The 115,343-nt window shown below is 42.4% G+C and carries 95 protein-coding genes, 3 tRNA genes and 1 pseudogene (2 of these 99 only partly in view); 54 read left to right on the plus strand and 45 right to left on the minus strand.

The annotated features are described in order from the left end of the window. The 5 genes from PQR79_RS03910 to PQR79_RS03930 all read left to right on the plus strand — a co-directional run. Window positions 1-79 carry the 3' portion of a SatD family protein gene (locus PQR79_RS03910; protein ID WP_238104014.1) on the plus strand. Its footprint begins 572 nt before the window's first position, so 79 of the gene's 651 nt are visible here — the last part of the coding sequence; its start codon lies off the left edge, out of view; its stop codon occupies window positions 77-79. Beyond that, complete coding sequence (locus PQR79_RS03915; RefSeq protein WP_238104013.1) at window positions 72-965, plus strand: DUF3307 domain-containing protein; 894 nt, start codon at window positions 72-74, stop codon at window positions 963-965. Before PQR79_RS03910 ends, PQR79_RS03915 begins: the two co-directional genes overlap by 8 nt. A gap of 637 nt (window positions 966-1,602) precedes the next feature. Further along, window positions 1,603-2,349 (plus strand): (Fe-S)-binding protein, encoded by a 747-nt coding sequence (locus PQR79_RS03920; RefSeq protein WP_238104012.1) that lies wholly within the window; start codon window positions 1,603-1,605, stop codon window positions 2,347-2,349. Window positions 2,350-2,357: 8 nt separating this feature from the next. After that, a complete protein-coding gene (locus PQR79_RS03925; RefSeq protein WP_238104011.1) occupies window positions 2,358-3,746 on the plus strand; it encodes a lactate utilization protein B in 1,389 nt (462 codons plus the stop codon). Window position 3,747: 1 nt separating this feature from the next. Further along, window positions 3,748-4,311 (plus strand): LutC/YkgG family protein, encoded by a 564-nt coding sequence (locus PQR79_RS03930; protein ID WP_238104010.1) that lies wholly within the window; start codon window positions 3,748-3,750, stop codon window positions 4,309-4,311. A gap of 108 nt (window positions 4,312-4,419) precedes the next feature. Here PQR79_RS03930 and PQR79_RS03935 read toward each other — a convergent pair whose 3' ends face one another. Continuing rightward, window positions 4,420-5,319 (minus strand): LysR family transcriptional regulator, encoded by a 900-nt coding sequence (locus tag PQR79_RS03935; RefSeq protein ID WP_238104009.1) that lies wholly within the window; start codon window positions 5,317-5,319, stop codon window positions 4,420-4,422. Between the two features lie 233 nt (window positions 5,320-5,552). Here PQR79_RS03935 and PQR79_RS03940 point away from each other — a divergent pair, with 233 nt between their 5' ends. From PQR79_RS03940 to PQR79_RS03965, 6 genes are all read left to right on the plus strand, one after another. Further along, a complete protein-coding gene (locus tag PQR79_RS03940; RefSeq protein WP_238104008.1) occupies window positions 5,553-6,197 on the plus strand; it encodes a GntR family transcriptional regulator in 645 nt (214 codons plus the stop codon). A gap of 54 nt (window positions 6,198-6,251) precedes the next feature. Then, window positions 6,252-7,130 (plus strand): methylisocitrate lyase, encoded by an 879-nt coding sequence (gene prpB / locus PQR79_RS03945; RefSeq protein ID WP_238104007.1) that lies wholly within the window; start codon window positions 6,252-6,254, stop codon window positions 7,128-7,130. A 94-nt stretch (window positions 7,131-7,224) separates the two neighbouring features. Then, complete coding sequence (gene prpC / locus PQR79_RS03950) at window positions 7,225-8,349, plus strand: bifunctional 2-methylcitrate synthase/citrate synthase (protein WP_238104006.1); 1,125 nt, start codon at window positions 7,225-7,227, stop codon at window positions 8,347-8,349. Between the two features lie 80 nt (window positions 8,350-8,429). Then, window positions 8,430-11,024 carry a Fe/S-dependent 2-methylisocitrate dehydratase AcnD gene (gene acnD, locus PQR79_RS03955; RefSeq protein ID WP_238104005.1) on the plus strand — a complete coding sequence of 865 codons (2,595 nt, stop codon included), beginning with the start codon at window positions 8,430-8,432 and terminating at the stop codon, window positions 11,022-11,024. A gap of 72 nt (window positions 11,025-11,096) precedes the next feature. Next, window positions 11,097-12,266: a 2-methylaconitate cis-trans isomerase PrpF gene (gene prpF / locus PQR79_RS03960; protein WP_238104004.1), complete on the plus strand. Its 1,170-nt coding sequence runs from the start codon at window positions 11,097-11,099 to the stop codon at window positions 12,264-12,266. A 439-nt stretch (window positions 12,267-12,705) separates the two neighbouring features. Then, complete coding sequence (locus tag PQR79_RS03965) at window positions 12,706-14,880, plus strand: cation:proton antiporter (RefSeq protein ID WP_238104003.1); 2,175 nt, start codon at window positions 12,706-12,708, stop codon at window positions 14,878-14,880. 83 nt (window positions 14,881-14,963) lie between these two features. Here PQR79_RS03965 and bcp read toward each other — a convergent pair whose 3' ends face one another. Both bcp and PQR79_RS03975 read right to left on the minus strand, forming a co-directional pair. Next, window positions 14,964-15,431 (minus strand): thioredoxin-dependent thiol peroxidase, encoded by a 468-nt coding sequence (bcp, locus tag PQR79_RS03970; RefSeq protein WP_238104002.1) that lies wholly within the window; start codon window positions 15,429-15,431, stop codon window positions 14,964-14,966. 77 nt (window positions 15,432-15,508) lie between these two features. Further along, window positions 15,509-16,045 carry a glycine cleavage system transcriptional repressor gene (locus PQR79_RS03975; RefSeq protein WP_238104001.1) on the minus strand — a complete coding sequence of 179 codons (537 nt, stop codon included), beginning with the start codon at window positions 16,043-16,045 and terminating at the stop codon, window positions 15,509-15,511. 282 nt (window positions 16,046-16,327) lie between these two features. Here PQR79_RS03975 and dapA point away from each other — a divergent pair, with 282 nt between their 5' ends. The 4 genes and pseudogenes from dapA to PQR79_RS03995 all read left to right on the plus strand — a co-directional run bounded on the left by dapA (window position 16,328) and on the right by PQR79_RS03995 (window position 22,898). Then, window positions 16,328-17,209, plus strand: a complete 882-nt coding sequence (gene dapA, locus PQR79_RS03980; protein WP_238103999.1) for a 4-hydroxy-tetrahydrodipicolinate synthase — start codon at window positions 16,328-16,330, stop codon at window positions 17,207-17,209. 7 nt (window positions 17,210-17,216) lie between these two features. Further along, a pseudogene (gene bamC / locus PQR79_RS03985) lies at window positions 17,217-18,311 on the plus strand (NlpB/DapX family lipoprotein); the annotation flags it as partial. Window positions 18,312-18,723: 412 nt separating this feature from the next. Further along, window positions 18,724-19,806, plus strand: coding sequence for an efflux RND transporter periplasmic adaptor subunit (locus tag PQR79_RS03990; RefSeq protein WP_238104189.1), 1,083 nt, complete (start codon window positions 18,724-18,726; stop codon window positions 19,804-19,806). Next, window positions 19,803-22,898, plus strand: coding sequence for an efflux RND transporter permease subunit (locus PQR79_RS03995; protein WP_238103997.1), 3,096 nt, complete (start codon window positions 19,803-19,805; stop codon window positions 22,896-22,898). Before PQR79_RS03990 ends, PQR79_RS03995 begins: the two co-directional genes overlap by 4 nt. 446 nt (window positions 22,899-23,344) lie before the next feature. On the opposite strand, the gene PQR79_RS04000 is transcribed toward PQR79_RS03995, so the two are convergent. From PQR79_RS04000 to fadE, 3 genes are all read right to left on the minus strand, one after another. Beyond that, complete coding sequence (locus PQR79_RS04000) at window positions 23,345-25,333, minus strand: methyl-accepting chemotaxis protein (RefSeq protein WP_238103996.1); 1,989 nt, start codon at window positions 25,331-25,333, stop codon at window positions 23,345-23,347. A 566-nt stretch (window positions 25,334-25,899) separates the two neighbouring features. After that, the gene (locus tag PQR79_RS04005) at window positions 25,900-26,328 is read right to left on the minus strand and encodes a PaaI family thioesterase (protein ID WP_238103994.1); all 429 of its coding nucleotides are present in this window, start codon (window positions 26,326-26,328) and stop codon (window positions 25,900-25,902) included. Window positions 26,329-26,419: 91 nt separating this feature from the next. Then, window positions 26,420-28,867 carry an acyl-CoA dehydrogenase FadE gene (gene fadE, locus PQR79_RS04010; protein WP_238103993.1) on the minus strand — a complete coding sequence of 816 codons (2,448 nt, stop codon included), beginning with the start codon at window positions 28,865-28,867 and terminating at the stop codon, window positions 26,420-26,422. Window positions 28,868-29,126: 259 nt separating this feature from the next. Between fadE and PQR79_RS04015 the strand changes: the two genes are divergently transcribed. Then, window positions 29,127-29,903: a class II glutamine amidotransferase gene (locus tag PQR79_RS04015; RefSeq protein ID WP_238103992.1), complete on the plus strand. Its 777-nt coding sequence runs from the start codon at window positions 29,127-29,129 to the stop codon at window positions 29,901-29,903. Here PQR79_RS04015 and PQR79_RS04020 read toward each other — a convergent pair. The 3 genes from PQR79_RS04020 to trhA all read right to left on the minus strand — a co-directional run bounded on the left by PQR79_RS04020 (window position 29,889) and on the right by trhA (window position 32,054). Further along, complete coding sequence (locus PQR79_RS04020; protein WP_303648224.1) at window positions 29,889-30,887, minus strand: DUF3108 domain-containing protein; 999 nt, start codon at window positions 30,885-30,887, stop codon at window positions 29,889-29,891. The genes PQR79_RS04015 and PQR79_RS04020 overlap by 15 nt on opposite strands. A gap of 42 nt (window positions 30,888-30,929) precedes the next feature. Beyond that, complete coding sequence (locus tag PQR79_RS04025) at window positions 30,930-31,274, minus strand: MGMT family protein (RefSeq protein ID WP_238103990.1); 345 nt, start codon at window positions 31,272-31,274, stop codon at window positions 30,930-30,932. Window positions 31,275-31,370: 96 nt separating this feature from the next. Then, the gene (gene trhA / locus PQR79_RS04030; protein WP_238103989.1) at window positions 31,371-32,054 is read right to left on the minus strand and encodes a PAQR family membrane homeostasis protein TrhA; all 684 of its coding nucleotides are present in this window, start codon (window positions 32,052-32,054) and stop codon (window positions 31,371-31,373) included. Window positions 32,055-32,307: 253 nt separating this feature from the next. Here trhA and PQR79_RS04035 point away from each other — a divergent pair, with 253 nt between their 5' ends. Continuing rightward, window positions 32,308-32,910, plus strand: a complete 603-nt coding sequence (locus PQR79_RS04035) for a hypothetical protein (protein ID WP_238103987.1) — start codon at window positions 32,308-32,310, stop codon at window positions 32,908-32,910. 22 nt (window positions 32,911-32,932) lie between these two features. On the opposite strand, the gene rrtA is transcribed toward PQR79_RS04035, so the two are convergent. The 3 genes from rrtA to PQR79_RS04050 all read right to left on the minus strand — a co-directional run bounded on the left by rrtA (window position 32,933) and on the right by PQR79_RS04050 (window position 34,604). Beyond that, window positions 32,933-33,514, minus strand: coding sequence for a rhombosortase (rrtA, locus tag PQR79_RS04040; protein ID WP_238104188.1), 582 nt, complete (start codon window positions 33,512-33,514; stop codon window positions 32,933-32,935). A gap of 171 nt (window positions 33,515-33,685) precedes the next feature. Continuing rightward, window positions 33,686-34,402 carry a 7-cyano-7-deazaguanine synthase QueC gene (queC, locus tag PQR79_RS04045; protein WP_372943636.1) on the minus strand — a complete coding sequence of 239 codons (717 nt, stop codon included), beginning with the start codon at window positions 34,400-34,402 and terminating at the stop codon, window positions 33,686-33,688. A gap of 79 nt (window positions 34,403-34,481) precedes the next feature. Then, entirely contained in the window at window positions 34,482-34,604 is a 123-nt protein-coding gene (locus PQR79_RS04050) for a hypothetical protein (protein WP_274408386.1), read from the minus strand. Between PQR79_RS04050 and queE the strand changes: the two genes are divergently transcribed. Beyond that, window positions 34,603-35,271: a 7-carboxy-7-deazaguanine synthase QueE gene (gene queE / locus PQR79_RS04055; protein WP_238103983.1), complete on the plus strand. Its 669-nt coding sequence runs from the start codon at window positions 34,603-34,605 to the stop codon at window positions 35,269-35,271. The genes PQR79_RS04050 and queE overlap by 2 nt on opposite strands. Window positions 35,272-35,343: 72 nt before the next feature. Here the strand turns inward: queE and PQR79_RS04060 are convergent, their stop codons facing one another. From PQR79_RS04060 to PQR79_RS04075, 4 genes are all read right to left on the minus strand, one after another. Next, a complete protein-coding gene (locus tag PQR79_RS04060; protein WP_274408387.1) occupies window positions 35,344-36,405 on the minus strand; it encodes a PLP-dependent cysteine synthase family protein in 1,062 nt (353 codons plus the stop codon). A 185-nt stretch (window positions 36,406-36,590) separates the two neighbouring features. Then, window positions 36,591-36,675 (minus strand) — tRNA-Tyr (locus PQR79_RS04065). A gap of 28 nt (window positions 36,676-36,703) precedes the next feature. Continuing rightward, a tRNA-Tyr gene (locus PQR79_RS04070) sits at window positions 36,704-36,788 on the minus strand. Window positions 36,789-36,886: 98 nt separating this feature from the next. Then, window positions 36,887-36,971: transfer RNA gene (locus PQR79_RS04075), tRNA-Tyr, on the minus strand. Window positions 36,972-37,096: 125 nt separating this feature from the next. Between PQR79_RS04075 and PQR79_RS04080 the strand changes: the two genes are divergently transcribed. From PQR79_RS04080 to PQR79_RS04090, 3 genes are all read left to right on the plus strand, one after another. Further along, window positions 37,097-37,594 carry a VC2046/SO_2500 family protein gene (locus PQR79_RS04080; protein ID WP_238103981.1) on the plus strand — a complete coding sequence of 166 codons (498 nt, stop codon included), beginning with the start codon at window positions 37,097-37,099 and terminating at the stop codon, window positions 37,592-37,594. 101 nt (window positions 37,595-37,695) lie between these two features. Further along, window positions 37,696-37,986 carry a DUF406 family protein gene (locus tag PQR79_RS04085; protein WP_238103978.1) on the plus strand — a complete coding sequence of 97 codons (291 nt, stop codon included), beginning with the start codon at window positions 37,696-37,698 and terminating at the stop codon, window positions 37,984-37,986. Window positions 37,987-38,323: 337 nt separating this feature from the next. Continuing rightward, window positions 38,324-40,555, plus strand: a complete 2,232-nt coding sequence (locus PQR79_RS04090; RefSeq protein ID WP_238103976.1) for a bifunctional diguanylate cyclase/phosphodiesterase — start codon at window positions 38,324-38,326, stop codon at window positions 40,553-40,555. Here the strand turns inward: PQR79_RS04090 and PQR79_RS04095 are convergent. Then, window positions 40,552-41,034 (minus strand): YchJ family protein, encoded by a 483-nt coding sequence (locus PQR79_RS04095; RefSeq protein WP_238103974.1) that lies wholly within the window; start codon window positions 41,032-41,034, stop codon window positions 40,552-40,554. The genes PQR79_RS04090 and PQR79_RS04095 overlap by 4 nt on opposite strands. After that, the gene (locus PQR79_RS04100; protein ID WP_238103972.1) at window positions 41,034-41,636 is read right to left on the minus strand and encodes a YybH family protein; all 603 of its coding nucleotides are present in this window, start codon (window positions 41,634-41,636) and stop codon (window positions 41,034-41,036) included. Before PQR79_RS04100 ends, PQR79_RS04095 begins: the two co-directional genes overlap by 1 nt. Before the next feature lie 127 nt (window positions 41,637-41,763). Here PQR79_RS04100 and smrA point away from each other — a divergent pair, with 127 nt between their 5' ends. Then, a complete protein-coding gene (gene smrA, locus PQR79_RS04105; RefSeq protein ID WP_238103970.1) occupies window positions 41,764-42,366 on the plus strand; it encodes a DNA endonuclease SmrA in 603 nt (200 codons plus the stop codon). A gap of 57 nt (window positions 42,367-42,423) precedes the next feature. Here the strand turns inward: smrA and PQR79_RS04110 are convergent, their stop codons facing one another. Then, a complete protein-coding gene (locus tag PQR79_RS04110) occupies window positions 42,424-44,292 on the minus strand; it encodes a M2 family metallopeptidase (RefSeq protein WP_238103968.1) in 1,869 nt (622 codons plus the stop codon). A 193-nt stretch (window positions 44,293-44,485) separates the two neighbouring features. Between PQR79_RS04110 and psrA the strand changes: the two genes are divergently transcribed. Beyond that, the gene (gene psrA / locus PQR79_RS04115; protein WP_188920893.1) at window positions 44,486-45,127 is read left to right on the plus strand and encodes a TetR family transcriptional repressor PsrA; all 642 of its coding nucleotides are present in this window, start codon (window positions 44,486-44,488) and stop codon (window positions 45,125-45,127) included. An 11-nt stretch (window positions 45,128-45,138) separates the two neighbouring features. Then, complete coding sequence (locus tag PQR79_RS04120; protein WP_238103966.1) at window positions 45,139-47,415, plus strand: acyl-CoA dehydrogenase; 2,277 nt, start codon at window positions 45,139-45,141, stop codon at window positions 47,413-47,415. 356 nt (window positions 47,416-47,771) lie between these two features. Here PQR79_RS04120 and pyk read toward each other — a convergent pair whose 3' ends face one another. Both pyk and PQR79_RS04130 read right to left on the minus strand, forming a co-directional pair. Next, window positions 47,772-49,211, minus strand: coding sequence for a pyruvate kinase (gene pyk, locus PQR79_RS04125; protein WP_238103964.1), 1,440 nt, complete (start codon window positions 49,209-49,211; stop codon window positions 47,772-47,774). A gap of 319 nt (window positions 49,212-49,530) precedes the next feature. Beyond that, entirely contained in the window at window positions 49,531-50,385 is an 855-nt protein-coding gene (locus tag PQR79_RS04130; RefSeq protein ID WP_188920898.1) for a MurR/RpiR family transcriptional regulator, read from the minus strand. Window positions 50,386-50,724: 339 nt separating this feature from the next. On the opposite strand from PQR79_RS04130, the gene zwf reads away from it, so the two are divergent. From zwf to PQR79_RS04180, 10 genes are all read left to right on the plus strand, one after another. Further along, window positions 50,725-52,194 carry a glucose-6-phosphate dehydrogenase gene (gene zwf / locus PQR79_RS04135; RefSeq protein ID WP_238103963.1) on the plus strand — a complete coding sequence of 490 codons (1,470 nt, stop codon included), beginning with the start codon at window positions 50,725-50,727 and terminating at the stop codon, window positions 52,192-52,194. A 9-nt stretch (window positions 52,195-52,203) separates the two neighbouring features. After that, on the plus strand, window positions 52,204-52,902 hold the full coding sequence (gene pgl, locus PQR79_RS04140) for a 6-phosphogluconolactonase (protein WP_238103962.1): 699 nt from the start codon (window positions 52,204-52,206) through the stop codon (window positions 52,900-52,902). 11 nt (window positions 52,903-52,913) lie between these two features. Next, window positions 52,914-54,740, plus strand: a complete 1,827-nt coding sequence (gene edd / locus PQR79_RS04145) for a phosphogluconate dehydratase (RefSeq protein WP_238103961.1) — start codon at window positions 52,914-52,916, stop codon at window positions 54,738-54,740. 20 nt (window positions 54,741-54,760) lie between these two features. After that, the gene (locus PQR79_RS04150) at window positions 54,761-55,405 is read left to right on the plus strand and encodes a bifunctional 4-hydroxy-2-oxoglutarate aldolase/2-dehydro-3-deoxy-phosphogluconate aldolase (RefSeq protein WP_238103960.1); all 645 of its coding nucleotides are present in this window, start codon (window positions 54,761-54,763) and stop codon (window positions 55,403-55,405) included. Window positions 55,406-56,459: 1,054 nt separating this feature from the next. Continuing rightward, window positions 56,460-56,723: a hypothetical protein gene (locus tag PQR79_RS04155; protein WP_238103959.1), complete on the plus strand. Its 264-nt coding sequence runs from the start codon at window positions 56,460-56,462 to the stop codon at window positions 56,721-56,723. A 158-nt stretch (window positions 56,724-56,881) separates the two neighbouring features. Then, window positions 56,882-57,031, plus strand: coding sequence for a hypothetical protein (locus PQR79_RS04160; RefSeq protein ID WP_238103958.1), 150 nt, complete (start codon window positions 56,882-56,884; stop codon window positions 57,029-57,031). A gap of 123 nt (window positions 57,032-57,154) precedes the next feature. Continuing rightward, window positions 57,155-57,583 carry a hypothetical protein gene (locus PQR79_RS04165; protein ID WP_238103957.1) on the plus strand — a complete coding sequence of 143 codons (429 nt, stop codon included), beginning with the start codon at window positions 57,155-57,157 and terminating at the stop codon, window positions 57,581-57,583. A 334-nt stretch (window positions 57,584-57,917) separates the two neighbouring features. Beyond that, window positions 57,918-58,136, plus strand: a complete 219-nt coding sequence (locus PQR79_RS04170) for a DUF6500 family protein (RefSeq protein ID WP_238103956.1) — start codon at window positions 57,918-57,920, stop codon at window positions 58,134-58,136. A gap of 391 nt (window positions 58,137-58,527) precedes the next feature. After that, on the plus strand, window positions 58,528-59,088 hold the full coding sequence (locus tag PQR79_RS04175) for a hypothetical protein (RefSeq protein ID WP_238103955.1): 561 nt from the start codon (window positions 58,528-58,530) through the stop codon (window positions 59,086-59,088). Window positions 59,089-59,185: 97 nt separating this feature from the next. Then, the gene (locus PQR79_RS04180) at window positions 59,186-59,878 is read left to right on the plus strand and encodes an aspartate/glutamate racemase family protein (RefSeq protein ID WP_238103954.1); all 693 of its coding nucleotides are present in this window, start codon (window positions 59,186-59,188) and stop codon (window positions 59,876-59,878) included. A 63-nt stretch (window positions 59,879-59,941) separates the two neighbouring features. Here the strand turns inward: PQR79_RS04180 and adhE are convergent, their stop codons facing one another. Beyond that, the gene (adhE, locus tag PQR79_RS04185; protein WP_238103953.1) at window positions 59,942-62,539 is read right to left on the minus strand and encodes a bifunctional acetaldehyde-CoA/alcohol dehydrogenase; all 2,598 of its coding nucleotides are present in this window, start codon (window positions 62,537-62,539) and stop codon (window positions 59,942-59,944) included. 670 nt (window positions 62,540-63,209) lie between these two features. Between adhE and PQR79_RS04190 the strand changes: the two genes are divergently transcribed. From PQR79_RS04190 to PQR79_RS04210, 5 genes are all read left to right on the plus strand, one after another. Then, window positions 63,210-63,881, plus strand: a complete 672-nt coding sequence (locus PQR79_RS04190; protein ID WP_238103952.1) for an HAD family hydrolase — start codon at window positions 63,210-63,212, stop codon at window positions 63,879-63,881. 21 nt (window positions 63,882-63,902) lie between these two features. Further along, complete coding sequence (locus tag PQR79_RS04195) at window positions 63,903-64,865, plus strand: sugar-binding transcriptional regulator (RefSeq protein ID WP_238103951.1); 963 nt, start codon at window positions 63,903-63,905, stop codon at window positions 64,863-64,865. Window positions 64,866-65,028: 163 nt separating this feature from the next. Next, a complete protein-coding gene (locus tag PQR79_RS04200) occupies window positions 65,029-66,744 on the plus strand; it encodes a purine-cytosine permease family protein (RefSeq protein WP_238103950.1) in 1,716 nt (571 codons plus the stop codon). A 124-nt stretch (window positions 66,745-66,868) separates the two neighbouring features. Further along, the gene (locus tag PQR79_RS04205) at window positions 66,869-68,389 is read left to right on the plus strand and encodes a mannitol dehydrogenase family protein (RefSeq protein WP_238103949.1); all 1,521 of its coding nucleotides are present in this window, start codon (window positions 66,869-66,871) and stop codon (window positions 68,387-68,389) included. A gap of 5 nt (window positions 68,390-68,394) precedes the next feature. Further along, the gene (locus PQR79_RS04210; RefSeq protein ID WP_238103948.1) at window positions 68,395-69,315 is read left to right on the plus strand and encodes a carbohydrate kinase family protein; all 921 of its coding nucleotides are present in this window, start codon (window positions 68,395-68,397) and stop codon (window positions 69,313-69,315) included. A gap of 160 nt (window positions 69,316-69,475) precedes the next feature. Here the strand turns inward: PQR79_RS04210 and PQR79_RS04215 are convergent, their stop codons facing one another. The 9 genes from PQR79_RS04215 to PQR79_RS04255 all read right to left on the minus strand — a co-directional run bounded on the left by PQR79_RS04215 (window position 69,476) and on the right by PQR79_RS04255 (window position 76,846). Continuing rightward, window positions 69,476-70,837, minus strand: coding sequence for an anti-phage deoxyguanosine triphosphatase (locus tag PQR79_RS04215; RefSeq protein ID WP_238103946.1), 1,362 nt, complete (start codon window positions 70,835-70,837; stop codon window positions 69,476-69,478). A gap of 8 nt (window positions 70,838-70,845) precedes the next feature. Beyond that, window positions 70,846-71,433, minus strand: coding sequence for a 5'-deoxynucleotidase (yfbR, locus tag PQR79_RS04220; protein ID WP_238103944.1), 588 nt, complete (start codon window positions 71,431-71,433; stop codon window positions 70,846-70,848). A gap of 109 nt (window positions 71,434-71,542) precedes the next feature. Further along, window positions 71,543-72,757 (minus strand): pyridoxal phosphate-dependent aminotransferase, encoded by a 1,215-nt coding sequence (locus PQR79_RS04225; RefSeq protein ID WP_238103942.1) that lies wholly within the window; start codon window positions 72,755-72,757, stop codon window positions 71,543-71,545. Between the two features lie 276 nt (window positions 72,758-73,033). Next, window positions 73,034-73,594 (minus strand): elongation factor P, encoded by a 561-nt coding sequence (gene efp, locus PQR79_RS04230; RefSeq protein ID WP_238103940.1) that lies wholly within the window; start codon window positions 73,592-73,594, stop codon window positions 73,034-73,036. 49 nt (window positions 73,595-73,643) lie between these two features. Then, window positions 73,644-74,831, minus strand: a complete 1,188-nt coding sequence (earP, locus tag PQR79_RS04235; protein WP_238103938.1) for an elongation factor P maturation arginine rhamnosyltransferase EarP — start codon at window positions 74,829-74,831, stop codon at window positions 73,644-73,646. A 62-nt stretch (window positions 74,832-74,893) separates the two neighbouring features. After that, window positions 74,894-75,421, minus strand: coding sequence for a flavodoxin FldA (gene fldA / locus PQR79_RS04240; protein WP_238103937.1), 528 nt, complete (start codon window positions 75,419-75,421; stop codon window positions 74,894-74,896). Window positions 75,422-75,472: 51 nt separating this feature from the next. Then, window positions 75,473-75,745 carry a LexA regulated protein gene (gene ybfE, locus PQR79_RS04245; RefSeq protein WP_160052446.1) on the minus strand — a complete coding sequence of 91 codons (273 nt, stop codon included), beginning with the start codon at window positions 75,743-75,745 and terminating at the stop codon, window positions 75,473-75,475. A 6-nt stretch (window positions 75,746-75,751) separates the two neighbouring features. Beyond that, entirely contained in the window at window positions 75,752-75,973 is a 222-nt protein-coding gene (locus tag PQR79_RS04250) for a DUF2788 domain-containing protein (RefSeq protein ID WP_188739696.1), read from the minus strand. Window positions 75,974-76,072: 99 nt separating this feature from the next. Next, complete coding sequence (locus PQR79_RS04255) at window positions 76,073-76,846, minus strand: alpha/beta fold hydrolase (protein WP_238103936.1); 774 nt, start codon at window positions 76,844-76,846, stop codon at window positions 76,073-76,075. A gap of 297 nt (window positions 76,847-77,143) precedes the next feature. On the opposite strand from PQR79_RS04255, the gene seqA reads away from it, so the two are divergent. After that, the gene (gene seqA, locus PQR79_RS04260; RefSeq protein ID WP_238103935.1) at window positions 77,144-77,779 is read left to right on the plus strand and encodes a replication initiation negative regulator SeqA; all 636 of its coding nucleotides are present in this window, start codon (window positions 77,144-77,146) and stop codon (window positions 77,777-77,779) included. A gap of 47 nt (window positions 77,780-77,826) precedes the next feature. Next, window positions 77,827-79,470 carry a phosphoglucomutase (alpha-D-glucose-1,6-bisphosphate-dependent) gene (gene pgm / locus PQR79_RS04265; RefSeq protein WP_238103934.1) on the plus strand — a complete coding sequence of 548 codons (1,644 nt, stop codon included), beginning with the start codon at window positions 77,827-77,829 and terminating at the stop codon, window positions 79,468-79,470. A 90-nt stretch (window positions 79,471-79,560) separates the two neighbouring features. Here pgm and katG read toward each other — a convergent pair whose 3' ends face one another. The 5 genes from katG to dacB all read right to left on the minus strand — a co-directional run bounded on the left by katG (window position 79,561) and on the right by dacB (window position 87,259). Then, on the minus strand, window positions 79,561-81,747 hold the full coding sequence (gene katG, locus PQR79_RS04270; protein WP_238103933.1) for a catalase/peroxidase HPI: 2,187 nt from the start codon (window positions 81,745-81,747) through the stop codon (window positions 79,561-79,563). A gap of 339 nt (window positions 81,748-82,086) precedes the next feature. Further along, entirely contained in the window at window positions 82,087-83,259 is a 1,173-nt protein-coding gene (locus PQR79_RS04275; RefSeq protein WP_238103932.1) for an acetyltransferase domain-containing protein, read from the minus strand. Next, window positions 83,249-83,428: a hypothetical protein gene (locus PQR79_RS04280; RefSeq protein ID WP_238103931.1), complete on the minus strand. Its 180-nt coding sequence runs from the start codon at window positions 83,426-83,428 to the stop codon at window positions 83,249-83,251. The genes PQR79_RS04275 and PQR79_RS04280 overlap by 11 nt, the downstream gene beginning before the upstream one ends. A gap of 655 nt (window positions 83,429-84,083) precedes the next feature. Then, entirely contained in the window at window positions 84,084-85,496 is a 1,413-nt protein-coding gene (locus PQR79_RS04285; RefSeq protein ID WP_238103930.1) for a TonB-dependent receptor, read from the minus strand. Window positions 85,497-85,621: 125 nt separating this feature from the next. Then, on the minus strand, window positions 85,622-87,259 hold the full coding sequence (dacB, locus tag PQR79_RS04290) for a D-alanyl-D-alanine carboxypeptidase/D-alanyl-D-alanine endopeptidase (protein WP_274408389.1): 1,638 nt from the start codon (window positions 87,257-87,259) through the stop codon (window positions 85,622-85,624). A 900-nt stretch (window positions 87,260-88,159) separates the two neighbouring features. Between dacB and pssA the strand changes: the two genes are divergently transcribed. From pssA to PQR79_RS04315, 5 genes are all read left to right on the plus strand, one after another. Then, a complete protein-coding gene (gene pssA / locus PQR79_RS04295) occupies window positions 88,160-89,473 on the plus strand; it encodes a CDP-diacylglycerol--serine O-phosphatidyltransferase (RefSeq protein WP_238103927.1) in 1,314 nt (437 codons plus the stop codon). 73 nt (window positions 89,474-89,546) lie between these two features. Then, a complete protein-coding gene (locus PQR79_RS04300) occupies window positions 89,547-90,347 on the plus strand; it encodes a tRNA-uridine aminocarboxypropyltransferase (RefSeq protein WP_238103926.1) in 801 nt (266 codons plus the stop codon). 101 nt (window positions 90,348-90,448) lie between these two features. Beyond that, window positions 90,449-90,808: a hypothetical protein gene (locus PQR79_RS04305; RefSeq protein ID WP_274408391.1), complete on the plus strand. Its 360-nt coding sequence runs from the start codon at window positions 90,449-90,451 to the stop codon at window positions 90,806-90,808. A gap of 77 nt (window positions 90,809-90,885) precedes the next feature. Continuing rightward, entirely contained in the window at window positions 90,886-92,886 is a 2,001-nt protein-coding gene (locus PQR79_RS04310) for a RecQ family ATP-dependent DNA helicase (protein WP_238104185.1), read from the plus strand. Continuing rightward, complete coding sequence (locus PQR79_RS04315; protein WP_238103925.1) at window positions 92,883-93,158, plus strand: hypothetical protein; 276 nt, start codon at window positions 92,883-92,885, stop codon at window positions 93,156-93,158. Before PQR79_RS04310 ends, PQR79_RS04315 begins: the two co-directional genes overlap by 4 nt. A gap of 180 nt (window positions 93,159-93,338) precedes the next feature. Here PQR79_RS04315 and eco read toward each other — a convergent pair whose 3' ends face one another. After that, window positions 93,339-93,896, minus strand: coding sequence for a serine protease inhibitor ecotin (eco, locus tag PQR79_RS04320; protein WP_238103924.1), 558 nt, complete (start codon window positions 93,894-93,896; stop codon window positions 93,339-93,341). Window positions 93,897-94,088: 192 nt separating this feature from the next. Here eco and PQR79_RS04325 point away from each other — a divergent pair, with 192 nt between their 5' ends. Then, window positions 94,089-95,111, plus strand: a complete 1,023-nt coding sequence (locus PQR79_RS04325) for a GGDEF domain-containing protein (protein ID WP_238103923.1) — start codon at window positions 94,089-94,091, stop codon at window positions 95,109-95,111. Window positions 95,112-95,185: 74 nt separating this feature from the next. Here the strand turns inward: PQR79_RS04325 and PQR79_RS04330 are convergent, their stop codons facing one another. The 3 genes from PQR79_RS04330 to PQR79_RS04340 all read right to left on the minus strand — a co-directional run bounded on the left by PQR79_RS04330 (window position 95,186) and on the right by PQR79_RS04340 (window position 102,762). Then, entirely contained in the window at window positions 95,186-97,900 is a 2,715-nt protein-coding gene (locus PQR79_RS04330) for a bifunctional acetate--CoA ligase family protein/GNAT family N-acetyltransferase (RefSeq protein ID WP_238103922.1), read from the minus strand. A 483-nt stretch (window positions 97,901-98,383) separates the two neighbouring features. Next, window positions 98,384-101,572 (minus strand): efflux RND transporter permease subunit, encoded by a 3,189-nt coding sequence (locus PQR79_RS04335; protein WP_238103921.1) that lies wholly within the window; start codon window positions 101,570-101,572, stop codon window positions 98,384-98,386. 5 nt (window positions 101,573-101,577) lie between these two features. Then, complete coding sequence (locus tag PQR79_RS04340) at window positions 101,578-102,762, minus strand: efflux RND transporter periplasmic adaptor subunit (RefSeq protein ID WP_238103920.1); 1,185 nt, start codon at window positions 102,760-102,762, stop codon at window positions 101,578-101,580. A gap of 175 nt (window positions 102,763-102,937) precedes the next feature. Here PQR79_RS04340 and PQR79_RS04345 point away from each other — a divergent pair, with 175 nt between their 5' ends. Continuing rightward, window positions 102,938-103,504: a GNAT family N-acetyltransferase gene (locus tag PQR79_RS04345; protein WP_303648267.1), complete on the plus strand. Its 567-nt coding sequence runs from the start codon at window positions 102,938-102,940 to the stop codon at window positions 103,502-103,504. Between the two features lie 18 nt (window positions 103,505-103,522). On the opposite strand, the gene PQR79_RS04350 is transcribed toward PQR79_RS04345, so the two are convergent. From PQR79_RS04350 to msrA, 3 genes are all read right to left on the minus strand, one after another. Continuing rightward, complete coding sequence (locus PQR79_RS04350) at window positions 103,523-104,359, minus strand: GGDEF domain-containing protein (RefSeq protein ID WP_238103919.1); 837 nt, start codon at window positions 104,357-104,359, stop codon at window positions 103,523-103,525. A 268-nt stretch (window positions 104,360-104,627) separates the two neighbouring features. Next, on the minus strand, window positions 104,628-105,581 hold the full coding sequence (trxB, locus tag PQR79_RS04355) for a thioredoxin-disulfide reductase (protein WP_238103918.1): 954 nt from the start codon (window positions 105,579-105,581) through the stop codon (window positions 104,628-104,630). 191 nt (window positions 105,582-105,772) lie between these two features. Continuing rightward, window positions 105,773-106,252, minus strand: coding sequence for a peptide-methionine (S)-S-oxide reductase MsrA (msrA, locus tag PQR79_RS04360; protein WP_238103917.1), 480 nt, complete (start codon window positions 106,250-106,252; stop codon window positions 105,773-105,775). Window positions 106,253-106,482: 230 nt separating this feature from the next. On the opposite strand from msrA, the gene astE reads away from it, so the two are divergent. The 5 genes from astE to nadA all read left to right on the plus strand — a co-directional run bounded on the left by astE (window position 106,483) and on the right by nadA (window position 112,651). Further along, entirely contained in the window at window positions 106,483-107,502 is a 1,020-nt protein-coding gene (gene astE / locus PQR79_RS04365) for a succinylglutamate desuccinylase (RefSeq protein WP_303648309.1), read from the plus strand. A gap of 206 nt (window positions 107,503-107,708) precedes the next feature. Further along, the gene (locus PQR79_RS04370; protein WP_238103915.1) at window positions 107,709-108,887 is read left to right on the plus strand and encodes a thiamine pyrophosphate-dependent dehydrogenase E1 component subunit alpha; all 1,179 of its coding nucleotides are present in this window, start codon (window positions 107,709-107,711) and stop codon (window positions 108,885-108,887) included. Between the two features lie 3 nt (window positions 108,888-108,890). Beyond that, window positions 108,891-109,868, plus strand: coding sequence for an alpha-ketoacid dehydrogenase subunit beta (locus PQR79_RS04375; protein ID WP_188925917.1), 978 nt, complete (start codon window positions 108,891-108,893; stop codon window positions 109,866-109,868). A gap of 9 nt (window positions 109,869-109,877) precedes the next feature. Beyond that, window positions 109,878-111,470: a dihydrolipoyllysine-residue acetyltransferase gene (locus PQR79_RS04380; RefSeq protein ID WP_238103914.1), complete on the plus strand. Its 1,593-nt coding sequence runs from the start codon at window positions 109,878-109,880 to the stop codon at window positions 111,468-111,470. A 113-nt stretch (window positions 111,471-111,583) separates the two neighbouring features. Then, entirely contained in the window at window positions 111,584-112,651 is a 1,068-nt protein-coding gene (nadA, locus tag PQR79_RS04385; RefSeq protein ID WP_238103913.1) for a quinolinate synthase NadA, read from the plus strand. 210 nt (window positions 112,652-112,861) lie between these two features. On the opposite strand, the gene gap is transcribed toward nadA, so the two are convergent. Both gap and PQR79_RS04395 read right to left on the minus strand, forming a co-directional pair. Continuing rightward, complete coding sequence (gap, locus tag PQR79_RS04390) at window positions 112,862-113,872, minus strand: type I glyceraldehyde-3-phosphate dehydrogenase (RefSeq protein WP_238103911.1); 1,011 nt, start codon at window positions 113,870-113,872, stop codon at window positions 112,862-112,864. Window positions 113,873-114,106: 234 nt separating this feature from the next. Continuing rightward, entirely contained in the window at window positions 114,107-114,937 is an 831-nt protein-coding gene (locus PQR79_RS04395; protein ID WP_238103909.1) for a DUF2989 domain-containing protein, read from the minus strand. 200 nt (window positions 114,938-115,137) lie between these two features. On the opposite strand from PQR79_RS04395, the gene PQR79_RS04400 reads away from it, so the two are divergent. Then, window positions 115,138-115,343 carry the 5' portion of a glyceraldehyde-3-phosphate dehydrogenase gene (locus tag PQR79_RS04400; protein ID WP_238103907.1) on the plus strand. Its footprint extends 1,231 nt past the window's final position, so only the first 206 of its 1,437 coding nucleotides appear in the window; it begins with the start codon at window positions 115,138-115,140; its stop codon lies off the right edge, out of view.

Consider the following 115,343-nt stretch of genomic DNA (forward strand, 5'->3'; position numbering starts at 1 on the left):
TAAAGCGTCAGGCTGGCCATTGATTCATGAGCTAAATTGTCGCTTTGTCGACAAAGTTGCGGAGCTCAACTATGACTGATTTTTTCGGCACGCTTATTCCATTTTTATTGATTCACATCATCTGTGATTTTTATCTTCAGCCCGACAGCTGGGTTGAGGCTAAAAAAGCACACACTTACCGTTCAACAGAGTTGTATTTTCACTCGCTGTTACATGGCGTTGGCTTAATACTGCCAGCAATGGTGCTAGGCATCGATTGGCGTTCAACGTTTTGCTTAGTGGTGATTGTTGCCGTGACGCATTTTGTGATTGATTTATGGAAGGTCACGACACCCAAGGGCGATAAGTTAGCCTACTTTGTGATTGATCAGGCTTTGCACGTGTTAGTACTGGCCGCGATTGCGTTTCATGTCACCGATGGGGCGTCGATTGATGCAGTGTTACAGCATGAACATTTTTTTGATGGCGTGCTAGTGGTGTGTGCTTATTTGCTGATCCTTAAGCCTACATCCATTGTAATCGGCGCTGTGTTAAGCAAATATCCCATCGTTAACCCAGCAGACGTTAATGAAGTAAAAACAGAAGTTGGTGGCGATATTGATACCGATACTGTTACTCAAGCTGTAACTGATACTCAAACCGCGACGAATACGCCAATTGCTACAAATAGTGCCGCGCCTATTACATCTGTTAGCCCTGTTAACGATGAGTCGACATATGTGAGTGGTTTAGTTGCGGGTGGCGAATTGATTGGTTACCTAGAACGATTGTTAATACTCACGTTTACGCTGGTGGGCAGTTACGCCGCTGTGGGTTTTGTATTAGCCGCTAAGTCGATATTTAGATTTGGTGAGTTAAATCAGTCAGCTAACCGCAGCATGACAGAATATGTACTCATTGGCTCGTTATTGTCGGTGGTGATCACCACTCTTATTGGGGCATTGGTTTCATTGGGTTTTAAGTAACCAACACATCAAGTGAATAATGACAAATAAAAAAAAGCCTCTAAATCTATAGAGGCCCGATAATCTTATGCAGATTAAAAGCGATACCTATAATCAGCGTTTATCCCCATTCCCATAACAGATAGACGCTGAGTATAGTCACCAAGCATTGTGTAGACAGTTGATTATATTAGATTAAGCTTTTCTGTAATTTCAATCAAACCATTCTCAATCAAAAATACAGTACAGCCCTAAATATAACCAAACAATGCCCAAGCGTTGTACCCGCTAGATTAACATCAGTATGAATAAGTCCATTTAGCAACATTGTTAAAAGGGGGAAGTTACTGACGTTACCCTTAAGTTGATTTTGCAAAATTGATGAAAAAGTCACAATCAAAAAAGCACTATCTGCGACATTGTGTCGCAGGGGGGGAGTATAAATGAGGTCGTAAATTGCACGATTAATGTCATTGTTGTTGATCTATTCACCATAAAAATGAAAAAGTCTGTCGCAATATTTGCTAAATAAGCACTACATTTTATAAGGGTATAAGCTTACATTGTTGGCTCGATGATAAGTCGTTAGCCATTAACTTGAGTGAAAGTTGTTCGCTTTGTTAATGAGTAATAACGCGTTTGGGGAACATATTACCTTATGAAAATAGCTCTATTTATTCCGTGCTTAGTTAATCAGATGATGCCTGATGTTGCGATAGCCACTTTGAACTTGTTAGAAAAATTGGGACACCAAGTTATTTTCCCACAAGGGCAAACTTGTTGTGGCCAGCCAATGACCAATTCAGGTTGTTTTGACGAAGCAAAAAAAACCACGCTTAAGTTGCTTAATGCCTTTAAAGGTGTTGAATGTGACGCCATTGTTTGCCCTGCCGCAAGTTGTCTAGTGGCAGCCAAAGAAAACTTTCATGAATTTGACAGCAGTAAAGAAGCGGAAGAAGTCATTAATAAACTCTATGAGTTAACCGAGTTTTTACATGATATTGCGCCAATTGATCGATTTGCACGGCCAATAAACAAAAAAATCAGCCTGCAAATGAGCTGTCACGGCATTCGTATGTTGAATTTAGCCACGCCAACAGAAGAAATGGGTAAACAGCGATTTAATAAAGTCGAGGCCGTATTAGGCAAGATAGCAGGCCTTGATATTGTTTATCCGGCGCGTATTGATGAATGCTGTGGTTTTGGTGGGACATTTGCCGTTGATGAAGGCGCAGTGTCGGCCAAAATGGGCAAAGATAAAGCCCAAGCGCATGCGGCAACAGGGGCTCAATATGCTGTGGGCTTTGACCCATCTTGCCTCTTACATTTAGACGGTATGATCCGCCGTCAAAAATTACCGATTGAAACCCGCCACATTGCCCAAATCATTAACGATGCCCTGTAGGAGACATTATGACTGAACTATATTCTGCCTCTGGCTCAAAGGTGCATTCACATAAAGCGGATATATTTTGCCGTGATGAAACCCGTGTCGATTGGCATTCAAAAGCCTTATGGCTACTGCGTGAAAAGCGTGACCGTGCAGCTGCGAGTATTCCTGAGTGGGAGCAATTAAGACAACTTGGTTCAGAGCTTAAGTTGCATACGTTAACGCACCTTACTGATTATTTGCAGCAATTTGAACAGCAATGCCTAGCCAATGGCATTGTGGTGCATTGGGCTAAAGATGGCCAAGAGCATAACCAAATTGTATTGAATATATTGGCAACGCATCAGGTTAAACGGTTAGTTAAATCCAAATCGATGCTCACCGAAGAATGCCACATGAACCCGTTTTTAGAACAACACGGTATTGAAGTGGTGGATACCGATTTAGGTGAGCGGATTATTCAGTTAGCTAACATGCCACCATCGCACATTGTGGTGCCAGCCATTCACATGAAGAAACAAGAAGTGGGCGAGTTGTTTCATCAACAATTGGGTACTAAAGCGGGTGAGTCTGATCCATTGTATTTAACCCGTGCTGCCCGAGCTCATTTAAGAGAGAAGTTTTTAACGGCTGATGCAGCAATGACTGGCGTTAACATGGCCATTGCAGACCAAGGTGCTGTGGTGGTGTGCACCAACGAAGGCAATGCAGATATGGGCGCCAACTTGCCTAAATTACAGTTGCATTCAATGGGTATCGACAAAGTGGTGCCGAATATGGATGCCGCAGGTGTATTACTGCGTACTTTAGCGCGTAATGCAACGGGTCAACCCATTACTACGTATTCGTCATTTTACCGTGGCCCGCAACAAGGCGGTGAGATGCACGTGATTATTGTAGATAATGGCCGTACAGAAATGATGAAGGATAAGATATTAGCTGAATCATTAAAATGTATCCGCTGCGGTGGTTGTTTAAATACGTGTCCGGTTTATCGCCGCTCTGGTGGTTACAGCTATAACTACACTATCCCTGGGCCTATTGGTATTGCTGTGGGGGCAAAAGAAGATTCAACCCATTCAATCCCATGGGCTTGCACCTTATGTGGCAGTTGCACTTATGTGTGTCCAACCAAAGTGCCGTTAGATAAAATTATTGCCCATCACCGCCGTCTTAAAGCTGAAAACAAAACCTTACCGTACGGCAAAAGTGGTTATATGCCTTTGGTTGGCCGATTTATGGCTAGCGATACCATGATGAATACGTCAATGTCTGCGGCAAGGCTGGCTTTGCGTGTGTTACCTGGCAGTTTACTTAAGCCATTTAGTGGGGCTTGGGGTAAATATCGCGAGTTGCCTGTTGCACCAGAGTCAAGCTTTGCCACTTGGTATGCTAAAAATCGGAGTCGTTAATATGTCTAGCAAAAACAGTATTTTATCAGCGTTATCACAGTCAGCATTAACCGCTCATCCGATGCCGGTAATCGATATAGACGTCACACCACAACCATTAGTTGAAACCTTTGCAGCCAGCCTAGCTACGGTTGCGGGAGAGTTACATCAACACGGTGGTTTGGCGGCATTACAAGCCAAAGTCGATGAATTAATGGCGCAAAATTTACAGGTCTTGTCATTAGTTGAGGGGGTTAGCGGTAATCGTCAAGTGCCGAGTACTGCCCATGAACTGGCGGATATTGATTATGCCATTTTAGCGGGGGAATTAGGTGTTGCTGAAAACGGCGCAATTTGGGTGAGCCAAACGCAGCATCGGGTTACGCCTTTTATTTGTGAGAACTTGATTTTAGCCTTACCTGAAAAGTCACTTGTGGCCAATATGCATCAAGCTGTAAACCAAGTGTCTTTGGCACAAGGGGCATTGGGTGTATTTGTCGCTGGGCCATCTAAAACGGCTGATATTGAACAAGCATTGGTCGTGGGCGCACACGGTGCCTGCAGCCTACAGGTGTATTTGTATTAGTTTTATTCGAGGGTAAATAAATGGGTGCGAGGCTGATTCATGTTAGGTGACTAACATGAGCCACCACAGGTAAGTGCTTTGCACCCATATGTCTTTTGCGCTGATGCGTTAAAATAGATCAAAAATGCTGATGCAACGTTGCTGAATAAACTCGATAAACAGCTTTACTTTTAACGGTTGTTGGCGGCGCTGATGATATAAAATACTGATCCTGCGATGCTCTCCAGCCCAGTCTGGTAATACTCTCACCAGTTCACCTTGCTCAAGCTGCGGCTTAACAAACAATGCGGGTCCATACAAAATGCCACCATCTGCAACGGTAGCTTTAACCGCGGCATGAATATCACCTAATGTCAGCTTTGCTGGGCCATCATAGTAAAATTCTTGACCATTTTTATGCTTAAGACTCCAATTAAACAGTGGCCACACTTTAATCAAAGGGAACTGAATTAATTGCTTTGGATGCCGTAACTCGGTCAACTTTTCGGCAAATGTAGCAGAGGCGAATAAGCCATAATCCAGTACACCGAGTGATGTCGATACCCACGATGAGTCGGGTTGAGCACCACCGACAATAGCAATGTCAACACCTTCATCAATCAAATCAATCGTGCTGTTATTTTGAGTCACATGTAGCTGTATATGTGGATGTAACTTAGAAAAATCATTTATCGCATCAATTAAGATCATCGACGTAATCGAGATGGGCGTACAGATCCGTAAGGTCGATTGTTGCTCAGTCGTCTGGGTTGCCGACAATTGGTCAAATTGTGCAATGAGGTGATGGTAGCGATCAAATAACGCGCCGCCTTCTTCTGTTAAGCGTAATTTACGTGTACTGCGCATAATCAGCTGGGTATTAAGAATATGTTCTAATTTGCTGATTTTTCGGCTCACCGTCGCGACGGGCAATTGTAATGCTGTTGCTGCAGGTGAAAACCCACCGGCGTTAACAACATGAATGAATAAATGAATCAGCTCTAATTGTGGGCCAGATGGCTGGGTCATACGCATTCCTTGTCGTTTAGCTAGGTTAATAATGTTAAGCACGATATTGGCCGACATTTTAGCATGCATTGCTGATCAGAGAAGCGAGCCAAATGCTTGTTAAACGTTAATCTCACGATCAAATGCACTTTGTCGACAATAAGTGGGATTTTGTGGTTGTTTTATGCTCTAAACTTGCTATATTGTCGACAACTTGGTGTTAAATATTCTACTTATAAGTTCAAGGTATCACGATGAACCAACCGATAACAGCAGCTGATAAGACCTTTATTGCCTTACGTGACGACATCGTCGAAGGTCGTATTGAAGCTGGTTCAAAGTTAAGCGAGACTGAATTGTCGACAAAGTTTGCGGTCAGTCGCGCCGTGATCCGTGAGGCCATTAATCGCTTGGAGTCTTGTCACATTGTAGAGCGTAAAGCCAATGTGGGAGCTCGGGTGGTGGCGTTGTCGCCACAAGGGTTAATTGAGTTGTATCAAGTGCGCGAATCACTTGAAGGCATGGCCGCACGCTTAGCGGCAACCAATATGACCGACGAAGAAATTGCTGATTTAAGCGCGTTATTACAATCTCATTTTGATGAGGTCAAAGGCGGTGAGTCATATTATCAAGAAGCCGGTGATGTGGACTTTCATTATCGGATTATTTTAGGCAGTAAAAACAAGCACCTAATTTCAATGCTGTTTGACGGCATTTATCATTTAGTGCGCATGTATCGCGTACAACTTGGCATGGCGGGTCCACGAGTGACCACCGCTTATGATGAACACAAACACATTGTTCAGGCCATTTTAAACCGTGACGCTGAATTAGCCGAAATGCTGATGCGCCGCCACATTTTATATTCTAAAAACAGTATCGAACATAAATTATCGTAATCGCTGACATGTGGCGTACAACGTCACTCACGACATTATATAAAGGGGAATAGCATGAGCGCAGGGAAAAAATTTCGTCAAGCCTTGGCCAATAACAAACCATTGCAAATTGTGGGCACCATTAATGCTTACTCAGCAATGATGGCTAAACAAATTGGTCATCAAGCCATTTACTTGTCGGGCGGCGGCGTAGCAAATGCCTCTTATGGTTTACCTGACCTAGGCATGACATCACTTAACGATGTATTGGTTGACGTACAACGTATCACCTCTGCCTGTGATTTACCTTTGCTGGTGGACATCGATACGGGCTGGGGCGGTGCATTTAATATTGCCAAGACCATTCGTGACATGGAAAAAGCCGGCGCAGCAGCCGTGCACATGGAAGATCAGGTGGCGCAAAAGCGCTGTGGGCATCGTCCTAATAAAGAAATTGTGCCAGTAGATGAAATGGTCGACCGCATTAAAGCGGCGGTAGATGCCCGTACCGACCCTGACTTTTTTATTATGGCGCGTACCGATGCGTTTGCTCAAGAAGGCTTAGCCGCCGCCATTGAGCGTGCTAAAGCGTATGTTGCTGCGGGCGCAGACGGTATTTTTGCTGAAGCCATTAAAACGGAAGAACACTACCGCGCCTTTGCTGAAGCATTAGATGTGCCGATTTTGGCGAACATTACTGAGTTTGGCCAAACCGAATTATGGAATAAACAACAGTTAGGCGAGTGGGGCGCGGCAATGGTGTTATATCCATTAAGCGCATTTAGAGCCATGAACAAAGCGGCTGAAATGGTGTACAGCGCCATATTAACCGATGGCGATCAAAAGGCTGTCGTTGGCAGCATGCAAACGCGCATGGAGCTTTATGATTACCTGGGTTACCACGACTATGAACAAAAACTAGACAGCTTATTTGCCGAAGGCAAAAACAAATAAGCGAATAAATAAAGATAAACAACAAGACTCAAAACCCCTACATATGTGTGTCCTTGATGGGGGCACACAGCAAGCATAAGAAGGAAGAGATATCATGGTAGACAAGAAATTATCGGGCGCAGGATTACGCGGTCAAAGTGCTGGCGAAACAAAATTATGTACTGTTGGTAAATCAGGCTCTGGCCTGACATATTGCGGTTACGATGTGTCAGACTTGGCAGATAATGCCACCTTTGAAGAAGTCGCTTACTTATTATTTAATGGCGAATTACCGACTCAAGCTCAATTGAGCCAATATAAAGCCGAACTTACTGCGCAGCGTGATTTACCCGATGCGTTAAAAGCGGTATTAAAACTGATCCCCGCTGACGCTCACCCAATGGATGTGATGCGCACAGGCTGTTCATTTTTGGGTAACCTTGAGCCTGAAGTGGATTTCAGCCAACAAAACAAAGCTGCAAACCGTTTACTTGCCGCCTTTCCGGCCATTATGTGTTACTGGTATCGCTACAGCCATGACGGTGTAGAGATTGATTGCACCACAGATGAAGACTCATTAGGTGGACATTTTCTTAAACTGCTGCGCGGTGAAACGCCTTCAGCACAACACCGTAAAGTGATGGACGTATCGTTAATTCTTTATGCAGAGCATGAGTTTAACGCCTCAACCTTTACTGCGCGTGTATGTGCATCAACCTTGTCAGATATGTATTCATGTATTACAGGTGCGATTGGCTCATTACGCGGCCCATTACATGGCGGGGCTAACGAGGCTGCCATGGACATGATCCAAAAGTTCAGCTCACCGGCAGATGCCAAAGAACAAATGGCTGGCATGTTAGCGCGTAAAGAAAAAATCATGGGCTTTGGTCATGCGATTTACAGCGTGTCTGATCCTCGTAACGTGATCATTAAAGCCTGGTCTGAAAAACTGGCCCACGAACATGGCGACACCTCGTTATACGACATCTCTGTCGCGTGTGAAGAGTTTATGTGGGACACCAAAAAGCTGTTCTGTAACGCGGACTTTTTCCATGCCTCGGCTTATCACTTTATGGGCATTCCAACAAAACTGTTCACCCCAATCTTTGTTTGTTCACGCTTAACCGGTTGGGCTGCACATGTTATGGAGCAGCGCTCAAATAACCGCATTATCCGCCCAAGCGCTGATTATGTCGGTAGTGAGCCACGTAAAGTTGTGCCCATTAGCCAACGTTAATCCACTGGCCGAGCCTCGAGGCTCGGCTTTGTCGATTTTGATAGTCGATCACCCAAACTGAATTAACTGTGGATGTTGTTATGAATACTCAATACCGTAAATCGTTACCCGGCACTCAGCTCGATTATTTTGATACTCAAGAAGCGGTAAACGCTATTGAGCCTGGTGCTTATGCCAAATTGCCGTACTGTTCGCGTGTGTTTGCCGAAAACTTAGTGCGACGTTGCTCCCCTGATATGCTTGTTGACTCGTTAAAGCAGTTAATTGAGCGCAAACGCGACTTAGACTTCCCGTGGTTTCCTGCTCGTGTTGTGTGTCACGACATTTTAGGCCAAACCGCTTTGGTTGATTTAGCCGGCCTGCGTGACGCCATTGCTGAAAAAGGTGGTGATCCGTCAAAGGTGAACCCGGTTGTACCAACACAATTAATTGTTGACCACTCGCTTGCGGTTGAACATGCGGGTTTTGAAAAAGATGCCTTTGAGAAAAACCGCGCCATTGAAGATCGCCGCAACGAAGACCGTTTTCATTTTATTAACTGGACCAAAACAGCATTTAAAAACGTTGATGTTATCCAACCGGGTAACGGCATTATGCATCAAATCAACCTAGAGAAAATGTCGCCAGTAGTGCATGCCCTTGATGGCGTGGCATTTCCAGACACCTTAGTTGGCACCGACAGTCACACTCCGCATGTTGATGCATTAGGTGTTATCGCCATTGGTGTTGGCGGGTTAGAAGCCGAAAGTGTGATGCTGGGCCGCGCATCCTATATGCGCTTGCCTGATATTGTGGGGGTTGAAATTACCGGCAAACCACAACCGGGTATTACCGCCACCGATATTGTACTTGCGTTAACAGAATACTTACGCGCCCAAAAAGTGGTGTCGTCTTATTTAGAATTTTTTGGCGAAGGGACCACCCATTTAACTCTGGGCGACCGTGCAACCATTACCAACATGACACCAGAATACGGTGCCACCGCAGCAATGTTTTATATCGATAAGCAAACCATCGACTATTTAACCCTTACAGGCCGCGACGACGAGCAAGTTAAATTGGTTGAAACCTATGCTAAGCAAGCGGGGTTATGGGCTGACACCTTAACGGAAGTGGAATACGAGCGCGTGTTGCATTTTGACTTATCAAGTGTTGGGCGCAATATTGCCGGGCCATCAAATCCGCATAATCGGGTACCCACCTCAGAGCTCGCAGCTCGTGGGATCAGTGGCGTGGTTGAAAACGAGCCGGGTAAAATGCCAGACGGTGCAGTGATTATTGCCGCTATCACCAGTTGTACTAATACCAGTAATCCGCGCAACATGATTGCTGCCGGCTTGTTAGCCCGTAATGCCAATGCTCGCGGTTTATTGCGCAAACCTTGGGTGAAGTCATCACTGGCGCCTGGCTCAAAAGCGGTGCAATTGTATTTAGAAGAAGCAGGATTGCTACCCGAGCTTGAAAACTTAGGTTTTGGGATTGTGGCGTTCGCCTGTACCACCTGTAATGGCATGAGTGGCGCATTGGATCCTGTGATTCAACAAGAAGTGATAGACCGCGATTTATACGCCACCGCCGTGTTGTCGGGTAACCGCAACTTTGATGGGCGAATTCATCCTTATGCTAAGCAAGCATTTTTGGCCTCACCGCCATTGGTGATTGCCTACGCTATTGCTGGCACGATTCGATTTGATATTGAAAAAGATGTGCTCGGTATCGACAAAGACGGTAACAGCGTTACCTTAAAAGATATTTGGCCGACCGACGAAGAAATCGATGCGGTGATTAAAACCAGTGTTAAGCCAGAGCAGTTCCGTAAAGTGTACGAGCCGATGTTCGACATTAAAGTGGAATACGGTAGTCATGTTAATCCGCAATACGACTGGCGACCACAAAGTACCTATATTCGTCGACCTCCTTACTGGGAAGGCGCATTAGCGGGTGAGCGAACCATGAAGGGCATGCGTCCGTTAGCGGTACTGGGTGACAACATTACTACCGATCATTTATCGCCATCGAACGCGATCATGCTCGACAGTGCTGCGGGGGCGTATTTAGCTAAAATGGGTCTGCCAGAAGAAGACTTTAACTCGTATGCTACCCACCGTGGTGACCATTTAACTGCGCAGCGTGCTACGTTTGCTAACCCTAAACTGTTTAACGAAATGGTGCAGGAAAACGGCAATGTGCGCCAAGGTTCGTTAGCCCGTATTGAGCCAGAAGGCCAAGTTACCCGCATGTGGGAAGCCATTGAAACCTACATGGAACGTAAACAGCCGCTAATTATTATTGCCGGTGCAGATTATGGCCAGGGTTCATCACGGGACTGGGCAGCAAAAGGTGTTCGTCTTGCCGGTGTCGAAGTGATTGTGGCAGAAGGTTTTGAGCGTATTCACCGCACCAACTTAGTGGGCATGGGCGTGTTACCGCTTGAATTTGTTAAAGGTGAGAACCGTCATACCTATGAGATAAACGGCACCGAAACCTATGATGTGGTTGGTACACCTAAACCCGGTGCCATGTTGTCTGTTGTGATGACCCGCCTTGATGGTGAGCAAGTCACGATTCCGGTTAAGTGTCGTTTAGATACCGCTGAGGAGTGCTCTATATACGAAGCTGGCGGCGTACTGCAACGCTTTGCGCAAGACTTTTTAGCCAACGAAGTGGCGAGCTAGTTTACGTTGCTTTTGGGTATATCGGCAGTGTGTGATTAGGCTGCCGATTTTTCATTTTTGTAGGATGTTGTTATGGCTCATTTACCACAACTTAGAATACCCGCCACTTATATGCGTGGCGGCACCAGTAAAGGGGTGTTTTTTAGTTTAACGGATTTACCTCAAGCCGCACAGGTTGCTGGCCCTGAGCGCGATGCTTTGTTATTGCGCGTCATTGGTAGCCCAGATCCATATGGTAAACACACCGATGGCATGGGCGGTGCCACCTCGAGTACCAGTAAAACCGTGATTTTGTCAAAAAGCACTCAAGCCGATCACGATGTTGATTATCTGTTTGGCCAGGTTGCCATTGATAAACCCTTTGTTGATTGGAGCGGTAACTGCGGTAATTTAACTGCAGCAGTGGGGTCGTTCGCCATCAGCAACGGTTTAATTGACCCAAACCGTGTGCCGCACAATGGCACCGCAGTAGTGCGGATTTGGCAAGCCAATATTCAAAAAACCATTATTGCCCATGTGCCCATTACTGACGGTGAAGTGCAAGAAACCGGCGACTTTGAACTTGATGGCGTGACCTTTCCTGCCGCCGAAGTACAAGTGGCGTTTATAGACCCCGCAGACGGCGAAGGCGCGATGTTCCCTACGAGCAATGTTGTGGATGTACTTGAAGTGCCGGGTGTGGGCAGCTTTAACGCCACCATGATTAATGCAGGTATTCCCACCATCTTCATTAATGCAGCAGACATCAATTATCAAGGCACAGAACTGCAAGATGACATTAATAATGACGATAAAGCATTAGCCATGTTTGAAACCATTCGCGCTTATGGCGCGGTCAAAATGGGATTAATAAAGCACATTGATGAAGCCGCCGCGCGCCAACACACGCCTAAGGTGGCGTTTGTGGCCCCGGCAAAAGAATATGTATCTTCAAGTGGTAAAGCGGTAAGCACAGATGACATTGACCTCGTGGTACGCGCGTTGTCTATGGGCAAATTACACCATGCGATGATGGGCACTGCCGCCGTGGCTATTGCTACAGCGGCCGCTATTCCTGGCACCTTAGTCAATTTAGCTGCAGGCGGTGGTGAGCGCAGTGCTGTGCGTTTTGGTCATCCGTCGGGGACGTTACGTGTGGGCGCTGAAGCGCAATTGGTTGACGGCCAATGGCAGGTGAAGAAAGCCATTATGAGTCGCAGTGCTAGGGTATTAATGGAAGGCAAGGTGCGCGTGCCGCAATAACCTGAATTGATTTTTTAGTATAAACAAAACAAAACCTTGGTATTCCAAGGTTTTTTTTGCCGATTTAATCGCCGATAAGATAAAGGTGATATGATAATTCGACATAAATATTTAATAATTAAATTATAGGCTTAATCGCATATTTTGCGATTATTATAAAATGTGATAGCGATCAAAAAATGCTTGATCATGTAGTAAAATTAGTATGTTATATGCTGAATTTGCGCCAAATAACCGACATATTATTCAGTTGAGTTAGCGCTTCATTACGGTTAGTCATAAGGAATGAGATCGCGATTACTGATTAACATCGTACTAACCTTTTTCGGTTTAGGTTATAAAATAATAAACCAGAAGCACATAACAGTTCACGTATTATCGTGAAGCACATTGCAAGTGTTGCTACTTATTGCAGTGTTATTAAAAGAAGGAATCAAATATGGTTGAACACATTACAGGCATGCTGGCATTGATCGGTGTGTTGTCGCTTTTGTGTCAATGGGTGGGTTGGAAGTTACGTTTACCTGCTATTTTACCGCTACTACTTTGCGGTTTATTGTTAGGTCCAGGTCTAGGTATTTTAAATCCTGACGAGATTTTTGGCGACTTACTCTTCCCAATTATTTCATTAGGTGTTGCGGTCATTCTTTTTGAAGGCGCACTGACCCTAAACTTTAAAGAAATTAAAGATCACGGCCGTATGGTCACCAATCTGGTCAGTATTGGTGCATTAGTTACCTGGCTCGTGATAGTCCCTGCTGCGCACTTTTTAATGGGCTTTGAGTGGAGTATTGCCGCATTATTTGGGGCCTTAGTGGTGGTCACTGGCCCGACCGTAATTGTGCCAATGCTACGTACTGTTCAACCAAAATCTAACCTTGCCAGCATTTTGCGTTGGGAAGGTATTGTGATTGACCCCATTGGCGCCCTAATGGCGGTTTTGGTGTTTGAGTATATTGCGGTATCGAACGATCCGACGACCCATGTATTGCATGCCCTTGGCTTAACCTTAGTCATTGGTTTTGGTTTAGGTGCTGTTGCAGGGTATTTGACGGGTCTGGCTATACGTAAAAACTTATTCCCGCATTACTTACTCAATACCGCAGTATTAACCATTATGCTAGGGGTGTTTGTTGGTTCTAACTTAATACAGCATGAGTCAGGTTTATTAACGGTAACTGTGATGGGTATTTTACTGGCTAACATGCGCGGCGTAGATATTGCCGACATTTTAGAATTTAAAGAAACCCTCACCGTACTGCTGATCTCGGCATTGTTTATTTTACTGGCGGCGCGTTTAGATTCAGGTGCCATGCTCGATCTTGGCTTTGGCGGTATTGCTGTTTTATTAGTGGTGATGTTTGTCGCAAGGCCGTTAAGTATTTGGATTTCGGGGCTCGGCACTAATTTATCGTCAAAAGATAAGTGGTTTTTAAGTTGGGTTGCACCAAGAGGTATTGTTGCGGCAGCGATTTCATCATTATTTGCCATTAAACTTGAAGCGGTTGGCCTTGAAGGCGCAAGCTCTATCGTCCCATTAGTGTTTTTAATCATTATTGGTACCGTTGTTATTCAGAGTTTAACCGCGGGGCGTTGGGCAAAATATTTGGGCGTGAAAGAAGGCTCAAACCAGGGGTTATTAATTTTCGGTGCGTCTAAGTTTTCACGTGAACTTGCAAAAGTCTTAATGTCTAAAAACATCAAAGTGGTGTTGGCCGACAATAACTGGGACAGTATTCGTCAGGCTCGTATGGAAAACATCCCGGTGTACTTTGGTAACCCAGCCTCTGAGCACGCTGAAACCTATATGGACTTAAGCGGTGTCGGTCGCGTGCTAGTGATGTCACCTTATCGCCAGTTAAACCCATTAGTGACCTTCTATTTCCAGGACTTATTGGGCGTTGAAAAGGTATATGGTTTAAACAATGCCGACAGCGGCAGTGCACGTCACCAGTTGTCTGAGTCGTATTTAAAGCGTTTGTGTTTGTTTGGTGAAAACATCTCGTATGCCAAAATTGCCAGTTTAATGGCCAAGGGCGCAGTGTTAAAAGTCACTAATATTACTGAAAACTTTACTTATGAGCATTTCAAAAAACGTTACGGTGAAACGGCTATGCCTTTAGTTTATTTAACTAAAGAAGGTAAAGTTAAAGTGCTTTCTGGTGCTGGTCCGTTTGACTATCCGGTTGGGATTGAGTTGATAAGCTTGCTACCACAAGAAGCCCAAGACCAAGCGGTTATTCAACGTGCATTAGATGACGAGGCCGACCGTAAAGCAAAAGCATTAGCCGAAGCTGAAGCGAAAGCCGCTGCAGAAGCCCGTGCCATCCGTGAAGCGGAAGAAGCTGAACAACGTGCAATTGAAAAAGCACGCCGTAAAGAAGAAGAGTTAGCACAGTTTGAAGAGCAAGAAAAAGCGCGACTGCTTGCTGAAGAAGAGGCTGCTTTAGTTAAAAAAGAAGCGGCTGAATTAGCCAAAGAACTGGCAGCTGAAGATAAAGCGAAAAAAGCGGCTGCTCAAGCCGCATCAGAAAGCGCTGATGAATCAACCCAAGTAGAATCGCCTACCGAAGAAGATAAGCCAGCACAATCAACTGACCCTAAAACGATTTAATCGTTAGCCGGTAACAAAAAAGGCTTAGCAGTGATTGCTAAGCCTTTTTTATTGGGTTTTCCAATATGAGGTTGTACTGGACGTTATTCAGCTAACGTTGTAAGCACGACTTCGTGATGGTTTTTGGTTTTAAACTTATTCAGCACATGGCTAATTTTGCCATCGGTGCCTACGATAAAGCTTAGACGATGAATCCCATCATATATTTTACCCATGAACTTTTTTTCGCCCCATACGCCAAACGCATCTGCTACAGCGTGGTCTTCGTCACTGAGTAACGTAAAATTGAGCGCTTGTTTATCAGCAAACTTAGCCAGTTTAGCGACGGGGTCTGGGCTGATACCCAATACGGTGACGTTTAGGTCGTCAAGCTGTGCTTTAACGTCTCGTAAGCCTTGAGCTTGTACAGTACAACCTGGGGTAGAGGCTTTAGGGTAAAAATACACAAGCACAGGACCGTGGGTTAATGCTTGTTGTAATGATACTGTTTCACCAGCTTGGTTTTGCAAACTAAAATGAGGAGCGATGTCGCCTACGCTTAGGGTGTTCATGATTTTTCCTTATCAGGTAATTTGCAGACAATACGATGCAATGACGAGCGAGGTTCAACTCAAGCTGAACCAGACTGCTAAGGTGCTGCAATGCCTTGCATGCGCTTAATGGTACATTCTAAAGACATTGACTCAGCCAGCTCATGGATACTTTTTTCAAGCATCAGTAAGTCAACTTTATCGGGAATATTGATCGCCAATAAAATGGACTGTGTTTTGAGATTGTCGTTATCGTCGGCATGAGAACGAACAGCGGCAAGATCTAAGCCTCTTTCGGCTAAAAATTGGGTTATGATTTTCATCGAGCCACGTTGGTCTTCACCGTTGAAAATGACTTCTATCCGCGAAATAAAGTTTTTAGGCGTGTGTTTAGAAGTGCGCTTCATTACCGTCATTAGCTCAAGTTCTACACTGAGACTGGGTAATAAACTTTCAATTTTAGTGATTGCTGCCCACGAGCCAGATATCATCATAATTAGGGTAAATTCATTCCCAAATAACGCCATACGACTGTCGACGATATCGCACTCACATTCACTAGCTAAACGCGCTAAACGACTCACTAAACCAGGACGGTCAGCGCCCATTGCCGTAACGACCAGGTAGTTGGTCATGGATTTTCCTCACTGTCGATATCTTGTTGCGAAAACGCCTACTTAAGCTCTGCGTTTATATGCGGGAGCTAATGCTAACATTTAACCGCAAAACACCTCAAGATACTAACTCATATCGGTCACATTAATACGATTATTTTTTACTAGAACAGGTCGAAAAATGCTAGCTTATACCTGTGTAAAGAGCATAAGTGAGTTATTTCGGAGATTGCTTGCCGTAGTGCTTGTCATTAGTGGTTGGCATCAGTAACATAGCGAATCCTGAAAACTTGGGGAAGATAGATGATAAACGGAAGCATCGTAGCCTTAATCACACCAATGAATAGTGATGGCACAATAGATTATGCAAGTCTTGAACGGCTTGTTGAGTTTCATATCGAAGAAGGCACAGATGCCATTGTGGCAGTCGGTACGACCGGTGAGTCGGCGACGTTGCCAATGAAAGAGCATGCTGCAGTCGTGGCTCAAACCGTTAAATTTGCCTCAGGTCGAGTCCCTGTGATTGGCGGTAATGGCGCCAACGCGACCGCAGAAGCCATAGAATTAACAAAGTCTCTGCAAGATACCGGTGTTGCAGCAATGCTTGGTGTAACCCCTTATTACAATAAGCCTACTCCTAAGGGATTAATTGCTCATTACAAGGCCGTGGCTGCGTGTACTGATATTCCACAGATTTTATATAATGTGCCAGGGCGCACTTCCGTGGACATGAAACCTGAAACCGTGGCGGAATTAGCCGGCGTCAGTAACATTATTGGTGTCAAGGAAGCGACTGGCGATGTTAGCCGTGTTGCACGTTTACGTGAGCTATGTGGCGAAGACTTTTTGCTTTACAGCGGCGATGATGGCACAGCCCGTGAGTTTTTATTACTGGGTGGTAATGGTGTTATTTCGGTTGCCAATAATGTGGTTCCACGTGCGTTTAAAGCCATGTGTGACGCAGCATTAGCTAAAGATGCTCAATTAGCGAAAACGATTGATGAGCCGCTAACAGGTTTATACAGTTCTTTATTTTGTGAAGCCAATCCTATCCCTGTTAAATGGGCGGTTCATCAAATGGGCTTGATCTCTCATGGGCATATTCGTTTGCCTTTAACTGAACTTTCAGAGCAGTTTCATGGTCTGTTAATAGAAACAATGAAACAAGCCCAGATAAAGGTATAATAAATTCATGTTAAAGAAAGTCACTCCGTTACTTCTTGTTGCAGCTGTTTCAGCTTGCAGTACCCCAATTGAACGTCGTCAGGCGAATGGCTCTGATGAGTTTATCAATGCCGAAACAACACCAAAATTAACGATACCTGAAGGATTAAATACACCGACTTACAGCAAGGAATATGATATTCCATCTGTAGGGGTTAAGGTTGATAAATCGTTAATTGGAAAAAGACTGGATATCCGTGCACCACTACAAGTACTGCCAATGGCTGAAGGCACTCATATTGAAGAAACAAGTGACAACATTCGTGTTGTAATTGATTCAATTGAAAGTACTACTGATCTTAAGCAAGAAATATTTGATGTTATCAAAGGCTACTTGTCGCATAACAATATGGCTATTCGTGCTGAAGATTACGAATCAGGTGTGATTGAAACAGATTGGATTGAACACGAAGAAGTGATCGAGTCTAATTGGTGGGGCAGCGATAAAGTCTACACCTTGCGTCAACGTTATCGTTATAATATTGATGTTAAGCCACACGGTCGCTCTGGCAGTGCTTTAATTAGTTTGCTTGAACATGAAGAATTCTATGACGGCGAAGATCAAAAAATCTTACTGAGTGGTGACGACAAACGTCGTTACACCACTGATATGCTTAACAATGCCATTAGCTATATGAGCATTGAGCGTGACAGAGCAATCCGCGCTGCGCGTATTAAGCAAAGCCTTGGGATTAAAGTTGATTTAATCACTGGTGGTGTTGATGACCCAGCATACTGGTTAGCTGATGCGAATTATAATTCCGTTTGGAATCGTTTACGTATAGTACTACCCGAAATGGGCTTTGATGTGGTTGATATGGACTCCAGCAAAGGCTTATTCTTTATTAGTCTAGAAGAAAGCGGCGGTTTCTGGAGCTCGTTATGGTCTGATGAAAAGCTCACATTGAAAAAGGGCAACTATCGTTTACTGCTTGAAGAGACTGATAACCCTGAGCAAACAAAAATATTATTGCATGATGTAGAAGATAATAAACTAGACAATGAAGCGATCACTGAAGTGTACCAAGTGCTTTCAGACTTAATGCAAGAAGATCGTAAAATCTCTGACAGTTCACAACGTCAAGCACCAGTGCAACGTGAAGAGCGTGGCGAAGGTGGTAAGAAGGGCGGTCAAAGACCCTAAGTGATTTAGTTTGTCGGTTAAAAAAGACGCATTGATGCGTCTTTTTTTTTAAGCTAATTGTCACAATATGTGTCTATTGTAAGCTATTTGTAACAAGTTAACCTGTGATGATTGGCCTTAAACGAGATTCGATGCATTTTTATGCGCAATTTATGCGTTTATTGTGCATAAGTTGTATGTTTGTTGCGTAAGCCAACAAGGTGAACCACTTGTTATGTAAATTCGTAATATGACCGCGCAAGTAAAACGCCTTGAAGCATGCGGTTTGCTGAGTACAATCTCTATTATTAACAATAAATATTCATTTTCCCTGGATGGTTACGGACAAACAATGAAAAAAATATTCTTACTGATCGCGATAGTGGTCATTGCGTTGTTGGGTTACAACTCATTTGTGCCTCAAAAGGCTCAAACCCAACGGCCAAGACCGATACCAAACGTAGTGGTGGCAAAAGTTGAAGTGATGCCGATCCGTGATGAAGTTGAAGCCTTAGGTACCGGAAGGGCATATGAATCGATTATCGTGACATCAAAAGTGTCTGAAATCGTAGATGAAATTAATTTTGATGATGGCGATATCGTAAAAAAAGGTGCCGTGTTAGTGCGGTTACGTAACGATGAACAAAAAGCCAAAGTGGTAGCAGCTGAAGTTAAGTTAACTGAAAACCTCCGTGAACTTGAGCGTATTCGTTCACTGGTAAGCAGTAAAACCATTGCAGAATTGGAACGTGACCGTTTACAAAGCCTTATCGACACTACTCGTGCCGAAGTTGCGCAAGCTAAAGCAGCGTTAAACGATCGTATTATTTCAGCGCCTTTTGCAGGCCGTCTCGGTTTACGTCAGGTTAGCATGGGCAGTTTAGTCACTCCTGGTGAGCAAATCAGCACTTTAGATGATGTGAGTAAAATCAAATTAGATTTTTCTGTTCCTGAGCGCTTTATTCAAGAGCTTCAACCTGGAAAACTCGTTGAAGCAAGCGCGGTTGCTTATCCAGATCGGATATTTAAAGGGGTTGTGACCTCTATAGACAGTCGTGTTAACCCAGAAACACGTGCTGTGATTGTACGTGCTGTGTTGCCCAACTCAGATCTTAGCCTTCTTCCTGGCATGTTAATGAAAGTGAAGCTGATTAAACAAAGCCGTGAAGCGCTTTTATTGCCTGAAGCCGCGGTCATTCCTATTCAAAGCAAACACTTTGTTTATGTCGTTGGCGCTGACAATAAAGTGATTCAACAGCAAGTGACATTAGGGATCCGTTCAAGAGGTTGGGTTGAAATTACAGAAGGGCTTGATATTGGTCAGCAGGTGATTATTCGCGGCATCTTAAAAGTACGTCCGGGTGATGAAGTTAAAGTTCAACAAGCAGAAAACTTTAAATTTGCACAAGTCGAAGATATGGAGAAGTCAGCATGATATTAACTGACTTGTCTGTTAAACGGCCGGTTTTTGCATCTGTAATCAGCATTTTACTTATTGTTTTAGGCTTAGTGTCATTCGGAAAATTGCCACTGCGCGAATACCCTAATATTGACCCACCTATTGTCTCGGTCGAAACCAGCTATCGTGGTGCGAGTGCTTCGGTAGTCGAAAGCCGCATTACCCAGCTGATTGAAGATAGAATTAGTGGTGTTGAAGGCATTCGCCAAATCAGTTCATCAAGCAGTGATGGACGTTCAAACGTGACGATAGAGTTTGATATTAATCGTGATATTGAAGCCGCGACTAATGATGTACGTGACAGAGTTTCGGGTTTGTTAGAACAATTACCCGAAGAAGCCGATTCACCGTCTATTTACAAAGCTAACGGCAGCGATGAAGTGATTATGTGGCTAAATTTGGTCTCTGATCAAATGGACACATTACAACTGACCGATTATGCCAACCGTTATTTAGTAGACCGTTTTTCGGTGATCGACGGTGTATCAACACTTCGGTTAGGCGGTGGTAAAGTTTATGCGCTTCGGATTTGGATTGATCGTCAAGCGTTGGCTTCACGTAATCTTACCGTATCTGATGTTGAAGATGCATTACGTTCGGAAAACGTTGAATTACCCGCAGGTTCTATTGAATCTAAAGATCGTCATTTTACCGTTCGACTCGATCGGGTATTCAAAACAGCTGAAGATTTTTCTAACCTAGTGATCACTCAAGGCGATGACGGTTACTTAGTTAAACTTGCCGATGTGGCTAAAGTAGAAATTGGTTCAGAAGAAGAACGAATTATCTTTAGAGGTAACAAAGAGTCCATGATTGGCTTAGGTGTCAGTAAGCAATCAACGGCGAATACGCTTGAAGTTGCCCGTGCCGCGAATGCCTTGGTTGATCAACTTAACCCTACATTACCAGCGGGTATGGAAATTAAACGCTCATACGATAGCTCGGTATTTATTGAAGCCTCGATTGACGAAGTTTATCAAACCCTGTTTATTGCCATGGTATTGGTCATTATTGTGATTTACCTGTTTCTAGGTTCTGTGCGGGCAATGTTAATCCCGGCAATTACGGTACCAGTGTCGTTACTGGCAACGTTTATCGTGCTTTATGCTTTGGGTTATACCATTAACTTATTGACCTTACTGGCGATGATTTTAGCCATTGGTATGGTGGTTGATGACGCGATTGTGATGTTAGAAAACATTCATCGCCGTATCGAAGAAGGTGACTCGCCATTAAAAGCCGCTTTCTTAGGCGCACGAGAAGTGGCCTTTGCCGTCGTTGCAACCACATTAGTACTGGTCGCTGTCTTTATGCCTATTACCTTCCTAGAGGGTGATTTAGGTAAGTTATTTAAAGAGTTTGCTGTGACCATGAGCGCTGCGGTGATATTTTCAAGTATTGTCGCGTTAACGCTTACCCCAATGATGTGTTCTAAATTGCTTAAACCAGCGGATCAAGACCCATGGCTAGTTAAGCAAGTTGACAAGATGATGGACAAGTTATCTGACTGGTACTTAATTACACTCAATACTGGGATGAAGCGTCCTATTATGGTGTCGCTTGTGGTGTTAATTGCTTTTGGTTTGAGTGGCTATTTACTCAATAAAGTGCCGCAAGAGTTTGCCCCGCAAGAAGACCGTGGTTCGATGTTTTTGATTGTCAATGGTCCCCAAGGTGCCAGTTTTGAATATATTGAAAAATATATGGATGAAGTTGAAGGACGCTTAATGCCATTGGTCGAAGCCGGTGATATTAAACGTCTCCTGATCCGTGCTCCACGTGGTTTTGGTGCAGGAGCTGATTTCTCAAATGGTATGGCTATTATTGTATTAGAGGATTGGGCTGAGCGTCGTAGTGCCAATGACATCATTGTTGATATACGTGCCCGCTTAGCCGACCTGGCTGGCATAAGAGCGTTCCCAATCATGCGGCAAGCCTTTGGGCGTGGCGTTGGTAAACCAGTACAGTTTGTGATTGGTGGCCCCAGTTATGAAGAATTGGCTGATTGGCGAGACACCATGCTTGAGAAAGCCAAAGAGAATCAAAACATCATTGGGTTAGATCATGACTACCAAGAAACCAAACCGCAATTAAGAGTCATTATTGACCGTGAACGTGCCGCCGATCTCGGGGTGTCTATTTCGCACCTTGGACGTACTTTAGAGTCAATGTTAGGGTCACGCCTAGTGACTACCTTTATGCGCGATGGTGAAGAGTATGACGTGATAGTTGAAGGTAATCGTGATAATCAAAGCACTGCCACTGATATGGAAAATATCTATGTGCGCTCTGACCGTTCACAGGAGTTAATTCCGTTATCAAACCTTGTGACAATCGAAGAGTTTGCCGATGCCAGTTCGCTTAATCGCTATAATCGTATGCGTTCGATTACCCTTGAGGCAAACCTCGCACCCGATTACAGCCTAGGTGAAGCGCTTGATTATCTTAATAACCTAGCCAGCACTTATTTACCTGCTGAAGCTGTTATTAGTTATAAAGGACCATCATTGGATTATCAAGAGTCTGGCAACTCGATGAACTTTGTATTTTTACTGGCATTGGGCATTGTGTTTCTAGTGTTAGCGGCGCAATTTGAAAGCTACATTCATCCGATGGTGATCATGCTTACGGTGCCTTTGGCGACCTTAGGTGCGTTAATTGGTTTGTGGGTGACTGGCCAAAGTATCAATATTTACAGCCAAATCGGCATCATTATGTTAGTCGGGTTGGCCGCTAAAAATGGTATTTTAATTGTTGAGTTCTCTAACCAACTTCGAGACCGTGGGGTTGAGTTTCAACAAGCCATTTTGCAAGCTTCTTCTCAGCGATTAAGACCTATTTTAATGACAGGTATCACCACTGCAGCTGGCGCCATTCCGTTAGTCATAGCGTCTGGTGCGGGGGCAGAAACTCGCTTTGTCATTGGTGTGGTGGTGTTGTCAGGCATTTTATTGGCTACCTTCTTTACCTTGATTGTTATTCCGGTGGCATACAGTCTGTTTGCTCGTAATAGTAGTTCACCAGAAGCGGTGGCAAAACAGCTCGAAGCTGAATTACAGCAAGAGTAAATTTGTTGTTTAATTGTTTAATACCAATCTGCATTAGCATTTGCTCTTTTAGCGAAAGTTATCAGTGAGGTATTCGAGGTAGCCTTTTGAGGGCATAGTGCACTATGTTAAGAAAGGCTAACAAAGAAGACCACGCTGATAAATTCGTCCTTCGGGGGGGGCGTCACAAACCCCATTACGGCTTCAAATGACTTTGATGTAGGATGACTACACCTGCAGTCATTTTCATTGTACTGGCTCTAGTGACGCAGCCTAAAATAGATCACATACTAATAAGGATTGGTATAACATACCAGTCAGACATTGATTGGTATGTTAGATGCTAACCGATGTAAAACAAAGTATGGTGTTAAATTAAAGTCATGTTGCGATTATTAACCGAACATATTGCCGCATTCAGCTGTTTACCTTGGATCTAACCCTCAACGGATCAATAACCGTCAAAACTAGCTGGAAAGTTGCTCCAGCATTTGCATATTCTTATTGATACTACTTATTTGTCGTTCAATTTCCTTCACTCTATCTAAACCTAAATCGGCAGTTTTGGCGGATGTTTCAGATGCTTCACGTAAACTAATAATGGCACCTTTTAACGTCTCTATCGTATGGTCACTTTCTTCCATGGATGTTCCAAGTTTTGTAGAACATTGGGTTATTTGCGAAACGGCATCATTCATAATCGAAAACTTACTTTCAGTTTCACTTAAACTTTCATTTACTGAGTTAGCAAGAGAGCGGACTTCATCGGCTACTACGGCAAAACCTCGGCCAGCTTCTCCGGCTCTAGCGGCTTCAATAGCAGCGTTTAATGCCAATAGGTTAGTGTTATTAGACAATGATCCAATAGTATCTAATACTTGAGACACGTCTGACACACTTTGTTGAATTTCATTTACACTCGAGGTAAGTTCTGTTGATAATGTACTCAGCACTTCTTGTGATTGAACAAACACACCAATGCCATCATCAACTGAACACATATATTGATGTGATTCGTTGGTGCTGCGAGAAATAGAGGCAAAACTATCCATTGAGGCTTTAACCACGTCATTATAACCGTCATATTCTTCAATAATTGCTTGCCGTAAGTCAGCAATTTTTTCAGATTTTTTTTGTTTTACTTGAGAATAATAGGATAGGGTACTAACGAGATTATGAGTGAAATCGTCAAATGAAGATTGTGAAGACTCGCCTTTAAAAATAAATAATCCTGTTAGTGTTTGGTTTTGGTGTAAATTGTGTGAAACTTCTCCAAATGTTGAGAAACCAGATATTGACGAACCATCGAAACAATTTACCTCTTTAAGTGAAGGCCCATTGTTTAATCGGCGTAAAATACAATCATTAGCAATGGACGTTATAAGTTTGCGGCCATTGAGAAACTTTGCGTAATCTTGATTTAATTTAGTAGTGAAGTTTGAACTTTTAACAAGATGCAGTGTTTCACCCAAATTTAAGTCACAGTAAAATGTTACTTGTTTTGCGATTAAATCAAGTGACATAATCGATCGTATAAATAACCTGCCTTTCATTTCAATTGCAAACGAATAGCCCGATAATGATGATTCAAGTTTTTCTGGTGCACATTTAAAGTGTGCGCATAATGCGTCTATTGGATTTTCTAGTAGCAATCCTTGCTTACTGATAAATGATGTTATCGTCCTTGTTTCTGGAGAGCAGCTCCCAATATCGAAGCTGATACCTGTTTTTTCAAAGTTATGCGTGGAGAAAATATCGTAATGGTATTCTGGTGCGAGTTTACAATAAATGCTAACGGCCTTATCGGAAACAATTTTACCATCAATACAAATTTGTGATTGTTTAAAATCTAATGCGCCTCCGGCACTACCACCAATCATCGAGGTTAGCGGAACCTGTGCGGTGACAAATGCCTCAAGAAAAAATGATTCACTCGTTGTTAAACCAGGAAAATATTGAAGAATAAAAGTATCAGCTGGAGAGACCTTTATAGTAGGTTTGATGTTAGCTTCAATTGAAGAACGCATTTTGGATGTGCGCTCCTCTATATTCATGTTCACTTTGCCTTCCATCAAATCCTTGCAGTGCATGTCAACGATAAAAGCATTGGTACTTGAAACAATACTCTTACTGAAGAAATGTAACATGATGGACTTAGTATCAACGAGATTGTATAAGTCTCCCTCTCCTGATTCACTGCCAAAAAGTCCGGCTGTTTGTAGCAAAAGAGTACGCTCTGCTAATGTTAACTTGTTTGTTAATGTTGAGCTGATTTGATTAAAATCCAGTTCTGGTGGAATGTAACCGATAACTAATGAAATTTCATCGACCGAAAACAAGGCCGAAAAGTCGACACTATTCAGCTTATTTAAGGGTATTTTTTTTATCACTGACGCTGGCGGCGCAGATGTATTGTTGTTATTTTTGCCAAACGAAAAGATTTTTTTGATATTCATGTAGGCCTCAAATTTGTGTGTATGGGCACAACTGGCGCTGCATAGTACTAAGTGCATACAGCGTTCTTGTTGTTACAAAAATACATAGTTTATTAATGGCGTTAATTCCACATAAATTTGGCTTTAAAGTTCAGTTAGATACCCAATGGCGCGATGTAAATTCATATTCTGACTTTAATGGGGTGATAAAGGTTTTTATCATATTTAGTGTTATGTAATTCAGTATGTATACATACATGATTATTTACTTTCTTTACAAATATGTTACGAAATTGACGTTACTTAAACGCTGTATTGTTTGCAATGTATTTAAGTATAAAAAGAACTGCAATATGATCCTTGTCAAAAAAACAGGGCAAGAGCATGAAAATTCACTTGCCAAATATGACCGTTTCAAGGTACTTGGCATTGGCACAAATATTGAATCGAGACGCATATATAATGATGCAGCAAGTAACATTATGATAAATAACTTATTGCCGTTTATATCTTATTAATTCAGTGTATCAACAAGTCAACAATTCAACTCAAATAACGGTGGAAATTTTTAAAGAAAAACGGTCATGTTAACCTCTTAAAATCAAACATGAGGCCGTTGCGGTTGCGAGTAATTTGCCATCTTCAGTGGTTAAGGTGCCTTCTGAAATACCTAACGATTTAGACAAATTCATTAAATTACCCTTGGCAATTAAACGCTGATTTTGCGGTACCGGGCGCACCATTTTTATATTTAAATCGATGGTTGAATAACTCACACCGGCTGGCAATGCAGAATGCACAGCACAGGCGGTAACCGTGTCTAATACTGTCGCCGCAAAGCCACCGTGTACACCGCCCATAGGGTTAAGGTGGCGCTCACTGGCAAAGGCATCAAACGAGACTTTACCTTCACTGACCGCAACAGGTTGCATCGGAATCGTCTCGCTAATTGACGGGGCAGGGATATCGCCATTTAGCATGGCTTGCATCAGTTGTAATCCACTTAAGTGTTTCATTATTGTCCTTCCAACATCATTAGACTATAGAGATAAAAAAGGGCAAAGCTTGCGCTTTACCCTTTTTAGTTAGGCTAATTAGCCTGAACAGCTAGGCTGCTTTTTCTTGCTTTGCTTTAGGTGCAAGTTGCGCACGAAGCTCTTCGGTATCGAAATCATCAACGTTAATTGATTTTAAACGACCAATTTCAGCACGTTCCAGTAAAGCAATTTCGCTGTCGCTTAACACACCAAGCGCTTTACCTTCTGCGGCAACTTTGTCTAACCACATAAATGGCAGACGTTTACCTGCAGCTTTACAAACTTTGTCATAAAGTGGTTCTGCTGCAAGAATATCTTTAAAGGTTTGTTCTTGAATACCCACAGCATTAAACTCTGATGGGGTCCAGAACTGGCCTTTACCTAAACGGTCACGGCTCGCACAGGGCGTTTGCATGATCTTAGCCACTTTGTGATCTAATACATCACTAGGGCGTTTAATCGGACGACCAAATGGGAAGATAACGGCACGTAATGCAATGCCAAGACCCATTGGGAAGTTGTTAAGCAAGTCATCTAATGAATCTTGTAACTTGTATAACGAATCTTCTACTGCCCATTGTACTAAGGGCAAATCTTCAGTTAAACGACCATCATCTTGATATCGCTTCAACGTAGCAGAAGTCAGGTATAGCTGGCTTAGTAAGTCACCTAAACGGGCAGAAATACGCTCTTTACGCTTAAGGTTGCCACCTAAGGTTGCCATGGCTAAATCAGACAGTAGTGCTAAGTTAGCACTGAAACGGTTCATCTGTTGATAATAACGTTTGGTTTTATCTGAGTATGGGCTATTGGTGAAGTAAGACGAGGTGACCCCCATCCAGAAGCTACGAATAAAGTTAGACGTTGCAAAACCAATATGACCAAAGATGGCTGAGTCAAAGTTATCTAAACCACGGCTAGCATCAGTATCAAATGCAGATTCCATTTCGGCTAATACATATGGATGACAGCGGATGGCGCCTTGACCATAAATAATCATTGAACGGGTTAGAATGTTTGCGCCTTCTACCGTAATGGCAATTGGTGCAGCTTGATAGCCACGGCCCAAGTAGTTATTGGGGCCAAGACACACGCCTTTACCGCCGTGAATGTCCATTGCATCAATAACACATTTTTGCATTCTGTCTGTTAAGTGGTACTTAACGATGGCAGAAATGACCGATGGTTTTTCACCTAAATCAATTGCAGTCGTAGTCAATGTTGACACGGCATCCATAAGGTAAGCATTACCACCAATACGTGCCATTGGCTCTTCGATGCCTTCTAACTTACCAATAGGTAACTTAAACTGACGACGAATACGCGCATAAGCGCCTGTTGCTACCGCAGCGGTTTTAACGCCACCGGCTGAGTTTGACGGCAGGGTGATACCACGACCAACAGATAAACACTCAACTAGCATTCTCCAACCTTGGCCGGCCATTTCTGGACCACCAATGATGAAGCTTAACGGTACAAAGACTTCATTACCGCGAGTTGGACCATTTTGGAACATACAGTTTAATGGGAAATGACGACGGCCAGTTTCAACACCTGGAATATCAGTTGGAATAAGCGCACAAGTGATGCCTAATTCTTCTTTATCACCTAATAACTGCTCAGGGTCACGCAATTTAAAGGCTAAGCCTAATACTGTCGCAACAGGTGCTAGAGTAATGTAACGCTTGTTCCACGTTAGCTTCATACCAAGTACTTCTTCGCCTTGGAACTCACCTTTACATACCACACCAAAATCGGGAATAGAACCTGCGTCGCTACCCGCTTCTGGGCTAGTTAATGCAAAACAAGGTACTTCTAAACCTTGCGCTAGGCGAGGGAGGTAGTGGTCTTGTTGCTCTTTTGTACCATAGTGTTGTAACAGTTCACCAGGACCTAAAGAGTTAGGTACACCCACTGTTGAAGCGAGTTCACTGCTCACACCAGCCAGTTTTTGTAGCACGCAAGATTGCGCATAAGCAGAATACTCTAAACCGCCGTACTTTTTCTTAATGATCATGGCAAAGAAGCCATTGTCTTTTAGGTACTGCCAAACATCCTGTGGAAGATCGCCTAATTCATGCGAAACCTGATGTTGGTTAATCATTTTACACACTTCTTCAACAGGGCCGTCTAAGAATGCTTGTTCTTCGGCACTTAAGCGCGCTTTTGGATAGTTGTGAAGCTTGCTCCAGTTAGGATTACCTGCAAACAAATCAGCTTCCCACCACGTTGTACCTGCTTCAATGGCTTCTTTTTCGGTAGAAGACATCTCAGGCATAATGCCACGATAAATTTTCAACAGTGGACGACTGATGTAGTTTTGTCTGAAAGATTTAATGTTTAAAGGTAGTGCGATAACAAGGAATACTATCCATGAAATGACACCAATAATGTCCAATGTGCTGCCAACGACCATCACAATTGCTGCTGCAATTGTTGTCGATAATAGCGATACACGAAGGTATGCCATCGCGCCGAGCACAAAGATCATCGCGATGATCCAAAGTAGGGTGGTCACTGTACTTCTCCTTAAAGCTATTTTATAGGCAGAAAATAGCTTATTTATTATTGATCTGATTCACAGGAATTATTGTGGTCTGACCTGTGTCACATAAAAGTTAACCTTATCTAGCCTCGAATACAAGTGTTTTTCAAACAATTGTTTGAAAATTTGTGTGTTTGAAACGTTCCACTCAATAAGCATAGTAGATACAATACGTTCGACTTATTAAAATCGGTCAAAATGGTTCAATTTTACAACTATAAAGGCAAGTTTAATGTGCGAATTACTGGCGATGAGTGCCAATGTGCCAACAGATATTGTTTTCAGTTTTACAGGCTTAGCCGAACGTGGTGGGGTGACCGGGCCGCATGTTGATGGCTGGGGAATTACGTTTTACGAAGGCAAAGGTAATCGCACTTTTAAAGACGCATCTGCGAGTAGTAAATCGCATATCGCCGATTTGATTAAATCTTATCCGATTAAGAGTGAGATTGTGGTGAGCCACATTCGACAAGCAAATCGAGGTTGTGTGTCGCTGGTTAATACTCACCCTTTTACTCGTGAACTGTGGGGACGATATTGGACTTATGCCCATAATGGGCAATTATCTGAATACCATGACAAATTTACGGTATCTCGTTTTCAGCCTGTCGGTGACACTGATAGTGAGTTGGCTTTTTGCTGGATTTTAGAATCCGTTGTTAACCATTTTGGTGAACAAGAACCTGAAAACATGCAGCCGGTATTTGACTATATTGCCACGCTTGCTGATGAAATACGTGAGCTAGGCGTGTTCAATATGTTATTGAGTAATGGTATAGATTTAATGGCATATTGTACTAATAATTTATGTCATATTACGCGCCGAGCCCCTTTTGGTAAGGCAACTCTGATTGATACCGATGTGGTGATTGATTTTAGTCAAGAAACCACGCCAAATGACGTGGTGACTGTGATTGCAACAAGACCATTGACCAACAATGAAAACTGGGTGGTGCTAAGCCCTGGCGACTGGAAGTTATTTAGAAAAGGCGAGTTAGTCCTCGGCTAATCGTTTAATATCATCAAGTTCAGATTCTGTTATTTGCGTATCATTTTCAGCTTCGGCAACGAGTTCATCTATCGATGCCGAAGCATCTGTTGCTGGTCCGTCAATAACAATCGGGGTCATGGGCGGCAACGGCTTATCAAATTGGTAGCTTGCTAACTGAATGTCTAGCTGTTTACTGCCTTTTGAAAAGTGGCTTAATCTTACCGGTAAATAAGCTAAATCTGGTGCCATCCAAAAATAGGTTTGGCGTTTTTTTGCTTTCTTTTCCGCACGAACCACTTCCACTTTAACGGTGTCGTAAGTGCCACTGTCTAACACGACTTGCTCTTTGCCCAATACTCTAAATTGATAGTCATCTACTTCTTTTTCTTTGACCATTTTGTAATCTAACGGGCGGGTATTGGCGGCTAAGTCCATTCTAAATTGTAATTGCACCATGAGTGGGTCAAAGACTCTGTCCTGGTAAGGCAGTTTAAGTGCTTCTTGTTTATATATGGTGTGAATGAATTCTTGAGCTTTTGCAAAGGCAGTTTGCTCAGTGTAATCACTGCCTGTTCCACTGCGTTCATGCACATACCTAAACGGCATAAGTTTGCCATTTTCTAAGGTAAACTCACTGGTTAATTGGCGTTTATCTGACAATAATAACAAGCTGACATTACTGTCAAAATGATAGCTGTAATAGCCGGTATCGGTTGCGGGCAAGTTATAAGTCGCCTCACCTAATTCGATACTGCCGTAAAACACTTTATAGTTGGCTTTATGGGCCGTTAATGGCGATAAAATTGCGGCTTTTTCAAATTCAGATAATGGCACGACAGGGAGAAGTTGTGTTGCTTTTTCTGCAATCACTTGAGTTTCTTTTTTGCTCAACTGTCCAGTAGATTCACTGTCGTTAGGCTGCTGTGAGGTCTCAGCTTGCACACCGAGTGCAGGGCTGATGCAGAGTATTAATGTACAAAATCGCGTTAGTTTATTGCTCAATGTATAAATACCTTAACAGTTAATATATTTAACAGATTGAAACTAAAAGGGAAATGTCATTACTAATGTTGCAAGATCAGGTTTCCATTGATATTGAGACAACGAAATCTTGCCAGTGTTCACTGTTATCCCTTCTAATCTGAGTAATTCTTGTTGTTGCCTATAGGGTTCAGTGTCTTTAGCAAACGAAATCTTCCCTTGGCTATTTATCACTCTGTGCCAAGGTAGTGCTAAAGAATCGGGTGCGAGTTTTAGGGCTCTCGATACATATCGCGCTCTGCCTGGTAGTCCTGCCAAATCCGCTACTATTCCATAAGGTAACACACAGCCGTGAGGGATAAGGTCAACAATAAACCATATTCGCTCCATGGGTGTAACTGCAATCATGGGGATCCGATAAAGTGGTAATATTAGCGACAGATAATAGAAAAACTGCGGCTATTGTACAACTGCAATATACATGAAGGATTGTTAAGGGGCGACTTAGAGTACCGTTAAGTAGATACAGAAGAAATGACTAAACGCACCACCGAGCACAAATACGTGCCAAATAGCATGATTAAATGGAATGCGTTTACCAACGTAAAAAATCACTCCAAGACTGTAAAATAATCCTCCAGCAAACAACAAGGTTAAGCCTAGCGCCGACATTTGGCTTTTTAGATCATCCATTACCGTAACACACAACCAGCCCATTACTAAATAAAGCACCACGCTAAAGGCTTTAAAACGGCCAATAAACAAGGTTTTAAATATAATACCACCCAAAGCTAGAGCCCAAATAGCACTGAGTACGATATGGGCTTGCGGACTTTGTAAACTGATCAGCATAAGCGGGGTGTAAGTGCCAGCAATTAATGTGTAAATAGCGCAATGGTCAGCCATTTTAAAGCGTTTACGCCACACAGCACTTTGGCTTGAGTGATATAACGTAGAAGCCAAAAACAGCACAATAATACTTAAGCCATACACCACAATACCGCTGGTTTGCACAAACGATAATTGTGCTGGCGCTTTGATTAACATTAATACCAAGCCAACAATACCTGCGAGAACACCTAAGGCATGCGAGCTGGCATTGGCTAATTCTTCTCTTGCGCAATAGTCAGATATTGATGTGGTCGTTGCCGTTTGAGAAGTCGTTAATGTATCTGTTAAAGAGTTCATAATATCCTGTTGACTAAGCCGTATGGATTTCAGCGAAGTTAGTCTATCAGCCTAAATACTAAAATGCTACATTTAAGAGTACACGCGTAAGCTGAAATTGGTAATTAATAAATTGTTGTTTTTATTCAATGCTTTAAAATAGTATTGCTAATAAAGATTCACAACGATGGTCATTTAAATTGTAACATTTAGTGCAACTGAAACAGCATAATCACGTTATACTGAGATAATTATTCTCGGCTTGTTCACTTTTATGTCTGATAAACTTCAATCGAAAAATCATCCTCATCAGCATGACTCTCAATCGTGCGCTTCAGATGATTATCTCGCTAAACCAGCCGCTGAGCAGTGTATTCACTCTGCCAAAGACAGTGCGCACATTGATTTTGACCCAACAATAATCTCGTTCGTTGACGCTAAAGATGACAATAACGATGAGCTTTTACAGCAACATCAACAACAGGTGGCAGATGAGATACAGTTACAGTTCTCAGGCGCAATCGCGGCTTCCCCCTCAAGTAATGAGCTGCTTTTAACTGACGTTGAAACCGCCAAATCTAATAGCCTACAAGACAAAGTGAGCCGACTTGTCAGTAACCATAGTTGGTTGTTCGTGTTGATGATCCACATGTTGGTGGTTGTGATCGCACTGATTTATGGAAGGGTAGATATTAGCGGATTAAACAATATTCCACTTGAACAAACTGCACCTAAGCCGTTGCCCGTACTAAATAGTTATCTCATTACAGAAGAGCAATACAACAAGCTAGTTGAAAAAGCACAGCAAGCAGAGCTTTCAGCACCACCATTGGCCATTGATGATCAACAAGTGCTAACAAAACCAACGGAGCAGTAATCTATACACTACGGGAGGAGGATTAAGACAATTTATTGTATTTAAAGCGATTGGCTATCAGTGACCAACACACGGCACACAATAAACCACAAATAAGCCCGACCAAATGCGATTCGGTTGCCACTCTGGCCTCGATTAAATCGGTGATACTTGCAGATGCACCAAAGTATTGCTCATAAGCAACCTTAGCTATCACCCCAATAAGTAATAAGTAACCAGACAGATAGCCTTTACGAATATCCATCATGGCGCCAAAAGCAAACAAGCCGTGAAGCATACCGCTTAATCCAACATAGGCTTTAAGGTTGGGGTAAAACAGGTACAGACCAATGCCTTCTAACAGGCATAGGCATAAAAACAACATGACAAGTTTTTCTGGATGGCGCTTGTAATGCACCTCGTGCAAAAATACGATGACCCAAAACCCCGCCAAATTCATTAGCAAATGCCACAAATTGGTATGTAATAAGTTGCCTGTTAGTAAGCGCCACACTTGTCCATGACCAATTTCATCGTAACGGTAGCTGAAATATTGATCGATAGGAAAAAAGGCGGGTGTAGGAATGTCAGCAGCAAACAGGGCGATACAGATGACACTGATCATCACCAAAAAATGATAGGGTCCAACAGCGTTAGAATGTCTGGCCAAAATTACCTCTAAACATCATTTTTGTGTTTTATTGCAACAATTAATTAGTATAGTCAAATTAGTTCATAAAGGTGGTTTTATTACTTTTTAGCAATAAAACCTTATCTGTTTAGTGGATCCGCCGGATTAGTTGCTTGCCATTTTTTGATTAAGTGATGCCATTACAGATGTTTGGTTTTGCAAGTAATCATCTAGGCCTCGCTGACGTAATAAGCAAGCAGGACAATCACCACAACCGGTACCAACAATACCGTTATAACAAGTTAAGGTTTGGTGTTGCACTAAGTCGAGTTGTTGATATTTGTCTGCCAATGCCCAGGTTTCAGCTTTGTTTAACCACATTAATGGGGTAATGATCGTAAGCTGTTTATCCATACCGAGAGCGAGCGATTGCTGCATAGACTGTATAAATTCATTACGGCAATCTGGATAGCCCGAAAAGTCTGTCTCACATACGCCAGTAATAATGGCATCACAGCCAAGTTGATAAGCATAAATACCGGCTAAGGTTAAAAACAGAATATTTCTGCCTGGTACAAAGGTGTTAGGTAAACCATTGTTCATTAATTCATGCGACACCGGGATAGCTTCACGTGTCAGAGCGGATATCGCCAGCTCGTTAAGCAATGTTGTGTCCATGACTTTATGGCTGGCCAAATTAAGTTCAACGGCTAATGCTTTGGCCACTTCGATTTCTTGGCGATGGCGTTGCCCGTAATCAAAAGTAATCCCATGAACTTCGTCATATTGCGACAAAGCTTGAATAAGGCAGGTCGTCGAATCTTGACCGCCACTGAATACAACAAGCGCTTTAGTGGTGTTTTTTACTGATGTATCTGACATGGGTATACTCATTAACGTTCTGAACATTGACCTAGGACATTGTCCTAAGCCCTCAGAAAAAATCAAAATGATATTTTACCTAACACCAGCATAAGTGCAAAGCCAGTGGCGTAAATACTTGCAGCTGGAAGTAAAATACTCTATAAATGCCGCCCTGTTGTTTGTCTGGTGCTTGGCTGGACGTAAAAAGTAAGGTAAACATGAAATATCCAGTTAATGAAGTATTTGAAACAATACAAGGTGAGGGCAGTTTTACTGGCGTGCCAGCACTTTTTGTTCGTTTGCAAGGGTGTCCTGTTGGATGTGCTTGGTGTGATACTAAGCAAACTTGGGATGTGTTACCTGAAAACAAAGTCAGCGCAGAGCAAGTTATTCAAGTCGATGGCACCATAGGTCGATGGGCCGAGCATACTGGTAGCTGTTTAATCCAAGCTTTTAAAGATAAAGGCTTTACTGCTAAGCACATAGTGTTAACGGGTGGTGAGCCGTGTTTATATGATTTAACCGAAATGACTCACGATTTTATTACTGCAGGGTATCAAGTTCAAATTGAGACCAGTGGCACTTTTGAGGTTAAATGCCATGATGCGGTTTGGGTGACGGTATCGCCTAAAGTAAACATGAAAGGCGGTTATAAAGTGCTTGAGCAAGCATTAGCACGCGCCAACGAAATTAAGCACCCAGTTGCCACAGAAAAACATGTTGATGAATTAGATGCATTACTGAAGGACATCGACGTCACAGGAAAAACCATCTGTTTACAACCTATAAGCCAAAAAGATCGTGCAACAGCATTAGCCATGAAAGTTTGTATTGCTCGTAACTGGCGCTTGTCTATTCAGACACATAAATATTTAAATATTGATTAGATATCACGTGATGGATTGAAGCCAAAATGCCGCAAATTAACTGCGGCATTGTTGTCCTTACGCTATGAAAAATTAAATCAACAAACCGCTCTTATCAAAATGTTGCAGCTTTTGGCGGTAATGCTCAAAACAGCCTATATTGCTGTCGATCCATTGCGGATTATAGTAGGTATCTAAATACCGTTCGCCAGCATCACATATTAAGGTGACGATAGAACCTGTTTGGCCTGCTTGACGCATTTTAGTGGCCAATAAAAGGGCACCATATAAGTTAGTCCCTGTCGACGCCCCTGTTTTACGGCCAATTAGCTGTTCTAACCATAAAATCGTGGCAACTGACGCCGCATCGGGTATTTGCAACATTTCATCCACCACACCGGCAATAAAAGAGGGTTCTACTCTTGGTCTGCCAATCCCTTCAATTTTACTGTTTTTATTACTGACAATCTTGGCATCGCCACTGTGAAAGTAATCATAAAATACTGAATTTTCAGGGTCGACAACACACAATTGAGTTGCTTGCTGTTGATAACGAATATAACGCCCAATGGTGGCACTGGTACCGCCTGTGCCTGGGCTCATCACAATCCAACTTGGGATTGGATGTGGCTCTTTTTCCATTTGACTAAAAATAGAATCAGCGATGTTGTTATTACCACGCCAGTCAGTGGCACGCTCTGCGTAAGTAAATTGGTCTAGATAATGGCCATTTAACTCTTGTGCTAAACGTTCTGACTCGGCATACATTTGGCTACCGTTATCGACAAAGTGGCATTGACCACCATAAAACGCTATTTGTTGTATCTTCTTTTTTGCTGTGGTTTTTGGCATTACAGCAATAAAAGGTAGCCCTAACAAACGTGCAAAATACGCTTCAGAAACCGCCGTACTGCCAGACGAAGACTCTATGATTGGTGTGCCTTGTTTTATCCAACCGTTACACAATGCGTATAAAAATAATGAACGGGCTAAACGGTGTTTCAAACTGCCTGTGGGATGGGTGCTTTCGTCTTTTAAATAAATATCAATGCCGCTTAATTGAGGCAAATCTAATTTGATTAAATGCGTATCAGCAGAGCGTTGGTAGTCTGCTTCAATTTTAGCGATGGCCTGATTGACCCAAGTTGTCGGCATGATAATACTCGTTATTACAAATGAGTATAGATAATAACCAATATGAATAACGAAAAGAAGTGATAAATTTTTAACTGGGGAGTTGATAATTATTTATAATTAAATCAAAAGGTAATAAACAAAGATAACATAAAGGATTAACAGAAACACAGGAGAGTAAAGCGAAGATAACGCAAGATGTAAAATGGTGGAGGGAGAAGGATTCGAACCTTCGAAGGCTGAGCCGTCAGATTTACAGTCTGATCCCTTTGGCCACTCGGGAACCCCTCCACTGCGAAAGAAGATAACAAAGAAAAGATGGTGGAGGGAGAAGGATTCGAACCTTCGAAGGCTGAGCCGTCAGATTTACAGTCTGATCCCTTTGGCCACTCGGGAACCCCTCCGCACGTTTTCTTTATAACTCACTTTCTTTTTACACTTTAACGCTTTTTGTTTTAGCCATGGTAATCACTAAAACGAGTACATCATAAAACAACGCAAATGGTGGAGGGAGAAGGATTCGAACCTTCGAAGGCTGAGCCGTCAGATTTACAGTCTGATCCCTTTGGCCACTCGGGAACCCCTCCTCAATTGCGGCCGCCATAGTATTCACAAACCCTTTGTATGTAAAGCCTAAAATTGAAAAAAATTCTAAAGTTTTGATTTATTTGGTCGATAAAATATCAATGCACAAGAGTAGTGATGTTTTTATATGCAAATTGAGTCAACATTAGTCAATGAGTTACAAATAGGCGGCCGATTAAATGGGGCGATTGAACAAAATCGTCGTGGAGAATTTGGTTTACTATTGGCTATGTTATCGGCAGATGCCCGCGACATGGCTCAATTTCAGTTAGACAAGGATCTCAATGTAGATCAAAAATTGCGCAAACAATTTTCATTACCGCCAGCACAACCTTTGGTTGTAGATGTTACCAGTGATATACATCTCATCGATAACGCACCGCTATTTCAACAGCAGGGCGCGCGTCAATTTCAATTACAACAAGCATTAACGCCAGAAGCGATAGTGATAAGAGGGCCGCAACCCGACGCCATGGTCGAAGTATTAAGCAACTGTGATGAGTTAACGAAACGCAAAGCGTTAAACCGTTACCAACAACACACTGTGATTGAAGACATGCATTTCGTAGATCAATTAGCGACACAGCGTAAAATAAGCCAAACTATGGCCCAGCAATATGCTTAACAAAGAAGTAATATTTTTACTTATTTGTGAGCTTGGCAAACAAATTTTTGTAAAGTTTACGTTAGCATGTGTGCATTAAACCATGCACCTGAGGTGACAAAATGATCAAAGAAATTAAGCAGCAACAATCTGATTCTGTTAATGATAGTTGCACTGACTGCGGAAGTTACGTGGATATCGGTGCGGTAGTAGAAGCGGATGATACGTTATTGCAAATCAACCTGAGTGGTGAGAATGCATTAGCGCAAGCACAAGAATTGCAACAAGCCGCGCTAGCACGCTTTAGCGACACTAAAGTTAACATTGAGCAACAAGCAGACAGGATTACTCTGTCATTACAATTTGCTTTTAGTGTCGAAAAAATGATTTTTCAGTTAGAACACGCATTGTAACAACATGTAACAACACAAAATTAGTGGCTTTTTTTAACGAAGAAATATGCTAAGCATTTATTAAATATCAAGTTTTATTCTTTTTTAAACGTAAATGGAAAGGAACAAGTCACGATAAAATGGATTGCTGTTTTTGGACAACAAGTGTAATCTGCCGTTGATTAAAAAAGTATAGTAGCTATAGCTTATCTATAGTCTAGACTATGTCTAACAGCGGATTTCGCTCCCAAAGTTTATGTTGATTTATCTGGTATGTTTACAACCAATGAATAATAAAAATCATTTTAAATGATAAAGACCAGATAAACCGGTAATGAAGCCATGTTTCGGGATTTAAATGAATCAACAAGAGAAACAGCACTTATTGGAATTAATTGTAAATTCCAGTGCTAAACAACAAGGTGATTTTTCACAGACTTCAGCATTAGTATGCCAACTGCTGCAAGAACACTTTGATGCCTCATTCGTGTCTGTTTGGTTATTGTCCAATGATGCTGATAATGAACAAGTAAACCATGATGACCATTTTGTGTGTTCGCACAATCTTGTGGCCAGCCAAATTGCACCCTCATTACATCACGATCCCGCTTTACGTCAAACTAACACAATCGAGCCGCAATTCTTTACTGAGCTTCGCTCTCATCGATATATTTTATCAAGCGATCCAGAGCAACAATCTCTTATAAATCAATTTTCTGACTATTATCAACAACATGGGATTTTAACCAGTGTTGATGTTGCCATTCGTATTAATGGCCATATTGAAGGGGTATTGTCGATTGAGCATTGTGAAGAGACCAAATGGCTCAAGTCCGCAATTCAATTTGCCATTCAATGTGCAGACCAACTTGCGCTGACACTGGCGACACGCCACACCTATGACAGTAATGAACAAATATACTTATTACGAAATGCGACTGAGCAATCAGAGCATGTCGTGATGCTGGTCAATACCGATACTGGGATTGTTGAGTATGTAAATGGTGCCCATGAAAAAATGACCGGGCTTCCCAGAAATACCATTGAACATCACAGTGCTAAAAACCTCGATATATTCAAAAATAACCAACTGCTTTACACCAGCATTATTAGCCAAATACGCAACAATGAGGTCGTTAAGGGTAACCTAAAACTAAAACGTGCCGACGGCAGTGATTATTGGATGAATTATCACTTTTCACCTTTTGTGACTGAACTAGGTAAACATTATGCGTTGGTATCGAGTTACGACAACTCCGCTGAATACCTGCATAAAGCAGAATTAGAGCGCCTAGCCTGGCATTGCAACCTTACGGGGTTGCATAACCGCAGTTACTTTATTCCACAGTTAGAACGTGCGGTTGATGGCACATTAATACTCATTGATTTACTGAGCTTTAAGCGTTTTAACGATACTCATGGCCATGAGCAAGGTGATGCATTACTGGTTGAGATTGCACGCCGCTTAAAACATTTTGCCACCGCGGCAAACGCCATCGATGTCGCACGGATTGGTAGCGACGAATTTGCCATTTTATTACCTGAAAACGAAGATAATACCCCAGAGGCACAAGCTGATTTTGAGCAAGTGATAAAACGTCTCTATTTAAACCTTGCCGCGCCATCGGTGATATCACGAGAGAAAATTGAACCTAAAACAGCACTGGCTGTAGTGGATATTAAGTCGGTTGCTGGGTTATTTACGCCTTTATCCTGTGCCGATATCACACTACAACATGCTAAAAATAAGTCTGACATGCATTTTCAGTTTTTCAATGCAGATCTGTTGAGCGAATTTACCATTAACGCAGAGATTGAACGCGACTTACATCAAGCAATCCGTGGGCGTGAGTTTGAGTTGTACTATCAACCATTAATGGATTTAAAGACTAATCAATACATAGGTGCAGAGGCGTTAATCCGTTGGCATCACCCTAAAAAAGGTGTGCTTTATCCTGGTGCATTTATTGAAATTGCTGAACAAACGGGAATGATAAACCCCATCGGTGAATGGGTATTAGAGTCAGCATGTAAACAGCTTAATTTATGGCAACATAAAAACGTTAACATTGCGATGCACGTTAATGTTGCCGCGAGACAGTTTTTTAGTGGCAATTTATACGAGCAAGTGTGGCGTTTAGTGACTCGCTATCGTATTAAACCGAAAACCTTGATCTTAGAGATCACTGAAACTGAATTAATGGGCGACATTCGCTACGCAATCAATCTATGCCATGAATTGGCTGAATTGGGTGTGGGATTAGCAATTGATGATTTTGGTACCGGATACAGTTCAATGAAATATTTGAAACAATTTCCAATTTCTAAGTTAAAAATTGATCGCTCATTTATCATGGATATTTCGTCGAGCCGTGAAAGTCGTGAAATTGTGAGCGCGATAATTGCGATGGCTAAGGCTTTGAATATTTCGTTGACCGCAGAAGGGGTTGAAACCAAAGAGCAAGAAGCATTTTTAAGCTCAAGTGCTTGTCATCATGCTCAAGGGTACTTATATAGCCCAGCTATTCGCGTTAATGAATTTACGCAATTTATTGAGCAACATAAAATCTGGGTACCCGTCGAACATTAATGGGCTAACTTAGCACAGCATTGTTTAAACTTTTTACCACTATGACAAATGCATGGCTCATTTCTTGCGGGTAATCTCGTGTGCATTTGTTCTCCCTCAGTATAAAACCAACGACCTTGCTGTAAAACAAAAGCAGACCGCTCGTGTATAGCATCTATCTGTTTGCCCGCTATATACCAAGCTTTAAACGTTACCTCACCAGTTGTGCCAATTTGTTTAGCGTTTACCACTTGTAAGCCTAACCAATGGGTATTGCCTTGAGCCAACTGTTCAACGGTTAACCCTTGGCGGTAATCAGGGTGATGGGTTGCAAGTAAATAATCAAATTTAGCCGCCACAAAGGCACAATAGCGCGAACGCATCAGTTGCTCAGGTGTTTGCGCAACTGATTGGTCTGTATGCAATGGTAAACAACATTGTTGGTAGGCTTGCTGGCTGCCACAAGGGCACAAGTCGGCAGGGTTAATCACTTTGCTCATTATGGATTTGTACTCGTCTCAGTGTGCGGCGAGCTGATAAATTGACGACCGTAATATAGGTTAGGCACAGGTTTAGCATCATAGTAAAATTTGGGGGTTGCGTGAGTATTCGAGTCAACACTAATCCGCCATTGGCCATCATTGTCTTTTGCAAAAATGGTCACAAACTTACCTGCAAACTCACTGACTGGCTCGCCGGAGTCGGCACCCGGGTGAAAACGCACTAAATAATAGCCTATGTCGGTTGCGGTATTTTTATCTGTATGACGTACGACAACCCTAAAGTCGACTTCAAGTTTGGCTTGCTTACGTTTAATTTTGTCAAAAAAACGGGTATACAAACTGACAATATTCACTTTACCATGAATAATCCCTTTTTCTTGGGTTTCTGAAATGTATACCGCATCTTCAGTATAAATTTGTTCTATGCTTGAAAGATCTAATTGTTCAAATGCATGGGCTAGTTGGGTAAAATTTGCGTTTAGGGTTTTATGAGGGACGGTTTCTGCAGCGACAGAATGTAACGTGGTAATGCATAACCCTAAGGCCAGCACAGCCCCAGTAATTCTTAGTGTATTCAAACGGATCAATATTTTCTTCAATGAGTATTTCTCTTTTTTATATTCGGTACAACAAACTACAGTAGTAGGTTACCGTTTCTATCACTATAAATTATTCAATGATTTTGCCAAAGCGCATAATCTTTACAAAGTATGTAGGAGGTAAACCATGTCGTTTAAAGAAGATGATTTATTTTTACAAGAAATGGCAGATGTCACCCCCCTAAAGTCTGAGCGTCAAAGCATTGCAGCACAAACATGGTTAAACCCGCTTAGTGTAACAGAGGCCCAACTGGCAAAGCGAGCAGCGGCAGAACAACACGAATTGTTACAGTTATTACCGACCGATCCGCATTTAATTCATCCATTGCAGCCAGATGAAATGGTCAGTTATAAAGTCGACGGCATTCAAGATGAAGTGTTTAAGCAATTAAGACTGGGTAAATACCCGATTAAAACAGTCTTAGATTTACATGAATATCGTCTTAGCCAAGCTCGTGACAGTTTAGTCAATTGTTTATTGAGTGCATATGAACGCGGAGAGCGTAATGTATTAATCATTCATGGCAAAGGTTACAAAAGTAAACCATACCCAGCAGTCATGAAGTCAGCCGTGTGTCATTGGTTACAACAAATGGAACCTGTTACGGCTTACCATTCAGCTACGCGTAATCAGGGCGGTGTAGGCGCTGTTTTCGTGATGCTGAAAAAGTCTCAACAAAAGAAAATAGAAAACAGTGAGTTGAATCGAAAAGGTAGTGGTTTTAGATAAAAAACGGGCGCTAAATTGGCGCCCGTTTTACGTTAGTCACGTATTATTGATAACGCGTTACCATCCACACTGACGATTTGCTTCAGTGTTTTGTTCATTCAACCACACTTGTAAGGGCGCAAAATAATCTAACACTGCGTTGGCATCCATTTGTTTAGTACCGGTAACAACATTAAGGGCTTCAGGCCATGGTTGGCTCGAACCCATTTCAAGCATCTGATTTAATTTAGCTCCAGCGGCTTCGTTTCCGTAAATACTGCAACGGTGAACCGGGCCTGTATCGCCAGCAATATCACACAATGCTTTGTGGAATTGGAACTGCAAGACATGGGCTAAAAAGTAACGAGTGTAGGGTACATTACCTGGCACATGGTATTTTGCGCCTGGGTCAAAATCAGCTTCAGTGCGCGCAATAGGGGCTTTTACGCCTTGGTACTTTTCACGTAAATCCCACCATGCTTGATTGTACTGCTCTGGTTTAATTGTGCCGTTAAACACCTGCCAGCGCCATTGGTCAATCATTAAACCAAATGGCATGAACGCAATTTTATCTAAGGCTTGTCGTAATAATAACCCAATGTCTTTAGAGGCATCAGGTACTGTGTCTAATAAGCCAATTTTTTGTAAATACTTAGGCGTAATCGACAACGCTATCGTGTCACCAATGGCTTCGTGGAAGCCATCATTAGCCGAGTTTTTGAAGATAAACGGCTGGTTTTTATAAGCACGTTGATAAAAGTTATGGCCTAACTCATGATGAATAACGGTAAAGTCTTCAGCACTTTTTTGAATACACATTTTAATGCGAATATCATCTAGATTGTCTAAATCCCATGCTGAAGCGTGGCATACCACATCGCGGTCTTGTGGCTGAACAAAAAGCGAGCGACTCCAAAAGGTTTCTGGCAGAGCGTCAAAACCTAATGATGTGAAAAAGCCTTCCGCTTGCTTAACCATTTTGATTTCGTCATAGCCATTTTTTGCTAAGAGTTCGGTAACGTTATAGCCCGGGTCGGCATTTTCTGGTGCAACGCTGTTATAAATGGTGCCCCATTGTTGTGCCCACATATTGCCGAGTAAATGTGCTGGGATAGGGCCTGTTTTAGGAGCAACGTCATCACCGTATTGTTCGTTCAACTCACCACGTACATAACAGTGTAATGAGTCATATAGTGGTTTGATTTGGTTCCATAAACGATCAAGTTCTGCTGAAAACTCGTCAGGCTTCATATCATATTGGCTGCGCCAAAGTTCAGACAAATCAGCGTAACCCAGATCTTTAGCACCTTCGTTGGCGAGTTCAACTTCGCGCTCAAATAATGGTCGCATTGGCTTGGCTATTTCACGCCAGCCTTGCCAAGCTTCAAGCAGCACGGCTGGATCTTTCGATTCAGCCATTAAATTAGACAATTCTGGTTGAGTTAAACAACGACCATCAGCAAAACAATACTTCCCTTTACCGTATAAGCCGTTTAGCTCTGAGGCAATGCTGGCTAATTCAGCGTTTTTAGCCGGGTCAAGTGGGGCTGGTAACACTAAGCTACTGCGTAAACTATTGAGTTTTCTGCTATTAACGGCGTCAAGGTTCACATCTGCATATTTTGCCGCTTCTGTAGCATAGCGTACTGATGTTGAGGTGATTTTTTCACCCATAGCGGCAGACAATGCCGCTGTATCATCTGTAATGAAGTTTGAGTAAATCCATTCAGCGCGATTGGCTTCAACAGATAACGCAGCTAAGTCGGTTTCAGCTTGATGAATAAACTCAATTGCAGCCGCACTGTCAATTTTGGGTTCAGTTGTAATTTGTTGTTTATCTGCTGCAGATGTGCTGACAGATTCTTGTGTGTCGTTACAGGCACTAAGGCCTAACACGAGTGACACAATAAGGGCAATTTGAGACGGTTGTTTTAAAGGGAAGTTCATTTATTGGCATCCTTGTTTTTTTATCGGCTTTAGTTTACCTAAAAATGGTCAGCATTGCATAATAGCGACAAATTTACTGCAGTTGTCGTCGTTTATCTGCTTCGCTCAACTCAAAAAATACAATAATTTCGATTGACATCTGTGCGCTCAATGATTAATTTAAACGGGTGTTTAAATTAACTTGGGTCATGGGATGGCAAGCCGTACTGATACAAAAACAAGAATACTCGATGCAGCTGAAAAGTTGTTTGCTGAGAGAGGTTTTTCTGAAACTTCGTTACGACTAATTACCAGTAAAGCTGAAGTGAATTTAGCATCAGTGAATTACCATTTTGGTTCGAAAAAAGAATTAATCCGTGCCGTATTAGCAAGATACCTAGATGTGTTTATGCCAAGTGCAGCGATAGAAATTAAACGTTTACACAATGCACCTGAAGATGCATCACTAAACGAAATATTTTCTGCTTTAATTAAACCGTTACTAGAACTGAATAAAGTACGTAATGGCGGCACAATCATCTTTTTGCAGTTGTTAGGCCGAGGCTACATTGAAAGCCAGGGCCACTTGCGCTGGTTTATTACTACGCATTATGGTGAACACCTTGCCACGTTCGTGAAAGCGGTTGTTGCAAGTGCACCACACATTCCGCCCGCAGAGATGTTTTGGCGTTTGCATTTCACCTTGGGAACAATCGTGTTTACCATGGCTTCAGCAGATGCATTAAATGAAATTGCTGCAGCCGATTATGGTGAACACAACAACACCGAAGCAATTATTCGTAAAGTTATTCCATATATGGCAGCTGGTGTGGCTGTCCCTGTGTTAAACAATTAAGAAGGTATAAAATGAGTATCGTCATACTGCTAGTTATCGCGATCATTGTCCTCTTTGGTGTACGTAACATCCGGATGCAGTTTATTACCCGTCCTGTGTTTACGTTCTTCAGAAAAGTATTGCCGCCTTTGTCGACGACCGAGAAAGAAGCAATGGAAGCGGGCGATGTGTGGTGGGAAGGTGAGCTTTTCCGCGGTAAACCAAACTGGAATACCTTACACGGTTACGGTAAACCAACTTTAACCGCTGAAGAACAAGATTTTATCGATAATCAAGTTCAAACAGCCTTAACCATGATTGATGATTTTGACATTGTTCATAATCGTAAAGATTTGCCGCCAGAGTTATGGCAATACTTTAAAGAACAAGGTTTCTTTGCCTTAATTATCCCTAAAAAATACGGTGGCCGTGAGTTTTCAGCTTATGCTAACTCAACTATCGTTGCTAAAATTGCCACACGCAGTGTGAGTGCGGCAGTCACGGTAATGGTGCCTAACTCTTTAGGCCCTGGAGAGTTATTAACTCATTATGGTACTCAAGAGCAAAAAGAGCGCTGGTTACCGTCGCTTGCTGTCGGCAAAGACATTCCTTGTTTTGCGTTAACTGGCCCAGAAGCGGGCAGTGATGCAGGCGCAATCCCTGATGTGGGCATTGTGTGTCGCCGTGAGTTTGAAGGCGAAGAAACACTGGGTTTAAGCTTAACGTGGAACAAGCGTTACATTACGCTTGCACCTGTTGCAACGGTATTAGGCTTAGCCTTTCAAATGCGCGATCCTGATGGTTTACTCGGTGATGTTAAAAACCTAGGTATTACCTGTGCTTTAATCCCAACGGATCACGAAGGCGTAGAAATTGGCCGTCGTCATAACCCATTAATGATGGCGTTTATGAACGGTACCACAAGCGGCGAAGATGTGTTTATCCCGTTAGAGTGGATTATTGGTGGCCCTCAATATGCGGGTAAAGGTTGGCGTATGCTGGTTGAATGTTTGTCAGCGGGTCGCGGTATTTCATTACCTGCACTTGCAACAGCATCTGGCCATGTGTCGACTAAAACCACCACAGCTTACAGTTATGTTCGTCAGCAGTTTGGTATGCCTATTGGTAATTTTGAAGGCGTACAAGAAGCCATGGCGCGTATTATTGCCAACACCTATCAGCTCGAAGCGGCACGTCGTTTAACCACTCAAGGTATCGACTTAAAAGTGAAGCCTTCAGTTGTGACTGCAATTGCTAAGTACCACATGACAGAACTTGGTCGTGATGTGCTAGAAGATGCAATGGATATTCAGTCAGGTAAGGGGATTCAATTAGGGCCTAAAAACTATTTAGGCCATGCATTTATGGCTAACCCAATCTCGATTACGGTTGAGGGTGCAAACATTCTAACGCGTTCATTGATGATTTTTGGTCAAGGTGCAACACGTTGTCATCCATATGTATTGGCTGAAATGGAAGCCGCTGCGATGGAAGATGAAACATCGGCATTAGATCGTTTCGATTCGTTACTGCTTGGCCATATGGGATATGCGATAGGTAATGCTCTACGTTCATTCGGTAGCGCGTTAACGGGCAGTCGTTTTGCCAGTGCACCAGTGAGTGGTCCTACTCAGCAATATTACCGTGACATGACGCGTATTTCGTCATCACTTGCAATCATGACTGATCTATCGATGTTGATTATGGGCGGCGACCTTAAGCGTAAAGAAATGATTTCTGCGCGTATGGGTGATGTGTTAAGCCAATTGTATCTTGCTTCAGCGACATTGAAATTGTTTGAAGACAACGGCCGTCAACAAGACGATTTACCTGCAGTGCATTACGCAATGACTGAGCGTTTACATTTAGCGGCGAAAGCACTAGACGATGCTATCCGTAACTTCCCAAGCAAAATTGCGGGGGTATTATTACGCGTGCTGATTTTCCCACTGGGTAATTACTTTAATGCACCCAGCGACAAGTCTGCAGTTGATGTGTGTAAAGGTATGCTTAAACCTGGCCCTGCTCGTAATCGAATTACGTTCCTGTGCGGCGAGTTTGAGGGTGACACTAGTGGTATTGCTGAAGTAGAAAATGCATTCTTAGCAAAATATGCAGCCAAAGACCTGTATAAAAAACTGAAAAAAGCACAACGTAGTGGTCACTTAAAATCTAAGTTACCGATGCTTGAGCTGTTTGATGTTGCGCTTGAAAAAGACATCATTACCCAAGCTGAACATCAGCAATTGCTAGAAGCTGATGAATTACGCTTAGCAGCAATCAATGTTAATGATTTTGAAAAGCTGTAAATGACGTAACATCGTGTGATAACAATTAAGCCCTGGCTCTGTCGGGGCTTTTTTATTGCCGCTATCCGGTGGATCATAAAACACAGCATTAAAGTTTTATTAATGGTTTATATTCTTCACTGTAGTGATTATTCGTCATGTTCATTAGGCGATGGCGATGAATCGAGTGACCGATATTGCCCAATGAGCAACGCAAGTTGACGGCATTGATAAACCGCTTGGTTATGATTGCAGGAATACGACAGAAGCTCACGTAAATTAATTTAGGGCAATAAAAAAGCCAACCGCGAGGTTGGCTTTGTTTTTCGCCCCACAGACTCGCGAGTAAACGCTCTGTGTGGCTCGTAATTAGCTTACTAAGCTACAACCAGTACTTTACAAGTGTTGGTGCCGCCGATGGTTTCCATTGCGTCGCCTTTTGTCATCAGTACCATGTCGCCGCTGGCTAAGTAACCCGCTTCAACCATGCAGTTTAATGCTTCTTTAGCTAGCTCATCAGCTGGATATGCTGTTGAGTCAAACTTAATGGGTTGTACACCACGGTAAAGTGCCATGCTGGCTAATGTCTTTTGGTGACGTGATAGTGCAAAAATCGGTAAGCTAGAGCTGATACGTGACATTAATTTAGCCGTCGCGCCAGATTCGGTTAACGAGATAATCGCTTTTACGCCGGCTAAGTGGTTAGCGGCATACATAGTCGATAATGCAATGGTTTCTTCAACAGAAGAGAAGCTTTGATCCATACGGTGTTTAGATACTTTCACACTTGGGTGTGATTCTGCGCCTAAACATACGTTAGCCATTGCCAATACGGTTTCTTCAGGGAAGTCACCTGCAGCGGTTTCAGCTGACAACATAACCGCGTCAGTGCCGTCTAGCACCGCGTTAGCCACGTCCATGACTTCAGCACGAGTTGGCATTGGGCTAGTGATCATTGATTCCATCATTTGGGTCGCAGTGATCACTGCTTTGTTCAACTGGCGTGAACGTTGAATTAAACGTTTTTGCACTGCAACGAGAGCAGCATCACCAATTTCAACACCTAAGTCACCACGGGCAACCATAACAACGTCTGATGCTTTAATGACATCATCCATCGCTTCGTCAGTTTCAACGGCTTCAGCACGTTCAACTTTAGCGACGATTAATGCATTGCTACCCGCTTCAACAGCAAGCTTACGTGCTAGGTCTAAGTCAGCACCTGTACGTGGGAATGATACTGCTAGGTAATCAACATCAATCATTGCAGCTGTTTTAATGTCTGCCATGTCTTTTTCTGTTAATGCAGGAGCGGTTAAGCCACCGCCTTTTTTGTTGATACCTTTGTTATTAGACAAAGGACCAGCAACAGTAACAGTGGTAAATACTTTACGGCCTTCAACACGCTCTACACGTAATTGAACACGACCATCATCAAGCATCAAGATATCACCAATCACCACATCATCGGGTAATTGCTTGTAATCGATACCAACCTGGTTTTCATCGCCTTCACCTTTTGCTAATTCAGCGTCAAGGATGAATGCGTCACCTAGGTTAAGCTTAATTTTTTTGTTGTCTTTAAAAGTAGAAACACGAATTTTTGGACCTTGTAAGTCACCTAAAATGGCAACGTGCTTACCCAATTCTTTCGCGATGTTACGTGCATCAGTAGCACGCTTTAAATGATCTTCTGGTGAACCATGTGAGAAGTTAAGTCTAACCACGTTAGCACCGGCGGCGATAATTTTGCGTAAATTGTCATCGCGGTCAGTTGCTGGCCCAAGTGTTGTTACGATTTTAGTTCTGCGGAACATGAGATACTCCGTTAAAATGAAAAGAAAGATTTTTGTTAAATAGAATTTGGTTATTAAAGTACCTTAGTCATCTTAGTACTTAAATGATGCATATATATTAACAGACATTCGTCATTAATGTAGTAAAGTTACAAACAAAAAGACGTTTTTTAGTGTGTAATTTATGTGACAGATAAGTGATTTCTACAATAAAAAAAGCCTGCTGGGGGGATCCAGCAGGCTTTCATCGGTTTTCAAACTCATTTGATGCGGCTAAATATGATGATCAAATACACTGTCTAAGTGTAATAATTTAACAGCTTTTATGTATTTTTAGCGTTTAAATGGTCAAATCTTTGTTGATACGTGATTCTTTTAGCACTTCTTTTACGCGTTTTAAGTTGTCACGGAAACGCGGGCCGCGGCGCAATGTAAAGCCTGTTGCTAACACATCGATAGTCACTAACTGTGCTAAACGTGATGCCATGGGTAAGTACATGTCGGTGTCCTCTGGGACTTCCATGGTGACAGGTAGCGTGCACTCAAGTGACAATGGAGAGTTGCGGGCAGTAATACCAATTACAGCGGCGCCGTTTTCTCGTGCAATACGGGCGATTTCAATTAATGATTTGGTGCGGCCTGTGTGCGATATCAACACCACAACGTCACCTTCATTACAGTTAATGCAACTCATGCGCTGCATTAACACATCATCGAAACAAATCACTGGTACATTAAAACGGAAGAATTTGTTTTGCGCATCGTGAGCCACGGCAGAAGAAGCACCAAGACCAAAAAACGAAATTGTTTTAGCTTGAGTCAATACATCAACGGCTTTATTGATAGCCGCTGTATCAAGGCTTTGACGGGCTGTATCGAGCGATGCCATTGAAGATTCAAAGATTTTTGTTGTATATGAATCTGGTGAGTCATCTTCTTCAACATGTCGACTAACATAAGGTGTACCGTTAGCAAGACTTTGAGCCAAATGTAACTTAAAATCAGGGAAGCCCTTGGTATCGAGTCGACGACAAAAACGGTTAACGGTGGGTTCACTCACATCAGCCATTTTGGCTAAGGTTGCGATACTTGAATGTATAGCTGTCTGCGGTGAGGCTAATATGACTTCGGCAACTTTTCGTTCCGATTTGCTAAATTGGGTAAGGCTTTTTTGAACCTTTTCTAGGGTATTCATATGCAAGCATCCGCTTATAGTAGCTGGTTGAGTAGGGAATGTAAGTTTTATACCATAACTTACAGGAATTTCGTGATTTAAGTTATTTTTTTACCTTTTACACGATCCTGTTGTTATTTTTCAAGACATAGATCACGGTTAAATGGTTCCTAGGCCTCTTTATAGGCTGAAAATCATACCAGATATTAGACATGAATGACTAGGTTGTTGATGATGCAAAATTTGCAAATTAAAGATGCAAAAATAAGATTCTGTTGTTATATTACAACAAAAGTGTGTTTTTATTCATCGACCGAATTCGAACATGGCGCACACACATAATCAGGAGAGCTTTCAGCAATGGGCAAATCAATTGGAGCCAAGGCTTGTGACTTCGTACTTTTCGGTACTAAAGGCGATTTAGCTAGGCGTAAATTATTACCTTCTTTATATCAGCTAGACAAAGCAGAGTTACTCGATAAAGAGACAAAGGTCATTGGTGTTGCAAAAGATGCATTCACTCATGATGAGTTTATCGCCCTAGTCACTAAAGCGTTAAAGACGTTTGTTAAAGATGAGATTTGCCCAGCTACGCTAGAACGTTTCCTGAGTCGCTGTCATTATATCGGCACCAATTTTACCGAACCTGAAGGCTATAAAGCCTTCCACGATTTACTTGAGCCAAATAAACGTGTCATGGTGAACTACTTCGCAACACCTCCTTCTATTTTTGGCGCTATTTGTCGTTGTTTACACGAGCAAAACCTGATTCAACCTGATACTCGTGTGGTACTCGAAAAGCCCATTGGTACTGATTTAGAGTCGTCACACGTGATCAACGATCAAGTGGCCGAGTTTTTTAACGAAAACCAGGTTTATCGTATTGACCATTATTTAGGCAAAGAAACGGTGCAAAACCTAATTGCGCTGCGTTTTGCCAACTCTTTATTTGCATCGAAGTGGGACAACCGGACTATCGACCATGTCCAAATCACTGTTGCTGAAGAAGTGGGTATTGAAGGCCGCTGGGGTTACTTTGATGGCGCAGGCCAAATGCGCGACATGATCCAAAACCATTTATTACAAGTGTTAACGCTTGTCGCAATGGATCCGCCAGTCAACCTAGACGCTGACAGCATTCGCGATGAAAAAGTAAAAGTGCTTAAATCTCTGCGTCCAATTAACCAAGACAACGTGTACGAAAATACCGTCCGTGGTCAGTACAGTGCCGGTTTCTTAAAAGGCTCACCTGTACCTGGTTATTTAGAAGAAGACGACGCGAACACGAATTCAAATACCGAAACCTTCGTGGCATTGCGTGTTGATATTGATAACTGGCGTTGGGCAGGCGTGCCATTCTATTTGCGCAGCGGTAAACGTATGCCGTTCAAGAGCAGCGAAATTGTGGTGTACTTTAAAAACCCACCACACAACTTATATCGTGCGAGTTATCGTAATCTGCCACCGAACAAGTTAACCATCCGTTTACAACCGCATGAAGGGGTTGAAATCCAGATGATGAACAAGGTGCCGGGTCTTGAACAAAAGCAACGTCTGCAAACCACTAAGCTAGACTTAAGCTTTACAGATACCTTTAAAAACGAACGTATTGCCGATGCTTATGAGCGTTTATTACTTGAAGCCATGCTAGGCAACCAAGCCTTGTTCGTACGTCGTGACGAAGTTGAGCAAGCGTGGACTTGGGTTGACGGGATCATCCAGTCTTGGGAACAAAGCGGTGAAAAGCCGAAGCCCTATCCAGCCGGTACCTGGGGACCTGTCGCGTCAGTGGCATTAATCACTAAAGACGGCCGTTCTTGGGACGAGTAGGGAGCAGATATGATTAAAGAAACCGTATTTAAATCGTTTGATTCACCCGCTGACTTAGAAGCTAAATTAGCCGACAAAATTGCACAGCAATTACAAGATGCTGTTGATACACGCGGTAAAGCCAGCTTAGTGGTGTCGGGTGGTTCAACACCACTTAAGCTTTTTAAGCTGTTAAGCCAAAAGTTAGTTGATTGGAGTGATGTGTACATTACTTTGGCCGATGAGCGTTGGGTGAATGCAGATGAGCAAGACTCAAATGAAAGATTAGTTCGCGAACATTTGTTACAAAACCGTGCCGCCAGTGCCAAGTTTCGTGGTCTTAAAAACATGTTTGCAACCCCAGAAGCGGGTTGCGACATGACCAGTGAGTCATTGGCTAACTTTCCACGCCCGTTTGATGTGGTGGTGCTAGGCATGGGGACTGACGGTCACACTTGTTCATGGTTTCCGTGCAGTGTTGAACTTGACAATGCACTGACCACTAAAAATTTATGTGCTGCTGTTAATCCTACAACAGCCCCACATGCTCGGATTACGTTATCTAAAGATGCCATTTTGAATAGTCGTCAGATTTATTTGCATCTTGTCGGAGAGCCAAAATTAACTGTATATCATCAAGCACTTGAAAACGATGATGTTACCCAAATGCCCATTAGAGCCGTATTAGCGCAGCGTAAAACGCCCGTTGATGTGTTCTATAGCGCGTAAGGAGTTTTACCATGCATTCAGTAGTACAAGCCGTCACAGATAGAATTATTGCACGCAGTCAACAGTCGCGTTCAAGCTATTTATCTGCGCTAAACGATGCTAAAGCTCAAGGCGTTCACCGTAGCGCATTAAGCTGTGGCAATCTTGCACATGGCTTTGCCGCCTGTCAGCCAGTTGAAAAAGATTCACTGCGTCAATTGACCAAGGCGAACATTGGTATTGTGACCGCTTTTAACGATATGTTATCGGCACATCAACCGTATGAAACCTATCCAAACATGCTTAAACAAGCTTGTGCTGACGTGGGCAGTGTTGCTCAGGTTGCTGCGGGCGTTCCGGCAATGTGTGACGGTGTGACCCAAGGTCAACCAGGCATGGAGCTGAGCTTATTAAGCCGTGAAGTGATTGCCATGTCGACGGCAGTGGGTTTGTCGCACAACATGTTTGATGGTGCTTTACTATTAGGCATTTGTGACAAAATCGTACCAGGTTTACTGATTGGTGCATTGAGCTTTGGTCACTTACCGATGTTATTTGTGCCAGCTGGCCCAATGAAATCCGGTATTCCTAATAAAGAGAAAGCTCGAGTACGTCAACAATTTGCTCAAGGCAAAGTTGACCGTGCAGCATTGTTAGATGCTGAGTCTAAGTCTTATCACAGTGCTGGTACCTGTACCTTCTACGGTACAGCAAACTCTAACCAGTTAATGTTAGAAGTGATGGGCTTACAGCTACCGGGGTCATCGTTTGTTAACCCTGACGATCCATTACGTGACGAGTTAAGCAAAATGGCCGCTAAGCAAGTGTGTCGTTTAACGTCAATGGGCACGCAATATACGCCAATCGGTGAAGTGGTTAACGAAAAGTCAGTCGTTAACGGTATCGTAGCCTTATTAGCAACCGGCGGTTCAACTAACTTAACCATGCACATTGTGGCCATTGCCCGTGCCGCTGGCATTATCGTTAACTGGGATGACTTTTCAGATTTATCTGCAGCGGTGCCATTATTGGCCCGTGTTTATCCAAATGGTCATGCTGATATTAACCATTTCCATGCTGCTGGCGGTATGGCCTTGTTGGTTAAAGAATTGCTCGATGGTGGTTTGATCCATGAAGATGTCAATACTGTTGCCGGTTACGGTTTACGTCGTTACACCCAAGAGCCGCGTCTTATTGATGGCGAGTTAAAGTGGGTTGACGGTGTGACTGAATCGTTAGACAAAGAAGTATTAACCCATCTTGATACGCCTTTCCAAAGCAACGGCGGTTTAACCTTACTTAAAGGTAACTTAGGCCGTGCAGTGATCAAAGTGTCTGCAGTACCTGCAGGTAACCGTGTTATTGAAGCGCCTGCGGTTGTGATTAACGATCAAAACGAAATCGATGCCTTATTTAAGTCTGGTTCGTTAGACCGTGATTGCGTGGTTGTGGTTAAAGGCCAGGGCCCTAAAGCCAATGGTATGCCAGAACTACACAAACTCACGCCATTTTTAGGTACCTTACAAGACAAAGGCTTTAGAGTGGCATTAGTGACCGACGGCCGTATGTCTGGCGCATCAGGTAAAGTACCCGCTGCCATTCATTTAACGCCTGAGGCGTTGGACGGTGGCTTAATTGCTAAAGTACAAGACGGTGATGTAATTCGTGTTGATGCCACTACAGGTGAGTTATCACTTTTAGTTGATGAAACCGTATTAGCAAGTCGCACCGCTGGGGTTGTTGATTTACATCATTCAGCTTATGGCATGGGCCGTGAATTGTTTGGTGCGTTACGTCGCAGCTTAAGCAGCCCAGAAACGGGTGCTCGTAGTACTAATGCGATTGATGAATTATATTAAAAATAAAGGAAGACGGTAATATGATTGAGCCTAATAACTGGTCACTCCAACCACAAGATGTGTTTAAACGTAGCCCAGTCGTTCCGGTTATGGTGATAAACAAACTAGAACATGCTGTGCCTTTAGCGAAAGCTTTAGTTGCCGGTGGGATCAGTGTTTTAGAAGTGACATTACGTACTCCTTGTGCACTCGAAGCGATAGCAAAAATCGCCAAAGAAGTACCTGAAGCCCTTGTGGGTGCTGGCACTATTTTAAATGAAGCTCAGCTTAACCAAGCGGTTGCTGCAGGTTCGCAGTTTATTATTACTCCAGGTGCCACGGTTGATTTATTAAAAGCGGCTAAAAAGGGCACTGTCCCTTTGATTCCAGGTGTTGCGAGTATTTCTGAAATCATGGTGGGAATGGAGTTGGGTTACACTCATTTCAAATTCTTCCCTGCAGAAGCTTCTGGCGGCGTAAACGCGCTTAAGTCATTTTCAGGTCCATTATCTGGCATTCGTTTTTGCCCTACAGGCGGTATTAGTCCAGCCACTTACAAAGACTATTTGGCACTGCCAAATGTTGATTGTATCGGCGGCAGTTGGATTGCACCAACAGATGCAGTAGACAGTGAAGATTGGGATCGTATCACGCAGTTATGTAAAGACGCGCTAGCCGCCCTTTAATTAACCTTGTAATGACCACGTTAAAAACCAGCTTATTAGCTGGTTTTTTTATGGCTTTTTGGTTCATATAGTCGCTAGCATATGGCCTACGGCCACTGACGTCGTGGCGCTTCGCCCACACCAAAGTAAAGGTCGTAAGTTGTAATTTACGCAGGGTAGTGTGATTGTCTTCCCGGCAATGCTTTTGAGCCGGGATCCAGGTGTTAGATTTGTACTTATGTACTTTTGTACTTATGGCCTACGGCCACTAACGTCGTGGCGCTTCGCCCACACCAGACCAAGAGGAAACCAACGGCTGTTCCCTCTTTATTTTCGATAAAAGAATTGGCCCAGCCGACATATCAGAATTATCATTCTTTACTAAGCAATAGCAGCGATAATTTAGCGACGTGGTCTAATCCAGCTTTTAACTTAGTCTGAGTGTTCCTCAGCCACCTATTTATGGTAAAGAATGAAAATGCTAACGCTTCAGATGGGGCGTCCCTTCCCCTCCAAAGCTAGCTGGCCGTCCATGGCCAGCTCACGTTATTTTCTTCAACGGCCTCAAGTTCAGAGTTGAATTTGGACTGTTGCAAGCAATAAGTTTAAGTCATTGATGCCCCAAAACGTGTTTCAAATATGGTCAGAGGCCACTAACGTCATGGCGATTCGCTCAGCTTTACACTTCATCGGTAACAGGCTTATTAATGTCGGATAAATATCCAGTGTCAGCCATGTTTCCCACCTTTATGCAGTGCGCACTGTGTTTATGCACAGTTATAATGGGTTTTGACGTGTTTTCAAGCTGGGCTGACGAATATGCAAACTAAAGTAGTACAAAGAAGTTATTTACTAAATACATAATGTGTTGAAGTTATTGTATTTTTATTTTTAGTCGGATATTGAGTCCATTTTTAACGCGCAAGCTCGCTTTTATTGGTCAGTAGAATTAAATAAAACTGCTTTACAACAATAAGATAGCAAATGTAGGATGTTATTAATCAATAACTTGAACGGCCGACTTTAAATTCACTTTGCCGTTCAATAAGCCGTTAGCTTACATGGAGAGTTCAGATTGAGTCGTACCAAAAAAGTAAAGGTTACTGTCGAATGCCCTGAGATAATTCCTCTTCAATCCATAGCTGCAAACCAATTAAGGATGGCTGAGGAAGAGCAAGCTGGTCATAAATTTAGATGGATAATACCATCTATGATATTTTCAGTTTTCTCTGTAGAGGCAATGGCTAATGTATATGGTTCTCAATTATTTAAAAACCAGTGGAAAAACTTTGAATCAACATCGATCATTGGAAAAATCATATTAGTTTCCAAGAGCTAGGTATAGATGTTGATTTTTCTGCTCAGCCTTGGCAGACAATACAAGAAATGATTAAGTTCAGAAATTGGTTAGCTCATTCTAAGCCGCATAAAACAACAGCAACTCATGAGGTGCCGTATGATACCCCAAATGAGGAACTTCCTAGGTTATTTCCAGACATGAAAATAACTACTTATTCAGACTTTGAAAGTGCTAATAGATATGAAGATGCTGTGCGACAATTAGAGTTAAGATGGACACATGGTGCAATGTCTAAGAATATAGACATTGATTTAGTTGGTATGCCTCAATATACAAATGTAAGCTAACAAGCGCATTAAATCTGACGTTACACATTGTCCGATTTTTTGCTTAAAAGAAAAGGGCGCCAAAAAGCGTCCTACATGTTCCGCAGCTTATGCGGGCGTTAGGTATACAAAAGGAACTTGTGCATGAATCAACCTCTAAACTCAACATGGCAGATAACAGGTGCTTCACTTATAGGTGGGCCATTAGCTGGATTTTACTTATTGCATAAAAACTTTAAGGTTCTGGGGCAATCATCATCAGCCAAACTTTCCCTGAATCTAGGTTTTACCTTTGCACTTTTACTGGTTTTAGTGGTAATTTTTGCACCTGAGAACTTCAATGGTATTGTTTTCGCAGGAATATATTGTGGCTTGATTAGAATGTATGCAGAAAAAATACAAGGTGAGCATTACTCCAAGTATATTGAAAATGGCGGCTCTAAAGCTTCACATTGGCAATGGTTTTTGACTGGTATTATTTCCTTGCTTATTTTTTTATTAGTAGCTTTTATTGTCGCATTTCTACTAATGAGCTTTGCGCCTGATACTTTGCCAGATCACTGGTACGAGTAAAGTATACCTAACACATATGAGCCTTCCGCCAGTCAATAGGCGAGCCTAACTTATTTGACTGCTTTTGCAGTCAAATACCTTTAGTATCCAAGATGGTCAATCAACAAATTCATCTACTTCTTCTGTCATTTAGCTGTCAAATCATCGTGCTTTTAGTCACAACAGTATGCAAACACATCATAGAGGCTCTCTTATTGCGATTTATTTTAAATTAAAGAATGCTGCCTGACGCTTTTGATTCCTTTGAAGATCTCTTTTTTTATTTGATTTTGACTGATAGAGTTATTTTACAGTCTCGTCATATGCCTTTCAGGGGTTAGTGAAAAATTAGATTATGAGAACAGAATTAAGATCAAAAATTATCGAGGTTTGCGATAAGAAAATAGCAGTTAAAGGTGACAATGTAGGATTATCATTCTACGCATTCTTTAAGAATAAAAATGATAATCCAGAATTACTTATGGAGGCAGCAACATGGTGGATACAAACCCATAAATTAGATCATTTCGTTAAAGCTCATAAAATTAAAGAAATGGTTCAAAGTAATTTATAGTCTGCATATAACACCACGACGTTAGTGGCCGCAGGCCATAAAGTATATAGTGGGGTCAGGGTAAACTTTTATAAAAAGCAAATCGAAACACTGACTTTTTAAACGCTTCTGTCCAAAAACGAGTTGTTCTTAGCTGTCAAATGCTCAAATTCAACTCTGAACTTGAGACCGTTGAAGACTTTTTACAAAAAAATACGTGGGCTAGCCAAGGCCTTACACGCACATCTGACCCATATGGATATGGGAAATGCCATTATGATGTCGGGAGCATCATTGACCATGCCAACACGACGTTAGTGGCCGTAGGCCATATCTTAAAAAGCCTTTCAATTTAGTTGGGTCGGCAATTTAGTTGAATAATAATAAAACCTAGCTTACATAAAGGGTAAACATGACAACTTATTTCATTTATACCAGGAAACAACGTTCGTCAGCATTGTTACTGATTTTGAATGCTGTCGTGGCACTCCTTTTATACGCAGCAGCGCACAAATATCTACCAACGTTAACGAACGATACCCATGCGTTAGCACAACTGTTTGGGGTCGTTGATATCGCCATTTGGGTTGTTGAAGCGTTATTGCTTGGATTAGCATTATGGTTTTGGTTTGAAAATAAACAAATTAGGGTGTGTGTCACGCCAACGACTTTGTCTTATTTTGACCCCACCTTTGGGGATGTGAGCTGGCAGGTTAAGATTTCTGACATTACAGAATTAAAGCAAATCAACCATACAGGGCAAGAATTTATGTCAAACCTGATAGTGCTCAAAAATGGAGAATATAGGCAACTAATGTACTCAAACTATCGAGGATTTGATCGACGTGCTTTTTTTGATGCACTTGTATTAGCCAACCCGAATATCATTGTGCCAGAGAGTATATACAGCTACAAAATACAAAGACCTTCATGGGCTAAACGCATTCGGAAAAAGTTTGGGTTAGATGAGTAATCTTTAAACATTAAGTCGAGTCAGGGTAACTGTTTATAAAATGAAGTATTGATAAAATCAGTCTAAGTATCATCAAATTCACATCACAGGAATAAGCATGAAAACCATTGGCATGATTGGCGGTATGAGCTGGGAGTCAACGCAAAGTTATTATCAGGCAATTAACCAAGGGGTTAAGGCGGCCTTAGGTGGTTTACATTCAGCGAAGGTGTGTTTGTATAGTGTCGATTTTGCTGAAATTGAAGCTCTGCAACATCAAGGGAGATGGGATGAAACTGCCAAGATATTAGCTGATGCCGCGGTAGCGGTTGAAGCCGGTGGCGCTGATTTTGTACTGATTTGTACCAATACCATGCACAAAGTGGCTGATGAGATACAGGCGAGAATTTCGATCCCGATATTGCATATTGCTGATGCGACTGCCAATGCACTACTGGCCGACGGCATCACTAAGGTGGGCTTGATAGGCACCCGCTTTACCATGGAGCAAGACTTCTACAAACGCAAGATTAGCGACAATTACCCCATTGAAGTGATTGTGCCCAGTGCCGATGACCAAACGCAAATTCACGATGTGATATACCAAGAATTGTGTTTAGGTAGGATTAACCCAAAATCACGAGAGGCTTATTTAACCATTATTGATAAGTTGTTTGCTCAAGGCGCGCAAGCGGTGATTTTAGGTTGCACTGAAATTGCCTTGTTAGTGCAGCAACAACACACTCAAGTACCCTTATATGACACTACTCAAATCCATGCTAACAGCGCAGTTTTGATGTCGTTAGCGTAAGGATAAAATAACGCCTTAAGCGTGGTTGCACTTAAGGCGTTGTGTTATGGCTAAAAAGTAAGACTAGTTTTTATAAGCGCGGCCATAGAAGCTGTCTAATAACACTTGCTTAATCTCGCTAATGAGTGGGTAACGAGGGTTTGCACCTGTACATTGGTCGTCAAACGCATCTTCAGCAAGTTCATCCAATTTAGCGATAAAGTCTGCTTCGTTGACACCGGCTTCTTGAATAGAGGCTGGGATCCCTATCACCTTCTTAAGCTCTTCGATTTTCTCAATGAGCTTTTCAACTTTTTGCTCATCTGTTTTACCACCTAACTTTAAGTGCTCACTAATGGCTGCATAACGACACAATGCTTTAGGGCGGTCATATTGACTGAACGCCGCTTGTTTGGTTGGCATGTCTGTGGCGTTAAAACGAATAACATTAGAGATTAACAGTGCATTGGCTAAACCATGGGCCAAGTGGAACTCAGCACCTAATTTGTGTGCCATTGAGTGACAGACCCCCAAGAACGCGTTGGCAAATGCAATACCGGCAATAGTGGCGCCGTTATGGACTTTTTCACGGGCTACTGGCGCTTTCGCACCTAGCTCATAAGCATCGGGTAAGTATTTGACCAGTAAATCGAGTGCTTGTAATGCCTGGCCGTCGCTGTATTCGTTTGCCATCACACTCACATAGGCTTCAAGTGCATGGGTTACCGCATCAATGCCACCAAAGGCCGTTAATGACTTGGGCATGTCCATCACTAGGTTTGGGTCAACAATGGCCATGTTTGGGGTTAATTCGTAATCGGCTATGGGGTATTTCATGCCAGTGGCTTCATCGGTCACTACCGCAAATGGTGTCACTTCTGACCCAGTACCAGATGTGGTTGGAATGGCTACCATTTTGGCTTTACGGCCCATTTTAGGGAACTTGTAGATACGCTTACGAATATCCATAAAGCGTAGGGCTAAATCAGCAAAATCAACATCTGGGTGTTCGTACATCACCCAAATGATTTTTGCTGCATCCATAGGTGAGCCGCCACCTAATGCAATAATCACATCTGGCTGGAAGCTCTGTGCCACCGCTGCGCCTTGACGAACAATGGCTAATGTTGGGTCAGCTTCAACTTCATAAAAGACTTCAGTTTCTAGCCCTTGTGCTTTTAAAATCTTTAAGGTTTCGTTGCAATAGCCATTATTGAACAAGAATTTGTCGGTAATGATTAATGCGCGTTTTTTGTCGCTTAATTCTTCAAGGGCAATGGGTAAACTGCCACGACGGAAGTAGATTGATGAAGGAAGCTTGTGCCACAACATGTTTTCAGCCCTCTTGGCGACCATTTTTTTGTTGATTAAGTGACTTGGGCCAACGTTTTCAGAAATTGAGTTACCGCCCCAAGAGCCACAACCTAAGGTTAACGATGGGGCTAACTTGAAGTTATATAAGTCACCAATACCGCCTTGTGAAGCCGGGGTGTTAATCAAAATTCGCGCAGTTTTCATTCTAAAGCCAAAGGCTTTGATGCGGGCTTCTTGGGTGTCTTGATCTGTGTATAGACCAGATGTATGGCCAATACCGCCTAAAGTGACTAATGCTTCAGCTTTGTCCATCGCGTCATTAAAATCTTTGGCTTTATACATACCCAATAACGGTGATAGCTTTTCATGGGCAAATGCTTCAGCGTCATTAATATCGGTCACTTCGCCAATCAACACTTTGGTGTGGCTTGGCACGGTAATGCCTGCCATAAGGGCGATGTTTACTGCGCTCTGGCCAACGATGTCAGCATTAAGTCCGCCATTTTTAAGAATGACATTTTGCATTGCTGCGGTTTCGGCTTTAGACAACATATAGCCGCCATAGTGAGCAAAGCGCTCTTTGACTTGCTTATAGATACTTTCAACTACGATAACAGCTTGCTCAGAGGCACACACAACGCCGTTGTCGAAGGTTTTAGACATTAAAATTGAGCTTACAGCGCGCTTAATGTCTGCTGTTTCATCAATGACGATTGGCGTGTTACCCGCGCCAACACCAATCGCTGGTTTGCCAGAAGAGTAGGCGGCTTTAACCATACCTGGGCCACCAGTGGCTAAAATGAGGTTAATTTTTTCGTGAGTCATTAATTGATTTGATAACGCCACGCTGGGTTGATCTATCCAGCCAATAATGTCTTTTGGCGCACCTGCCGCTACAGCTGCATCTAATACAATTCTTGCTGCTGTTGTGGTTGAGTTTTTAGCTCTTGGGTGCGGCGAAAAAATAATGCCGTTACGGGTTTTTAAACTAATAAGCGCTTTAAAAATGGCCGTTGAGGTTGGGTTTGTTGTGGGCACAATACCGCAAATAATCCCGACAGGTTCTGCAATAGTAATGGTGCCGAAAGTTAAATCTTCTGACAAAATGCCACAGGTTTTTTCATCTTTATACTTGTTATAAATGTATTCCGATGCAAAGTGGTTTTTAATGACTTTGTCTTCAAGCACACCCATACCGGTTTCAGTCGCTGCCATTTTGGCAAGAGAGATGCGGGCATCTGCTGCCGCTAAGGCTGCGGCTCTAAAGATAACATCAACTTGTTCTTGGCTAAAGCTAGCAAATTCCGCTTGTGCTTTGGCTACACGTTCAACCAGTAGATCGAGTTCTTGAGTGTTAGTTACAGTCATGTTGATTTCCTCTAAAAATATTCAACAAATCGATTTTGTAAAATATTCTTTGTAAATAAAATTACAGATATTTATGTTGTTCTGCTGTGATAACGGCCACAATTTGCCTATAAATGTAATTTTATTACAACATGTTGACATTGTTTTTGAACCGTATGACGTGTGTTGAGGCGTTTCTCCTATTGTTGTCGTGGTTAAAATGGAAATTTATTGTGCACTCATATGGTACAAATTAGTGTACTCAAAAGAGGGCCTTTATACGATTTTAGGTCGATTTTGATGATTGTTCTTTATTCAAAATAGAGTGATTTTTAATCACTTGCAGGTGGCTTATCTAACGACTTTTAACAAAGTTGAAATATTACACGATTGAATTTAAATAATATTTTATTATTACAATTATTAAATAAGCAATAGCTAAACCTTGGTTTGCTTATTTAATTGACGAAATGTGATTGACATCAATATGAAGAAAAGGGAATATGCTCAACAGAAGGGCATATGCCCACTGGTGGAGCAAATGCCTACTGAGAGTGTTGGCAGCGAATACATTGCTATTTTTTACTCACAAGCTACACATTTTAGGTTTCACGACAGTAACGTTACCAAATTATCACAGAGCCAATGTACTATAGGGGATTGTTTTTACTCTATTCATTAAGGCGGGTTTATGAGCAACCATACACAACTGGTGATTTTTGATTGTGATGGTGTCGTTATCGACAGTGAAGTGATCAGTGCCAATGTGCTTATCGACATGTTGGCACAGTTAGGTGCTGAGATTGATATGGCGTTTGTGCAGCAACACTTTTTAGGGTGCAAATTTGCCACAGTGGCTCAAAAAATTGAAGAATTGTTGTCAGTCACAATACCGCCAGAATTTGAATTAGAGTATCGCGAGCAACTGTTAGCTGTTTTTGAACAGCAACTAACCCTAACCGCCGGCTTTAATAAGGTATTGGATCAGTTGAATGTGCCTTTTTGTATTGCGACGAGTAGCAGTTTACCTAGAACCACCAAAGCATTGTCAGTGGTTGGGTTAACCGATGTATTTCGTGGTTGTGTGTTTACAGCAAGTGAAGTTAAGCGAGGTAAACCTGCCCCCGATTTATTTTTACATGCCGCTGAACGTATGGGAGTAAAACCGGAACATTGCTTGGTGATAGAAGACAGCTTTTTTGGTGTAACAGCCGCTGTCGCAGCCAATATGCCAGTATTACATTATGTGGGTGGTGGCCATATGAACCATGACAATCAAACGGTTCAGCAGGCATTTTCGCAAGTACCCGTGTTGAAACACTGGGATGATTTTTCGGCACTTTTGCCCACTTTGATGCGTTAAAGCTGAATAGGTAACGATAAGATGGACAACAAATCGAATTCAGAACTAGCACGTCTTGAAGATGCAGCAAGAGCGGCATGGCTATATTACGTTGCTAAAAACACTCAAGATGAAATAGCGCAAAAGTTAGAAGTATCAAGACAATCTGCGCAACGACTCGTGGCGCTGGCTGTGAGCGAAGGTTTGATTAAAGTGCGACTCGACCATCCTATTCGTCGATGTATGGAGTTAGCTGACCAACTAAAACAGCGCTTTAATTTATTAGAATGTGAAATCGTGCCGAGCGATCCAGCTGATCAAAGCTCGACACATGGCTTAGCACAAACCAGTGCTGCAGTGTTAGAGCGTTACTTAAAATCAGACACGCCTAAAACCTTAGCGTTTGGTACCGGACGGGCACTTAAGGCCTGTATTGATGAGTTACCGTCAATGCAATGTCCGCAACATAAAATTGTGTCGCTGCTCGGTAATATGATGTCAGATGGGTCTGCTTCGGCATTTGATATTGTAGTGAGTATGGCTAACAGGGTACAGGCTAAACATTACCCGATGCCGCTGCCGGTGATTGCCCATTCGGTTGCTGAAAAACAGTTATTACATGGGATTACACCGGTAAAAAGTATTTTAGCGTTAGCCCAGCAAGCAGATGCTACTTTTGTGGGAATTGGTCAAATGGGTGACAACTCACCATTAATGATTGATGGCTTTATTGACCAGGCAAAAGCGAATGAATTAGTCAGCAACAATGCTGCTGGTGAAATTATAAGCTGGGTATATGACCAACAAGGTCAATTAATTAAAAATTCGATAAATGATTTAGTGATGAGCGCGCCGTTGCAACTTAATGCTAGCAAACCGGTATACGGTATAGCCGCAGGACAAAGTAAAGTTAATGCCATTTATGCGGCATTAAAAGGTGGATTAATTAATTCATTAATCACCAATGAATATACTGCTGAACAAATATTACAAAAAATTAAATAATTTATGTTGTACAACAACATGAGTGCAAGAGAAACAAAAAAATGGGGTTATTATTTCTAATAAAACGAAATAGTAAATAGTCAAAAAGGTAAGTTGTTTAATTTTATCATCGTATTTTGGTGAGGGATTAATTTACCTGAGTAAAAACAGGAATATAAAAATAATGACTACAAGTCAACACTCCCATTCATTTGATAAAATGAATGAAGAGCAGCTTCCAGTTGCCAAAAATAAGCTCCACGGTTGGAAACATTTTGCGGGTTTGTATGCCGGGGAGCATGTGGCCGCGACCGAATTTGTGATTGGTGCGACTTTTGTTGCCTTAGGTGCATCAACCATTGATATTCTTTTAGGGTTACTTATTGGTAACCTGTTAGCGATGTGTTCTTGGTGGCTATTAACTGCGCCTATTGCAGTAGAAACTCGTTTAAGTCTTTATAATTATTTAAATAAGATTGCTGGTGATTCAATGACCAAGCTCTATAATTGGGCTAACGTTATTATTTTCTCGGTGATATCCGCCGCGATGATCACCGTGTCATCCACCGCAGTACGATTTTTATTTGATATTCCCGCCCAATTAAATTGGTACCCAAGCAGCTTATGGTTTGTGATGATTGTATTAGCAGTCGGCTCTATTGTCGTCGTGGTCGCTATGTACGGTTTTTCAACGGTTGCCGATTTTTCTAAAATTTGTGCACCTTGGTTGTTTGTTATCTTTATCGCTGGCTCATTTACATTATTTCCAGCGCTGTCACATCATGTGATCGGCAGCACTACATTAAATGGTTGGCAAGATTTCATTACCATTGGCGACAATTCAATCTGGACTGGGGTGAATGATAAAGGCGAAAAAGGCATTGGTTTACTTGAAGTAATTGGCTTTGCTTGGGCTGCCAATTCGATTACCCATTTTGGCTTAATCGATATGGCGATTTTCCGTTTTGCTAAACGTAAAAGTTATGGCTTGTTTTCTGGCGTCGGCATGTTTTTTGGGCATTACATTGCGTGGATTTCTGCCGGTATCATGGGGGCAGGTACTGCAGTATTATTAAAAACCACCATTACACAGCTCGATCCGGGTGACGTGGCGTACCATGCATTGGGCTTCTCTGGTTTTGTGATTATCATCATTGCAGGTTGGACTACGGCAAATGCGAACCTTTACCGTGCAGGCTTAGCCGCCCAATCAATTTTCGTTAATCAATCGCGTGAACGCACCACTGCAATTGTGGGTCTGGTTACTGTGGTGATTGCGTGTTTCCCGTTTGTTTTCACCCAAATGCTGCCACTATTAACTTATGCTGGTTTATTAGTTGTGCCAGTGGGCGGGATTGTTTTTGCCGAGCATGTGTTATTTCCTAAAATTGGTTTAACTCGCTATTGGGCTAAGTATCAAAACTTAACTAAGAGTACACCAGCAATTGCCACTTGGGCATTGGCTTTAGTATTTGGTTTTGGATTAAATAGCTTAGATATTATTTCATTTTATTATTTATTTATTCCAACATGGATTTTTACCATCATCATTTATACCGTGTTAGCTAAAAAGTATGGCGCGGATTTAGATTATGCCGATGCCATTTTAGCTGATGAAAATGAACAGCAACAGATTGCTGAATATCAAGAGTCTATGGCAATAAATGATAAAGATATTATTGATGACGGCAGTAAAATCACTAAAATATTAAATGGTTTTGCATTTGTATCGTTAATAACCATTACAACGTTGGCGGTTAATGTGATGTTTTTTAGTCCTAATATGCAAGTATATGCAGACAATAAAACATTATTCGAAAGCGTGTGTTTTGCTTGTACAATCATTTATTTTAGTTGTTCTTATGTTGCACTAAAACGTCATAAGAAATTGAATATCTAGTTTGATGGTTAATTACTGTAATGGCTTAAGGCGACTCTTATAAACTGTCGTCTTAAGTCTGGTGTGTTATTTACCGTAATAACACGTAGTTGTTTATTTGTTATTTTTTATGAGGCACATGCTCATGCAGAACGCTCAACTCAATAGCGCATCATTGAATTCGCTAAACCAACAATCTCTTTCTACGTTACCTGCTGACGTTGATGTGCCGAAATACGACCGCAGCCAACTTACCGCTGGTATTGTACATATTGGTGTAGGCGGTTTTCACCGTGCTCACCAAGCGATGTATGTCAATGAGCTACTCAAAACACCAGGCTCAGAGTCGTGGGCAATTTGCGGTGTCGGTCTATTAGAAGCGAATCGTGGTTTACGTGATGTGCTGGTTAAACAAGATTACTTATACACTTTGACTGTACGCCATCCAAATGGGCAGATTGATCATCAGGTGATTGGCGCGATGATTGACTTTTTATTTGCACCAGAAAACAAACAGCAAGTTATTGATAAGCTGATTAACCCAGACACAAAAATTGTCTCACTAACCATTACGGAAGGGGGTTATAATTTTAACCCAGCAACGGGTGAGTTTGATTTTACAAACCCTGAGATTATCCATGATATGGCTAATCTACACGACCCCATTACCGCATTTGGTTATATCACGGCTGCGTTAATGCAGCGTAAAGCTAATGGCATGAAACCCTTTACCGTTCAGTCTTGCGACAACGTTCAGCATAACGGGGATATGACCCGTAAAATGTTATTAGCGTTTGTCAGTAAAATTGATGCTGAACTAGGTCAATGGATAGCTGAAAACGTTGCGTTCCCCAATGCGATGGTTGACCGTATTACGCCTGTTACGACCAAAGCTGATATAGATTATGTCGCCAATACTTTAAATATTAATGATGAATGGCCAATCACCTGTGAAGCCTTTACTCAATGGGTTATTGAAGACAACTTTAGTGATGGCCGCCCAGCGTTTGATTTGGCTGGCGCACAGTTTGTTGCTGATGTGACTCCATTTGAAAAAATGAAAATTCGTTTACTCAATGCTGGTCACTCGGTATTAGGTTTATTGGGTTCAATTCATGGCTTTGCCACGATTGATGAGGCGGTTTCTGATCCATTATTTGCCACCTATTTACGTAAGTTTATGGATGATGAAGTCACACCGCTGATTGAGCAGTTACCGGGTATTGACTTAAACCAGTATAAAGACACGTTAATTGAGCGATTTGCTAACCCAAACATTAAAGACAGTTTGGCGCGTATTTGTTTAGAAAGCTCAGCAAAATTGCCTAAGTTTATCATTGCATCGATTAACGAAAACATTGCGTTAAATCGCGATACTTCTTTAGCGTGTTTAGTGATTGCAACCTGGTGCTTATACAGTGACAAACAGGTTAATCAACAGGGTGAAGCGTTAGATATTAACGATCAAATGGCAGCGCAGTTACATCAATTTGCCAGCCAAACGGAACAAGATCCGTTGGCATTTTTACAGCTTACAGATTTGTTTGGCGATTTAAATAACCAAGCCGAATTCTGCAAAGAGTATCGTAAAGCCATTGCTGAGTTGTATGCACCTAACAGCGATATTAAAGCGATAATGCAAGCCCGTTTACAAGCAAAGAGTTAATCATAATGAGCAGTGTATTAATTAATCATAAAGCCAAGGTTGATATCAATATCAGCTGTTTTGGCGAAGTCTTATGGGATTGTTTCCCTGATGGCAAGCGAGTTGGCGGGGCGCCATTGAATGTGTGTGTCAGGCTTAATGCTTTAGGGATTAAGGGCTCAATGATCAGTGCAGTAGGCGATGATCAATTAGGCCATGAATTACTGGCATTTATTGATGAGCGTGGGGTTAATCGTGATTGCATCGCGATTAATCCGTCGAAAAGCACCAGTACCGTCCAAGTAAGCTTAGACAAAAACGGTTCTGCATCATACGACATTGTAGCCGATACCGCCTGGGACAATGTGGCATTAACTGACACTATCCTTAGCCAAGTTAAGCAAGCTGATGTATTGGTATTTGGCAGCCTAATTGGACGTAGCCCTGTGTCATTAGCCACGTTAACGGAGTTGGTTAATAACGCCAGTTTCACCGTGTTTGACGTTAATTTACGTGCGCCGCATTACGATATCGACAGTATCGTTAAGTTAATGAATAAAGCTGACTTTATTAAATTAAATGATGATGAGCTATACGAAATTGCTAAAGCAATGGGCTCACCGTTTTATTCATTAGAGCAAAATTTAGATTACATTGCTGCGCAAACACAAACCCAGTATTTGTGTGTGACAAAAGGCAGTCATGGAGCGTTATTAAGTGTTAATGGGCAGAAGTTTTATAACTCTGGCTACTTAGTTAATGTGGTGGACACTGTAGGCGCAGGTGATTCGTTTTTAGGATCGCTATTGTATCAATTGTGCAGTGACAATAACCCGCAATATGCTATCGATTTTGCTTGCGCAGTTGGGGCAATGGTCGCTCAGTCGGCTGGTGCAACACCTGTTTTGACCCTTGCTCAAATTAACGCGTTTATGCAACCAGTATAAATGGTGATGCTTGCTGTGATGTTAAGTATGCAATAGTTGTTGTATGTAAAAGTGAAGTGTCGTGTGTCGTTTGGGTTAGTTCCCCTTTATTTAACCCAGTAGCGCTTGGTTTTTATCGTTATAAATAACCAAGCGCTTTTTTCTTTTTTAGCCAATAACATTAGTGCTCGTTGTTTAATTCTAAAATACCCGCAGTTTTTGAACCAAATAACTGTTGGTGCAATCGACCGGCAAATTCATCTGTCATCCCTGAAATATAATCGGCAATAACACGCATTGGGTTGGTTTGTGCTGCCGTTGCGGTTAACCAACGCTCGCGAGTATTCAACGGCAATAAGCGTTCAGGATCCGATGCAAAAGCTTCAAATAACTCCATTATAATTTGCTGGCCCTTGTATTCGAGCATTTGAATTTCAGGCTTACGAATGACGTATTTAAACACCAGCTGTTTGAGTACATGAAGGGTTAAGGCAAAATCGGCCTGCAACTCTGCATTGTATTTGAGTAACTCGGCTTCAAAGTCATCATTGGTATTGATATTAATGGCAGTGACAAAACCATTGACCAATGTACCTATAGCGTCTTTACGTAAATGATGCTCATGGGAAAACAGCTTTTCGCCAATGTTGGCGATTTCTGATTTAAGCCATTGATCATCAATACTGTTTAGTTGGTCGACAACATCATGCTGCCATTGGCGTTGATTGACAATGCCCATCACGATGGCATCTTCTAGGTCATGTACGGCATAAGCGATGTCGTCAGCTAACTCCATAATTGAGCAATCTAGCGACTTAAACCGCGTTTTAAGGTGCGGGTATTGGGTGTTGACTGTGCTTTGTTCGCTGCTAATAAACCGTTGTCTGTCATTGTCGCTCAATGCAGATAATACCCAATCGATAATCGGCTGGTCATCGTCAAATAACCCTTTTACCGGTGGCCAGTCAGAGGGTTTTAATTGCCTGTGATTAGCAATGTCGGGTTTATTAAGATTGATAAACAATTGTGAATGCATGGCTGGGTATTTCATGATCCCAAGCAAGGTACGCCGCGTAAGATTCATCCCCCATGATGGAGTGTACGGTTCTAGGCGCGATAAAATTCTAAACGTTTGGCCATTACCTTCAAATCCACCGTGGTGGCGCATCATATAATTGAGCGCCACTTCACCGCCGTGTCCAAAAGGCGGGTGGCCAATATCGTGGGCTAAACAAATAGATTCAATCAAACTCATTGAATTCAATAAGGGTTTAAACTCAGGGTATTTACGCCTAAGTTGGGCGGTGATCCCGGTGCCTATTTGCGACACTTCTAATGAGTGAGTTAACCGGGTGCGATAAAAATCGTTCATGCCGACACCTAATACTTGGGTTTTAGCTTGTAAGCGTCTAAAGGCGGCAGAATGGAGTATACGTGCGCGGTCGCGCTGAAATGGACTGCGATGATCATTGCGACGTTGCTTGTCTTCACCTAATAGGCGCTGGTGCCAAATATTGTCTTGCTGTGTTGTGGTATCGGACATAAGGCTCCTTACAGCATTTGATTAATTTCGTCTAAATTCAGGGTAAAGCTTGGGATAAAACAGTCTCTAAAATAACGTACTGCAGGGTTAGGGTTATCGTCTAACATGTGCTCCAAACGTTTGCGGGCACTGTTAAACTCGCTGTTTCCTGCTTTGTGTTCTTCTAAGCATTTTAAATAGGCGCACAGAGTGTCGGCGGCTTTAACGATGGCTTTATATTGCGGATCGGCTTCTTGGCTAATAAACAAACTGCGATAATCGTCTTTAAATTCATCAGGAACCATTTCCAGCATGCGTTGTTCGGCAATGGCTTCAATTTTTTTATATTCAGCTTCGATTTCTTTATTAAAGTACTTCACTGGAGTTGGTAAGTCACCGGTTAAAATTTCACTGGCATCATGATAAATCGCAATGGTTGCCGCTTGATTAGGGTCTAAATGGGTATCGAACTTTTTATTACTGATGATCACCAAAGCGTGTGCGACCATGGCAACTTGTAATGAATGCTCCTGAACGTTTTCACGGCGCACGTTATACATTAATGGCCAACGTTGGATTAACTTCATTCGGGCTAAATGGGCAAATAGATGACTCATGAGACTCCTTACTGCGCTCAATCAACAATAATCTGTATATCGTCAGCTTACCTGAGCTTTAGGATAAAAAAAAGCGACTGTTCAGTCGCTTATCTTTGTGTGATGTTGATTATTGGTGGTAATCATCCAGAAAATCACCAAACTCTACTAAGGCCTTGGTCAGGTCTTCTTTGTGCGGTAAAAATACAACACGTAAATGATCTGGCTCAGGCCAGTTAAAGGCGGTGCCTTGAACCAGTAATATTTTTTTGGACTTAAGTAAATCGAGTACTAGGCGTTCATCATCTCTAATATTAAACTTTTTCATGTCTAATTTAGGGAAGGCATACAAGGCGCCTTTGGGCTTTTTACAGCTCACTCCAGGAATTTGATTAAGCAGTTCGTACACTGCATCGCGCTGAATGGTTAATCTACCATTAGGAAGGATCAGTTCGTTAATTGACTGGTAGCCACCTAATGCCGTTTGTATTGCATGCTGGTTAGGCACATTGGCACATAAACGCATCGATGCCAGCATCTCTAACCCTTCAATATAGCTCTTTGCTGCTTTTAAATTACCGGACAACATCATCCAGCCTACACGGAAACCCGCCGCACGATACGCTTTTGATAAGCCGTTAAAGGTCACCGTTAAAATGTCATCAGATAACCGCGCAGCAGGAATGTGTTTTGCTTCGTCGTATAAAATCTTGTCGTAAATTTCATCAGCAAACAATATGAGGTCGTGTAGGCGACATAACTCGATAACCTGTAACAGCAATGCTTCGCTATACACTGCACCGGTTGGATTGTTTGGGTTAATTAACACGATGGCACGAGTGCGGCTGCTGATCTTACTTTTTATATCGTCTAAATCCGGAAACCAATCGGCTTCTTCATCACAGCGATAATGTACGGCTTTACCACCAGCTAAATTGGCCGCAGCGGTCCACAATGGATAGTCAGGCGAGGGGATGAGCACTTCATCGTCACTATTGAGTAATCCTTGCATGGCCATGACAATAAGCTCTGATACACCATTGCCGATATAGATGTCTTCAATATCAACACCAAAAATACCTTGTGCTTGATAATGTTGCACAATGGCTTTACGTGCTGAGAATAGGCCCTTTGATTCGCAATAGCCCTGTGCACTCGGTAAATTTAAAATCACGTCGCGTACGATTTCTTCCGGGGCTTCAAATCCAAATGGCGCCGGGTTACCGATGTTTAATTTTAAAATACGGTGACCTTCATCTTCTAAGCGACGGGCTTCTTTATGCACTGGTCCACGAATGTCGTAGCAAACAGAGTCAAGTTTATTGGATTTGATAATGGGACGCATACTACTCTCAATAACTAATTACGGCTTAAGTTAGCGAACCATAACGAATTTATTGATATTGTGGAAGAGGTAAACGAGCAAATTGAATAATAATATTAGTCGTTCATGCTGTTTTTGAACGTAATTAAGCCTTTGCTGTAGTGTTTTGTGCTGTTTTTGCGGTTTGTATTAGTATTTTTGTGGTGTTTAGAGACAAAAAAGCCAGCACGTATGCTGGCTTTCAGTTAGTTTACTTGAGTTATGGCTATTTCAACTGAAACTCAAGTTAACGCGCGATTAAACGCGCTTTTTGAACTCGCCGGTACGAGTGTCAATTTCAATTTTGTCACCCACTTTAACGAAGTCAGCAACAGTAACAGTACCACCACCAGTGATGGTCGCTGGCTTCATGACTTTACCTGAAGTGTCGCCACGAGCTGAAGGCTCGGTGTAGATAACTTCACGTACGATGTGAACCGGTAGTTCAACAGAAATAGCTTTGCCGTTGTAGAAAGTCACTTGACACTGATCTTCCATACCATCAACGATGTATGCAGCTGCATCACCTAGGTTGTCAGCTTCAACGTCGTATTGGTTGTATTCTTCATCCATAAATACATACATAGGATCAGCAAAGTAAGAATAAGTACAATCTAGACGTTCTAACACGATATCGTCTAACTTGTCTTCACCTTTAAAGGTTTGTTCAGTGCCAGAATCAAGCAATAAGTTTTTTAGCTTTAACTTAACGATTGCAGCATTACGGCCAGAACGAGTTGTTTCAGTTTTCTGAACAACCCATGGGCTGCCATCTAACATGATCACGTTGCCAGGACGGATTTCATGAGCAGTTTTCATTGTACTATTTCCTATATATATGGACTTTTTATATTTACAGAGCAGTATCTTAGCTATTTTTAACGAATTGAACTAGTCGACTCGCAAGATCTGCATCATTTAACGCGTTATTTGGCCAATTAATCGCATGTTGCTGTAATGGCAAAATAACAGAATTCAATTGTTGCCAGTGGTTAACCACGGCCTTTGCATCCCCTTGGTTGAAGGCCAAATTCACCTCAGTCCAAGTCGCTGCGATTTGTGCTGCGAGATTATCGCAGTAAATCCGCATAAAAGCTTGTAATTTTACTAGATGATAATCATCTTCTTGCGGATAGATATGCCAAATGAAAGGTTTGGCTGCCCATTGGGCCCGTAAAAATGAATCTTCCCCCCGCACAATATTAAAATCACAGCTCCATAGCAAGCGATCAAACCCTGTCTGATCGGTCATGGGTAAAATATGCAGCGTGAGATTTCCCATTTTAAATTGTTGACCGGGTATCAAATCGGTAACATCAACAGGTAAAAAAGGGGCTAAGCTGGTTAAACTACGACCTTTAGGAACTAGCGCGTGCATGGGTTTAGGTGAAGCTTGCCATTGGTTTATTAATGCAGTTAATGCTGCGCTCTCATAGCTGAACACACTAATGACGGTATCATTAACCCTAATGCCGCTTAAGCCAAGCTCTTCAAAAAGTCGCATTTTATTATTGGGGCTTGCTTGCCATTGATCTCGTTCATTAAAGAGGTTTTTTTCGCAAATTAAGCCGCCAGTTTTGTGGTTAAAACCAGGAAAATAAAACCACTTTTTGATTCCACTGGGTTGTGTAGAGGGTAAACCGTGGCAACCATCGACCCAATCTTCGGCACTTAAATATTCAAGGTTTAACCAGTGCGGCGCTGAGCTTTGCGGTTGTTTATGTAATCGTTCAATGACCCATTTTACCTGTTTAGGTAATTCACAGGCAAAAGCCTCAATGACCACTTCTCCAGCTACATACTCTATATCTAAAGGGGTATTCCATTGAAATATATTCACGCCATTAAAAGTTTGTTGGGCTAGCGTGGGGTCTAAGTTGGGCAAAATGTGCGAAAAACTGTGTAGGTCATCAACCCATAAATGCACTGGAATATGGTATTCTGCGGCAAGCTGTTTGGCTAAACGCCAGGTGACACCTATATCGCCATAGTTGTCGACTACCGTACAGAATATGTCCCAATGTTTTGTTGTTCGAGTGAGATTGCTTGTGGTCATTTATGTTATTTCAAATAGTAAAAAAGCGGCTATTGCCGCTTTTTTGTTGGCTAAGGCCAGAATTAGTCAGCTAATTCTGCTAAGCACATTTCTTCATAAATTTGCTTAACCCATGCATCTACACGTTCTTCGGTAAGCTCTGGCTGACGGTCTTCGTCGATACCTAAACCAACAAAATGTTTGTCGTCGACCATGCCTTTAGAGGCTTCAAAGTCGTAACCTTCTGTTGGCCAGTGGCCAATAATAATACCACCACGGGCTTCAACGATGTCACGGACCATGCCCATAGCATCTAGAAAGTATTCTGCGTAGTCTTCTTGGTCACCACAACCAAAAATGGCCACTAGCTTATCGGTAAAGTCGATTTGCTCAAGCTCAGGGAAAAAATCATCCCAATCACACTGTGCTTCGCCGTAATACCAGGTTGGGATGCCAAACATAAGCAAGTCGTATTCGGCGATTTGCTCTTTAGTGCTCTTAGCGATGTCTTTAACATCGAGCATGCTTTTACCCAGTTTTTTCTGGATCATTTTGGCTACAGCTTCGGTGTTACCAGTGTCGCTACCGAAAAAAAGACCTACAGTTGCCATTGTCTATCCTTTAAATATCTAGTTCGCGTTGTGCGATGTTCGAAAAACGTCTCAGTTGTCGAGTTGCTGTTGCAGAATAAATTCGATTAACTGGCTACGACTGATGTTACTGTCCAAAGCTTGTTGGTTCAAGGCATCATATAAATCTTGTGACACTTTTAACTCTATTCGCTTTAAACCGTTAGCGCGATCACGCTGAATTTGGTTTCGCTTATTGATCTTTAATTGCTGTTCCCGAGAAAGTGGGTTACTTCTCGGACGCCCGCGGCGTGTTTCAGTGGCAAAAAGGTCAATAGTCGTTCTATCTGTTGTTTCTTTTGCCATTGTATTTTAACCGATCCCAGAGCCTTCCCAGGTCATCTGTATAATACCTTTTGCAATAAACCCGGCACAGCCGAGAAATAACACTGCCCAAACAATATATCGACCAAATTTAGGGACATTACCTTGTTTAAGCACATCATGGATTGCCATACCGATAAAAAAGAATATCGCAGCAAAAAACAAGTTCAAACCAACGGCTTCAATTTGATCCATGTACTGATTTAACATATTTCTACCTTCGCGTTAGTCATGTCAGGCGAAAAGAGGGCGCGAATATATCACATCGTGTCAGAATTGGGTATGTGCAAAACAGTAAATTATTAAAATTTACTCTTGGTTTTGTTCAATAAACTCAGCCACGATACGATTAAATATCTCAGGCTTTTGAGCATGCAGCCAATGACCTGTGCCATTTAAGGTTTTTGCTGTGACCTGAGGAAATTGACGAACAATTTCATCGCGGTGTTCAGCGGTAACATAGTTTGAGTCACCGCCGCGTATAAACAGCGTTGGCTTGTCAAAATGTACATCAGCACTGATAGGCAAATCCCAGCCAATAATACGCTCGTAACCGTCAATTAGACCATCAAGGTTCATTTTCCATTCAAAGCCAGTGTCGGTACGCTGCAGGTTTTTCAGTAAAAACTGTGCGGTACCTTCATCGATGCCGCTGGCCAGCAAATGAGCCAATGCCGATTTACGACTGGTGTTTTGATCAAAGACTAAACTGGTGAGTCCGGCAAACACGGTTTGGTGTCGTGGCTCATAAGCCACAGGGGCAATATCTGCCACGACGAGGCTCTTTACTCGAGATGGGTGCAATAATGCCATGGCCATGGCGATTTTTCCGCCCATTGAGTGACCAACAATGTGGGCGCTATCAATGTGGAGTTGGTCAAGTAATTCAATCATCGCATTGGCAAGTGATGGGTAGTCCATCGTGTCCCAATGCTCACTTTGGCCATGGTTGGGTACATCGACTCGAATAACCTGATGGTTTTTTTCAAGCACACTGGCAAGATTTTTTAAGTTATCAAGGTTGCCAAATAACCCATGAATAAGCAGGACGGTTTCACCTTGGCCTTGAGAGACATAATGCATAGTGCGATAAACTCGTGACATCAAACAATGGGGCCGAATTTTGCGGTAATGAACACAGCAAATCAAGTTTTGATGACCGATGACATCAATTTTGCTGTAAATTTAAACGTGAGATACGAATTTTTTGTGAATATGTGCCATTAAATGATTTTGCCACTTTATTAGTAGGTTAAGCTTGGCTTACACTGAAGCCATATTTTTTGATCGCGCTAAATTATGTTGATCGGCGATCGCCTGTTTAACGTGTTATGCACTGACGTTAAGCCTAAGACAAATAGAAGAATAAGGATGACTCTGATGAAATACATTGAAATTGATGAAGAACTTTATCGTTTTATTGCCAGCAAAACGGAGCGTATTGGCGAGAGTGCTTCTGATATTTTACGTCGATTATTGCATTTATCAGTGGAAACCGTAGAGGTTGATTTACCAAAAGCGATTAGTGAACCCAGCCTTGAAGCGGATCCGGCTGAAGCAGCGGAAGCTGAAACTCAGCGTAATGCGTTATTTAATCAAGCCAAAGCTGCTGTTGAGAAAGTGATGGCAGTACAAGCACAACCTGAGGATGTGACTCACACTGTAGACGCAGTGACTGAGATTGACTTCAAATCAATTGTTAATGAACATTTATTAGCCCAACAAAAAGGCGCAGTTGGCCGTTTTATGTGGTTACTCGCTAATTTACAGGCGGCAACCGGCAGCGATTTTAATAAAGTGCTCGATATTCAAGGTAAAGGCCGTTTGTATTTTGCTCGTTCTAAGCAAGCGTTACTGGATTCGAGTCAATCATCGAACCCGAAAGAAATCGGTGCCAGCGGGTTTTGGGTCACAACGAATAATAATACCGCCAAAAAACAAAACATTTTTACTGAGGTATTGGAGCATTTAGGTTGCGACAGTGAGTATGCCCGCACCATTGCAGAATATATTTAAGCTTTTAAGTTTGTCATCAATTTTCGTTTACTCATAGGAGACCACTTGTGGCCATTCATCAACGCGCAGGACAGCAAGCTTTACAAACGGATTTAGTGAATATTCCTAAATTGATGAGTCACTATTATCGTATTATTCCCAACGTGGAAGACGTACTACAAAAAGTGACATTTGGTACATCAGGCCATCGAGGTTGTGCATTTAACGCCAGTTTCAATCAAAACCACATTTGGGCGATAGCCCAAGCGGTAGTGGATTATCGTCAAGCTGCGGGGATTACTGGGCCAATGATTGTGGGTTTTGACACTCACGCCTTGTCTTATGCAGCATTTATGTCTGTGGTTGAAGTATTGACCGCTAACCAGGTAAAAGTACTCATCCAAAAAGAGGATGGGTTTACCCCAACGCCTGTGGTGTCGCAAGCTATTGTTCGTGCTAATGCGGCTAAGCCATCGGGTTTAGTGGATGGATTGATTATTACGCCCTCTCACAACCCTCCGCAAGATGGCGGCATTAAGTATAATCCGCCCCATGGTGGCCCTGCAGAAGGTGACATCACTAAAGTCATCGAAGCTAAAGCAAATCAATATCTTGCAGAACAGTTAACCGGCGTTAAAAAGGTCAATTATGGCGTGGCGGTTAAATCGGGTTGGATTGATGAGGTTGATTTTATTGCGCCCTACGTTGAGTCACTTGCCCAAGTGATTGACATGGAAGCCATTAGTAAAGCCAATATTCGCTTAGGTGTTGACCCTTTAGGCGGCTCAGGTATTTATTACTGGGAGCAAATTGCTACTCAATATGGTCTTGATATTACCTTAGTAAATGACAAGGTTGACCCAACCTTTGGCTTTATGCCGCTGGATAAAGACGGAAAAATCCGTATGGATTGCTCGTCGCCTTATGCCATGGCTGGTTTGCTGGCACATAGCGAAAGTTACGATCTTTGTGTCGGTAATGACCCTGATTATGACCGTCACGGTATTGTGTGCCCAGGCTTTGGTTTAATGAACCCTAACCATTATTTAGCCGTGGCCATTGATTATTTAATGACACATCGCCCTCAGTGGAGTGAGTCGTTAGCCGTAGGTAAAACTTTAGTGTCAAGCGCGATGATTGACCGTGTGTGTCATGCGCTAGGTCGCCAGTGCTTAGAAGTACCAGTGGGGTTTAAATGGTTTGTTGATGGTTTAGCCCAAAGCACGATTGCTTTTGGCGGCGAAGAAAGTGCAGGGGCGGCGTTTTTAAAGCGTGATGGCACTACTTGGTGTACTGATAAAGACGGCTTTATTTTAGCGTTACTGGCGGCTGAAATGTTAGCAGTGACTGGAAAAACACCGGCACAACGGTATAAAGAGTTAACCGATCAATTTGGTGAGAGCTTCTATACCCGTATAGACAGCCCAATTAGCCTGAAGAAAAAAGCCAAGTTTGAATTGCTCAACGCCGACAGCTTTACTGATACAGAGCTCGCCGGAGAAGCCATTACGGCGATCTTAAGCCATGCTCCGGGTAACAATGCTGCTATTGGTGGGATTAAAGTCACCACCGAAAACGGCTGGTTTGCGGCGCGCCCATCTGGCACCGAAGCGTTATTTAAAATCTATGCTGAAAGCTTTATTAGCCAGCAACATCTTGATGACATTATTGCTCAAGCGCAAACCATGATTGATTCGGCTTTAAAAGGTTAGGTTTAATCGGTGTGTGACTCACAGTAATTTTTAAAGCGAAAATAAAAAAGCACTGAATAATCAGTGCTTTTTTGTGCCTAATAAAGAAGGTTATGCAAGATCGAATCGATCAGCATTCATCACTTTAGTCCATGCGTTAACAAAGTCTTTTACAAATTTCTCTTTGGCATCGTCTTGGGCATACACTTCAGCGTACGAGCGTAAAATAGAGTTTGAACCAAACACCAAGTCAACACGAGTTGCAGTCCACTTCACTTTATTGGTGCCACGTTCAACAATGTTGTACAGGTTCGTGCCGACAGGTTTCCAACTGTAAGACATGTCAGTCAAATTGACAAAGAAGTCATTTGATAACACACCCACATTGTCGGTAAATACACCGTGTTTTGTGTTGTCGTAGTTAGTGCCTAATACACGCATACCACCTACTAATACCGTCATTTCGTGAGCGGTTAAGCCCATTAATTGAGTACGGTCTAGCATCATCTCTTCTGGCTGTACGACATAGTCTTTCTTTTGCCAGTTACGATAAGCGTCGTGTAGTGGTTCTAACACTTCAAATGACTCAACATCAGTTTGTTCTTGTGTGGCATCACCACGACCGGGTGAAAATGGGACTGTGACATTCACACCAGCCGCTTTCGCAGCTTGTTCAACTGCTGCGGTGCCGCCTAGTACAATCAGGTCTGCCATGCTCACTGGTTTACTGAAACCAGCTTGGACGCTAGCGAGTGCAGCAAGCACTTTTTGTAGCCTTGCGGGTTCGTTACCTTGCCAATCTTTTTGTGGTGCTAAACGAATACGAGCACCATTTGCGCCACCACGGTAGTCTGAACCGCGGAAAGTACGTGCGCTGTCCCAAGCGGTAGCCACTAACTCAGCAACGCTCAACCCTGTGGCTAAGATGTTAGCTTTTAAGTCACTGACTTCTTGCTCAGTTAAGCTGTAGTCCACTTGTGGTACAGGGTCTTGCCAAATTAACTCTTCTGCTGGTACATCTGGGCCTAAATAGCGTGTTTTTGGCCCCAAATCACGGTGCGTTAATTTAAACCAAGCGCGGGCAAATACGTCAGAAAAATAAGCTGGATCTTTATAAAAACGCTCTGAAATCTCACGGTATTGTGGATCCATCTTCATCGCCATGTCGGCGTCGGTCATCATGGGTTCAACTTTTATTGACGGATCTTCAACGTCTGCTGGCTTGTGCTCTTCCTTAAGATTAACTGCCTTCCATTGCCATGCACCTGCAGGGCTTTTGGTGAGTTCCCAATCATAATTAAGCAGTAATTCAAAGTAACCGTTATCCCATTGTGTTGGGTGTGTGGTCCATGCGCCTTCGATACCACTGGTGACAGTGTCACGGCCAATACCACGACTGGTTTTGTTGATCCAACCTAAACCTTGTTCTTCTAGATCTGCACTTTCTGGATCTGGCCCTAAATTTTCAGCGCGGCCATTACCATGTGCTTTACCTACTGTGTGTCCACCCGCGGTTAAGGCAACGGTTTCTTCGTCATTCATTGCCATACGCGCGAAGGTAATGCGGATATCGTGTGCGGTTTTGATTGGGTCTGGGTTACCGTCAACCCCTTCAGGGTTAACGTAAATCAAGCCCATCATTACTGCGGCAAGCGGGTTTTCAAGGTCACGCTCACCAGAATAACGGCTGTTTTCAGAACCGCTTGGTGCCAGCCATTGTTTTTCTGAACCCCAGTAAATGTCTTTTTCTGGGTGCCAAATATCGGCTCGTCCACCAGCAAAACCAAACGTTTTTAAGCCCATCGATTCATAGGCAACGGTACCGGCTAAAATGATTAAGTCAGCCCATGACAGTTTGTTGCCGTATTTCTTTTTGATGGGCCATAAAAGACGACGAGCTTTATCTAAGTTGCCGTTATCTGGCCAGCTATTGAGAGGAGCAAAACGTTGGTTACCTGTGCCCGCACCGCCACGTCCATCTGCAATACGGTAGGTACCTGCTGAATGCCAAGCCATACGGATCATCAAACCACCATAATGTCCCCAGTCGGCAGGCCACCAGTCTTGGCTTTCGGTCATTAATGCGGTGAGATCTTGTTTTACAGCGGCAAGGTCTAATGATTTAAAGGCTTCGCGATAGTCGAAGTTTGGATCCATTGGATCAGATTTGCGGTCATGTTGATGAAGAATGTCGAGGTTAAGTGCGTTCGGCCACCATTCCATTACATCGCTGGCGACTGAAGTATTGCCGCCGTGGTTTACTGGACATTTACCTTGAGTGTGTTGTGCTTTTTCCATGAGATTTTCCTTTATCACTAAAATAGCTTAAACGATAAGCAGCATTGGATTACTTTTTTAGGCTAACTGACTGTGATTACGAATTAAAGCGACATTTATCTATCTGTTTAATCGGTTTTGCTAATACACAAGGCCGTCACGAGATCAGCAATGTTCGATTAATAATAGAACAGTTTTAAAATGAATAGATTAAAGAATTATGTGAGCTTAAAGCGTGATCTATATCATTAAAGATTTGGATGTTGAGTAAAGTTTTGTCAATGAATGTTGATGAAAAGGGCAGAGATAAATCATGTGGTGCCGGTTATTTCTCGCACCACACGAGGACTATTTGAGGGATTATAAATACTTAATCCAAGCTTGTTGACTGGCCTGTTTATAAGCACTAAATCGCTTAACGGGATAATATAACAGGACCATTAACGTTAAGGCGATGAGCCATACCCAGGCCATATTATCAACACCTAGCAGTTCACCGTGGTTGGCACCGATAATATATGTACTGATCCCATAAAGTAGCAACAATACATACAAATGCAGAATATAGAAAAACATGGGTACCGAGCCAAATGTCATTAATACCTGGCCAAGTTGATTGTTTAAGCGCTCAAAACCCACTAGAGCAATAAACATTACGCCAAGGGTTATCAATAAAAAACTTAACGAAGGAGGGTACTTGGTTAAGTTAAATACCGACATTAAGGTTTCACCCATGTTGCTGCCTATTTGCCAGGGTAGCGTTTCGCCATATATATTGCCGCCACGTAAAATAATAAACAACACTAAGCAGCCTATACCTAACTGAAGTAATTGCCGTTGTCGTTTGCTGGCGATAGATGACTTGGCAAAGATAGGACCTGCAGCATAACCCAATAAAATCACGCCCATCCAGGACAGGGCTGGATAGCTGATTTTAATTTTGACTATGCCATCGGCAATTAAATAGCCGCGATCGTGCAAAATGGTCCACAGGCTGTAGCCCCATTCATGTGGCATAAATTGAATTGGGGTTAATAGGTTATGACCAAATACAATCGTAAACCCTATTAGCGCCATGATGGGACGCGGTAAATGAATTAACGCAGCCAAGGTGAGCATGCTTAGACCGATGACCCAAATAACCTGTAGCCATAGTGTGTGATAGTTACCCATCCATGAAACATTGATCACCAGTATTTCAAGACCAATAAGAAACAGGCCACGTTTAATTAAAAACTCCCGCGCAGAACGAGGTTTGAGCGGGTTGCGATTGGCATAGAGCCAGGCAGAGACGCCGGTTAAAAATACAAACACAGGTGCGCAAAAGTGTGCTGCAAATCGGCTAATAAATAATTCCCATGAGGTCGTACTTAACTCCATAGGATCGCTCACCTGCATGTGCAGGTAAAAACGTTCACGAACATGATCAAGGAGCATAATTAACATCACCGCGCCGCGCATCATATCAATGCTGGATATTCGTTTAGCTTTAGTTGCGCCATTCATTACTTTTTGGGGTTGATTAGCATTCATAAGAGACACTCACTTTCACTTTGCGCTGTTGGCAAGGTAAAGCGCGCTGGCCGAACATCAGGTTGGCCTCGCGTTGTATAGATGTTGGCAATTTAAAGTGGAATTGCATTATACGGCCAGCAGCAACGGCATCAATAGGGGAATATTGTTGGTTTATAAAGTGTTTCATTTTATCTCCAATAAGTAACACACCTCGTCTTGCTCAGCAGTGAGGTGAGTTATGCAAATAGACTCATCGCGAGTAGTTACATTTTGGTCTATCGAGCATTAATTGGTGGAGCGCGGCAGCGGGAGAATATCGTAAATAAAGGGCTTAAACCGATGAGTTTTGGTGGGGAGCACACATAAGATTGCACTTGAATGAGTACAACAAACGAATGAGAGGTCAAGGCACTTTGAAGTTGGTGTAATGACGAACAGTATGCGCTATGGTGAGTTGTTGAGTCGTTAATATGGCTAATACTGTGAATCGATGATCCCACAGAGAGCAAAACCACCATCACAATAAGCCACAGTGTTAATATTTGCTTGTTGATCTTGTGATATGCCAATGTCAGTTCTCCTAACGCCAAGCCGAGATTGTAAGTGACATGCATTTACATTAGCAATGGCGAACACAAACTTTTACACCTTGTCTCAACATGTGCTTTATTATTGTGCAATAGGGTAAATGATGTGGTTTTTTGCATGGTGTAGGGCGATGATATTGATTCAACGTATTATTTAAGCCTGTCGTGTTAAACAACAATGCAGCCAAGTGTTAACTAAGCTGCATTGATAAAGTGTTGGCACATTGAACGAAAACGATTGTTTTTTTGTTGGATTTAGCCTCGAGAACCAAATAACTTATGTTCAATAATGGCTTTAGCGACAACATCGGGCACAATTGATTTCCACTCTTCTTGGCCGCGACAAATTTGCTGTAAAATTTCGCGCGAATAAATACTGAATAACTCAGGGTTACTGTTTTCGATACTGGTAATAAAGCCATTATCAAGTAAGTGGCGGTAGAGGTAGCGTAAATTGTTAGGTACGCTGACAGTGGTGAGGTCGTTGATTTCACCTTTTTCGTTCTTTTCAGGGTAAACAAATAAGCGCGTATTGTCTGGAAACAATTTACCAAAACCTTCTAAAATGCCACCTTCTAAACCGCGATAAAACTCTTCATCAAAAATTTGTTTTACGTTGATCATCCCAACCACAATGCCAATCTGTAATTGCGTGTACTGGCGGAAATAAGCGCGTAATGAAAAATAACGTGTATAGTCTGAAATCATCACGTTGTACCCTAAGATATTGAGTAACTTAACACGTTCCATAATGTCTTTTTCAGACATGTTGGCATCTTTACCATGTAGGTCATTCAACGAGATTTCGGCAATCAAGACGGTATTTTTATTGTTAACCCCATCAAGTAGGGTAAAGGCTTTAAGGCCTTGTTCAATCATGTCTACATTAAGGTTGGTCACTGGTTTAAATGATCCACGAATGGTCAGAACGTTCTTTTTGTAAAGCATGTCAGCGGGAACGGCAACGCTGCCATCGGCTTTAAACATAATTGCACGGGTTTTCCAGCTGCGAATAAGGTGGATATTTTTGGCTTGGTTATCAACATCTTCAAAATATGGGCCTTGAAAATCAATGCTGTCTATCTCGATGCGATTGGCTTTCATGTTGTCGGTTAAAGAGTCGATGATTTTCTTAGGGTCTTCAAAATAATAGTAGCTAGCATAAATAAGGTTTACCCCTAAAATACCCAAGGCTTGTTGCTGCGCTTCTGCGCTATCATCAAACATACGCACATGCACCACAATATTAGATGGTTCAGCACCTGGGTACATTTGGATCCGAACACCACACCAAGCATGGCACTCGTTTTTGCGATTAAAGCTTTTCGCCGCCACGGTGGCGGCATAGGTAAAGTAACGTGATGATTTAGAACGCACAGCACCTACACGGTCAACAACTAAGTCAAACTCTTGTTCCATCATGGCAAGCACACGCGCTTTACTGACATAACGGCCATCTTCTTGAACGCCATAAATAGCGTCTGAGAATTTCATATCGTAAGCAGACATGGTTTTAGCGATTGTTCCTGCAGCAGCACCTGCCACAAAAAAATTACGTGCAACTTCTTGCCCTGCACCAATTTCAACGATGGTGCCGTATTTTTTTTCATCTAAATTTAGGCGAAGGGCTTTTTCTTTAGTGCCACGTGAACTGACTTGCTTATCCATATTTTCTCCACACGATGTACGTCTAACTTAGTTTCTGACAGCAATGGTATAGCACCCGTGAATCTCTGTCAGTGTTAGATTGAAATTATTGAGTTTTTATTGATATCGATACCACGATGTTTAGCTTAATTACGCGGTACATCCATCATTGTTTGTAAAAATACTGCTGAAAAAGGCGCTTTTTGTTGTTTTTTAATTTGTGGGCTTAAACCATTTTCAATCAACACAAATAAGTAGTCGTGACCATTGCTGGCTTTGATTTTACCCGCAAGGTTAGCCACGCCTAACATGCTCCCCGTTTTGGCAAACACATGGTTTTTCAATGGTGACTTATTAAAGTAGCGTTTATAACGTAAGGTGCCGCTAACCCCTGACTCAGGCAAGGTGTCGAGTAAAAAGTGATATTCAGGGTTTTGATAAACCGTGGTCAAAACATTTAATACTTGCTGGGCACTAAGCAGGTTATAGCGCGATAATCCTGAACCGTCCGCTAAATTGGCATCGGCCAAATCGATGCCTAATGAATACAAAATGGCTTTCATGGCTTGGCTACTGCGAGCAAAGTCACTGGGTGCTTGATAATAAGCTTCGCCCACTTTTTTTAATAAGCTGTCTGCGATTAAATTGTCCGATTTTAACAACATGGTCGACAGCAAGTCCGTTAAGGTTTCAGAGTGATGGCTGGCAATCACATAATGTTGCCCAGCAGTAGGTGTTATTTGGCTTCGGCTGAGCACCATAGGCGCCTTGTGCTGTATTCCAAGGGCGGTTAATTGTTTGTCGACGATGTTTTTGGCATAAAGAGCTGGCTCTGTAATGGCAATGGCCAAAGGCAAGGATTTAGCACCGACATGGCAACCGCTAAGGTGATAACGGTTGTTGTCAAAGCGGCTTAAGGTTAATTGGCACGCCGGTTGACTATTTGCTTGGGCATATACAGAGCCTGTTGGTGCCAACTTGTATTGAGATTGGGCCACAACAGGGTTGATAAAGTAGGCTTCATTGGTGATTTCAATCGGGCGGTTGCTTATCATCTTAATCGTGGCCGTTTTATCGTAACCTGTAGTTGATAAACGGCCGTAAACGCAATTTTTATCTATGATAAACGGTGATATTGGCGCAGCATAACAAATGCCTAAATCATCCCAGACCCAGCCAGGTGCTTGCAATTGGTTGTCTTGCTCACTGACTAAAATAATCTCTCCGCTCAACTTGGTGATACCTAGGTTGCTCAGTGATGCTAATAATTGTTGTAAGTCTTGATACTCAAGCGTGGGGTCACCACTAAATTCGATGTATATATCCCCTTGAAATACCCCATTTACAACCTGTTGCTTATCGATGGGGTGCTCTGAGTATGTACTGAGTTGAGTTTGATAGTAAAATCCTTGACCTAATTGTTTTGTTGCGGCGAGCGCGGTAAGCAGCTTTTGGATACTGGCTGGCTGCATGAGCGACTGGTTGTTGTAACTAAATACTGCTTGTTGAGTGGTCATGTCCCACACGCTAATGCCCAATTGCGAATAGGCTGGTTTAAGTAACTGCAACATATCGTCGAGATATTGAGTTGCAGCGAGCTCAGAAGGGGCTTGAGTTGTTGAGCTTGATACTAAACTCGGCGGAATGACGATTTCAGCGCTTGCCTGATTAATCACCCCACATATTAGACTTACGCCTAGGACTGGGCGAGCTAACGCATAAACTAAACCTGTAAGATGTTTACAAAGAGAGCGGGGTGACGCCGTTAATAACGTTAAATACATATCGGCCTACAACTTATCATAAGAAGGATTATGTTCAATCTGTGTTCGGTGTAAATCTATTTTAGCTTAACAAAGCAATCGCTGATATGGCTATGAGGTTGGCGAATAAAATATATTGTTGTGGTCAATACAGTGAATGTTTCAGTAGACCCAGTACAATGAAAATGACGGTAGGTGTCGTCATCTACCAATCAAAGTCATTTGAAGCCGTAATGGGGGGGGCACAGCCCCGAAGGGCGAATTTATCAGCGTGGTCTTCTTTGTTGCATTGCCTTAAAAGGGAATCACCATTCTTTCAACAATGTGCCTCAAACTGAACTGTCTGAGTGGCTCTGATTGATCACAGAATTTATGGAAATGGTATTACTTGAGGAGTGCGGAGAGACTTGCAGCGTTTATGCTATAACGCCTTACTTGTTTTTGTCTCAAACAATCCTCACTGACAAAATGAGAGTTGTGCTAACTTTGAGCAATTTATCCAGTATAGAGGGTGCTCGTTAAGCAAGCAGATGGACAATATTTTAGCGTTATCGCCCGTTTTTCGAACAAAGAAGGTCACAAAAAGCGCCTTTAAGTAAGAAACACCTTGCTCATCACGTTGTTAGTCGGTAATTTCTATCAGCTAAATTATGCGCTGAAACGAACATGAGATTCGAGTCACCCCGCTTTTAAGGTGCTTTTGCGGTTGCCCTAAGTACTCGTGTTATTTGTAAAGCCAAAAAAATATCGTAACCAAGTTGACACATCAACAACGAATTTTTGATTGATGGTTAACTTGTTGCAGATTAAAAATGATGTCAATGAAAGGGCAAACACAGGCGTATAAGTGAAACCCTTTCCTGTGCTGTTTGTTCATTTTATTATTGTATTGCGATGGTCACCCATTTTAAGGAGGATGCCTTGCTGGATAAGCTAGGTGGTATTGCGCTAAAAGCTGATGCTGTTTCTTGGTTACTTAATCCGAAAGATTTTAAGCAAGCCTTATTAGCTAAAATCGAGTCTGCAACATCTTCAATTTATATTGCCGCATTATACGTCGAAGACGATGAAGCTGGCCGTGAAGTCTTGCATGCATTATTAGCCGCTAAAGCACGCCAACCAGATTTAGACATCAAAGTATTAGTGGATTACCATCGTGCACGACGTGGCTTGATTGGCCATAAAGGCGACAGCGGCAATTACATTCTTTATCGCAACTTGATGGCCGAAGCTGAGCACCCATTTGATATTATTGGTGTACCTGTTAAGTCGCGTGAGTTTATGGGCGTTTTACACCTCAAAGGTTTTATCATTGATGATGCGGTCATATACAGTGGTGCCAGCATTAACAATATTTACTTGCAACAAAAAGACAAATACCGTTTTGATCGTTATCACGTAATCGAGAGTGCAGAATTAGCTCGCTGTATGCGAGACATGATCAAACAACACATTACCAGTGACTCTGCTGTGAGTGTGTTGAGTCATGCTGCTGCTAATGAAATCAACCCTGAAAAACACGATATTAAGACATTCAAACATCGTTTATCTCAGGCTAGTTATCAGTACCAATCCACGACAGTTGGCAATCGGGTTACACCTTTAATTGGTTTAGGTCGTAAAAATAACCAGTTGAATAACACTGTGATTAAAATGGTTGAAACATCTAAAGAGCACTTGTTTATTTGTACGCCGTATTTTAATCCTCCCGCAGTGTTGAGCAGGGCGTTAACCAAACACCTTCGTGCAGGTAAAAAGATTGATATTGTGGTAGGCGACAAAACAGCAAATGATTTTTATATTCCGCCAGAGCAAGATTTTTCGACCATTGGTGCATTGCCTTACATGTATGAACAATCGTTACGCAAATTTGCCAAACGCCAACAATGGGCTATCGAAAATGGCCAGTTGAATATTCATTTATGGAAAGACGGTATTAACAGTTTCCATTTAAAAGGTATCAGTGCCGATAACCGTAAACACTTGATCACAGGTTCAAACCTTAATCCTCGAGCTTGGGCGTTAGATTTAGAAAATGGCTTGTTGTTGCATGATGAATCGGGCTGTTGGAAAGCGTCATTTATTGCCGAACAGCAGCATATTTTGTTGCACACTGAACGCTTATTTCATTACAGCCAAATAGATACGCTACGTAAATATCCAAAGCCAGTGAAAAAGATCATGAACCGTATCCGTCGTTTAAAAGCTGACTTTTTATTGCGGCGTATTCTATAGTTCTCAGTGTATAATCCGTATTTATCATTCATCACCTTTATGGTGATGAATTTTTTTCACTTCAGAGTTTTTTATGACCCAAGTTGTTAGTCAAAACCCAAAAGCGCCTATCCATGCAGTTCATCGCCTGCATGCATACCGTAAGTCACTTTCAACTAAGGCGTTTGGTGCGAGAGGAAAAAAACTTATTCGCTGTGAATTATGTTTGTTGGGTGAATTATTTTGTACCTGTAAACATCGGCAATATTTGACAACGCAAGTCAGTTTTATGTTGATTATGTATAATGATGAAGTGTTAAAACCCACTAATAGTGGTCGTTTAATTGCTGATTTAATTCCTGATACTCATGCCTTTTTGTGGACCCGTACCAACACTGACCAACAAATGTTGGCACTTTTAGAAGATCCACACTATCAACCTTATTTAGTGTTTCCGCAGCAATACATTGAAAATCAGCAACCTGTGGTGAATCAAATTATGCCGCAAACATTATTACAACCAAGTGATAAGGTTAAAACTCCCTTATTGGTGATGTTAGATGGCAGTTGGCGAGAAGCCATTAAAATGTATCGTAAAAGCCCATATTTACATCAAATGCCAGTGTTGTCCTTTGCGCCAGAAACCTTAGCCACTTATGCGTTGCGTAAAGGCAGTCATGATTTTCAATTAGGTACCGCTGAAGTGGCGTCATTAGCATTAACTGCGGCACACGAGCCACAAAACGGCTTAGCACTTTCTGCTTGGTTTGATTTGTTTGTAGAGTCGTCGTTGCTTGGGCGTAATCGTCGAGCAAAAGAAACCTTAACCCCAATAGAACACTACATTAGTGCATTTACTGATGCGCTTACGGCGAGTCGGCAACAAAAAGACTAAATCGTAACCCCTATTTGCATATTGTCCGCTTTTACGGGATGCTAAATAATAGGTATTGCGGTTTTGGATTCATTTATCAATAAGGACTGTGTAGCTGAATTATGGAAGACTTGCTCAACGCTCGATCACAACAAAGCGCGACAAAATTGATGATTTTATACCGGCTTGAACCAGGGTGTTTAGGCCCTGATGGTGTCGATCACATTGTCACTTTTTGCCAATTAGCTGAGCGGGCCTTAGTGCAGTTAAACGCCGATATTTGTCAGTGGTTTTTAGCTCCTCGTTTTGATAAGTCTCTTATTGAATTTCAATACAGTTTGGCTGGTAAAGTGTTGTCTCATGACAAAGCCGTTAAGTTTGTTGCGTCTTTTGACCAGGATCTTGATGTAATTGAGGCGCAATTTGAAGACAAGCTTACTTTGCTGATTAATCAATACATCGCTCGTAAAGCCGCTCCTTAATTCGTTCATTTCTCTTTCGCTTAACCCTATGATGTGTTGGGTTTTATCACCATTATTCGGGATTATTTATGTCAAACATGGCCCCAAACACAGATACACACCAAGGTATTCACTCCCTAAACCTACACCAATTATTACAACAACAGTTTAACTTTGATCATTTTCGTTCTGGCCAACAGGCGGTGATTGAAACCATTTTAGCTGGCCAATCAGCGTTAGCGATTTTTCCGACGGGTTCGGGTAAGTCTTTGTGCTATCAATTTTGTGCGCAACAATTACCGAATTTGACCTTGGTGATTTCACCATTACTGGCGTTAATGAAAGATCAGTTGGCATTTTTGGCCAGTAAAGGCATTGCTGCTGCCAGTATTGACTCCAGTTTGACCTACGAGCAAACCCAACAAGTGATGCGAGATGTACGCGACAAGCGAACTCGGATTTTAATGGTGTCAGTTGAGCGTTTTAAAAATGAGCGCTTTAGGCAATTTTTACATTCTGTACCGATTTCATTATTAGTGGTCGATGAAGCCCATTGTATTTCTGAGTGGGGCCATAATTTTCGTCCTGATTACTTAAAAATACCGCAGTTTTGTCAGGCATTTTCAATTCCACAAACATTGTTACTGACAGCAACGGCCACGGCACAAGTGAAGCATGATATGGCATCGCGCTTTGGTTTAACGCCTGCGCAAATTATTCAAACCGGCTTTTACCGCGCTAACCTTGATTTGTCGGTATTGGCGGTTAGCCAGCAAGAGAAAAATGATCAATTAGTCAATTGCGTTAATTATTATGCTAACAATGGCCAAACGGGTGCCGGAATTGTGTATGTCACCCTACAACAAACCGCAGAAGATGTGGCGCAAGTATTAATTAATCAAGGGATTAACGCTCAAGCATATCATGCGGGTATGGAGCAAGCGTCACGGCAAAGTATTCAACAGCAATTTATGGACAATCAGGTTCAGGTTATCGTTGCGACTATTGCTTTTGGTATGGGGATTGATAAGTCGGATATTCGTTTTGTTATCCATTATGATTTACCTAAATCGATTGAAAATTACAGCCAAGAAATCGGTCGAGCAGGGCGCGATGGGCAATTGTCTCATTGTGTAACGTTAGCCAATTTGGACGGATTAAATACGGTAGAGAATTTTGTCTATGGTGATACGCCAGAGCCCGAAAGTATTGAGCAATTGCTTGAAATCATTGTCGATGAAACGGAGCAAGGGCGCTGGGAAGTACAAGAATTGCCATTATCTACAGCCTGCAACATACGAAGCTTGCCGTTAAAAACGCTGTTTGTGCAATTAGAGCTACTTGGGGTGATTAGCCCAAGTTATGCGTATTTTGCCGATTTTAAATACCGTTTTGTTGAAGACAAGCAAACAATCTTGAATCGTTTTAATGCCGAACGGCAGGCTTTTTTAAGCGAGGTCTTTGAACACACTCAATTTAAAAAGATATGGGGCCAATTAGATTTTGATAGTTTATACCAACAATATGGCGCCGAGCGGCAACGTGTTGTGGCGGCATTAGAGTATTTAGCGGAGCAGCAGCTGATTATTCTTGAAACAAAAAAAATCACTCAAGTGTATAGCGTTAATCAACAGGCGTTAACCGATCCAGCAAAAGTGCAGGCCTTAAGCTTACAGTTAAGTGACTATTTTACTGATAACGAGCGCAAAGAAATGGTACGTATTAGTCAGTTGGTGGCATTTTTTGAACTCGACACTTGTTTAAGTGCATCATTGGCAGAATACTTCGATGATCAAGCTGCACCTAAATCATGTGGTCATTGCAGTGTTTGTCGCGGCCAAATTGCGGTATTATCTAAACAAGCGTTAGCTCCATTACCAGACTCAGCTAACGTTGCTACATTGCTTGCGCCATTACACCAAGTGGCCCAGGCTAAATCGTTACCCACTGTGACTGTTGCGACACAGGCTAAATTTCTTGCTGGTATGGTGATGCCAAGATTTAGCCGCTTAAAACTGAAACAGTTAGACGGCTTTGGTCGTTTTAGTGCTTATCGATATCAAGATATTCTGGCTGCTGTTAACAAGGTGAATTCATGAAACCCGTTCCTGAAGCATTATTAAAAAAACACGCCAATTTAGTTCAAAGTGAAGGGGTCACTGTGGTGTCCCATACCCAACGAGATGTGGGTGATTGGGTATTGCAAACCTTGATGATAGAAGATTGCGATGTGCCATTTAAGTATAAACGTCCTAAGCGCTTTAAAAGCTTGCAGGGTCAAAAGGTCAACCTCATTTATTATCCTGCCAAAGAATCCGTGGCGGGATTTGAAATTGAAGTCATGCAAGTGGTCCGGGTAAGACGTTACTAAGTGCTGTGCCTGCGCTGCTAGTTATATACTTAAGGTTTCATCTTGCTGATAAGTACTCAGCTTTAAATGATGACACGCACTCGTCTGTCATCGTTGTTCCAGCGGGCATCATTTTCAATATTCATTTTAACGATGATTTATCGCTAAATGGCGGTCAGCCTTAAATGAGTAAACGGCTTTCTATTGGACGCTATACTCAAATTCACTCGCTACTCGCCAAATACGGTAACGTAACTGAGCGTCTTTAGGTAGATAAAAGACCTTCGGTAAACGGCTATCGTATGCTTGTTTAAGGCTGTCATTGAGGACGACAAATTGCGCGGTCTTGGCATCTGTGCACATCATTTTGGTATTTGGTCCTTCCATCATGCTGTTCACTTGATAATAACGATAGCCCCAACCATCGAGCGACAGAGTTATAATCTCACCCAATAACTTTACCTTGTTGCAATCGACCAGTTTGTTTTGACCCACCTGAATTTCAATTAAGTACTCTGACTCATTGTTTAGCTTAGGCAGGGTTAAGATGTGCTGTACCATATTGCCTTGAGGGGCAGGAAACATGTTAGTGTTTGCTTGAGGCTGATAGTTTTCTTCAGTCATCACGCTGGTTTGCACAGTGAGTGTGTTTAATTTGTCGAGATTGGTTTTAGGTGTGGCTTGACTTGCCAATGACACGCTAGCGATAAGCAAGCTGGCTGCCATCATTAATGGCTTACATCGTAGGGTTGTGCGCATTGTTGTTACTTCCTTATTGAATATGAATACAGAGTAAACGACTGAGACGGGTAAAAGGGTTATTCTGATTAATTTATTTTGTGACTAAAGTTTGCTTAAAATTAACATCTCTAATTGAGTTTAGTGAATAAGTATGACATAACATACTGATAACCTTTGACACATTGTATTCATCATAAGGTATCGTTTTCGATGCACAATAATCAAAATTTAGAACAAACCTCGCACATATTGCACCTCGTGTTGCCTAAAATGTCTGAGTTAGCCATTCCGGTTACGCCAGAAAATTATGCAATCTGGTTTGATTATTTTGCTGAAACTAACCTCAATTTAAAACGGGCTATTGATGGCTTAATTGCTAATGATGTCAAGTTTACTCCAGAAGTGAATCTCGGTTTGTATAATCGCTTTATCGAAGAGCGCTCGCCAGAAATCATCGAAAACGTCCAAATTGAAACACAAATTTTAATCAATAGTTTGGTTCATAAAATTGAACTGTTAGGAGAGGGCACCGCAAACTTTTCCGGCAACCTAACAGAGTTCAACCAAAAACTGCAATCTAACCCTAACTTAGATGAGTTAACGTTGCTAGTGATGAGTATTGCAGCAGAAGTTGAACAAGTGATTGCCAGTAACCGCCACATGTCTGATAGCTTAGTCTCTTTGTCCGATGAAATCGCTAACCTCAAGAGTGAAATGGACAATTTAAGTAAGGTTGCAATGACCGATGAGCTGACCTCACTGAATAATCGCCGCGCCTATGAGTTGTTTGCTGCCGAGCAAATGACTAAATTTACCGATACGCAAACCGTGTGTAGCTTGTTAATGATTGATATTGATCATTTCAAATTGTTTAACGAGACCTTTGGCCATTTGATCGGCGACAAAGTGCTGGCTTATGTTGCATTAGCCATGAAACACACAGTAAAAGGTGATGATTTAGTTGCACGTTATGGCGGTGAAGAGTTTGTGGTGATGTTGCCCAACGCTAAGTTAGCCGACGCGGTCAATGTTGCCGAAAAAATTCGTGAACGTATTTCGCTTAAACAATTATCAATTGGTAAAGAAAAGAAGCAAAATCTAGGTCATATTACGGTATCGATTGGTGTGGCCACCATTCAAACTGGTGATGATGCAGAGACTTTATTGGCGCGTGCAGATGAGCAATTATATATTGCAAAAAAAGCGGGTAGAAACTGTGTAAAATATGCTTAATGAACAGATTCAATCAGTCGGAAAGTAAAAAGGCCATCAGTATACCTGCTGGCCTTTTTACTTAGCATATTGGCTTAACTGTTTGCTTGTTTGTCTTTGTTGTCTAGGTCCATGTGCATTTTGATCAAATGCTCTTCCATATCAAATGACACTGTAAAGCCTAATGATTTGGCTAAACTAGCCATATTGCGGTTTTCGAACATGGTGAAACCGGTTAAAAACAAGGTATTGTTATTTTTGTAGTACGTAATCAGCTTTTCTAGCAATAACTTGCCTAAGCCGATACCTTGGTAATCGCTGCGTACTGCCATGGCAAACTCTGCCTCAGTGTTATCTGGATCGATAGATGCTCTTACTGCGCCTAAGGTTAACTCTTCGCCTTCAGCGGTTGTCGTCGTGGCAATAAACGCCATTTCACGCGCATAGTCAATTTGTGTCAGTACAGCCATCTCTTCATGGGTCATTCTTGATCGTACCCCAAAATATCGTTTGTACCTGTCTTCGTCACTCAATGAGTTGTCAAACTCTAAATGTTTGGGTTCATCTTCTGGCAAGATGGGTCTTAACATGACCGTTAAACCGTTTTTGAGCGTCGATGTTTGTTCTAACTCTTTGGGGTAAGGCATGATAGCCAAACGTCCAATGTTGTCTTGTGGGCTGTCATGCAAGCGCATGTTGACATCTAGCAAGGTGATTTTTTCACCGGCTGCTAACACGGGGTTTATGTCAATTTCAGCAATTTCTGGGCAGTCGATAATTAAATGAGATATTTGGGTTAACATTAGGCATAAGGCGTTCATGTCTAGGCCCAAAGGCAAATGTCTATCGCGCAGTTTATTCGTTTTAAGTGCTTGAATCACCATATAGCGTGCCAAGGCCATGTTCAGTGGTGGCAATGCAACTGCAGCATCTCGGGTAGGATCCCATTCTGAACCGCCTTCGCCAAGACAAATTGCTGGACCAAAGACGGGGTCGTTAATGACCGACACGCGAATTTCTTGTGCGCCCGCAGTTAACGCCATCTTTTGAATAATCAATCCATCAATTTTGGCTTTTGGATTAATTTGATGCACTCTGTCGATAATAGAATGTGCCGCATGACTGACATCTTCATCAGAGGTTAAATTGAGCACCACGCCATGGACATCTGACTTATAGAGGAGATCAGGTGATTGCACTTTTAATGCGACAGGGTAACCCGCGCTATTGGCTACATTAACGGCTTCGTCAACATCACTGACAAACCAAGTGTCGATTGTGTTTAAGCCATATGCTTTTAATATATCAACAGCTTGATGAGTTTCTACCACGGTTTGTCCGCGGTCGAGAGCTTGCTGTAATAGGGTTTTTGCGATATCGCGATTGGCAGGAATATTGTCAGGGATAGACAACGGTACTTCTTGTAATAATTTTTGGTTACGGCGGTACTCTACCATGTGCATAAAGGCCCGTACTGCGCCTTCTGGGGTACGGTAAGTGGGAATACCGGCTTTGGTAAAGCGTTTACGCCCAAGATAGGCTGAGTCTTCACCGCTCCAGTTGGTTAAAATGTTCAACTTATGACGATTCGGGTTTTTATTAATTGTTTCAATAATGCTAGTGGCAATCTCGACGCTTTCAGCCAATATAGATGGCGAATGCAACACTAAAATCGTGTCGGCATCATTGCTGTTCATTAACACTTCAAGGGTTTTCGCATAACGCTGGTGGTCTGCATCGCCAATCATGTCGATAGGGTTTTGTCTTGACCAGGTGTCGGGCAATATTTTATTGAGCTCACTTATCGTGTCGTCTGATAATTGTGCTAACTTACCACCTTTAATGATCAGTTCATCTGCCGCCAATACAGCAGGGCCACCGCCATTACTCATAATAATTAGCCGCTCACCTTTTAACGTAGTCGAGTGGGCTAAGCTTTCTACTGCGGCAAACAGTTCAATTAAATCATTTACCCGTAACATACCTGCTCGGCGAAACGCGGCTTCATAGACCGCGTCGTTGCCACCAATTCCACCAGTATGGAGCATGGCTGCTTTAACACCTTCATGACTGCGGCCTGATTTAATCACAAAGATGGGTTTGTTACGTGCAGCGGCGCGGGCTGCAGATAAAAAGTGGCGCTTTTCATTAATGGAATCAATATAAAGCATGATTGCGCTGGTTTTGCTGTCGCGGCCTAGGTAATCAAGCAGTTCATCAAAGTCGATATCAGTGGCATCACCGAGCGAAATAAACGATGAAAAACCAATGCCTTTATTATTAGCCCAATCGAGCACAGTGGTACAGATGGCTGCAGATTGAGATACAAAGGCTATTTTGCCTGATATAGCTCCTGCATGGGCTAAACTGGCATTTAGTCCAATGGGCGGTAATATCATTCCGAGGCTATTTGGCCCCAATAACCGCATACCATAACGTTTGGCATATTGTTTGGTCAGTGTAAGCAAATCATTACCGTGCTCGTCGGTTTGTAACGCCATGCCTGAGGCCATGATAATGGCGACTTTGCAGCCAAATTGGGCGAGTCGTTCTACAATACTTGGCACTTTTTGCGCGCTAGTACATATGATGGCTAAATCGGGTTTAATTGGCAGGGCTTCAATATTAGGGTAAGCAAGTACCCCCATTACCGCTGTGTATTTTGGGGTTACGGGCATTATCGGCCCAGAAAATCCACTGGACAATAAGTTTTTCATTATGCCTTTACCGGCACGTTTATCACCATTTGATGCACCAATAACCGCGACTGACGTGGGTTTAAAGAGAGAATGAATGCTGCGTTGACTCATATTGGTGTCCTATGGTGATAACCGATGCTAATCAGATTAGCATATTCTCAATAAAATGATGATGTTGCACTATTTATTATTACTATCAATTTATCCTGATCTTGTATCAGCGCTCTTACGCAATGTGAACCAAAGTGTCATTTTAATTTAATCCATAGTAATACCATTGCGCATTAATAAGTGACCACTCAGAATGCGTCCAGCGGTTTTTGATTAAGGCGTCGCTATGCAGTGATGGTTGTTCCCTTTCAAATAGCGAGAACGTAAAGCAAAAGCGGCTGGGGCATTCCTTTTAGGTGAGTTTTAAAAGGGCTTACACTGCGTTGCATGACTTCGAAAGAGAATCACTATTCATTCAGTCATTCGCCTTGTTTAAGCCCTTTTAAATTCTCGCTGAGAGATCACTTGCTAACGCGCAATGGTATAAGGATAAAAAAAGGGGCCTTACGAATAAGGCCCCTTAACAATCTATCGATGTGAATGTTAGTGTTGTTGTGACTCTTCAAGCTTGGTGTTTGGCGTGGCCGGCGAATAAATACCAATGATTCGTGCGATTAAAGCCTTTGAGTCTTCAATGGCAATATACAAACATGGAATTAAACACAGGGTTACCACAGTAGCAAACAACACACCAAAGGCTAATGACACTGCCATAGGGATCACCATTTGTGCCTGCATGCTGGTTTCAGACATGATAGGCACTAAACCGATAAAGGTGGTTAATGAGGTCAACATAATTGCTCTAAAGCGTTTACAACCTGCATTAAGTACCGCTAAACGCATCGGCACGCCTGCTTTACGTGAGTTATTAACATAATCGACCATCACTAGCGAGTCGTTAACCACCACCCCGGCTGCCGCGATAATACCAAACATCGATAGGGCACTTAAATCGATGTCTAAAATGATGTGGCCCATAACAGAACCAATAACCCCAAACGGAATGACTGACATGATCATCACAGGCTGAATATATGAGCGAAGCGGTATCGCTAATAAGCTGTAGATCACCAACAACGACAAGATAAAATCACGCATTTGAGTATTAGCACTATCAAGCTGTTCTTGGATATTGCCAGACACTTCACTGCGAACCTGTGGGTATTTGATCAGTAGTTCAGGGATAAAGTTATCGCGGATATCTTTGGCGAGCTTAAAGGGTTCAGCTTGTTCTGCATCGACAGAACCCCATACGTTAATGGTACGGCTGCCATTTTCACGACGGATACTATTAACCCCTTGAACCACTTTAATGTCAGCGACTTCAGATAACGGCAACTCACCACCTTGTGGTGTTTTAATTAACACATCTTGCACCAATGAAATCGAGTTGCGCTGCTCTTCTGGGTAGCGCAGCATGACTTTGATTTCTTCGCCATTACGGATAATACGCTGAGCTTCAAGGCCGTAGAAACTGTTCCCCACTTGTGAAGCGATATTGGCCAAGGTTAAGCCTAAGGCATTTGCCAATGGCTTTAATTGGAACTGTACTTCTTTGGCACTGGATTGCCTGCTGTCATTGACATCACTCACGCCTTTTAAGCTGTTGAGCTTTTCTTTTAACATCATTGAGGCGGCAATAAGTTGCTCTTCGTTGTTACCCTCAAGTCTAAAGCTGATGTCGCCGTCTTCACGGCCGCCACCCATTAAACTGTCTTGAATGGTAAACGACTTAACCCCTGGAATTAATGGCATGGCTTGGCGCCATAATTCGGCAAGTGCAAAGGTGTCCATTGGGCGTAATTCAGGGTCAACTAATTTGGTCATTACTTCTGCATTGGTTTGGCCTTTTAGGTCAACTTGCATGTCAGAAATCATTCGTTGTCCATATTGCTGCTCAACTTCTTTGTCAACTTTATATAAGGTTTCCTCAATGGCAAGCGCTGCCGCTAACGTTGCTTTTTCTGATGCATCCACGTTCATTTCAATTTTAATTCGTGGGAAGTCATGAGGGATTTTAGGTTGGCCAATAAAGCGCACTAAACCACCACCGTAAAGACCGGCACACACTAAAATTAAACTGATAAACAGCATGATCACGGCGTAGCGATATTTAATGGCAATTTCTAATGATGGACGATAAATATTCTCAATGTATTTCGTTAAATTACGGTCTACTGCACCTTGAACAAAGTTGACGCCATTACGCAACCAGTCCAATGGGTTTTTAGACCCAGCTTTAACGACCTTAGGTTTTTTCATGTGAGCTAAATGCGCAGGTAGGATCAGTTTTGACTCAACCAATGAAAAGAGCAAACATAAAATCACCACGTAACCAATGGCCTGACCAAAGGCAGAAGAGGGGCCATCATCCATGGTGATGGGTAAAAATGCAGCAATGGTTGTTAGCACGCCAAAGGTGGCTGGCATCGCGACTTTTTGCACCCCGCGGATCACGCTTTCAATACTGTGACCGTGTTCTTCTGACTCACTGTGGGCGCTTTCTCCCATCACAATGGCGTCATCGACCACAATACCGAGCACTAAGATAAACGCGAATAAACTGATAACGTTAATGGTGACATCAATCAATGCCATTGGCATAAACAATAGGGTACCTAAGAAACACACTGGTAATCCCATCATGACCCAAAACGCTAAACGCACACGTAGAAATAACGCTAGCATTAAGAATACTAATACCGCGCCGCTTTTCATGCTGTCTAACATTAACTGTAAGCGACCGTCGAGGTAATAGGTCATATCTACCCAAGGCTCAAGCTTAACCCCTTGGGGTAAGGCTTTTTGCTTTTTATCGACATAGGTATGAATAATTTCAGCAATGTCGGTAATGCTTTGATTTTTTGCGGCACCAATAAAGAAGGTGACAGAATTTTTACCGTTGAACTTAGAGTATTGAATGCCATCTTCAAAACCATCATCGACTACGGCAATCTCACCTAATGATAATTTGGTACCGTCATCTAATGTCAGTAAGGGTAGCGCTTCAAACTCATAACCGACATAGGCTTGGTTTTGTACGCGCAAGTTAATGTAGCCGTTTTCAGCTTTTATTTGCCCAGCCGACATATTGCGTGAATAACCTTGTACTGCTTGGGCAACATCATTAAATGTCAGCCCATATTCGCGCAGCTTGTCTTTACTCACTTCGATGCTAATCTCATAACCCAAACCACCGTAATATTCTGAAATATTCACATTGGGAAGTTGCATGATTTCATTATGGATTTTATCGCCTAAATCTTTCAGTTGGCGCTCGGACATATCACCATAAAGACTTAAGTACATGACTTCTTGTCTAAATTTAATCCGCTCAACCTTTGGCGGCTCCATGTCGGCCGGAAACGTTGATATTGAGTCAATCTCAGATTTGATTTCATCGAGCACAACCAGGGGATCGTACGATTCTTCAACCTGAAAATAGCCTTGAGCCATATTACGGTTAGAGTAAGTAATGACCCGCTTTAAGCCTTGAATGCTCTCAAGCGCTTGTTCAATTTTAATGGTTATGCCTTCTTCTACCTCTTGCGGTGCTGTGCCAGGGTAGACGGCGCTAAATTCAATCCAGTTAATTTCAACTTCTGGAAAAAACTGCTTTCGAATGGTGCTTGCGGTTAACAGGCCACCGATTAAGATGATGATCATTAGCAAGTTTGCCGCAACACTGTTGCGAGCAAACCAGGCTATGAGTCCTTTGTGAGTATCTGCCATGATTGTTATTCACCTTCCATCGCAAGTTCAGAGGCATCTTTTTCTGCTTCTTTTTGCAGAATGCGGTCTTGGGGTAACGCGACTTTCATTCCATCAATAGGGTAGTCAAGGGCTGATATGATCAGTTGCATACCGGTTTCAAGCCCATCAGTGATGACCACGTTCGCTCCGTCTTGGCGGATAATGGTTACAGGTTTATAGCGTAAGGTCTTTTCTGCATCCATAATGGCTACCGCCCCGTTAACCACTAAATGGCGAGGTACTACGGCAACATTCCCGGCTTCAAGTCCGGTCACTTCTGCGGTGACATATGTGCCGTAACGTAATTCTTTTTTATTGGTGTTCAAACCGTATGGGTCATCAACTTCAGCCACGAGATAAGTCATCCTGCTTTTACTGTCGACAACGCCCTCACTGCGAACAATCTTACCTTTCCAGGTATGTTTACTGCCGGCAAAGTTGCTGTATAGGTTCACCGTAGTACCGACTCCTTTCGCCTGTAAATATTGCATTTCTTTATCAGCAATAGGTAAGCGAACTTCAGCTTTATCTGTATTGAGGACTTTACCAATAAGGCTGCCCTTGCTCACATATGAACCTAAGCCAATTTCACGAGCGTCGATTAATGCGTCATAAGGTGCACGAATTACGGTTCGTTCTAAATCACGTTTGGCGCGATTTAAGCTGGCTTCTGCACTTTTTAACTTGGCGAGTTCTTGGGCTAATTGCGGTTTACGCAGGCTTAAATCTGTTGGTTTTTGATTGGTTATATCAGCCCATTCTCTAATGGCCACCTCAGCATTAGCGCGTTCTTGTACTAGAGAAGCTTTTGAGGAAGCGATATTGGCTTGGGCGTCAAGTAAACTTGATTCATAATCGCTGGGGTCAATCTTGGCAAGTACTTCACCTTTTTTAACAAAACCACCTTTAACAAAGTTTGGGTCTAAATAAATAATTTCACCGCCGACTTGAGCAATTATTTCAGTGGTGTATTTAGCATTAACAACACCATAGGAATCAACGTTAAACGTCATTGGTTGATAGACAATCTCTTCAACAGAGACTAATGGTGTCATATCAACTTGTGGTTTTTCTTCTGGTGGTTTTTTCAATGCACTAAGACCAACAAGTCCTGCAACGCCAATGCCTAATACCACAAACGGTAAAATTATTTGTTTTTTAGTAGCCACAATGCTTCCTTTTAAGTGATTTTGTATTGCAGTGTCTTCCCCAACAAACTGCAACTAATCTATTTTATATGTATATGTTAATCGAATTGTTTCTTGTTTGTTGTATCAATGTGTAAACTTGTGTTTCAGTCTAGGGTTGTTTTTGACCTTAATGTCATCGTTTATAGGAAACGCCATGCAAATCACCATCACCAATACGTCTAGATTACAACTGTCATTATTAACCCTTGATGACGGTGCACTATTGTTTGAGTTAGACCAAGACGAACGGGTAATGCACTTTTTAAATGGCGGAATTAAAACCACCCAGCATCAAATTGATACGGTGATGTTGCCAAGGTTAGCTCAATATCTAAATCCCGAAAAAGGTTGGGGTTTGTGGAAAGTCCAAGCACTAGATTGCGCTGAAAATGATAAATACCAATTGAGTGGTCAATATTTAGGTTGGATTTTAGTCCGACCAATGCATTTTTTTACCCACCCTGAGCCCCATAATATTGAGCTTGGTTGGCGCTTTAAACATGCTTGTTGGGGTAAAGGGTATGCAACTGAAGCGGCCAATGCCGTGATGCAAACAATAAGTGCGCTTGATGAAGTCACACACGTGAGTGCGATTGCGGTTGAAGATAATGTTGCATCTATTGCGATTATGAAAAAGCTAGGAATGGAATTTCAATACAAACGGCTTCACCGCGACCCCTTGGGGGATACTGAAGCTGTCTATTATCAAAAAGAGGTTTAGATTTATCAGGTTAAGTCGTTAACAAATAAATACTTGATTACGGCCATTATTTTTAGCCCTATATAATGCAGTATCTGCATTTTTAATAAGACACATATAGTCTTTACATTCAAGGCTCAACTCGGTGACACCAATACTAATAGTGACCTTAACCGTTAACTCATTTTGGCCAGATTTACCGGGTATGGCTACTTGTAAGCTTTCGATGTTTTTTCTTAGCCGCTCTGCGAGTTTATAAGATGTAGAGACTTGAGTTCCTGGGAGTACAACGACAAACTCTTCTCCTCCATAGCGGGTTAACACATCTGAATCTCTAAGTGATTCTTTTATATTTTTAGCAATGCTTTTTAGAACAAGGTCGCCGACTGGGTGGCCATAATTATCATTAATATTTTTAAAATGATCGATATCAATAAGGCATACCGACAAAGGTAAAGTGAAGCTCTGGGCTTTAGTTGTTTCCTTGTTAAGGTAGTTATCGAGATAACGACGATTGAAAATGCCTGTGAGTGGATCGGTGTTATTTTCTTGTTTGAGAATATAAATCTGCATGATATCTCTGGTTGTTTTGAGGGATAAGTTACAGACGATATAGACAAAAATAGCACCGAGAAAAAAGATGATCGGCACAACGATATCCGCTGTGACGGAAATATTGACATAACTATATTTGGCATATAAACAGTAGCTGATAACAAAAAATAAAATGAGCAGTAATAAAAAAAACCAACTGTGTTGCAGTCTGCCCTTAGGTAAAAGACCAATAATTTTCCATACAAGCGTCATTGCGATTGCGAGTAAAAAAGCCCCAAATATAATCAGTCCACTCCCAAGGAAAGGTAATATTTCGCTCATGTTCAGTCCTTTTGTTATTTTATTTAGAGCTCAATGGATTATATATTCAGTATTATGGGTGCTTATATTGCCAAGGTTAAATGTTAATCGTTATTTTATGGTATCAGATCCTGTAAAATATAGCGTGATTGAGCTCAACATTTTATCAGTCTGTTGAGGCTGATGAAATGCGAGCATTAAAACCCTTAGACAATAAAAAAGAGCAGAAAATCTGCTCTTTATATGTTTGTAATACACTCTGTTATTGGTGAGTGAATGGCAAAAATAATTACTTTTGTGCGTCGAGGAAACGCTCAGCATCTAGCGCAGCCATACAACCTGTGCCGGCTGACGTGATAGCTTGACGATAATGTTGATCCATTACGTCGCCACAAGCATAAACGCCTTCAATACTGGTTTGGGTTGCATTGCCTTGTAAGCCACTGTTTACTTTTAAATAACCGTGGTTCATTTCTAACTGACCAGCAAAGATACCCGTGTTTGGACTGTGACCAATGGCCACGAATACACCCGCAACCTCTAAATCGGTAATACTGCCGTCTTTAGTGCTTTTCTTTTTAAGACCGGTTACACCCATGTCGTTGCCTGTCACTTCTTCCAGTGTTTGGTCTAGATGTAAAATGATGTTGCCGTTAGCCACTTTATCCATTAGACGGTTAATCAGAATTTTCTCTGAACGGAAACTGTCACGACGGTGAATTAAATGAACTTCTGATGCAATGTTACTTAAATACAACGCTTCTTCGACAGCGGTATTACCACCACCAATGACCGCAACTTTCTGATTGCGATAAAAGAAACCATCACAGGTCGCACATGCTGAAACACCACGGCCCATGAAGGCCTCTTCTGATGGCAAACCCAAGTATTTAGCTGAAGCACCAGTGGCAATAATTAATGCATCACAAGTGAATTCGCCATTGTCGCCTTTTAAACGGAAAGGGCGTTCAGTTAGGTTTACTTCGTTGATGTGATCAAAAATAATTTCAGTATCAAACTTTTCTGCATGCTTTTGCATACGTTCCATTAATGCTGGACCGGTTAAGTCTTCTGCATCGCCTGGCCAGTTTTCAACTTCTGTTGTGGTGGTTAATTGGCCACCTTGCTGCATACCTGTGATCATTACAGGTTTCAAATTTGCACGCGCTGCATAAACAGCAGCGGTATAGCCAGCAGGGCCAGAACCTAAAATTAGTAGGTTAACGTGACGAGCTTCACTCATGATTTTATTCTCCGATAACATGCCTTAAGCAATTTGCTTGGGATTGTATGGAATTTACATCGGCGGGTAAAGGGAAGTTAACGATAGTAAATCGATTGCGCTAATCTATTTGTTGTTCAGACTGATTAATGAAAGGCATTAGTCAGTCTGAACTGATGGTGAGTTTTACTAGGCGCTTAATATCAAAGCGGTTAGTAAACTAAATGACACGTAGGTAGATTATTTTTTTCTAAGTAATTCTGATGATAATCTTCTGCAATATGGAATGTTTGCAGTGGCACAATTTCTGTGACGATATGACGTTGGCCCCATTTCCCACTGCGCGCTAATGCCAGTTTAGACGTTTCAGCTAGGGCTTTTTGCTCTTTATCATGGAAAAAGATCGTGCTGCGATATTGAGTACCAATGTCGCCTCCTTGCATGTTTAACATGGTTGGGTTGTGGTTTTTCCAAAAGACATCTAAAAGTTCGTTATAGCTGACGACTTCAGGGTCAAACTCAACTTGTACCACTTCAGCATGGCCGGTCGTACCGGTTTTGACTTCTTTATAAGTGGTAGCACTGTCTTTACCGCCCATGTATCCACAGGTCGCATTGCTCACGCCGTTAATCTCACGGAAAAAATACTCAACCCCCCAAAAACAACCTGCACCAAATGTCGCTAACGCCATGAAACACCCTTAACACAATATAGAAGTCTAGATGGCTATAATTGTGTGGAATATTGCGCTGTTTTGCAAGTAAACTTTACTGAAAAAATAAATCTAACTTATAGCAACATTAAAATCGCTTAGGGCTATGATAGAATCCGCGCCAATAAGTGCAAATGAATCCACAGGTACGTGGCATTTACTGCGCCATATAATAATGAAACAAGGAGTTCATCGTGTTATCTGACCTTATGATAAACAATGATTTTTTAGCTTATACCTTAGCAAACCCAACTCAATTACCCGCCGGGTACCATTTTATGTTGGGACAGCACACTCGTGTTGAGGTGCTAGACACTGGCGTGATAGTGTTTTCTCCCGCCACAGCCAGTAAAGATATTGTGTTGTCGTGTGCGGTTCATGGTAATGAAACTGCCCCCATCGAAATTTGTAACCAACTGATTAGTGACTTATTAACTCAACGTATTATTGCTAAACAACGAGTGATGTTTTTAATCGGTAATCCAGCCGCCATCCTCAACAAAACCCGTTTCATTGACGAAAACATGAATCGATTATTCAGTGGTGCACACTCAAAAGGTGAGGGCTTAACTCACCCTGAACGCCACCGCGCGAAAGCGCTGGAAAAATATGTGGCTGATTTCTTTAATGCTAACAGTGACCGTCAACGTATCCATTACGATTTACACACGGCAATCCGCCCCTCAAAGCATGAAAAATTTGCCATTTACCCCTATCGCCCAGGCCGTGCGTATAGCGGTGAGCAAATGATGTTCCTCGCAGCGTGCGGGGTTGATACCATCTTGTTTCATCATGAACCCACCACCACATTCAGTTATTACTCTTCAGAGCAATTTCAAGCTGATGCTTTTACCGTTGAACTGGGCAAAGTGATGCCGTTTGGCCAAAATGATATGAGTCGTTTTGTACAAACCCATACAATGCTTGAAAAATTAATCACTGAATCTACACTGCCTTCAGTGGCATTTGATCCTGCTAAAGTTAATTTGTACAAAGTTTCACGTTCAATTAACAAACATTTTGATGATTTTGAGTTTAATTTTGCTAGTGACACCAAAAACTTTAGTGCGTTTAAACAGGGAGAAGTGTTAGCGACAGAAGGTGGGAAGCAAATCACAGTCGAGCAACCATTAGAAGCGATAGTATTTCCTAATGAGAACGTACCGGTTGGTCAACGTACGGTGTTGTGTTTAGTGCCCGCACCGAACGAGTCTATTGTAAATACCTAATCAGGCTTGAGAAGCTCTGAAACATGCATCGTCAGGTTGGTTAGGTGCAGTCGTAAAGCAATATATACATGTTAATCGTGAGTAAAATACGTTTACAGTGAAAGTAGGTATTGATAGGTAGTTTACGTTAACGTAATGTTTACTTGAACCATATAAATGAAGCGGTATTAATATTGAATATCGCTCAACAATAACAAGAGCATAATATGAGCAACGCACCACTGACCAATGAAACAGTGCACCGTGTCAGCTTCTTAGACAAAGCGTCATTGCACATCCCCATTTTGCGCATTTTGCAAGCTGACGGCACCACGTATGAAAATGCCGTACTGCCCGTTATCGATAAGCCTTTAGCCGATAAAATCTTCGATACCTGCGTTTTTACCCGCGTATTAGATGAACGTATGTTAGGTGCGCAACGTCAAGGTCGTATCAGTTTTTACATGACCTGTACCGGTGAGGAAGCCTCAATTATTGGTAGCACCGCCGCGCTCGATAAAGATGACGTTATTTTGGCTCAATACCGTGAACACGCTTCATTGCGTTACCGTGGGTTCAGTACTGAACAATTTATGAACCAAATGTTCAGTAATGAAAAAGATTTAGGTAAAGGCCGTCAAATGCCAATTCATTACGGTAGCCGTGAACTTAATTACCAGACTATTTCGTCACCCTTGGCAACGCAAATCCCGCAAGCGACAGGCGTAGCTTACGGCATGAAGTTACAAGGTAAACGTAATGTTGCCATTTGTTACTTTGGTGAAGGTGCCGCGTCAGAAGGTGATTTTCACGCAGGGTTGAACATGGCCGCGGTGTTAAAATCTCCGGTCATTTTCTTTTGTCGTAACAATGGTTATGCCATTTCAACGCCTACCGAAGAGCAATTTGCTGGTAACGGTATTGCTAGTCGTGGTGTCGGTTATGGTATGCACACCATTCGTGTAGACGGTAATGACATGCTTGCCGTGTTAGCAGCCACACAACAGGCTAGAGCCTACGCGTTAGAACATAATGCTCCAGTATTAATTGAAGCCATGACGTACCGTTTAGGCGCACATTCATCATCAGATGACCCATCTGGCTATCGCTCAAAAGATGAAGAAGCCAAATGGCAGCAACATGACCCTGTTAAACGCTTTAAATTATGGATGGTTAACAAAGGTTGGATCAACGAAGCCGATGAAACCACCTTATACGAACGTTATCGTGAAGAAGTGCTTGCAGCAGTAAAAGTGGCAGAGAAATTACCTATCCCAAAACTGGATGAAATCATCGAAGATGTGCTTGATAAACCGACACCTGCGCTTAAGAAGCAGCTGAAAGAGTTAAAAGAGCATATTAATAAGTACCCAAAAGCCTATCCAAAAAGCGCAGGGAGACTCTAAACCGTGGCTCAAATGAATATGTTACACGCCATCAATGAGGCGTTATCAATTGCCATGAAAGCTGACGAGCGCATGGTTATTTTTGGTGAAGACGTTGGCCATTTCGGTGGTGTTTTCCGTGCAACCTCAGGCTTGCAAGAGCAATATGGTCGAGAGCGTTGTTTTAATACTCCATTAACGGAACAAGGCATTGCAGGTTTTGCTAACGGTTTAGCATCGTATGGGATGACTGCCGTTGCTGAAATTCAATTTGCTGACTATATATTTCCGGCTTTTGATCAAATCGTTAATGAATCGGCTAAGTTCCGTTATCGTAGCGGTAATCAATTTGATGTCGGCGGTTTAACCTTCCGTACTCCCTATGGCGGGGGTATTGCCGGTGGTCATTATCATTCACAATCCCCTGAAGCCTATTTTACCCAAACACCTGGACTCAAAGTGGTGGTGCCGCGTAATCCTGAGCAAGCCAAAGGTCTATTACTTGCAGCCATTCGCGATCCAAACCCGGTGATTTTCTTTGAACCTAAGCGTTTGTATCGTGCTTCGGTAGGCGAAGTGCCAGCAGGCGACTACCAAATTGAATTGGGTAAAGCACAAGTGGTTAAACAAGGTCGCGATATTACAGTGCTTGCATGGGGCGCGCAGATGGAAATTGTTGAAAAAGCCTGTGAGCGTGCTGAAAAAGAAGGTATTTCGTGCGAAATTATCGACTTACGCACACTAGCACCTTGGGATGTAGACACGGTGGCAAAATCCGTGACTAAGACGGGTCGTTTACTGATCAATCACGAGGCGCCATTAACCGGTGGCTTTGCCGGTGAAATCGCTGCAACGATACAACAAGAATGTTTCTTATCGCTTGAGTCGCCAATTAGCCGTGTGTGTGGTTTAGATACGCCATATCCGCTAATTCACGAAAAAGAATACATGCCTGATGAATTGAAAACCTTCGAAGCCATCAAGGCTTCTGTAGCGTTTTAGGAGTAAGATATGATTAAAGATTTTATTTTACCCGACATCGGCGAAGGTGTGGTGGAATGTGAATTAGTGGATTGGTTAGTTAGCGAAGGTGACATCGTCACTGAAGACCAACCGATTGCCGATGTAATGACCGACAAAGCGTTAGTACAAATTCCTGCACCACACGCAGGAAAAATAACCAAGCTTTACTATGCAAAAGGCGATATTGCTATCGTGCATCAACCTTTATATGCCGTTGAAATGGATAACGACAATACTGAATTAGCGCAAGCGCCAACGGCAGAAGTGACACCAGTAGTAGAAGCCAAGCCTGAGGTTTCCCCGAGGGGGAACCATTCAAATATTGAAGACTTTTTACTGCCAGACATTGGTGAAGGGATTGTTGAGTGTGAACTGGTTGATTGGCTCGTTGAGGAAGGCGATATGGTGGTCGAAGACCAACCGATTGCCGATGTGATGACCGACAAAGCCTTAGTGCAAATACCCGCGATGAAAGCCGGTAAAATTGTTAAATTGCATTATCGTAAAGGCCAACTTGCTAAAGTGCATTCGCCTTTATTCGCTATCGAAGTGGAAGCCGAAGATACGCCAATGACCGCAGCGCCGCAGCAAGCAGTACAACAAGCGGTAACTGAGAGTGCAATTGTGACTGGTGAGCCAGTTGCGCAAGGCAAAGCGCTTGCTAGCCCTGCAGTACGCCGTATGGCACGTTCACTTGATATTAATATCGCACTGGTTGCAGGCAGTGGTAAAAATGGCCGCGTTTATAAAGAAGATATTGAACGCCATCAACAAGGTGCAGCTCAGCCTACAGTTGCTGCGTCTACAAACGCTGCTAACGTTTCAGCATCAACTCATGTTAGCACCACAGAAGTGGCAACCATTAGTCAGTCTGGCGTGGATCGTGTTGAACCGATTAAAGGTGTTAAAGCGGTGATGGCTAAGATGATGGTTGAGTCGGTATCGACTATTCCACATTTTACCTACTGTGAAGAGTTTGATTTAACTGAATTAGTTGCCCTACGTGAACGCATGAAGCAACGTTACTCAACCGATGAAGTCAAGCTTACTATGATGCCGTTTTTTATGAAGGCCATGTCACTTGCCATGAATGAGTTTCCTATACTGAACAGCCAAGTGAATGCTGATTGCACCGAGCTGACTTACAAATCACGTCATAACATAGGTATGGCTGTCGATTCCAAAGTGGGCTTATTGGTTCCCAATATTAAAGATGTACAAAGTAAATCGATTTTAGATATTGCAGCAGATATTACACGTTTAACGACCGCTGCTCGCAGCGGGCGAGTATCACCAGCAGATTTAAAAGACGGTACGATTTCAATCTCTAATATTGGCGCTTTAGGTGGCACGGTAGCAACACCTATTATTAACAAACCTGAAGTGGCCATTGTGGCTTTAGGTAAGTTACAGGTATTGCCACGTTTTAATGCTAACGGTGAGGTTGAAGCGCGTAAAATTATGCAGGTGAGTTGGTCTGGTGATCACCGTGTGATTGATGGTGGCACCATTGCCCGTTTCTGTAATTTATGGAAACACTATCTCGAACAACCGCAAGAAATGCTATTAGCTATGCATTAAGCACAATCATAGTGAGATAGTTGAAATTAGCCAGAAGGACGCATAAAGCGTCCTTTTGTTTTTAACCAGTATTTCGTATAATCTGCGGATAATGTCAATCGATTGGAACCTGTATGAGTCTGTCGGCACCTAAAATTGAAACTATTGAGTATCCGTTTCCACCAAAACCTGCCGTGTTGTCTGACGCTGAAAAAGCACAATATAAAGCACGAATTAAGCAATTGTTGATCGACCAAAATGCGGTGTTAGTTGCCCATTATTATACTGATCCTGAAATTCAAGCTTTAGCAGAAGAGACGGGCGGCTGTGTATCTGACTCGCTCGAAATGGCGCGTTTTGGCCGTGATCATCCAGCAAAAAAATTGATTGTAGCTGGGGTTAAGTTTATGGGCGAAACCGCCAAAATTTTAAGCCCAGAAAAAACCATCTTAATGCCAACACTTGAAGCAACCTGCTCATTGGATTTAGGTTGTCCTATCGAAGAGTTTAACGACTTTTGTGATGCTCACCCAGATCATACTGTGGTGGTTTATGCTAATACCTCTGCCGCAGTAAAAGCCCGTGCAGATTGGGTCGTAACCTCAAGCATTGCCCTAGAGATTGTTGAGCACCTAGACAGCCAAGATAAAAAAATTATTTGGGCACCAGACCGCCATCTGGGTTCATACATCAACAAGCAAACTGGCGCAGACATGTTGTTATGGCAGGGCGAATGTATTGTACATGACGAGTTTCAAGCCAAAGCCTTACGTGAGCTTAAAAAGCAACACCCAGGCGCGGCAATTTTGGTTCACCCTGAATCTCCAGCCAGTGTGGTTGAACTTGCCGATGCTGTAGGCTCAACTAGCCAATTGATCAAAGCAGCGCAAACCATGGATAACGATACATTTATTGTGGCTACCGACCGGGGCATTTTTTACAAAATGCAACAAGCTGCGCCAGGTAAAACATTACTTGAAGCGCCTACGGGCGGCAATGGCGCAACGTGTAAAAGCTGCGCTCACTGTCCATGGATGGCCATGAATGGTTTGCAAGCCATTGAGCAGTCATTGATCAATAGCGACAAAACCAATCACGAAATCTTTGTCGATGATGAGCTGCGCATTAAGGCGCTTATCCCACTGACACGGATGCTTGATTTTGCCAAAGAGTTAAACATGAAAGTGAAGGGCAATGCTTAATCAGCGTTAAGTTTAGCAAGCATAAAAGAGCCGACATCGAGTCGGCTTTTTTGTGCACCGGGGTTAACTTACTTAGGTGTTGGGTGCTAAGACGTTGATGAACACAGGACGTATGGAATAAGGCTAAAATGATTTGCTGCAGGTAACAAAAAGCCCCGCATCAATGCGAGGCCCTTAAGCTAAATTCAACTAGCTAATCTACAAGGTAGATTACTTAGCGTTCATTAGTGCAACCGTGTTGTCTAGCATGCGGTTACTGAAACCCCATTCGTTGTCATACCATGCCATTACTTTTACTAAACGACCTTTAACACGTGTTTGTGTTGCGTCGAAGTTAGAAGAGAATGGGTTGTGGTTGAAATCGATAGACACTAATGGCTCTTCGTTAATTGCTAATACTTGATTTAGCGGAGATGCTTTAGCCGCATCAGCAACGATTTGGTTAATTTCTTCAACAGTCGTGTCACGAGACGCTAAGAAGGTCAAGTCAACTAACGATACGTTTACTGTTGGTACACGTACCGCTAAACCGTCAAACTTACCTTGTAGCTCAGGAACCACTAACCCTACCGCTGCAGCAGCACCGGTTTGCGTTGGGATCATTGACATTGCTGCGGCACGAGCACGACGTAAATCAGTGTGATATACGTCTGACAAACGTTGATCGTTGGTGTATGCATGGATTGTGGTCATTAAACCAGACTCAATACCTACAGCATCACTTAACGGCTTAGCCACAGGTGCTAAACAGTTAGTCGTACATGAAGCATTTGAAATCACAGTCATGTCTGCAGTTAATACGTCTTGGTTAACGCCATAAACAACGGTCGCGTCAACGTTTTTACCTGGAGCAGAAATAATCACTTTTTTCGCGCCAGCGTCTAAATGTGGTTGTACAGCGGCTTTCGATGTGAAGATCCCGGTACATTCGTACACTACGTCAACGTTTAATTCAGCCCAAGGTAATTTTGATGGGTCACGTTCTTGGAACGTTAGGATTTTGTCGCCATTGACGTAAATTGCTTCATTATCGTGATCAACTTTTGCATTAAAGCGACCATGTACTGAGTCGTACTTGGTTAAATGAGCATTGATCGATGCATCACCTAAATCATTAACTGCAACGATTTCGATTGGGTAATCTTTTTCGCTTTCATAAAGTGCACGTAGAACATTTCTTCCGATACGGCCATAGCCGTTAATTGCTACACGGATAGTCATCTCATATCCCTCAAGTGATAAAATAATTTGGTGGCATGTCGATCGCCTGGTTGTAAAATTACCAAATTAACCGTAATGGTCAAGTGAAATCACCCAAAAAGGGCAATTTAGGGTGATAATTTTCGTATTTTTTTTACATTTAGCACGTTTTGAAGATAATTTAAGCACGGTTTTGTAAGTTGGCATATATCAGCTATCGATGCTTTACGCGGTATTAGATAGCATTATCCTCGCTTATTGCAGCAGCATTTCACTTTCACTCCCCACAAAACGTTCCCCTGTCACCGCCGAAACCAGTTCTGAGGCTTGTGAATCTAATGTTTGTGCTAATTGTTGATTGCCATTAACCATGGCCAACAATTGGGCTTCATCAGCATGTTGTAAGCTCAGTAACAAATAAGCCCGCGTTAGCAGGTATTCTTTTTCAGGATTTTGTTGATGCCGATAAATTGAGGCGAGAGCTAAAAACCAGTCAGGATTGATTTGGTCAGACTCGGTTGTGCCTAAAAGTTTCAAATACAAGCGTTTAGCCTTGTCTGGTGACGAACGAACATAGTGCGCAGCAAGTTGGCTAATCATGTCTGGCTCGGTTAATTGACCTTGCTGATAATGTTGCTCAACGATGTCTAAGCCGTCTTGATCATTAAAACGCATCCAGCGATAAAACGCTAAATAGACATCTTGGTTTGTGCGGGTAAATTCTTGCAATTCGGCTAATGTTTGTGTGCTTACTGCAAATGCTCGCTCCCGGTCTCGGGTGCGGTCCGTATTGAGTTTATGTTTAACCCCTGCAGCGAGTTCAATACATTTACTGTAATCCTCAAGATAAATTAATTGTTGATAAAGTTGCTTGCCGGTAGGCTCAGGTGTTTGTTTTAACACGTAGCGATGGCGAATAAGATCGCCTTTTTCAAACCGACACCAACTATCTTTGTGTAAATCTGCACAAAGTTCAGGATTATTTTTACAAATCAGGTCGCTATTACGGTCATTATTGCAGCCAAAAAGACCAAAAAAAGCCCCTGCAACTGTAAATGATGTAATTAATACAAAATTTCGACTCAAAATCGTCTCCGGGCGCTAAATTGTCTAATAAAATTACACGTTTAGCGAAAATTTGTTACTGGCGAAATGGCTGATATTTCATTACAATGTCGCCGACCAAGAGGGCTTTGCCCATACAATAAACTTATTATTGGTCTTTTCTTTTTGTTACTCAAACCTTTCTGTTAAATAACTGGAAAAGTGAGATAAAGGATCCCTACATGAGCGCAGATAAACATTTACAGAGCTGGCAAGAACGTTTCGAAATGGCTGAAGCAATGCAACCATTGCTTGGCAAGTTGTATCGCAATCAAGGCGTCGAAGTATTGGTATATGGTAAGCCATTATTAAACGCATCAACCATCGAAATCATTAAGTCACACCGTTTAGTACGTCGTCATGTCGGTGAAAAGTTACGCCTTCGCGA

Origin of the sequence: Shewanella metallivivens (genome assembly GCF_028750675.1) — a bacterium.
GTDB lineage: Bacteria > Pseudomonadota > Gammaproteobacteria > Enterobacterales > Shewanellaceae > Shewanella > Shewanella metallivivens.

Coding starts and splice junctions, on each gene's coding strand:
- PQR79_RS03915 (WP_238104013.1), top strand. CDS start 72: ATGACTGATTTTTTCGGCACGCTTATTCCATTTTTATTGATTCACATC.
- PQR79_RS03920 (WP_238104012.1), top strand. CDS start 1,603: ATGAAAATAGCTCTATTTATTCCGTGCTTAGTTAATCAGATGATGCCT.
- PQR79_RS03925 (WP_238104011.1), top strand. CDS start 2,358: ATGACTGAACTATATTCTGCCTCTGGCTCAAAGGTGCATTCACATAAA.
- PQR79_RS03930 (WP_238104010.1), top strand. CDS start 3,748: ATGTCTAGCAAAAACAGTATTTTATCAGCGTTATCACAGTCAGCATTA.
- PQR79_RS03935 (WP_238104009.1), bottom strand. CDS start 5,319: ATGACCCAGCCATCTGGCCCACAATTAGAGCTGATTCATTTATTCATT.
- PQR79_RS03940 (WP_238104008.1), top strand. CDS start 5,553: ATGAACCAACCGATAACAGCAGCTGATAAGACCTTTATTGCCTTACGT.
- prpB (WP_238104007.1), top strand. CDS start 6,252: ATGAGCGCAGGGAAAAAATTTCGTCAAGCCTTGGCCAATAACAAACCA.
- prpC (WP_238104006.1), top strand. CDS start 7,225: ATGGTAGACAAGAAATTATCGGGCGCAGGATTACGCGGTCAAAGTGCT.
- acnD (WP_238104005.1), top strand. CDS start 8,430: ATGAATACTCAATACCGTAAATCGTTACCCGGCACTCAGCTCGATTAT.
- prpF (WP_238104004.1), top strand. CDS start 11,097: ATGGCTCATTTACCACAACTTAGAATACCCGCCACTTATATGCGTGGC.
- PQR79_RS03965 (WP_238104003.1), top strand. CDS start 12,706: ATGGTTGAACACATTACAGGCATGCTGGCATTGATCGGTGTGTTGTCG.
- bcp (WP_238104002.1), bottom strand. CDS start 15,431: ATGAACACCCTAAGCGTAGGCGACATCGCTCCTCATTTTAGTTTGCAA.
- PQR79_RS03975 (WP_238104001.1), bottom strand. CDS start 16,045: ATGACCAACTACCTGGTCGTTACGGCAATGGGCGCTGACCGTCCTGGT.
- dapA (WP_238103999.1), top strand. CDS start 16,328: ATGATAAACGGAAGCATCGTAGCCTTAATCACACCAATGAATAGTGAT.
- PQR79_RS03990 (WP_238104189.1), top strand. CDS start 18,724: ATGAAAAAAATATTCTTACTGATCGCGATAGTGGTCATTGCGTTGTTG.
- PQR79_RS03995 (WP_238103997.1), top strand. CDS start 19,803: ATGATATTAACTGACTTGTCTGTTAAACGGCCGGTTTTTGCATCTGTA.
- PQR79_RS04000 (WP_238103996.1), bottom strand. CDS start 25,333: ATGAATATCAAAAAAATCTTTTCGTTTGGCAAAAATAACAACAATACA.
- PQR79_RS04005 (WP_238103994.1), bottom strand. CDS start 26,328: ATGAAACACTTAAGTGGATTACAACTGATGCAAGCCATGCTAAATGGC.
- PQR79_RS04015 (WP_238103992.1), top strand. CDS start 29,127: ATGTGCGAATTACTGGCGATGAGTGCCAATGTGCCAACAGATATTGTT.
- PQR79_RS04025 (WP_238103990.1), bottom strand. CDS start 31,274: ATGATTGCAGTTACACCCATGGAGCGAATATGGTTTATTGTTGACCTT.
- trhA (WP_238103989.1), bottom strand. CDS start 32,054: ATGAACTCTTTAACAGATACATTAACGACTTCTCAAACGGCAACGACC.
- PQR79_RS04035 (WP_238103987.1), top strand. CDS start 32,308: ATGTCTGATAAACTTCAATCGAAAAATCATCCTCATCAGCATGACTCT.
- rrtA (WP_238104188.1), bottom strand. CDS start 33,514: ATGATCAGTGTCATCTGTATCGCCCTGTTTGCTGCTGACATTCCTACA.
- queC (WP_372943636.1), bottom strand. CDS start 34,402: ATGTCAGATACATCAGTAAAAAACACCACTAAAGCGCTTGTTGTATTC.
- queE (WP_238103983.1), top strand. CDS start 34,603: ATGAAATATCCAGTTAATGAAGTATTTGAAACAATACAAGGTGAGGGC.
- PQR79_RS04050 (WP_274408386.1), bottom strand. CDS start 34,604: ATGTTTACCTTACTTTTTACGTCCAGCCAAGCACCAGACAAACAACAG.
- PQR79_RS04060 (WP_274408387.1), bottom strand. CDS start 36,405: ATGCCGACAACTTGGGTCAATCAGGCCATCGCTAAAATTGAAGCAGAC.
- PQR79_RS04080 (WP_238103981.1), top strand. CDS start 37,097: ATGCAAATTGAGTCAACATTAGTCAATGAGTTACAAATAGGCGGCCGA.
- PQR79_RS04085 (WP_238103978.1), top strand. CDS start 37,696: ATGATCAAAGAAATTAAGCAGCAACAATCTGATTCTGTTAATGATAGT.
- PQR79_RS04090 (WP_238103976.1), top strand. CDS start 38,324: ATGAATCAACAAGAGAAACAGCACTTATTGGAATTAATTGTAAATTCC.
- PQR79_RS04095 (WP_238103974.1), bottom strand. CDS start 41,034: ATGAGCAAAGTGATTAACCCTGCCGACTTGTGCCCTTGTGGCAGCCAG.
- smrA (WP_238103970.1), top strand. CDS start 41,764: ATGTCGTTTAAAGAAGATGATTTATTTTTACAAGAAATGGCAGATGTC.
- PQR79_RS04110 (WP_238103968.1), bottom strand. CDS start 44,292: ATGAACTTCCCTTTAAAACAACCGTCTCAAATTGCCCTTATTGTGTCA.
- psrA (WP_188920893.1), top strand. CDS start 44,486: ATGGCAAGCCGTACTGATACAAAAACAAGAATACTCGATGCAGCTGAA.
- PQR79_RS04120 (WP_238103966.1), top strand. CDS start 45,139: ATGAGTATCGTCATACTGCTAGTTATCGCGATCATTGTCCTCTTTGGT.
- pyk (WP_238103964.1), bottom strand. CDS start 49,211: ATGTTCCGCAGAACTAAAATCGTAACAACACTTGGGCCAGCAACTGAC.
- PQR79_RS04130 (WP_188920898.1), bottom strand. CDS start 50,385: ATGAATACCCTAGAAAAGGTTCAAAAAAGCCTTACCCAATTTAGCAAA.
- zwf (WP_238103963.1), top strand. CDS start 50,725: ATGGGCAAATCAATTGGAGCCAAGGCTTGTGACTTCGTACTTTTCGGT.
- pgl (WP_238103962.1), top strand. CDS start 52,204: ATGATTAAAGAAACCGTATTTAAATCGTTTGATTCACCCGCTGACTTA.
- edd (WP_238103961.1), top strand. CDS start 52,914: ATGCATTCAGTAGTACAAGCCGTCACAGATAGAATTATTGCACGCAGT.
- PQR79_RS04150 (WP_238103960.1), top strand. CDS start 54,761: ATGATTGAGCCTAATAACTGGTCACTCCAACCACAAGATGTGTTTAAA.
- PQR79_RS04160 (WP_238103958.1), top strand. CDS start 56,882: ATGAAAATAACTACTTATTCAGACTTTGAAAGTGCTAATAGATATGAA.
- PQR79_RS04165 (WP_238103957.1), top strand. CDS start 57,155: ATGAATCAACCTCTAAACTCAACATGGCAGATAACAGGTGCTTCACTT.
- PQR79_RS04170 (WP_238103956.1), top strand. CDS start 57,918: ATGAGAACAGAATTAAGATCAAAAATTATCGAGGTTTGCGATAAGAAA.
- PQR79_RS04175 (WP_238103955.1), top strand. CDS start 58,528: ATGACAACTTATTTCATTTATACCAGGAAACAACGTTCGTCAGCATTG.
- PQR79_RS04180 (WP_238103954.1), top strand. CDS start 59,186: ATGAAAACCATTGGCATGATTGGCGGTATGAGCTGGGAGTCAACGCAA.
- adhE (WP_238103953.1), bottom strand. CDS start 62,539: ATGACTGTAACTAACACTCAAGAACTCGATCTACTGGTTGAACGTGTA.
- PQR79_RS04190 (WP_238103952.1), top strand. CDS start 63,210: ATGAGCAACCATACACAACTGGTGATTTTTGATTGTGATGGTGTCGTT.
- PQR79_RS04195 (WP_238103951.1), top strand. CDS start 63,903: ATGGACAACAAATCGAATTCAGAACTAGCACGTCTTGAAGATGCAGCA.
- PQR79_RS04200 (WP_238103950.1), top strand. CDS start 65,029: ATGACTACAAGTCAACACTCCCATTCATTTGATAAAATGAATGAAGAG.
- PQR79_RS04205 (WP_238103949.1), top strand. CDS start 66,869: ATGCAGAACGCTCAACTCAATAGCGCATCATTGAATTCGCTAAACCAA.
- PQR79_RS04210 (WP_238103948.1), top strand. CDS start 68,395: ATGAGCAGTGTATTAATTAATCATAAAGCCAAGGTTGATATCAATATC.
- PQR79_RS04215 (WP_238103946.1), bottom strand. CDS start 70,837: ATGTCCGATACCACAACACAGCAAGACAATATTTGGCACCAGCGCCTA.
- yfbR (WP_238103944.1), bottom strand. CDS start 71,433: ATGAGTCATCTATTTGCCCATTTAGCCCGAATGAAGTTAATCCAACGT.
- PQR79_RS04225 (WP_238103942.1), bottom strand. CDS start 72,757: ATGCGTCCCATTATCAAATCCAATAAACTTGACTCTGTTTGCTACGAC.
- efp (WP_238103940.1), bottom strand. CDS start 73,594: ATGAAAACTGCTCATGAAATCCGTCCTGGCAACGTGATCATGTTAGAT.
- earP (WP_238103938.1), bottom strand. CDS start 74,831: ATGACCACAAGCAATCTCACTCGAACAACAAAACATTGGGACATATTC.
- fldA (WP_238103937.1), bottom strand. CDS start 75,421: ATGGCAACTGTAGGTCTTTTTTTCGGTAGCGACACTGGTAACACCGAA.
- ybfE (WP_160052446.1), bottom strand. CDS start 75,745: ATGGCAAAAGAAACAACAGATAGAACGACTATTGACCTTTTTGCCACT.
- PQR79_RS04250 (WP_188739696.1), bottom strand. CDS start 75,973: ATGTTAAATCAGTACATGGATCAAATTGAAGCCGTTGGTTTGAACTTG.
- PQR79_RS04255 (WP_238103936.1), bottom strand. CDS start 76,846: ATGCATTATGTCTCTCAAGGCCAAGGTGAAACCGTCCTGCTTATTCAT.
- seqA (WP_238103935.1), top strand. CDS start 77,144: ATGAAATACATTGAAATTGATGAAGAACTTTATCGTTTTATTGCCAGC.
- katG (WP_238103933.1), bottom strand. CDS start 81,747: ATGGAAAAAGCACAACACACTCAAGGTAAATGTCCAGTAAACCACGGC.
- PQR79_RS04275 (WP_238103932.1), bottom strand. CDS start 83,259: ATGAATGCTAATCAACCCCAAAAAGTAATGAATGGCGCAACTAAAGCT.
- PQR79_RS04280 (WP_238103931.1), bottom strand. CDS start 83,428: ATGAAACACTTTATAAACCAACAATATTCCCCTATTGATGCCGTTGCT.
- PQR79_RS04285 (WP_238103930.1), bottom strand. CDS start 85,496: ATGGATAAGCAAGTCAGTTCACGTGGCACTAAAGAAAAAGCCCTTCGC.
- dacB (WP_274408389.1), bottom strand. CDS start 87,259: ATGTATTTAACGTTATTAACGGCGTCACCCCGCTCTCTTTGTAAACAT.
- PQR79_RS04300 (WP_238103926.1), top strand. CDS start 89,547: ATGACCCAAGTTGTTAGTCAAAACCCAAAAGCGCCTATCCATGCAGTT.
- PQR79_RS04305 (WP_274408391.1), top strand. CDS start 90,449: ATGGAAGACTTGCTCAACGCTCGATCACAACAAAGCGCGACAAAATTG.
- PQR79_RS04310 (WP_238104185.1), top strand. CDS start 90,886: ATGGCCCCAAACACAGATACACACCAAGGTATTCACTCCCTAAACCTA.
- PQR79_RS04315 (WP_238103925.1), top strand. CDS start 92,883: ATGAAACCCGTTCCTGAAGCATTATTAAAAAAACACGCCAATTTAGTT.
- eco (WP_238103924.1), bottom strand. CDS start 93,896: ATGCGCACAACCCTACGATGTAAGCCATTAATGATGGCAGCCAGCTTG.
- PQR79_RS04325 (WP_238103923.1), top strand. CDS start 94,089: ATGCACAATAATCAAAATTTAGAACAAACCTCGCACATATTGCACCTC.
- PQR79_RS04330 (WP_238103922.1), bottom strand. CDS start 97,900: ATGAGTCAACGCAGCATTCATTCTCTCTTTAAACCCACGTCAGTCGCG.
- PQR79_RS04335 (WP_238103921.1), bottom strand. CDS start 101,572: ATGGCAGATACTCACAAAGGACTCATAGCCTGGTTTGCTCGCAACAGT.
- PQR79_RS04345 (WP_303648267.1), top strand. CDS start 102,938: ATGCAAATCACCATCACCAATACGTCTAGATTACAACTGTCATTATTA.
- PQR79_RS04350 (WP_238103919.1), bottom strand. CDS start 104,359: ATGAGCGAAATATTACCTTTCCTTGGGAGTGGACTGATTATATTTGGG.
- trxB (WP_238103918.1), bottom strand. CDS start 105,581: ATGAGTGAAGCTCGTCACGTTAACCTACTAATTTTAGGTTCTGGCCCT.
- msrA (WP_238103917.1), bottom strand. CDS start 106,252: ATGGCGTTAGCGACATTTGGTGCAGGTTGTTTTTGGGGGGTTGAGTAT.
- astE (WP_303648309.1), top strand. CDS start 106,483: ATGATAAACAATGATTTTTTAGCTTATACCTTAGCAAACCCAACTCAA.
- PQR79_RS04370 (WP_238103915.1), top strand. CDS start 107,709: ATGAGCAACGCACCACTGACCAATGAAACAGTGCACCGTGTCAGCTTC.
- PQR79_RS04380 (WP_238103914.1), top strand. CDS start 109,878: ATGATTAAAGATTTTATTTTACCCGACATCGGCGAAGGTGTGGTGGAA.
- nadA (WP_238103913.1), top strand. CDS start 111,584: ATGAGTCTGTCGGCACCTAAAATTGAAACTATTGAGTATCCGTTTCCA.
- gap (WP_238103911.1), bottom strand. CDS start 113,872: ATGACTATCCGTGTAGCAATTAACGGCTATGGCCGTATCGGAAGAAAT.